The 115,194-nt window shown below is 41.4% G+C and carries 100 protein-coding genes and 1 pseudogene; 52 read left to right on the top strand and 49 right to left on the bottom strand.

Annotated elements, in window-relative coordinates; translation table 11 throughout:
• Window positions 1-351 precede the first annotated feature (351 nt).
• On the bottom strand, window positions 352-1,107 hold the full coding sequence (locus tag ACLPIE_RS16290) for an OB-fold protein (RefSeq protein WP_430262765.1): 756 nt from the start codon (window positions 1,105-1,107) through the stop codon (window positions 352-354).
• A gap of 274 nt (window positions 1,108-1,381) precedes the next feature.
• On the opposite strand from ACLPIE_RS16290, the pseudogene ACLPIE_RS16285 reads away from it, so the two are divergent.
• Window positions 1,382-2,072: pseudogene (locus ACLPIE_RS16285) on the top strand (IS6 family transposase).
• Between the two features lie 312 nt (window positions 2,073-2,384).
• Here ACLPIE_RS16285 and typA read toward each other — a convergent pair.
• Entirely contained in the window at window positions 2,385-4,208 is a 1,824-nt protein-coding gene (gene typA / locus ACLPIE_RS16280) for a ribosome-dependent GTPase TypA (RefSeq protein ID WP_430262764.1), read from the bottom strand.
• A 432-nt stretch (window positions 4,209-4,640) separates the two neighbouring features.
• On the opposite strand from typA, the gene ACLPIE_RS16275 reads away from it, so the two are divergent.
• The 4 genes from ACLPIE_RS16275 (at window position 4,641) to glnG (ending at window position 9,959) form a co-directional block, all read left to right on the top strand.
• Window positions 4,641-5,516 carry a PadR family transcriptional regulator gene (locus ACLPIE_RS16275; protein ID WP_430262763.1) on the top strand — a complete coding sequence of 292 codons (876 nt, stop codon included), beginning with the start codon at window positions 4,641-4,643 and terminating at the stop codon, window positions 5,514-5,516.
• 363 nt (window positions 5,517-5,879) lie between these two features.
• Window positions 5,880-7,289 (top strand): glutamate--ammonia ligase, encoded by a 1,410-nt coding sequence (glnA, locus tag ACLPIE_RS16270; RefSeq protein WP_430262762.1) that lies wholly within the window; start codon window positions 5,880-5,882, stop codon window positions 7,287-7,289.
• 156 nt (window positions 7,290-7,445) lie between these two features.
• On the top strand, window positions 7,446-8,495 hold the full coding sequence (glnL, locus tag ACLPIE_RS16265) for a nitrogen regulation protein NR(II) (protein ID WP_430262761.1): 1,050 nt from the start codon (window positions 7,446-7,448) through the stop codon (window positions 8,493-8,495).
• Between the two features lie 9 nt (window positions 8,496-8,504).
• A complete protein-coding gene (glnG, locus tag ACLPIE_RS16260) occupies window positions 8,505-9,959 on the top strand; it encodes a nitrogen regulation protein NR(I) (RefSeq protein ID WP_430262760.1) in 1,455 nt (484 codons plus the stop codon).
• Window positions 9,960-10,138: 179 nt separating this feature from the next.
• Here glnG and hemN read toward each other — a convergent pair whose 3' ends face one another.
• The 14 genes from hemN to greB form a co-directional block, all read right to left on the bottom strand.
• Complete coding sequence (gene hemN, locus ACLPIE_RS16255; RefSeq protein WP_430262759.1) at window positions 10,139-11,512, bottom strand: oxygen-independent coproporphyrinogen III oxidase; 1,374 nt, start codon at window positions 11,510-11,512, stop codon at window positions 10,139-10,141.
• 205 nt (window positions 11,513-11,717) lie between these two features.
• Window positions 11,718-12,233 carry a Der GTPase-activating protein YihI gene (gene yihI, locus ACLPIE_RS16250; RefSeq protein ID WP_430262758.1) on the bottom strand — a complete coding sequence of 172 codons (516 nt, stop codon included), beginning with the start codon at window positions 12,231-12,233 and terminating at the stop codon, window positions 11,718-11,720.
• A gap of 361 nt (window positions 12,234-12,594) precedes the next feature.
• Window positions 12,595-13,929: an NCS2 family permease gene (locus ACLPIE_RS16245; RefSeq protein ID WP_430262757.1), complete on the bottom strand. Its 1,335-nt coding sequence runs from the start codon at window positions 13,927-13,929 to the stop codon at window positions 12,595-12,597.
• Between the two features lie 186 nt (window positions 13,930-14,115).
• The gene (locus tag ACLPIE_RS16240) at window positions 14,116-14,868 is read right to left on the bottom strand and encodes an amino acid ABC transporter permease (RefSeq protein ID WP_430262756.1); all 753 of its coding nucleotides are present in this window, start codon (window positions 14,866-14,868) and stop codon (window positions 14,116-14,118) included.
• A gap of 1 nt (window position 14,869) precedes the next feature.
• Window positions 14,870-15,622, bottom strand: coding sequence for an amino acid ABC transporter permease (locus ACLPIE_RS16235; protein ID WP_430262755.1), 753 nt, complete (start codon window positions 15,620-15,622; stop codon window positions 14,870-14,872).
• 99 nt (window positions 15,623-15,721) lie between these two features.
• On the bottom strand, window positions 15,722-16,561 hold the full coding sequence (locus ACLPIE_RS16230; protein WP_430262754.1) for an ABC transporter substrate-binding protein: 840 nt from the start codon (window positions 16,559-16,561) through the stop codon (window positions 15,722-15,724).
• 331 nt (window positions 16,562-16,892) lie between these two features.
• Window positions 16,893-17,603: a phosphate signaling complex protein PhoU gene (gene phoU, locus ACLPIE_RS16225; RefSeq protein WP_430262753.1), complete on the bottom strand. Its 711-nt coding sequence runs from the start codon at window positions 17,601-17,603 to the stop codon at window positions 16,893-16,895.
• A 13-nt stretch (window positions 17,604-17,616) separates the two neighbouring features.
• Complete coding sequence (gene pstB / locus ACLPIE_RS16220; protein WP_430262752.1) at window positions 17,617-18,393, bottom strand: phosphate ABC transporter ATP-binding protein PstB; 777 nt, start codon at window positions 18,391-18,393, stop codon at window positions 17,617-17,619.
• Between the two features lie 37 nt (window positions 18,394-18,430).
• Entirely contained in the window at window positions 18,431-19,312 is an 882-nt protein-coding gene (pstA, locus tag ACLPIE_RS16215) for a phosphate ABC transporter permease PstA (protein WP_430262751.1), read from the bottom strand.
• 1 nt (window position 19,313) lies between these two features.
• Entirely contained in the window at window positions 19,314-20,270 is a 957-nt protein-coding gene (pstC, locus tag ACLPIE_RS16210; RefSeq protein ID WP_070929472.1) for a phosphate ABC transporter permease PstC, read from the bottom strand.
• A gap of 110 nt (window positions 20,271-20,380) precedes the next feature.
• On the bottom strand, window positions 20,381-21,424 hold the full coding sequence (pstS, locus tag ACLPIE_RS16205; RefSeq protein ID WP_430262750.1) for a phosphate ABC transporter substrate-binding protein PstS: 1,044 nt from the start codon (window positions 21,422-21,424) through the stop codon (window positions 20,381-20,383).
• Between the two features lie 475 nt (window positions 21,425-21,899).
• Entirely contained in the window at window positions 21,900-23,231 is a 1,332-nt protein-coding gene (envZ, locus tag ACLPIE_RS16200; RefSeq protein ID WP_430262749.1) for a two-component system sensor histidine kinase EnvZ, read from the bottom strand.
• Window positions 23,228-23,947: an osmolarity response regulator transcription factor OmpR gene (ompR, locus tag ACLPIE_RS16195; protein ID WP_430262748.1), complete on the bottom strand. Its 720-nt coding sequence runs from the start codon at window positions 23,945-23,947 to the stop codon at window positions 23,228-23,230. The genes envZ and ompR overlap by 4 nt, the downstream gene beginning before the upstream one ends.
• A gap of 117 nt (window positions 23,948-24,064) precedes the next feature.
• Window positions 24,065-24,550, bottom strand: a complete 486-nt coding sequence (greB, locus tag ACLPIE_RS16190; RefSeq protein WP_430262747.1) for a transcription elongation factor GreB — start codon at window positions 24,548-24,550, stop codon at window positions 24,065-24,067.
• Window positions 24,551-24,719: 169 nt separating this feature from the next.
• On the opposite strand from greB, the gene ACLPIE_RS16185 reads away from it, so the two are divergent.
• The 4 genes from ACLPIE_RS16185 (at window position 24,720) to ACLPIE_RS16170 (ending at window position 30,202) form a co-directional block, all read left to right on the top strand.
• The gene (locus ACLPIE_RS16185) at window positions 24,720-27,050 is read left to right on the top strand and encodes a Tex family protein (protein WP_430262746.1); all 2,331 of its coding nucleotides are present in this window, start codon (window positions 24,720-24,722) and stop codon (window positions 27,048-27,050) included.
• A 327-nt stretch (window positions 27,051-27,377) separates the two neighbouring features.
• Complete coding sequence (gene feoA / locus ACLPIE_RS16180) at window positions 27,378-27,608, top strand: ferrous iron transporter A (protein ID WP_430262745.1); 231 nt, start codon at window positions 27,378-27,380, stop codon at window positions 27,606-27,608.
• Between the two features lie 29 nt (window positions 27,609-27,637).
• Window positions 27,638-29,956, top strand: a complete 2,319-nt coding sequence (gene feoB, locus ACLPIE_RS16175; protein ID WP_430262744.1) for a Fe(2+) transporter permease subunit FeoB — start codon at window positions 27,638-27,640, stop codon at window positions 29,954-29,956.
• A gap of 12 nt (window positions 29,957-29,968) precedes the next feature.
• On the top strand, window positions 29,969-30,202 hold the full coding sequence (locus tag ACLPIE_RS16170; protein WP_430262743.1) for a FeoC-like transcriptional regulator: 234 nt from the start codon (window positions 29,969-29,971) through the stop codon (window positions 30,200-30,202).
• Between the two features lie 3 nt (window positions 30,203-30,205).
• On the opposite strand, the gene bioH is transcribed toward ACLPIE_RS16170, so the two are convergent.
• Window positions 30,206-30,985 (bottom strand): pimeloyl-ACP methyl ester esterase BioH, encoded by a 780-nt coding sequence (gene bioH / locus ACLPIE_RS16165; protein ID WP_430262742.1) that lies wholly within the window; start codon window positions 30,983-30,985, stop codon window positions 30,206-30,208.
• 55 nt (window positions 30,986-31,040) lie between these two features.
• On the opposite strand from bioH, the gene ACLPIE_RS16160 reads away from it, so the two are divergent.
• The 7 genes from ACLPIE_RS16160 to ACLPIE_RS16130 all read left to right on the top strand — a co-directional run bounded on the left by ACLPIE_RS16160 (window position 31,041) and on the right by ACLPIE_RS16130 (window position 38,110).
• A complete protein-coding gene (locus ACLPIE_RS16160) occupies window positions 31,041-31,724 on the top strand; it encodes a DNA utilization protein GntX (RefSeq protein WP_430262741.1) in 684 nt (227 codons plus the stop codon).
• A gap of 63 nt (window positions 31,725-31,787) precedes the next feature.
• Window positions 31,788-32,366, top strand: coding sequence for a Fe-S biogenesis protein NfuA (nfuA, locus tag ACLPIE_RS16155; protein ID WP_047756247.1), 579 nt, complete (start codon window positions 31,788-31,790; stop codon window positions 32,364-32,366).
• Window positions 32,367-32,462: 96 nt separating this feature from the next.
• Complete coding sequence (glpE, locus tag ACLPIE_RS16150; protein ID WP_430262740.1) at window positions 32,463-32,786, top strand: thiosulfate sulfurtransferase GlpE; 324 nt, start codon at window positions 32,463-32,465, stop codon at window positions 32,784-32,786.
• A 16-nt stretch (window positions 32,787-32,802) separates the two neighbouring features.
• The gene (glpG, locus tag ACLPIE_RS16145; protein ID WP_430262739.1) at window positions 32,803-33,648 is read left to right on the top strand and encodes a rhomboid family intramembrane serine protease GlpG; all 846 of its coding nucleotides are present in this window, start codon (window positions 32,803-32,805) and stop codon (window positions 33,646-33,648) included.
• 28 nt (window positions 33,649-33,676) lie between these two features.
• Window positions 33,677-34,435 carry a DeoR/GlpR family transcriptional regulator gene (locus tag ACLPIE_RS16140; protein ID WP_004262881.1) on the top strand — a complete coding sequence of 253 codons (759 nt, stop codon included), beginning with the start codon at window positions 33,677-33,679 and terminating at the stop codon, window positions 34,433-34,435.
• A 282-nt stretch (window positions 34,436-34,717) separates the two neighbouring features.
• Window positions 34,718-36,223, top strand: a complete 1,506-nt coding sequence (gene glpD / locus ACLPIE_RS16135; RefSeq protein WP_430262738.1) for a glycerol-3-phosphate dehydrogenase — start codon at window positions 34,718-34,720, stop codon at window positions 36,221-36,223.
• Window positions 36,224-36,538: 315 nt separating this feature from the next.
• Complete coding sequence (locus ACLPIE_RS16130) at window positions 36,539-38,110, top strand: ATP-binding cassette domain-containing protein (protein ID WP_430262737.1); 1,572 nt, start codon at window positions 36,539-36,541, stop codon at window positions 38,108-38,110.
• 32 nt (window positions 38,111-38,142) lie between these two features.
• Here the strand turns inward: ACLPIE_RS16130 and ACLPIE_RS16125 are convergent, their stop codons facing one another.
• From ACLPIE_RS16125 to ACLPIE_RS16115, 3 genes are read right to left on the bottom strand one after another with little or no spacing between them, the layout of a single operon-like run.
• Window positions 38,143-38,667: a DUF2569 family protein gene (locus tag ACLPIE_RS16125; protein WP_430262736.1), complete on the bottom strand. Its 525-nt coding sequence runs from the start codon at window positions 38,665-38,667 to the stop codon at window positions 38,143-38,145.
• A gap of 11 nt (window positions 38,668-38,678) precedes the next feature.
• On the bottom strand, window positions 38,679-39,032 hold the full coding sequence (locus ACLPIE_RS16120) for a DUF488 domain-containing protein (protein WP_430262735.1): 354 nt from the start codon (window positions 39,030-39,032) through the stop codon (window positions 38,679-38,681).
• Between the two features lie 42 nt (window positions 39,033-39,074).
• Window positions 39,075-39,587, bottom strand: coding sequence for a DUF2569 domain-containing protein (locus ACLPIE_RS16115; protein WP_430262734.1), 513 nt, complete (start codon window positions 39,585-39,587; stop codon window positions 39,075-39,077).
• Between the two features lie 149 nt (window positions 39,588-39,736).
• On the opposite strand from ACLPIE_RS16115, the gene ACLPIE_RS16110 reads away from it, so the two are divergent.
• Entirely contained in the window at window positions 39,737-40,636 is a 900-nt protein-coding gene (locus ACLPIE_RS16110; RefSeq protein ID WP_430262733.1) for a DNA-3-methyladenine glycosylase family protein, read from the top strand.
• A 180-nt stretch (window positions 40,637-40,816) separates the two neighbouring features.
• On the opposite strand, the gene poxB is transcribed toward ACLPIE_RS16110, so the two are convergent.
• Complete coding sequence (poxB, locus tag ACLPIE_RS16105) at window positions 40,817-42,541, bottom strand: ubiquinone-dependent pyruvate dehydrogenase (RefSeq protein ID WP_430262732.1); 1,725 nt, start codon at window positions 42,539-42,541, stop codon at window positions 40,817-40,819.
• A gap of 882 nt (window positions 42,542-43,423) precedes the next feature.
• Between poxB and proP the strand changes: the two genes are divergently transcribed.
• The 3 genes from proP (at window position 43,424) to ACLPIE_RS16090 (ending at window position 46,823) form a co-directional block, all read left to right on the top strand.
• The gene (gene proP / locus ACLPIE_RS16100; RefSeq protein WP_430262731.1) at window positions 43,424-44,926 is read left to right on the top strand and encodes a glycine betaine/L-proline transporter ProP; all 1,503 of its coding nucleotides are present in this window, start codon (window positions 43,424-43,426) and stop codon (window positions 44,924-44,926) included.
• A 63-nt stretch (window positions 44,927-44,989) separates the two neighbouring features.
• On the top strand, window positions 44,990-46,432 hold the full coding sequence (phrB, locus tag ACLPIE_RS16095) for a deoxyribodipyrimidine photo-lyase (RefSeq protein WP_430262730.1): 1,443 nt from the start codon (window positions 44,990-44,992) through the stop codon (window positions 46,430-46,432).
• 79 nt (window positions 46,433-46,511) lie between these two features.
• Window positions 46,512-46,823 (top strand): monooxygenase, encoded by a 312-nt coding sequence (locus ACLPIE_RS16090; RefSeq protein ID WP_430262729.1) that lies wholly within the window; start codon window positions 46,512-46,514, stop codon window positions 46,821-46,823.
• Between the two features lie 4 nt (window positions 46,824-46,827).
• Here ACLPIE_RS16090 and ACLPIE_RS16085 read toward each other — a convergent pair whose 3' ends face one another.
• On the bottom strand, window positions 46,828-47,610 hold the full coding sequence (locus ACLPIE_RS16085) for a class I SAM-dependent methyltransferase (RefSeq protein WP_430262728.1): 783 nt from the start codon (window positions 47,608-47,610) through the stop codon (window positions 46,828-46,830).
• An 87-nt stretch (window positions 47,611-47,697) separates the two neighbouring features.
• Window positions 47,698-49,761, bottom strand: a complete 2,064-nt coding sequence (gene paaZ / locus ACLPIE_RS16080; RefSeq protein WP_430262727.1) for a phenylacetic acid degradation bifunctional protein PaaZ — start codon at window positions 49,759-49,761, stop codon at window positions 47,698-47,700.
• 320 nt (window positions 49,762-50,081) lie between these two features.
• On the opposite strand from paaZ, the gene paaA reads away from it, so the two are divergent.
• From paaA to paaY, 13 genes are all read left to right on the top strand, one after another.
• A complete protein-coding gene (gene paaA / locus ACLPIE_RS16075) occupies window positions 50,082-51,020 on the top strand; it encodes a 1,2-phenylacetyl-CoA epoxidase subunit PaaA (protein ID WP_430262726.1) in 939 nt (312 codons plus the stop codon).
• A gap of 32 nt (window positions 51,021-51,052) precedes the next feature.
• Window positions 51,053-51,340: a 1,2-phenylacetyl-CoA epoxidase subunit PaaB gene (gene paaB, locus ACLPIE_RS16070; RefSeq protein WP_430262725.1), complete on the top strand. Its 288-nt coding sequence runs from the start codon at window positions 51,053-51,055 to the stop codon at window positions 51,338-51,340.
• Between the two features lie 10 nt (window positions 51,341-51,350).
• Entirely contained in the window at window positions 51,351-52,109 is a 759-nt protein-coding gene (paaC, locus tag ACLPIE_RS16065; protein ID WP_430262724.1) for a 1,2-phenylacetyl-CoA epoxidase subunit PaaC, read from the top strand.
• Window positions 52,110-52,113: 4 nt separating this feature from the next.
• Window positions 52,114-52,623, top strand: coding sequence for a 1,2-phenylacetyl-CoA epoxidase subunit PaaD (paaD, locus tag ACLPIE_RS16060; protein WP_430262723.1), 510 nt, complete (start codon window positions 52,114-52,116; stop codon window positions 52,621-52,623).
• A gap of 10 nt (window positions 52,624-52,633) precedes the next feature.
• Window positions 52,634-53,692, top strand: a complete 1,059-nt coding sequence (gene paaE, locus ACLPIE_RS16055) for a 1,2-phenylacetyl-CoA epoxidase subunit PaaE (protein WP_430262722.1) — start codon at window positions 52,634-52,636, stop codon at window positions 53,690-53,692.
• 8 nt (window positions 53,693-53,700) lie between these two features.
• Window positions 53,701-54,474 carry a 2,3-dehydroadipyl-CoA hydratase PaaF gene (gene paaF, locus ACLPIE_RS16050; RefSeq protein ID WP_430262721.1) on the top strand — a complete coding sequence of 258 codons (774 nt, stop codon included), beginning with the start codon at window positions 53,701-53,703 and terminating at the stop codon, window positions 54,472-54,474.
• Between the two features lie 2 nt (window positions 54,475-54,476).
• The gene (gene paaG, locus ACLPIE_RS16045; protein WP_430262720.1) at window positions 54,477-55,271 is read left to right on the top strand and encodes a 2-(1,2-epoxy-1,2-dihydrophenyl)acetyl-CoA isomerase PaaG; all 795 of its coding nucleotides are present in this window, start codon (window positions 54,477-54,479) and stop codon (window positions 55,269-55,271) included.
• Window positions 55,272-55,273: 2 nt separating this feature from the next.
• Window positions 55,274-56,824: a 3-hydroxyacyl-CoA dehydrogenase gene (locus ACLPIE_RS16040; protein WP_430262719.1), complete on the top strand. Its 1,551-nt coding sequence runs from the start codon at window positions 55,274-55,276 to the stop codon at window positions 56,822-56,824.
• Window positions 56,821-57,261 carry a hydroxyphenylacetyl-CoA thioesterase PaaI gene (gene paaI, locus ACLPIE_RS16035; protein WP_430262718.1) on the top strand — a complete coding sequence of 147 codons (441 nt, stop codon included), beginning with the start codon at window positions 56,821-56,823 and terminating at the stop codon, window positions 57,259-57,261. Before ACLPIE_RS16040 ends, paaI begins: the two co-directional genes overlap by 4 nt.
• Window positions 57,258-58,460, top strand: coding sequence for a 3-oxoadipyl-CoA thiolase (gene pcaF, locus ACLPIE_RS16030; protein WP_430262717.1), 1,203 nt, complete (start codon window positions 57,258-57,260; stop codon window positions 58,458-58,460). Before paaI ends, pcaF begins: the two co-directional genes overlap by 4 nt.
• 115 nt (window positions 58,461-58,575) lie before the next feature.
• Window positions 58,576-59,886: a phenylacetate--CoA ligase PaaK gene (gene paaK / locus ACLPIE_RS16025; RefSeq protein WP_430262716.1), complete on the top strand. Its 1,311-nt coding sequence runs from the start codon at window positions 58,576-58,578 to the stop codon at window positions 59,884-59,886.
• A gap of 153 nt (window positions 59,887-60,039) precedes the next feature.
• Window positions 60,040-60,978, top strand: coding sequence for a phenylacetic acid degradation operon negative regulatory protein PaaX (gene paaX, locus ACLPIE_RS16020; protein WP_430262715.1), 939 nt, complete (start codon window positions 60,040-60,042; stop codon window positions 60,976-60,978).
• A 20-nt stretch (window positions 60,979-60,998) separates the two neighbouring features.
• On the top strand, window positions 60,999-61,592 hold the full coding sequence (paaY, locus tag ACLPIE_RS16015; RefSeq protein WP_430262714.1) for a phenylacetic acid degradation protein PaaY: 594 nt from the start codon (window positions 60,999-61,001) through the stop codon (window positions 61,590-61,592).
• A gap of 62 nt (window positions 61,593-61,654) precedes the next feature.
• Here paaY and ACLPIE_RS16010 read toward each other — a convergent pair whose 3' ends face one another.
• From ACLPIE_RS16010 to ACLPIE_RS16000, 3 genes are all read right to left on the bottom strand, one after another.
• The gene (locus tag ACLPIE_RS16010; RefSeq protein WP_430262713.1) at window positions 61,655-63,178 is read right to left on the bottom strand and encodes a DHA2 family efflux MFS transporter permease subunit; all 1,524 of its coding nucleotides are present in this window, start codon (window positions 63,176-63,178) and stop codon (window positions 61,655-61,657) included.
• 16 nt (window positions 63,179-63,194) lie between these two features.
• Complete coding sequence (gene emrA / locus ACLPIE_RS16005; RefSeq protein WP_430262712.1) at window positions 63,195-64,367, bottom strand: multidrug efflux MFS transporter periplasmic adaptor subunit EmrA; 1,173 nt, start codon at window positions 64,365-64,367, stop codon at window positions 63,195-63,197.
• Window positions 64,368-64,885: 518 nt separating this feature from the next.
• Window positions 64,886-66,061 carry an MFS transporter gene (locus ACLPIE_RS16000; RefSeq protein ID WP_430262711.1) on the bottom strand — a complete coding sequence of 392 codons (1,176 nt, stop codon included), beginning with the start codon at window positions 66,059-66,061 and terminating at the stop codon, window positions 64,886-64,888.
• Between the two features lie 552 nt (window positions 66,062-66,613).
• Between ACLPIE_RS16000 and ACLPIE_RS15995 the strand changes: the two genes are divergently transcribed.
• Entirely contained in the window at window positions 66,614-68,668 is a 2,055-nt protein-coding gene (locus tag ACLPIE_RS15995; protein WP_430262710.1) for a TonB-dependent receptor domain-containing protein, read from the top strand.
• A 60-nt stretch (window positions 68,669-68,728) separates the two neighbouring features.
• Window positions 68,729-69,586: an alpha/beta hydrolase gene (locus ACLPIE_RS15990; protein WP_430262709.1), complete on the top strand. Its 858-nt coding sequence runs from the start codon at window positions 68,729-68,731 to the stop codon at window positions 69,584-69,586.
• A 6-nt stretch (window positions 69,587-69,592) separates the two neighbouring features.
• Here ACLPIE_RS15990 and ACLPIE_RS15985 read toward each other — a convergent pair whose 3' ends face one another.
• Complete coding sequence (locus tag ACLPIE_RS15985; protein ID WP_430262708.1) at window positions 69,593-70,525, bottom strand: LysR substrate-binding domain-containing protein; 933 nt, start codon at window positions 70,523-70,525, stop codon at window positions 69,593-69,595.
• Between the two features lie 577 nt (window positions 70,526-71,102).
• On the opposite strand from ACLPIE_RS15985, the gene ACLPIE_RS15980 reads away from it, so the two are divergent.
• The 7 genes from ACLPIE_RS15980 to ACLPIE_RS15950 all read left to right on the top strand — a co-directional run bounded on the left by ACLPIE_RS15980 (window position 71,103) and on the right by ACLPIE_RS15950 (window position 79,986).
• Window positions 71,103-71,708 (top strand): ankyrin repeat domain-containing protein, encoded by a 606-nt coding sequence (locus ACLPIE_RS15980; RefSeq protein WP_430262707.1) that lies wholly within the window; start codon window positions 71,103-71,105, stop codon window positions 71,706-71,708.
• Window positions 71,709-71,733: 25 nt separating this feature from the next.
• Window positions 71,734-72,657, top strand: a complete 924-nt coding sequence (locus tag ACLPIE_RS15975) for an oxamate carbamoyltransferase subunit AllH family protein (protein WP_430262706.1) — start codon at window positions 71,734-71,736, stop codon at window positions 72,655-72,657.
• Window positions 72,647-74,197 (top strand): acyl-CoA synthetase FdrA, encoded by a 1,551-nt coding sequence (gene fdrA, locus ACLPIE_RS15970; RefSeq protein ID WP_430262705.1) that lies wholly within the window; start codon window positions 72,647-72,649, stop codon window positions 74,195-74,197. The genes ACLPIE_RS15975 and fdrA overlap by 11 nt, the downstream gene beginning before the upstream one ends.
• Complete coding sequence (locus ACLPIE_RS15965) at window positions 74,197-75,612, top strand: YlbE family protein (RefSeq protein WP_430262703.1); 1,416 nt, start codon at window positions 74,197-74,199, stop codon at window positions 75,610-75,612. The genes fdrA and ACLPIE_RS15965 overlap by 1 nt, the downstream gene beginning before the upstream one ends.
• Window positions 75,613-75,857: 245 nt before the next feature.
• Window positions 75,858-77,420 (top strand): permease family protein, encoded by a 1,563-nt coding sequence (locus ACLPIE_RS15960; protein ID WP_430262701.1) that lies wholly within the window; start codon window positions 75,858-75,860, stop codon window positions 77,418-77,420.
• A gap of 75 nt (window positions 77,421-77,495) precedes the next feature.
• Window positions 77,496-78,446 (top strand): carbamate kinase family protein, encoded by a 951-nt coding sequence (locus ACLPIE_RS15955; RefSeq protein ID WP_430262699.1) that lies wholly within the window; start codon window positions 77,496-77,498, stop codon window positions 78,444-78,446.
• A gap of 151 nt (window positions 78,447-78,597) precedes the next feature.
• The gene (locus ACLPIE_RS15950) at window positions 78,598-79,986 is read left to right on the top strand and encodes an amidohydrolase family protein (protein ID WP_430262698.1); all 1,389 of its coding nucleotides are present in this window, start codon (window positions 78,598-78,600) and stop codon (window positions 79,984-79,986) included.
• A 31-nt stretch (window positions 79,987-80,017) separates the two neighbouring features.
• Here the strand turns inward: ACLPIE_RS15950 and ACLPIE_RS15945 are convergent, their stop codons facing one another.
• The 22 genes from ACLPIE_RS15945 to ACLPIE_RS15840 form a co-directional block, all read right to left on the bottom strand.
• Window positions 80,018-81,013 carry a nucleoside hydrolase gene (locus ACLPIE_RS15945; RefSeq protein ID WP_430262696.1) on the bottom strand — a complete coding sequence of 332 codons (996 nt, stop codon included), beginning with the start codon at window positions 81,011-81,013 and terminating at the stop codon, window positions 80,018-80,020.
• Window positions 81,014-81,037: 24 nt separating this feature from the next.
• Window positions 81,038-82,039, bottom strand: coding sequence for a LacI family DNA-binding transcriptional regulator (locus tag ACLPIE_RS15940; protein WP_430262695.1), 1,002 nt, complete (start codon window positions 82,037-82,039; stop codon window positions 81,038-81,040).
• A gap of 76 nt (window positions 82,040-82,115) precedes the next feature.
• Window positions 82,116-83,501 carry an MFS transporter gene (locus tag ACLPIE_RS15935; RefSeq protein ID WP_430262693.1) on the bottom strand — a complete coding sequence of 462 codons (1,386 nt, stop codon included), beginning with the start codon at window positions 83,499-83,501 and terminating at the stop codon, window positions 82,116-82,118.
• 213 nt (window positions 83,502-83,714) lie between these two features.
• Window positions 83,715-83,960 (bottom strand): acyl carrier protein, encoded by a 246-nt coding sequence (locus ACLPIE_RS15930; protein ID WP_430262691.1) that lies wholly within the window; start codon window positions 83,958-83,960, stop codon window positions 83,715-83,717.
• An 8-nt stretch (window positions 83,961-83,968) separates the two neighbouring features.
• Window positions 83,969-85,558 carry a hypothetical protein gene (locus tag ACLPIE_RS15925; protein WP_430262690.1) on the bottom strand — a complete coding sequence of 530 codons (1,590 nt, stop codon included), beginning with the start codon at window positions 85,556-85,558 and terminating at the stop codon, window positions 83,969-83,971.
• Between the two features lie 57 nt (window positions 85,559-85,615).
• Window positions 85,616-86,593: a hypothetical protein gene (locus tag ACLPIE_RS15920; RefSeq protein ID WP_430262688.1), complete on the bottom strand. Its 978-nt coding sequence runs from the start codon at window positions 86,591-86,593 to the stop codon at window positions 85,616-85,618.
• A 2-nt stretch (window positions 86,594-86,595) separates the two neighbouring features.
• Window positions 86,596-87,837, bottom strand: coding sequence for a type III secretion target, IpaC/SipC family protein (locus ACLPIE_RS15915; protein ID WP_430262687.1), 1,242 nt, complete (start codon window positions 87,835-87,837; stop codon window positions 86,596-86,598).
• Between the two features lie 17 nt (window positions 87,838-87,854).
• Window positions 87,855-90,260 carry a type III secretion system translocon subunit SctE gene (gene sctE / locus ACLPIE_RS15910; RefSeq protein WP_430262686.1) on the bottom strand — a complete coding sequence of 802 codons (2,406 nt, stop codon included), beginning with the start codon at window positions 90,258-90,260 and terminating at the stop codon, window positions 87,855-87,857.
• Between the two features lie 12 nt (window positions 90,261-90,272).
• Window positions 90,273-90,779, bottom strand: a complete 507-nt coding sequence (gene sicA, locus ACLPIE_RS15905; protein WP_430262685.1) for a type III secretion system translocator chaperone SicA — start codon at window positions 90,777-90,779, stop codon at window positions 90,273-90,275.
• A gap of 142 nt (window positions 90,780-90,921) precedes the next feature.
• Window positions 90,922-91,995: an EscU/YscU/HrcU family type III secretion system export apparatus switch protein gene (locus ACLPIE_RS15900; protein ID WP_430262684.1), complete on the bottom strand. Its 1,074-nt coding sequence runs from the start codon at window positions 91,993-91,995 to the stop codon at window positions 90,922-90,924.
• Between the two features lie 20 nt (window positions 91,996-92,015).
• Window positions 92,016-92,810: a type III secretion system export apparatus subunit SctT gene (gene sctT / locus ACLPIE_RS15895; protein ID WP_430262683.1), complete on the bottom strand. Its 795-nt coding sequence runs from the start codon at window positions 92,808-92,810 to the stop codon at window positions 92,016-92,018.
• Window positions 92,810-93,079: an EscS/YscS/HrcS family type III secretion system export apparatus protein gene (locus tag ACLPIE_RS15890; RefSeq protein WP_430262682.1), complete on the bottom strand. Its 270-nt coding sequence runs from the start codon at window positions 93,077-93,079 to the stop codon at window positions 92,810-92,812. Before ACLPIE_RS15890 ends, sctT begins: the two co-directional genes overlap by 1 nt.
• 14 nt (window positions 93,080-93,093) lie before the next feature.
• On the bottom strand, window positions 93,094-93,759 hold the full coding sequence (locus ACLPIE_RS15885; RefSeq protein WP_430262681.1) for an EscR/YscR/HrcR family type III secretion system export apparatus protein: 666 nt from the start codon (window positions 93,757-93,759) through the stop codon (window positions 93,094-93,096).
• Between the two features lie 2 nt (window positions 93,760-93,761).
• A complete protein-coding gene (locus tag ACLPIE_RS15880; protein WP_430262680.1) occupies window positions 93,762-94,688 on the bottom strand; it encodes a FliM/FliN family flagellar motor switch protein in 927 nt (308 codons plus the stop codon).
• A 2-nt stretch (window positions 94,689-94,690) separates the two neighbouring features.
• Complete coding sequence (locus ACLPIE_RS15875; RefSeq protein ID WP_430262679.1) at window positions 94,691-96,037, bottom strand: SpaN/EivJ family type III secretion system needle length determinant; 1,347 nt, start codon at window positions 96,035-96,037, stop codon at window positions 94,691-94,693.
• Complete coding sequence (locus tag ACLPIE_RS15870; protein ID WP_430262678.1) at window positions 96,024-96,467, bottom strand: hypothetical protein; 444 nt, start codon at window positions 96,465-96,467, stop codon at window positions 96,024-96,026. Before ACLPIE_RS15870 ends, ACLPIE_RS15875 begins: the two co-directional genes overlap by 14 nt.
• On the bottom strand, window positions 96,464-97,756 hold the full coding sequence (gene sctN / locus ACLPIE_RS15865; RefSeq protein ID WP_430262766.1) for a type III secretion system ATPase SctN: 1,293 nt from the start codon (window positions 97,754-97,756) through the stop codon (window positions 96,464-96,466). The genes ACLPIE_RS15870 and sctN overlap by 4 nt, the downstream gene beginning before the upstream one ends.
• 16 nt (window positions 97,757-97,772) lie before the next feature.
• Complete coding sequence (locus tag ACLPIE_RS15860) at window positions 97,773-98,180, bottom strand: InvB/SpaK family type III secretion system chaperone (RefSeq protein WP_430262677.1); 408 nt, start codon at window positions 98,178-98,180, stop codon at window positions 97,773-97,775.
• A 17-nt stretch (window positions 98,181-98,197) separates the two neighbouring features.
• Window positions 98,198-100,264 carry an EscV/YscV/HrcV family type III secretion system export apparatus protein gene (locus tag ACLPIE_RS15855; protein WP_430262676.1) on the bottom strand — a complete coding sequence of 689 codons (2,067 nt, stop codon included), beginning with the start codon at window positions 100,262-100,264 and terminating at the stop codon, window positions 98,198-98,200.
• A 23-nt stretch (window positions 100,265-100,287) separates the two neighbouring features.
• On the bottom strand, window positions 100,288-101,379 hold the full coding sequence (sctW, locus tag ACLPIE_RS15850; RefSeq protein ID WP_430262675.1) for a type III secretion system gatekeeper subunit SctW: 1,092 nt from the start codon (window positions 101,377-101,379) through the stop codon (window positions 100,288-100,290).
• Entirely contained in the window at window positions 101,370-103,067 is a 1,698-nt protein-coding gene (gene sctC, locus ACLPIE_RS15845; RefSeq protein WP_430262674.1) for a type III secretion system outer membrane ring subunit SctC, read from the bottom strand. Before sctC ends, sctW begins: the two co-directional genes overlap by 10 nt.
• Window positions 103,057-103,836: a helix-turn-helix domain-containing protein gene (locus tag ACLPIE_RS15840; protein WP_430262673.1), complete on the bottom strand. Its 780-nt coding sequence runs from the start codon at window positions 103,834-103,836 to the stop codon at window positions 103,057-103,059. The genes sctC and ACLPIE_RS15840 overlap by 11 nt, the downstream gene beginning before the upstream one ends.
• Window positions 103,837-104,029: 193 nt before the next feature.
• Here ACLPIE_RS15840 and ACLPIE_RS15835 point away from each other — a divergent pair, with 193 nt between their 5' ends.
• The 10 genes from ACLPIE_RS15835 to ACLPIE_RS15790 all read left to right on the top strand — a co-directional run bounded on the left by ACLPIE_RS15835 (window position 104,030) and on the right by ACLPIE_RS15790 (window position 115,098).
• Window positions 104,030-105,199, top strand: a complete 1,170-nt coding sequence (locus ACLPIE_RS15835; RefSeq protein ID WP_430262671.1) for a PrgH/EprH family type III secretion apparatus protein — start codon at window positions 104,030-104,032, stop codon at window positions 105,197-105,199.
• Window positions 105,200-105,225: 26 nt separating this feature from the next.
• On the top strand, window positions 105,226-105,543 hold the full coding sequence (locus ACLPIE_RS15830) for a type III secretion apparatus needle protein (RefSeq protein ID WP_430262669.1): 318 nt from the start codon (window positions 105,226-105,228) through the stop codon (window positions 105,541-105,543).
• 56 nt (window positions 105,544-105,599) lie between these two features.
• A complete protein-coding gene (gene sctI, locus ACLPIE_RS15825) occupies window positions 105,600-105,896 on the top strand; it encodes a type III secretion system inner rod subunit SctI (protein WP_430262668.1) in 297 nt (98 codons plus the stop codon).
• Between the two features lie 2 nt (window positions 105,897-105,898).
• Window positions 105,899-106,642 (top strand): type III secretion system inner membrane ring lipoprotein SctJ, encoded by a 744-nt coding sequence (gene sctJ / locus ACLPIE_RS15820; protein ID WP_430262666.1) that lies wholly within the window; start codon window positions 105,899-105,901, stop codon window positions 106,640-106,642.
• Window positions 106,626-107,198: a hypothetical protein gene (locus ACLPIE_RS15815; protein ID WP_430262664.1), complete on the top strand. Its 573-nt coding sequence runs from the start codon at window positions 106,626-106,628 to the stop codon at window positions 107,196-107,198. Before sctJ ends, ACLPIE_RS15815 begins: the two co-directional genes overlap by 17 nt.
• Window positions 107,176-107,826, top strand: a complete 651-nt coding sequence (locus ACLPIE_RS15810; protein ID WP_430262662.1) for a hypothetical protein — start codon at window positions 107,176-107,178, stop codon at window positions 107,824-107,826. Before ACLPIE_RS15815 ends, ACLPIE_RS15810 begins: the two co-directional genes overlap by 23 nt.
• Complete coding sequence (locus ACLPIE_RS15805) at window positions 107,807-108,289, top strand: hypothetical protein (RefSeq protein WP_430262661.1); 483 nt, start codon at window positions 107,807-107,809, stop codon at window positions 108,287-108,289. The genes ACLPIE_RS15810 and ACLPIE_RS15805 overlap by 20 nt, the downstream gene beginning before the upstream one ends.
• 304 nt (window positions 108,290-108,593) lie before the next feature.
• On the top strand, window positions 108,594-109,019 hold the full coding sequence (locus ACLPIE_RS15800) for a winged helix-turn-helix domain-containing protein (protein ID WP_430262659.1): 426 nt from the start codon (window positions 108,594-108,596) through the stop codon (window positions 109,017-109,019).
• Window positions 109,020-109,036: 17 nt separating this feature from the next.
• Complete coding sequence (locus ACLPIE_RS15795) at window positions 109,037-109,468, top strand: YbaY family lipoprotein (RefSeq protein WP_430262657.1); 432 nt, start codon at window positions 109,037-109,039, stop codon at window positions 109,466-109,468.
• Between the two features lie 209 nt (window positions 109,469-109,677).
• Window positions 109,678-115,098, top strand: a complete 5,421-nt coding sequence (locus tag ACLPIE_RS15790; protein ID WP_430262656.1) for an Ig-like domain-containing protein — start codon at window positions 109,678-109,680, stop codon at window positions 115,096-115,098.
• Window positions 115,099-115,194 lie beyond the last annotated feature (96 nt).

Here is a 115,194-nt window from a genome sequence, read left to right as displayed (position 1 = left end):
CGACACTCCAAGGAGGGGATAAATTGAGTATTCGGGCGTAAAGAGACTTTTCGTCCATGATAGTAATCCCTGATCATAAAATATGCATTATGATATTATCAGCCACCATAACAAGGGAAGTCCCATTTATATACAGTAAATCAAGTATTTAATCAGTTCAATTTAGGCGGTTTAAATAATTTGAAATCTAATGTAACTATTTAAATAAATTAGTTTTTATTAGTTAATATTTTTTATGATCGGAAACCTCGAACAGTTGTGAGGCTACTTAAAAATTATATAGGCGGTATCAATTGACGTAGCTAATGCTTCTTAGTTACAAAGCCCCTAGAAATAGGGGCTAAATAGTATTTATATTTTTTTATCATCATCATTTTTTGTAGAAAAGCCTAATGATTTTGCCTTTTCTATAAACTCTTCTTTTGCATTTTTTTGTTTGGAATATTTTTTGTACAATTCAGAAAGGCAATTTGCATCTTTAATTTTACATTCATTCATATCGTTAGATTTATCTGACAAATATTTAATTGTAGATATTATTTGAGCGTGTGTTTTATCTGCTTTTGATGGATTTTTTAATGCATATTGAAATGAATTATCAATATCATTTTTAATATATTCTTTTGCAACTTCAATTGGCGCACAATTTTTTAATGTAGGGGAGCCTACAACAACACTACTACCTTTACAGTAAAAAGTAACTTTTTGATTTTTATCTAAATCAATAGGGATATCTTGATAATCTTTTGAGAAACTTAGCACTACCCCATGAAATTTATCTTTTGTTTTTAAATGGACTTGTGGAATATCACCAATTCCTGAGTGAATATTGTCAACTACACCGCTAATTATTATATCTTTTCCTTTAAATTTCTTATCTCCTCTAGCCTCATTTTTAGAATAAACATCCCTCATATCGTTTGCTGAACTGTAAATTATGTTATTTGAAAATAAGCTTTCACCACCGGTAAAGCTAGTTTCAATGTCATCGTTAATCAGAGAATTTAATATTTCATTTTCATTACTACTTAATTCAATCACACTTTCCGCAAAGGAAAGTGAAGATAGACCAAAAAAGAGAGGAATAACGATTTTTTTGAATTTCATAATGACTCCTATTAAAAAATGAAAATTTAAAGGTTAGTACAGACGAGGGTTAAAATGAGTTATCCACAACCCCTATAAAATCATACCTTAAAAGACTTATTTTTAACTTATTTAACTTCAAAAGACTTAATGGCCGATTAAAATCTTTATATAACAACATGTTGCTTTGCTAAAGGTTAGTGTTGGCAAGGCATAAGGTTAGCATTGCTGAGGGGTTCTGTCGCGTTAAGAATACCTGCGCGGTAAACTCTCGTTTTTAATCGGAGTTATCCGCATGTCTCTTATCCGAAAATCATTCAAACGTCTCCATTATCCCACTGATATCATCGCGCAATGTGTGCGTTGGTATTTGGCGTATTCCCTGAGCTTGCGTAATCTCGAGGAAATGATGGCTGAGCGCGGTATTTACGTTGACCATTCAACCCTGCACCGCTGGATTTTACGTTTAGTGCCAGTCATAGTCCAAGTTGCAAAGCGATATAAGCGCCCTGTCAATCAGAAATGGCATATCGATGAGACTTACATCAAAATCAAAGGGGAGTGGCGTTATCTGTATCGCGCTGTTGATTCACAAGGCAACACAGTCGATTTTATGCTGACGACGTGATATCGCCGCCGCAAAACGTTTTTTTAAACAGGCCATCAGTCAGCACCCGTGCCCTTTGACAGTCACTCTCGATAAAAGTGGCGCTAACCGTGCTGCGGTAGACCATTTTAATGTCGGCTTTACGCGCTATAAGCCCGTGACGATACGCCAAAACAAATATCTGAATAACCGCATAGAGCAAGATCACCGCAACATTAAGCGGCGAACTCGGATTATGTTGGGTTTTAAGTCTTTCCGGTGTGCGCAGATTATTCTAGCCGGTATCGAGTTAATAGCGATGTTCCGGAAAAGCCAGTTTTCACTCAGCAGGAATTGCATCTTATCACCGTCAGAACAATACTATGCCCTAGTTACGTAAACAGAATGGCCAACTGCGAATAGTTGCAGCCACTGACTGTTAATGCGACAGAACCCTTTGCAGGATTACCTATTGGCCCCGGTGTTTACCCACAACTTAACCCATAAAAAAGGCGCCGTAAGGCGCCTCAGAATGCAGACAAACATATTATGTTTGGCAGCAAGTCATATAGGTTTCGAAAATAAACTAGGAAAATCAATTAATTGATTTTCGGCTGATAACACAAAGCGGGAAAAACCACGCTTTTATCCCGCTTTGTCAACAACCTCAGGCGCCGTAAGGCGCCTTTTTGCTGTCTACTAAAACTATAAATTAGTCTTCTTTAGAACGGTTTGCACGGCGGCGATCGTTCTCAGTCAAGTGACGTTTACGTAAACGAATTGACAGTGGAGTCACTTCAACTAATTCGTCATCATCAATGAACTCAAGTGCTTGTTCCAGAGTCATTTTAATTGGTGGTGACAATGTTGTGGCTTCATCAGTACCTGACGCACGCATGTTAGTCAGTTTTTTACCGGTTAAGCAGTTAACAGTTAAGTCGTTAGAACGTGAGTGAATACCAATGATTTGGCCTTCATACACTTCAGCACCGTGACCTAAGAACAATTTACCACGATCTTGCAGGCTGTACAGTGCATAAGCAACTGCTTTACCTTGGCCATTAGAGATCAGAACACCGTTTTGGCGACCACCGATTTCACCTGGACGAACATCATCATAATGACTGAAAGTCGAGTACAGTAAACCTGTACCTGAAGTCATTGTCATAAATTCAGTACGGAAGCCAATCAGACCACGACTAGGAATGATGTAGTCTAAACGCACGCGGCCTTTACCATCTGGCATCATGTCACGCAGTTCGCCTTTACGCTCACCTAACGCTTTCATCACGTCGCCTTGGTTTTGTTCTTCAACATCCAAAGTCACTTGTTCAAATGGCTCTTGTTTGCGACCATCGATTTCACGAATGATAACTTTTGGACGAGAAACGGCTAATTCGAAGCCTTCACGACGCATGTTTTCAATCAGAACAGATAAGTGCAGCTCACCACGACCAGAAACGCGGAATGCATCTGGGTCTTGAGTTTCTTCAACGCGCAGTGCAACGTTGTGAACCAGTTCTTTATTCAGGCGGTCAAGGATTTGACGTGAAGTCACGAATTTACCTTCTTTACCACAGAATGGTGAGGTATTAACACAATAGAACATGCTAACTGTTGGTTCATCAACCGCTAATGCAGGCAGAGCTTCAACACTACCCACTTGGCAGATAGTGTCAGAAATATTCAGCTCACCTAAACCTGTCAGAGCAACGATATCGCCCGCTTCTGCTTGTTGTGAGTCAATACGCTCTAAACCTAAGTGAGTCAGAACTTTACCGATTTTACCGTTGCGAGTTTTGCCTTCACTATCGATAACAGTTACTTGTTGGTTTGGCTTAACAACACCACGTTTAATACGGCCAATACCGATTACGCCTAAGTAGCTGTTGTAATCCAACTGTGAAACCTGCATCTGGAAAGGACCGTCGATATCAACGGCAGGTGGTGCAACGTGCTCTACGATAGCTTCGTACAGAGGCGTCATATCTTCAGCCATCTCAGTATGGTCAAGACCTGCAATACCGTTTAATGCAGATGCGTAAACGATAGGGAAATCGAGTTGCTCATCCGTTGCACCTAAGTTCACGAATAAGTCGAATACTTGGTCTACAACCCAATCAGGGCGTGCACCTGGGCGGTCAACTTTGTTGATAACAACAATTGGACGTAAACCGTGGTCGAACGCTTTTTGCGTTACGAAGCGAGTTTGTGGCATTGGGCCATCCATCGCATCAACAACCAGCAGAACGCAGTCAACCATAGACATAACGCGCTCAACCTCACCACCAAAGTCTGCGTGGCCTGGGGTGTCTACGATGTTAATGTGATAACCATTCCATTGGATAGCGGTATTTTTAGCAAGAATGGTAATACCACGCTCTTTCTCCAAGTCGTTGGAGTCCATAACACGCTCATCAACAGTTTCACGTTCACCGAACGTACCTGACTGCTGTAGTAATTTACCCACCAGTGTGGTCTTGCCATGGTCAACGTGAGCGATGATGGCGATGTTTCTTAAATTTTGAATTGACAAGGATTTTTACCGTTTAATTGACAGGAAAGGAATATACTTTTTGAGCCATGAATTTCGCCCAAGTATACTTTCTACGTTAATTTGCTGTTATTTTACACGTTTTTCCGCACAAGTGGAATAAATGTGAAACCCATCACTGTATAAAAAGTTTTTAGCGAAAAAACATCCAGTTGCGTAACGGTGCCAAAATCCCCAATAAAATAGTGAGTATCAGCACCAAGAAACCACAAAGTTACAGAATAATACGCTAAAAATTTAATATTCACAGCCTAAAAAAAGAATAAAAAATAGACTTTCTTTCTTAACTACCACTTTTAATGTCTTTTTGTGTCATTTAGATATATCTAAATTGACGAATTAGATATATCTAAATATAGTGTTTGTATAAAATGAATTCGATATATCTAAAGTTACAAACTAAGGAGTAACTATATGCTAATTAAATCTTGTCGTCATGTCTATTATGCACACCATGACGAAAATCAACGCGGTCACCACGATGGTTGCTGTGGTGCTGAAGGCCGTCACGGTCGTAGCGAACACCGCCATGATCACGATAAATGCTGTCACGGTGGCGATCATCGTAGTCATGGTGACCATTATTATGGCGATAACCGTCACGGTCATGGACACGATGAACGCGGTCACGGTGAAGGTCGCCACGGTCATAGACACGATGAACGCTGTCATGGTGAGGGGCGTCACGGTCATAGACACGGTGAACGCTGTCATGGTGAAGGTCGCCACGGTCATAGACACAGTGAACGCTGTCATGGTGAAGAACGCCAAAGAGGTCGTGGTAGAGGAAAAGGCTTACGCCGTTTATTCGACCACGGTGATCTTCATATCATGATACTCTCATTGGTTGCGAAAAAATCAAGCTATGGCTACGAAATTATTAAAGACATTCAAGAAGCCTCTAGCGGTTTATATGTACCGAGCCCAGGTGTGATTTACCCAACATTAACCCTACTCGAAGAGCAAGGTTTTTTGGAATCACAAATCGTGGAACGTAATCGTAAGAGCTTCACGATAACCCCTGAAGGCGCTGAACATTTAGTGCAGAACAAAGAAACCGAAGAAGTTATTGCCCGCAAGTTAGCCAAAGCCCGCGATATGCAACATGGCGGTAATTTAACGGAAGACATTGAAATGGCAGTCAGCCGTTTTAAAGCTCTGTTACGCCATAAAATGGTTTTAAAACAGCTCAATGAAGAACAAACGCGCCAAATCGCTTCTATCATCAATGATGCTGTAAAACAAATAGAAGAAGTGAATACGTTATTAACTATTAACGATGATGAATAAAGATAAAACATTCATCGCAACACACCTTCATTCAGTCAAATTCAGCTTTGGGTTTAATTTTAAGCCCAAAGTTTGACTCTTTTTTGAGCCCGCCTCATTATATTCACCAAAATAGTGCAACTCCTTTAGAAAATTGCATCAATATGGTGCAATTAAGCCCTATTTTTAATCAACATTGTTATCATGTACACGTAACAATCAGTATTTACTATACTTAAAAAAGTTGGCACGCTTTTCGCTTATCTATTTACATTGAGCGAGCGGCGTATTTTTTCCCTACACTGCTACGCCAGACAAACCAACAAACATATCTGCCAATTTTATGTGTGATTTGTTGATTAGACCCGATCAGGAGAGCCGAGAATGTCCGCTGAACATGTTTTATCGTTAATTAAAGAGCACAATGTTAGATTTATTGATCTGCGTTTTACCGATACTAAAGGTAAAGAGCAACACATCACTATCCCTGCTCACCAAGTTGACGAAGACTTCTTTGAAGAAGGCCAGATGTTTGATGGTTCATCTATCGGTGGTTGGAAAGGTATCAATGAATCAGACATGGTATTAATGCCTGATGCATCAACGGCTGTGTTAGATCCATTCTTTGCTGATGTCACCTTAATTATCCGTTGCGATATTTTAGAGCCGGGTACAATGCAAGGTTATGACAGAGATCCACGTTCGATTTCAAAACGTGCTGAAGATTTCCTGCGCTCTAGCAAAATCGCTGATGTCGTTCTGTTTGGACCGGAACCTGAGTTTTTCGTCTTTGACGACATCCGTTTCGGCAACAACATGCATGGCAGCTACTATCATATCGATGATATCGAAGCGGCATGGAATACAGGCACTAAATATGAAGGTGGAAACAAAGGTCATCGCCCAGCGGTACAAGGTGGTTATTTCCCTGTCCCTCCCGTTGATTCTTCACAAGATTTACGTTCTGCTATGTGTACAACAATGGAAGAAATGGGGCTAGTGGTTGAAGCTCATCACCATGAAGTGGCAACTGCAGGTCAAAATGAAGTGGCTACCCGCTTTAATACCATGACTAAAAAAGCAGATGAAACACAAATTTATAAATATGTTGTTCACAATGTTGCACATGCTTACGGGAAAACAGCAACCTTTATGCCAAAACCTTTAGTGGGTGATAATGGCTCCGGTATGCACTGCCATATGTCTTTATCTAAAGGCGGAGTGAACCTGTTTGCAGGTGATAAATACGGCGGTTTATCTGAAATGGCGTTGTATTATATTGGCGGTATCATTAAACACGCCCGTGCACTGAACGCATTTACTAACCCAACAACTAACTCATACAAGCGCTTAGTCCCAGGCTTTGAAGCACCTGTTATGTTAGCCTATTCCGCTCGTAACCGTTCTGCTTCTATCCGTATCCCTGTAGTGGCAAGCACCAAAGCGCGTCGTATTGAAGTTCGCTTCCCAGACCCTGCGGCAAACCCATATTTAGCGTTCTCTGCACAGTTAATGGCGGGCCTTGATGGCATCATCAATAAAATTCACCCAGGTGATGCTATGGATAAAAACTTATACGACTTACCGCCTGAAGAAGCTAAAGAAATCCCAACTGTATCAGGCTCTTTAGACGAAGCATTGGCTGAGTTAGATAAAGACCGTGAATTCTTAACCCGTGGAGGCGTATTCACGAACGATGCCATTGACGCTTATATCGAATTAGTCCGTAGCGATATTCAGCGTGTTCGTATGGCACCGCACCCTCTCGAATTTGAAATGTACTACAGTGTGTAACACGCCGTTCCACTGTTAGTCTTTGTTGCCGTGAAGCACTTGCCCCATCTTTCGATGGGGCCTTTTCTCTCTACAATAGTGATGGTGCAAAAATCGAATATCGGATGTTAGGTCTATCAGGTATAATGCACCAAAATAGTGCAGGAGCAACATTAGATGAAAACCGAACATTTGCCAGCACCCGAACAACTGCTCGATTCCCTGATTAATAGTGTACTGATTTTGGATTACGATCTGGTTATCCATTATGCGAATCACGCCGCTCTCCAGATTTTAACCCAAAGCCAACGTAAGCTTTATGGTACTCCGCTACCATTGTTATTTAGTTACTGTTCCTTAAATGATGAACTCATGCTAAGTAGCTTAAAAGAAGGCCACAGCTTTACAGAAAACGAAGTCACACTCGTCTTTAATAACCATTCCCATGTGATGTCATTTAGTGCACAGCCATTTTCTGAGCAATTTATTTTGGTTGAGCTTTCCCAATTAGACAGCCAACGGCGCCTTAGCCAAGAATTGGCGCAAAATGCCCAACAACTGGCGGCGCGTGAATTAATTCGTGGGCTCGCCCATGAAATTAAAAACCCTCTCGGCGGCTTACGAGGGGCGGCACAATTATTGTCGAAGGCACTGCCAGACCCACAACTTAATGAATATACACAAGTTATCATTGAGCAGGCTGATCGCCTGCGTGTGCTCGTTGATAGGTTACTTGGGCCACAATACCCTGGGCCAAAAACTCAGCAAAGCATTCACCATATAATGGAGAATGTGACCCGCTTGGTATCCTTAGAAAAACCCGATAATGTAACACTCACTCGTGATTATGATCCGAGTTTGCCTGATTTAGAGTATTACCCTGACCAAATCGAGCAAGTGTTGTTAAACGTGACACGCAATGCACTGCAAGCACTAGCTGGAACAGAGGGTAATATAACGCTGCGTACGCGCACGGCCTTTCAGGTAATGTTACAAGGCGAACGCTATCGCCTTGCAGCACGTATTGATATTGAAGATAACGGTCCGGGTATTCCATTAGCAATTCAAGATACCTTGTTTTATCCCATGGTCAGTGGGCGACCTGATGGTACTGGGCTTGGCCTATCAATTGCTCGCAGTTTAGTCGATCAACACGCAGGAAAAATCGAGTTCACCAGTTGGCCGGGGCACACTGAGTTTTCCATTTATCTACCCATTAAGAAATAGGAGATAACCATGATGCAGGGAAAAATTTGGGTTGTTGATGACGACAGTTCTATTCGTTGGGTATTAGAGCGCGCACTCAATAATGCAGAGTTTACCTGTACCTGCTTTGATAGTGCTGATGCCGTTCTCGCGGCCTTAGAAGCCTCATGCCCTGATGTGTTGCTCTCTGATATCCGTATGCCAGGCACAAATGGTATTGAGCTGCTAAATACCATTAAACAATCGCACCCCCTTTTACCGATTATTATCATGACAGCGCACTCAGACCTTGATGCTGCCGTGAATGCCTATCAATCAGGGGCATTTGATTATCTCCCCAAACCTTTCGATATTGATGAAACTGTCGCATTAGTCGAACGCGCCCTTAATCATAGCCGAGAACAAAACCATACTGACCGTGAAGCTAAACAACCCGCCCCCGTTGTTTCTTCAACCATGATTGGCGAGGCTCCTGCAATGCAAGAAGTTTATCGGATCATCGGCCGCCTATCACGCTCATCTATCAGTGTGCTCATCAACGGTGAATCAGGGACGGGGAAAGAGTTAGTTGCCCATGCATTACACCAACACAGCCCTCGCGTTAATGAGCCTTTTATTGCCTTAAATATGGCGGCTATTCCTAAAGACTTAATAGAGTCCGAGCTGTTTGGTCACGAAAAAGGCGCTTTCACGGGTGCCACGCAAGTCCGCCAAGGTAGATTCGAGCAAGCGAACCATGGCTCGTTATTTTTAGATGAGATTGGCGATATGCCTTTGGATGTACAAACCCGTTTATTGCGCGTGCTTGCGGAAGGGCAATTCTACCGTATTGGCGGTTATACGCCTGTCAACGTAGATGTGCGCATTATCGCCGCAACTCATCAAAACTTAGAAAAACGCGTAGAAGAAGGACTATTTCGGGAAGACTTATTCCACCGTCTGAATGTCATCCGCGTACAACTACCGCCATTGCGTGAGCGCATTGAAGATATTCCTCGGCTCGCCCACTACTTTTTGCAAAATACTGCCAAAGAGTTAGGTGTTGAAAGTAAAGTACTGCACCCTGATAGCGAAAAAATCCTTCAACGCTATTACTGGTCGGGTAACGTGCGCCAATTAGAGAACGTTTGCCGTTGGCTAACTGTCATGGCTGCTAGCCAAGAAATTTTACCACAAGACCTCCCTGACGACTTATTGGAAGAGCACCTTGTAAAAAATACGACAGAGGCAAAATCTCAGCCAAACATAAGTCAAATACAACATGTTAACAACGAAGAATGGTTTGAATTATTAGCAAAATGGACAGATAGTGCCTTAATGGCAGGAAAAACAGATCTTTTCTCACAAACAGTGCCATTACTTGAGCGAACCATGCTCAATTGCGCATTACGATACACGAATGGCCATAAGCAAGAAGCCGCCCGTTTATTAGGCTGGGGGAGAAACACTTTAACCCGCAAATTAAAAGAATTAGGGATTGAATAACCAACTTTATAGCGCCTATTTAGACTCATGTACCCGCAGCTTTTCTGCCTATGCTACATTTTATAGTTCGCGTTGCCACTAGGCGTCAAAATGAAGACAGCACGGGGAGCACACACTAAGTATGTAACCCGCATGGCTGAATGAAAACAACAAAGTGGCAGCACGAAATATGACGAACATCAGATGACGCGGGAAAACTGGCGCTGCCTCATCTGATTGCGCAAATACACATCAAAACACATACAAATATTACGAATAAGCAGACGCCCCTGTGGAGTTACTTTGATACCCGCTTCGCTCATTTCAACCAACCCATCTTCAGCCATCGGTTTCAATAACTCTAAATCTTCTTTAAAGTAAGATTTAAAATCTATTGGGTATAGCTCTTCAATTTGCGCGAAATTCAATTGGAAATTGCAAATCAACGTTTTAATAACATCACGGCGTAAGCAATCATCATCCGTCAACATTAACCCACGCCACAGAGCATGCCCCTGCTCTTCAACCTGTGCATAATAGGTTTTCAAGTCTTTCTGGTTTTGCGCGTAGTTATCCCCCAACATACTGATCGCAGAAACGCCTAACCCCAACAAATCACAATCACCTTGGGTGGTGTACCCTTGGAAGTTACGATGTAAAATCCCCTCACGCTGTGCGATGGCGAGCTCATCCTCTGGACGCGCAAAGTGATCCATACCAATAAACTGATAACCATCGCCAGTGAGAGTGGCAATAGTGTCCTGTAAAATATCTAATTTTTGCTCTGCACTCGGTAAATCTGCCTCTTTGATTTTACGTTGCGCCGCAAATAAATTAGGCAGGTGGGCATAGTTAAATACGCTGAGTCTGTCTGGTGATAACTCTGCCACTTTCTTAAGAGTAAATGCAAAACTTTCAGGAGTTTGTTTTGGTAAACCATAAATCAAATCAATACTCGTTGAGGTAAACCCCATTTCTTTGGCTCGTTTAATCAGGGCAAAAATAAACTCTTCGTCCTGCTCACGGTTAACCAGCACCTGAACTTCTTTATTAAAATCCTGTACTCCCATGCTTAAGCGGTTAAACCCTTCATGGCGCAAGTGGTCTATCATATTTAGTTCAATCTCACGCGGGTCGATTTCGATGGACATTTCCATCTCATCCGCAAAATGGAAATGCTTTTTCAATAAACCAACTAAATGGCTAATTTGGGCTTTATCAAGATAAGTGGGCGTCCCACCGCCCCAATGCATTTGGGTCACGATACGGCCTTTTAATAATGAGGCTCGTTGGATAATTTCTTTTTCGATAACTTGTAGATATTCATCCGCCTTATGCTTTTGGCGAGTCACTAATTTATTGCAGCCGCAGAAGTAACAAAGCTTATGGCAAAAAGGAATATGGACGTAGAGCGATAAAGGGCGCTCGGGATAACGTTGCGTTGCTTGAACAAACGCATTCTCATCATAATCTTGATTAAATTCCAAGGCGGTGGGATACGAGGTATAACGTGGCCCTGAATAATTGTATTTTTGAATGAGAGAAAGATCCCAAACAATATTTTGCTCTGACATAACATTCCTCAATTGACCCAAAGATCAAACCATAACAGCGGGTTGCACCTTATTTAATTGTTATTTGATGAGTGTGAAAGTTTCACAACTTACATAATATTATAAATATGTTAGCGAAAAGAGACTTGATGCAACATCAAAGAAAAGTGTGTTAGCAGAAAAATAGCTAAATCCCCCGCGAGCACGAGGGATCGTTTAAACGAAATTATTTACTTTTTAAGATGCGCATAATGTCATCAAGTTTTTCTTCGTCTTCTTCCTCTTCTTCTTCACTATATTCAATACCAAGAATATTCATCAGTTCATCGATACGATCTAAACACGTATCAACATACTGCTGTTCTTTTGCTGTGATGGTTTCACCATCTTCCAGACGCGCTAAAATGCTATCTAAGCGATCATCACTTTCCAGCATTTCCAGCTCTTTTTCTGGCGTCAGTTTTTCTTTAGCAACTGACTTTTCTTTCACCACTGGACGCGCAGCGGGTTTATTATCTTCGACAATTAATGGAATGGGTTTTTTACTACCAAGACGTGGGTCTGCAATAGTAGATTGCACACCTTTTGCTCCATTAGAAGCGGATTCTTGGTTACGGCTACCGGATTTATGACCACGATGTTTTCTCTCGCGCTTACGCTCACGTCCTTCCGCATTTAGCTCTTCTTTAGTTTTACGATACTTTTTCTTTGGCTTAGCAGCCGGTTTTTTTGGTGAATTCATGGTCTGATACCTTGATAAAGTCAGTTTCTGCTGCGAAATCTAGCAGGTTCCCATTAGGGGGGAAAGCACTAGTTTGCAAGTTCAGTGGATTTTTTATTTCACTGTGCCTTCGCAACAGTACTTTAATGATTATACCTTAAATAATTTGTGTTGCATGTAGAGGGATTCGAATAGAAGAAAGAGAAATGTCTAACTCATTAAATGAATTTAAAAAATTGCACCGCTATACAAAATATACTGAGTAATTCTAAATAGTTTGAGCTGTGGCAAGAGAAGCTAATCCCTAGACGCAGACAAAAGTATGTGACTAGGGTTAGCAAACGTAGCTAACACTGCTACAGTTCAAAATATGAAGCGCATTTTAAGCGTCGACAAGAACCATCTTCAGTAAAAACATCGCTGCGACTAAAATCACGCACAGCCCCAGATCACGCCAGCGCCCTGTACCAATTTTCATTGCACAATAAGCAATAAAGCCCAACGCAATACCTTCCGTAATCGAGAAACTAAATGGCATCATCACTGCCGTAATAAATGCAGGGACAGACTCCGTTAAATCATCCCACTTCACACGAGTCAAACTTGAGGTCATCAGAACGCCCACGTAAATTAATGCGCCCGCAGTCGCATAAGCCGGAACCATACCCGCTAGCGGTGAAATAAACATGGTCAATAAGAATAAAATACCGACAACAATCGCCGTTAAACCAGTGCGACCGCCAATAGAAACCCCTGAAGAGCTTTCAATATACGCGGTCACCGATGAAGTGCCCATTGCAGAGCCTGCAACTGAACTTAAGCTATCCACATACAAAGCTTGCTTCATACGCGGGAAAGTGCCGCGCTCATTGGTGATCCCTGCTTTATCGGTCACACCAATCATAGTGCCCGATGAGTCAAACAGGTTAACTAACATAAAGGCGAAAATCACCCCTGATAACGCGATATCTAAAGAGCCTTTAAAATCCACTTGGCCAACCACACTAGAGATGCTTGGCGGCATTGAAAACACACCCGCAAATTTCACATCACCCAATGCCAAACCAATCAATGTCGTAACAGCAATAGACACCAACACAGCAGCGTGGATATTACGAGCGGCAAGGATGGCGATAATAAAGAAACCCAGCGCCCCTAACCAAACGTTATGGTGAGTCAGGTTGCCAATTGAAACCAATGTATCTGGGTTAGCGACGATAATGCCTGAGTTTTTCAGTCCCATCATGGCAATAAATAAGCCGATACCGCTGGTGATACCAACACGTAGGCTAAGCGGAATATTGGCAATAATCCAATAGCGAACACGAAATAGGGTTAAAATGAATAATCCAACTGCCCCCCAAAAGACTGCCCCCATTGCGATTTGCCATGAATATCCCATCGCCCCGACGACCACAAAAGCAAAAAAGGCATTCAGCCCCATTGCAGGTGCTACCGCGATCGGTAAATTTGCCAATAACCCCATGAAGATACTGCCAATAGCGGCAATCAGGCAAGTGGTGACAAACACCGCCTTAATGTCCATTCCTGCAATAGAGAGAATTTGTGGGTTAACAAAGACGATATATACCATCGTCAGGAAGGTCGTGAAGCCTGCAACGACTTCTGTTCGTACCGTCGTACCATGTTCTTGTAATTTAAAAACACGCTGAAACAAGCCCTGCGGTTGCGCCGAGCTAGAAGATTGATTACTCATTAAATATCGCGCCCAAAAAAAGTTTTTTTCGCCCTATACTACAATTAAAAATCGCAAAAGAAAACGATTGCGTGAAACTCTAAAAGCAAAAATATCCTAACTAACTGATACACCAAGATGAAATAATAAAAATAATTCAAAATAGAGGGATGAGAAAATGGTGGCGATTTCACCACCATTTTCAATTTAGGAAAGCGCTAGCAGTTTTTGTCGACGCCAAAACAATAAACGATATTTCGCAGCCTGTTTCTTGGGTTCACGTTGCGCACCGAGTTTTTTCGCCAGTACGTTCGCAATAATTTCTACCGCAAAACACATTACAAAATAGATAAACGCGACAAATAAAAACACCTCTAGGGGATAGACCATCTCGCGGTTATTCACTTGTGTGGCTAAGAATGATAATTCCGCCACCCCAACGATATAAGCCAAAGAGGTATCTTTAATTAGAGCCACCCACTGGTTAATAAACGATGGGACCATCATGCGCAAGGCTTGCGGTAACACAATATTCCACAGTACCTGCCAGCGGCTAAAACCTAAAGACATTCCCGCCTGCCATTGCCCCTGACCAATCGCTAAAATACCTGCCTTGACCGCATGCGCTAAATACGCCGAGGTGATCAAGGCTAACGCACAGACGACAGTGGCGATCCCGGGGATCTCTGTACCAAGTAAAATTGGCAACAGAAAGTAAGTCCAAAAAATCAACATAATGACCGGAATTGCACGGAAAAAGCCTAAAACTGCGGCAAACAGGTTAACCCAGAAGCCTCGCAACATCGCTAAAGCTATTCCACCCAATGTCCCAAGCACAATAGAGGCCGCACCTGCAAGTAAGCTGATCACCAGCGTCAAAGCCGCCCCTTCTAAGGGACCATCAGGGAAAGTACCAAACAGTAAATATTGCCAATTTTGCTCAATCACCGAAAAATCCATGTTACACCCCCTGAGCTAAATTACGCTGTTGTCGCCATTGTCCCCACCCTTCCATGACGGCAATAATGGCAATATACAAAACAGTTGCCACACCAAATGCAGTAAAGGTTTGCAAGGATTGGCTATCCACTTGGCGTGATACATAAGACAATTCAGCGACACCAATCGCCATCGTCAGCGACGAGTTTTTCACGACATTCATATACTGGCCAAGTAATGGCGGCATCGCGATTTTAACGGCTTGCGGTAATACCACTAATTTCATGGCCTGCCATGAGGTTAGCCCCAATGCGAAAGCGGCATATTTTTGGCCTTGGCGTACCCCGCGGATCCCCGCACGAATTTCTTCCGCAATAAATGGCACTGTGTATAACGTTAAACCAATAAAGCCTGCCAAGAATTCAAAAGAAGGCCAACCGATAATGACCCCAACGAATTGAATTTCATGAGGTGTATTTAGCCATTCCATGACAGATGATGGCAAAATTTCACCCGAGGCAAAATACCAGAAGAATAACTGCACCAACAAAGGTGTGTTTCTGAAGATAGAAATATAGATATTTACACCCCAACGAAGCGGTGCAATCTGACTATCCTTTGCTGATGCAACTAAAAAACCTAAGAAGGTGGCGGCAATAATGGTGCAGACCGAAATCCAAACGGTGATCAAAAAACCATAACCGAACCATTCTAAGTATTGTGGTGCTAAAAGATGCGCAGACCAAAAATCACCACTAAAAAATTTCTCAAACATAGCCACTACCTATTTTTTAACACCACATGGCTTGGTCTTATAACCAAGAACCCCGCACAGTGCGGGGTAATATGAACAACACAAACTAGCCTTTCTAAATTAAGACTGTGGTTGTTGTTCGCTCAGCGGCGCAAATTTGAAATCGCCACGAGGTTGAGCTGCTTTAGTTTCAGGACCAAACCAACGGTTATAAATCACCTCGGCTTTACCGTCTTTTTCCAGTTTCAATAGTGTTTCGTTGACGTTTTCAACCAAGCGAGTTTCACCTTTGCTTGCTGCTAGTGCTTGGTATTCTTTAGTTAAGCTAAAAGGTGAAATTTCAAAGTCTGCTTTAACTTTCTCAGGTAAGTTACCTAATAAGCCCACTAATTTTGCATCATCCTGAGTAATAGCTTGTACGTTACCATTACGCAGTGCTGCAAAGGCCTGTGGTGTATCATCGTAAGAAATTACTTTCGTATCAGGGAAGCGCTCACGCAGCGTCACTTCTTGTACTGTGCCTTTATCTGCACCGATACGTAGTGGTTTAATATCGTCTGGGGTTTTTAACACGCCTTTACGCGCAATAAATTTCTGCCCGGTAGCAAAATCAGGGATAGAAAAATCGACTTGTTTTGCGCGCTCATCAGTAATGGTGAAGTTAGCACCTATCAGGTCAACTTTACCTGATGTTAACAGAGGGATACGATTCGCTGGGTTAGTAGGACGCAGCTCCAATTTCACGCCTAATCCATCCGCAATTTCTTGCGCGATATCGACATCATAACCCGCTAATTTTTTAGTTTGTGGGTCAATGAAGCCAAATGGAGGGTTACTATCAAAAACAGAAATACGGATCACACCCGCTTGTTTGATATCATCTAATTTATCTGCGCTAGCGACATTCGCTGTCAGCGCCAAACCTGTAAGTAAAACAGTCGTTAGAATACGAGCTTTCATTGAACACCCCTGATGGTAAATTTGTGTAAACCGACCATCACACGCTATCAACTATTTATTAGCACTTGAAATAATATTAAATAATATATTTATAACTAAATGGAATAATGAATCTAATAAAAAAGGGGCAAACTTTATACAAAGGCCCCTGAACATGGTTAAACCATCAATAGACTCTTACTGAGCAAGAAGAAAGTCGATAGAAGAACCTAAAAGCTCTTGAATATATTGATCTAATGCACCAATGCTATAAATGGTTCGTGTTGTGGCTAGGCGGCAAGCGAGTAGCCGAGTACAGCCAAAACCGCCACAGCACGAAATATGACGAGTATTATTTGGTTAACATCTTCTCAAGATTATCCCCACCAATATGACGAAAATCTTGGCCTTTCACATAATAGAAAATAAATTCACAAATGTTTTGGCAACGATCACCGATACGTTCAATTGAACGCGCACAGAATAGTGCAGTTAACACGCTAGGGATCGTACGAGGGTCTTCCATCATGTAAGTCATCAATTGACGCACAATGCCTTCATACTCTTGGTCAACTTTTTCATCTTCACGATAAATGCGAATAGCTTCTTCAAGATCCATTCGCGCAAAAGCATCTAACACATCATGCAGCATTTGAACGGTATGGCGACCTAACGATTCAAGGCTAACCAGTAATGGCTGGTGCTGATGGGAGAATTTCTCCAGCGCAGTTTGGCAAATCTTATCTGCGACATCACCAATTCTTTCAAGCTCCGCAATGGTTTTTGAAATAGCCATAATCAGGCGCAAATCACTCGCTGTTGGCTGGCGCTTAGCGATGATTTTCACACATTCCTCATCAATGGCCACTTCCATCATGTTGACTTTATCGTCATTTTCAATGACTTCACGTGCTAGGGCTTCATCCTGATTATGCATTGCCGTGATGGCTTTGGTGAGCTGTTCTTCCACCAGCCCTCCCATTGTCATCAATTCAGTATGGATATGTTCCAGTTCTGCATTGAACTGCCCCGATATATGTTTGTTGTGATTCAGCGTATCCATCGTCGGCTCCATATCAACCGTAGCGGCCAGTAATATAATCTTCAGTTTGTTTCTTTTCTGGAGTGGTGAACATTTTATCGGTGTGATTAAATTCAACCAACTCGCCTAAATACATAAATGCCGTGTAATCAGAACAACGTGCTGCTTGTTGCATATTGTGGGTAACAATCACCACGGTGTATTCTGATTTTAATTCACTGATCAGCTCCTCGATGCGCCCGGTAGAAATTGGGTCAAGCGCTGAACAGGGTTCATCCAATAACAAAACTTCGGGACGAATCGCAATACCACGCGCAATACATAAACGCTGCTGCTGCCCACCCGATAAGCTGTAACCACTTTGATGCAACTTATCTTTAGTTTCATTCCATAATGCCGCTTTTGTCAGCGCCCATTGCACACGTTCATCCATTTCGACACGCGATAACTTTTCAAATAAGCGCACACCGAATGCAATATTATCGTAGATTGACATCGGAAAGGGGGTTGGTTTTTGGAACACCATACCCACTTTGGCACGTAACAACGCAATATCTTGTTTATCGGTCAGAATATTTTGACCATCTAATAAAATTTCGCCTTCTGCGCGTTGCTCACCGTACAGTTCATACATTTTATTAAAGGTACGCAATAGCGTGGATTTACCGCAACCAGACGGGCCGATAAACGCGGTCACTTTGTTTTTTTCAATGTCTAAAGAGATATTTTTCAGCGCGTGAAACTTGTTATAGTAAAAATTGAGGTCACGAACTTTAATTTTACAGTTTGCAATTTCGTTTGCATTAATCATGGTTACTTCTCTCTATAAATCTTTAATTATCCGGTGCTTAGTGTTTTTTCTGTGCAAACACAACGCGCGCAATGATATTAATGAGCAGAACACACAAGGTGATTAATAGCACCCCAGCCCACGCCAGATCTTGCCATTCAGAGAATGGACTCATTGCAAATTTGAAGATAGTCACAGGTAAGTTAGCAATTGGCTCACTCATGTCTGTACTCCAGAACTGATTAGACAGTGAAGTAAATAGGAGTGGTGCGGTTTCCCCCGCAATACGCGCAATGGCCAGCAAGATCCCTGTAATAATCCCGGATACAGATGCTTTTAGCGTAATCGATAAAATCATTTTCCATTTTGGTGTACCCAGTGCATAAGCCGCTTCACGCAAGCTATCTGGAACCAATTTCAACATGTTTTCAGTCGTACGAATAACAATAGGAATTTGCAGCAATGCCAGTGCGATTACCCCAGCCCAACCCGAGAAATGCTGCATTTGTGCAACCACGATGGTGTACACAAACAGACCAACAACAATTGATGGAGCTGATAATAAAATATCATTAATAAAGCGGGTCACTGAGGCTAACCAAGATTTACGACCATACTCCGCTAAATAAATTCCCGCTAAAATCCCTAAAGGCGTTCCAATAACGGTTGCCCATAAAATTAGCAAACCACTCCCTACGATGGCATTAGCTAAGCCACCACCTTCTGTATTTGGGGGGGGCGTCATTTCAGTAAACAGGTTGAGGGACATACCATCAATCCCTTTCGTCACTGTCGAGAATAAAATCCACACTAGCCAAAACAGGCCAAAAGCCATCGTTAGCATTGACACAAATAGTGCCATTCTATTCACTTGGCGGCGCCATGCCTGACGACGGGCTCGTTCTTTTTCGTTAACGATAATAGGTTGAGATGTCGACATATTAACGGCCCTCGTTCTTCGCTAAACGCATTACCATCAGCTTGGATATCGCCAGCACAATGAATGTGATAACAAACAGGATAAGACCTAACTCCATTAAGGCTGAAGTATGTAAACCGCTTTCTGCTTCCGCAAACTCATTTGCCAGCGCAGATGTAATACTATTTCCGGGCATGAACAAGGAAAAACTGTCGAGCTGGTAAGTATTACCAATTACGAAAGTCACCGCCATCGTTTCACCTAATGCACGGCCTAAACCAAGCATCACCCCACCAATTACCCCATTACGGGTGTAGGGTAGTACGATATTCCAAATCACTTCCCATGTGGTGCAGCCAATACCGTAGGCTGACTCTTTCATCATTACAGGCGTTTGTTCAAATACATCACGCATTACAGAAGCAATGTAAGGAATGATCATAATTGCGAGGATAATCCCCGCGGCTAAAATACCTATCCCGAAAGCAGGGCCGGAAAATAGCTCGCCCACAATGGGAATACTCGACATCACATTACCGACAGGTTCTTGGAAGTATTCCGCAAACAGAGGAGCGAAAACAAATAACCCCCACATGCCGTAAACAATACTTGGAATTGCCGCAAGTAACTCAATAGCAATACCGAGTGGACGTTTTAGCCAATTAGGTGCCAGCTCAGTTAAAAATAATGCAATCCCAAAACTCACGGGGACGGCAATAATCAAAGCAATCAATGAGGTTACGATAGTGCCATAAATTGGCACAAGCGCCCCAAACTGCTCAGCGGGAGCATCCCACTCTTTAGTCCATAAAAACGAAAACCCAAACTTCTGCATACTTGGCCAAGATGCAAAAATAAGGGAAATAATGATGCCACCTAGCATTAACAAAGTGATTAGCGCGGCAATTTTTACCAGTGCACCAAAAATCACATCACCTGATTTGCTGGGAGCTTTAAATGCCGTTGTTTTTTCGGCCATGCGCTTTGTTCTCATTCCATTCCTACTTTTACAGTAGGATTGCGTTACTACGATAAGCGGGTAAACGCTGTTCCTCAGCGCTTACCCGCCATTTCCAACCCGAGGCACACTTAGAACAGTGCTTTACCTTGGCTATCTTTAACTTCTGTTTTCCATGCCGCACGAACTGCTGTCACAACTTCTTCAGGTAAAATAGCGTAATCTAATGCTTCCGCTTGTTTACCCCCCTTGTCATAAGCCCAGTTGAAGAAGTCGAGAACGGCTTTACCTTTCTCTGCATTAGCTTGTTGTTTGTGTACTAATATGAAAGTGGTTGACGTAATTGGCCATGCATTAGCACCATCACGATTTGTCAGGTCTTGAGCGAATGAATGAGACCAGTCCACTTTTTTCGCTGCCGCGCTAAAGCTTTCGCCTGTCGGAGACACGGCTTCGCCGTCCGCAGAGATAAGTTTAGTATACGCAAGATTATTTTGTTTTGCGTAAGCGTATTCCACATAGCCAATTGAACCTGGCAGACGTTGAACGAAAGCCGCAACACCGTCATTACCTTTGCCGCCTACGCTATTTTTCGGCCAGTTAACCGTTGAACCTGCACCAATATCTGATTTCCAACTTGCACTGACTTTTGCTAAGTAGCTAGTAAAGACAAATGTTGTACCTGAACCGTCAGAGCGTCTTACAACTGCAATAGCTTGGTCTGGAAGGTTAACATTCGGATTTAATTTAACAATTGCTGGGTCATTCCATCTGGTAATTTTACCTAAATAGATATCACCCAATGTGTTGCCATCTAACGTCAATTGGCCAGATTCGATACCTTTTACATTTACTGCCAGTACGACACCACCGATGACGGTTGGGAACTGGAATAAACCATCTTCTTTGAGTTTTTCGTCAGTCAATGGGGCATCAGATGCACCGAAATCAACTGTTTTTGCATTAATTTGTTTTACACCACCAGAAGAACCAATCCCCTGATAGTTCACTTTATTACCTGTTTCTTTCTGATAAGAGTCTGCCCACTTTGCATAAACAGGAGCAGGGAAGGTCGCGCCAGCTCCCGTCAGGCTGGTAGCAGCAAAAGAAGACATTGCAGTCAGAGATAAAGTTGCTGCCATTACGCTTGCTAAGGTGGTACGCGTCATTTTCATAATCCCTCCGGGGATGTATAGAAACAATCAAGTATAAAATTGTTGGGTGTATGTCACGGTAGGAAAAATAGGACAATTTAGTTACGACAACATGTCGTTTTTATGACAGTTTTATGACAATTGATTATTTTTTCATTGGAAAGAAAGTAAAAACGAAGGGAAATAAAATTTTATATTATAAAATTCAAGTAGTTAAACATTTATAGCTTCAACACTGATGCCAAAAAGAAAAATGACAGACTGTCATAAAAGCGAAAAATATTTTTATATTGCTGACCATAGAACAATACTCAAAACAATTTGTGTCGCAGCCAACAACGCTGCGGTGCAAAGTGTGAAGAGTAAAGGGATAGCTCTAAATAGTTCAAGTTGTCGGTAGGCGCCAAGCGAAGATATCCCTAGGAGCATACATAAGTATGTGACTAGGGGAGCTGAGTGTAGGTTACCCCCCTACAGCTTGAAATATGACGAGATATCAGTCTTCTTTCTCTTTAAGAGGAAGCAAAGCCCTAATCGCAAATCCTCCGCGCTCACTCTTATGAACCTCAATACTCCCTTCATGAGCATCAACAATCCGTCGAATAATCGCCAGTCCCAAGCCTGTCCCTTTGTTGCTACGAGCTTCTTCACCTTGCACAAATGGTTGGAACAAACGATGGATATCTTCCTCTTTGATACCGACACCGTCATCTTCTACTTGGAACCAAACACTATCTTCTGTTTTACCACTACTGACTTTAATCCACCCATTACCATAGCGGTAAGCATTAACAATCATATTGGTAATCGCGCGTTTAATCGCTAATGGATTACCATTAACAATCATTGAATCTGGCTCTAGAGCCGTTTCAATTTCACCAATCACATTACTTTCTGAATTTACCGCTTCCATTAAGATAACGTTAAGATCGCAGAACTCCATATCCATCTCCTGCCCTGTTTTTAGGTAAGACATGAATTGGCCAATAATAGCATCACATTCTTCAATATCTTTATTGATAGACTCCGCCAGATAGCTATCCTCGGGACTCATCATTTCTGTGGCTAAACGAATTCGCGTTAATGGTGTTCTTAAATCGTGGCTAACCCCTGCCATTAAGACAGTTCGGTCATTTTCTAAGGTTTTAATCTCTGCGGCCATATGATTAAAAGAACGAATAGCCGCTCTTACCTCAGTCGCCCCTTTTTCCTGCATAGGGGGTAAAACAATCCCTTTACCTACCTCACCTGCATGGTACTCCAATTCAAGTAATGGCTTATTTTGGTAGCGAATGTATAACCAGACCCCCGCAAAAATGGTGAGAAAAATGGTTAATGTATAGCGAAAAACAAGTGAAAATTGATTTTGACCTATTTCAGTCAATGGGACTCGCACCCAAATATCAGGTGCAAGGTAAGACGTTAGCCATAGAATCGGATACTCGCGGCCAAGTTCAAGACGCACAGTGGCCTTTCCACCTAGATACTCCGACATATGTTCGCTCAGAAAATCATACTCTTTGGCCCAGTTCAGTCCTTCTTCCATCGCCGCAGAGTGTGCATAAAAAGTAATACCTAATTCATTATAGATTTTCTTACGTAGCGCCGGGGAAACCCGCACTGAGGTTCCATCTTGTAGAACCATTTTCTCTGTCATCAATGTTCTAACTTCATAAGCCAGCACTTTGTTGAATTGTTGTAAGCTTGGCATAACAACAAAGTTCAACACCACCATATAGCTGGTTACAAGACTCGCAAATAATAGCGCAACGAACAAAAACAACGAACGAGAAAATGTGCTACGTCGTGAGAACCTCAGTCGCTTCATGCCTTACTTCCATCTGGAACAAACACATAGCCCAATCCCCAAACTGTCTGGATATAACGAGGATGTGCGGGGTCTTCTTCAACCATACGGCGTAAACGTGAAATTTGTACGTCGATAGAGCGTTCCATCGCACTGTATTCACGACCACGCGCTAAGCTCATTAGCTTATCACGAGACAATGGTTCACGCGGATAAGAAACCAAAACTTTTAATACTGCAAACTCACCACTGGTTAATGGCATATTTTCATCACCTTGGAACATTTCACGCGTCCCAAGATTTAATTTAAATTTACCAAATGTAATGATGGCATCATCTTGAGATGGTGCACCAGGTAACTCATTGGCTTGACGGCGCAATACAGCACGAATACGAGCCAACAATTCACGAGGGTTAAAAGGTTTTGGAATATAATCATCCGCACCAATTTCTAAACCAACAATGCGGTCAACTTCTTCGCCTTTTGCTGTCACCATAATGATAGGGATCGGATTATTTTGACTACGCAAACGACGGCAAATGGATAAACCATCTTCACCCGGTAACATTAAATCTAATACAATTAAATGAATAGATTCTCTTGTCAGGATTCTGTCCATTTGTTCTGCATTTGCGGCACTTCTTACCTGAAAACCCTGCTCAGTGAGGTAACGCTCTAGCAGTGCACGTAAACGCATATCATCATCGACGACAAGAATCTTATAACTTTCCTGCATTTTGTAGCCCTCAAGATGTGCATCTTTCAAATTATTTTTCTAGTCCATGTTCGTAAAAGCAACATTTATGCTTACTAATTTACCACTAACATAGGATTTAATGAATCATTTTACACTTCAACTGCTTAGTGGTTGGTAGCTTATTTCTAAAACGAAATAGGTTACCTGCCCCCCTGGTGTATTTACTGTTATTTCATCATCGACCTGTTTACCTATCAGGGCTCGCGCTACGGGGGAATCGATTGAAATCCATTGTTTTGCAGGATTAAACTCATCAGCACCCACGATACGGAATATTCTGATATTTCCATTATCATCTTCAAGTTTGACCCATGCGCCAAAAAAGATACGTCCCTCTTGGCGAGGATCAGGCTCAATAATTCTAAGCTGATCTAATCTTTTTGATAAAAAACGAATGCGCCTGTCAATTTCACGCAATCTTTTTTTACCGTAAATATACTCTGCATTTTCCGAGCGATCCCCCTGAGCTGCTGCTTCAGAGACAGATTGGGTGACTCGAGGTCGCTCTTCTTTCCATAGATACTTTAGCTCTTTATCTAGGGTATCCCAACCTTCACGCGTAATTAAAAGACTTTTCGCCATAACCTTAGAATATTAGTCAATAGAAACAATAGTGGTAACATTTTATAGAACATAATCTGAGACTTTCCTACTAACAGGCTCAAATTCAGTCTGGAAATTCTCTCTACCACCAAGTATAACAGTGCAGTAAATTTTTTAATTGTTCTTTCAGTAGGTATTTAAACACGACATGAATGAAACTCTAAGCCAAATTATTGCAGCGGAACTGCAAGCCCAGCCGAAACAGGTTTTTTCTGCCATCACATTATTAGATGAAGGGAATACTGTCCCATTTATTGCACGTTACCGCAAAGAGGTTACCGGTGGGTTGGACGATACTCAGCTTCGCCAGCTAGAAAGCCGTTTAGGGTATTTACGTGAACTCAATGACCGTAAACAAACCATTCTCAAATCAATTGAAGAACAAGGCAAACTGACCCCTGAGCTGACTTCTGCAATCAATACCACATTGAATAAAACTGAGCTTGAAGACCTATATTTACCTTATAAACCCAAACGTCGTACACGCGGCCAAATTGCCATTGAAGCAGGGCTTGAGCCTTTAGCTGACACGTTGTGGGCTGACCCTAGCCTGTCTCCTGATGAACTTGCACAAACTTATATTGATGCAGATAAAGGTGTGGCAGATGTAAAAGCGGCTTTAGATGGTGCACGTTACATTCTTATGGAGCGTTTTGCCGAAGATGCCACCTTACTTGCCAAAGTTCGTGACTATATTTGGAAAAATGCGCACCTAGTTTCTGTTGTTGCAGAAGGCAAACAAGAAGAAGGTGTGAAATTTAGCGACTACTTTGCACACCATGAACCAGTGGCTCAAGTTCCGTCACATCGCGCACTCGCGATGTTCCGTGGTCGCAATGAGGGTATTTTGCAGCTGTCATTAAACTGTGACCCTCAATTTGATGAGCCACCGAAAGAAAGTTACTGCGAAGAAATTATTACGCGCCATTTAGATGTGCATTTGAATAACGCCCCCGCAGATCAATGGCGCAAAGCCGTGATTAGCTGGACATGGCGCGTTAAAGTATTACTGCATTTAGAAACTGAAGTGATGAGTGCGTTACGCGAAAAAGCTGAAGAAGAAGCGATTAATGTATTTGCTCGTAATCTCAATGACTTACTGATGGCAGCTCCTGCAGGTATGCGAGCCACTATGGGCCTCGATCCCGGTTTACGCACAGGGGTAAAAGTTGCCGTTGTTGATTCTACGGGTAAGCTTATCGCTACCGATACCATTTACCCGCACACTGGACAAGCGGCAAAAGCAGCGACAATCATTGCGGCGCTCTGCCAAAAATATCATGTTGAGTTAGTCGCGATTGGTAACGGTACCGCCTCGCGTGAAACTGAACGTTTCTTTGCTGAAGTACAAAAACAATACCCGGAAGTGACGGCACAAAAAGTAATTGTCAGTGAAGCTGGTGCTTCGGTTTACTCAGCCTCTGAATTAGCTGCCCTCGAATTCCCAAATCTAGATGTTTCTTTACGTGGTGCGGTGTCAATTGCTCGTCGCTTACAAGACCCCCTTGCAGAGCTGGTGAAGATTGATCCTAAATCTATTGGTGTAGGCCAATATCAACACGATGTCAGCCAAACCCTACTTGCTCGCAAACTCGATGCGGTAGTTGAAGACTGCGTTAACTCCGTGGGTGTCGATTTAAATACCGCCTCTGTTGCACTTCTAACTCGCGTCGCGGGTTTAAGCAAAATGATCGCTCAAAACGTTGTAGATTGGCGTGATGAAAACGGCCAATTTAACGATAGAAAGCAGTTACTCAAAGTGGCGCGCCTTGGGCCTAAGGCCTTTGAGCAGTGTGCGGGCTTCTTACGCATCACGAACGGTGAAAATCCATTAGATGCGTCTACCGTTCACCCTGAGGCATACCCGATTGTTGAAAAAATTCTTGAATCTGTCCGCCAACCCTTGAAAGAAATCATGGGAAATTCACAGGTCCTTAACGCTCTGAGCCCGCGTGATTTCACAACCGAGCAGTTCGGTGTACCTACTGTGACAGACATTATTAAAGAATTGGAAAAACCGGGCCGTGACCCACGCCCTGAGTTTAAAACAGCCACTTTCGCTGAAGGGGTTGAGACCATGAATGACCTAACCTCTGGCATGATTTTAGAAGGTGCCGTCACCAATGTGACCAACTTTGGAGCCTTTGTCGATATTGGTGTTCATCAAGATGGACTCGTCCATATATCTTCACTTTCAAATAGTTATGTTGAAGACCCACACAAAGTGGTGAAAGCGGGTGATATTGTAAAAGTTAAAGTGTTGGATGTTGATATTGCCCGTAAGCGTATTGCGTTAACAATGCGTTTAGACGAGCAAGCTGGGGATTCCAATAGCGCACCACGTCGCGCTGCACCAACACAAGACAAGAATGCGCGCAAAGCACCACAATCACGAGGTAACTCACATCAGAGCTCAACGTCTGCGGGTAACAGTGCCATGAGTGATGCACTCGCTGCTGCATTCGGTAAGAAACGTTAATTTTTTAATAGGCATCTCCACTCGCTGAGATGCCTATTTTTCAAAAAAATGTCTTAATCACTTTCATAACTTAGGTAAATTTATCCCAGCCTTTACTCCATTTCCCTGTCCATCCCTATTTAAGAAAACACCAGCAACTCACTGCTTGATTGATCCACATCAAGTCAAACTGACGAAAAAAGAGGCTAAATATAACGAAAGTAGATGATTATGATTCTCATTGTTAATTAGGTTTGTTTTTGTTTGTCTCTGTATTTACTTGTTAATACAAACTTTTCTAACAATATTTACCAATATCATTATAAATGGAATTAATAGGAAGACACTATGGCTATACTTCCTCAATGCAGTTATAAAATCATTGGTTTCTCACCAGAGATAAGCCCTGCTTACCGACAAAAACTTCTTTCCCTCGGTTTGCTACCGGGTTCTATATTCAAAGTGGTGCGATTAGCGCCTTTTGGTGACCCTGTGCAGATAGAAACGCATCGCGTGAGCTTAGTACTACGCAAAAAGGATCTCGCCCTGCTTAATCTTGATGAAGCGCCTACCGCTTAAGTATTCTTTTTATATTATTGGCAAACACTATGAAACGATTGACCATCGGCTTAATTGGTAATCCCAATGCAGGCAAAACGACCCTATTCAACCAATTGACGGGATCGAGACAACGAGTTGGTAACTGGGCAGGTGTCACGGTTGAACGCAAAGTTGGCCGCTTCCATACAGACGACCATAAAATTGAGCTTGTAGACCTACCGGGAACGTATTCCTTAACCACGATTTCTGAACAAACCTCCCTTGATGAGCAAATCGCTTGTTACTTCATTCTAAGTGGCGAAGCTGACATGTTAATCAATGTGGTGGATGCTTCAAACTTAGAACGTAATCTCTATCTCACTTTACAATTAGTGGAGTTAGGCGTCCCATGTATTGTGGCGCTGAATATGTTGGATATCGCGCAAAGCCAACATATAGATATCGATATTACCCAATTAGAGAAACAACTGGGCTGCCCAGTTATTCCATTAGTGTCAACACGCGCAACTGGTATCAATGAATTAAAAAAAGCCATTGATACTCACCCACAAAATAGCCAAAAAGCTCTTGTCGAGTACCCAATTCAGTTATTACAAGCTGTTGATTCATTATCTGAGAAAATATCATCACAACAATTTAGCCATCAACAGCGTCGCTGGTTAGCATTACAAATCCTTGAAGGTGATATCTATAGCCGTCAACGGGCGGAGATCACAGAAGGCCAACTACGTTCAACACGCCAACAACTCAAAGAAAGTCTGAACGAAGAACCTGAGCTACTTATTGCGGATGCGCGTTACCAATCTATTGCAACAATTTGTAATACCGCTATTAATAATAGTGCCGCAGAGCCGAACAGGCTGACACAATCACTGGATAAATTTATCCTCAGCCGCTGGCTCGGTGTTCCCATTTTCTTATTTGTCATGTACCTGATGTTTGTCTTAGCCATTAACATTGGTGGGGCATTACAACCTTTCTTTGAAGGTGCATCTGAAGCTATATTTATTCATGGAATCCAATGGGTTGGTGCCTATTTTAATTTCCCAGATTGGCTAACTATCTTCCTTGCCCAAGGTGTAGGCGGAGGGATTAATACCGTTTTACCATTAGTTCCACAAATCGGTATGATGTATCTATTCCTATCAGTGTTGGAAGACTCCGGCTATATGGCGCGTGCGGCTTTTGTCATGGACAGGTTAATGCAAGCTCTCGGCCTACCGGGTAAATCCTTTGTCCCATTGATTGTCGGTTTCGGCTGTAATGTCCCGTCAATTATGGGCGCACGTACCCTTGATGCTCCTCGTGAGCGACTGATCACCGTCCTGATGGCTCCCTTTATGTCTTGCGGTGCGCGACTCGCTATCTTCGCGGTTTTCGCAGCAGCCTTTTTCGGCAAAAATGGCGCTAGCGTGGTTTTCTCCTTGTATATCTTAGGCATTGTGGTCGCTATCCTGACGGGATTATTATTAAAACATACTCTAATGCGGGGTGAGGCCTCACCTTTCGTGATGGAATTACCGGTTTATCACGTCCCTCACATCAAAACGTTGTTGATCCAAACTTGGCAACGTTTAAAAGGCTTCGTGGTACGGGCAGGTAAAGTTATCGTGGTCGCTAGTATCTTCATCGGCGCATTAAACAGCTTCTCGTTCTCTGGCAAACCCGTTGATAATATCAATGATTCAGCTCTTGCTTCGGTGAGTAAAGTGATTACGCCTGCATTGCAACCTATTGGAGTACATGCCGATAACTGGCAAGCCACTGTAGGCTTAATCACCGGTGCGATGGCCAAAGAAGTGGTCGTGGGTACACTCAATACCCTGTACACCGCTGAGGCTATTACCGCCGAGCCATTCGATGCTAAATCTTTTAATTTATGGGACGAATTAGAGGATGCGGTCTCCGAAACGTGGGATAGTCTAAAAGAAACCTTTACTTTAAGTGCATTATCCAACCCAATCGAAGCGAGTAAAGGCGATGGCGAAATGGAATCTGGCTCTATGGGCACCATGGCAGCGAAATTTGGTTCCGGTATTGCCGCTTATAGCTACCTGATTTTCGTCCTGCTCTATGTGCCTTGCGTTTCCGTCATGGGAGCCATCGCTCGTGAAACCAATAAAAGCTGGATGAGTTTCTCCATCCTTTGGGGGCTGAATGTGGCATATAGCCTTGCGGCTTTATTCTATCAAACAGCAACATTCAGTGAGCACCCACAACGTAGCTTGATTACAATTGTTGCTGTGATTGTTTTCAACCTTGCGCTGTTTATGTTTTTACGCCGTGTCCGTAGCCGTGTCACATTGAATATTAAAAGTAAAACTGCGGCACAATGCTCTGAATGTTCAGGTAATGCCTGCCACTAAGGAAATAACGTAATGGTCAGCTTGTTGCAAATTAGGGATTTAATTGCCTTATATGGGCAGGCTGACATTGCTTTTCTCAGTGAACAACTCAATGCTCCCACATCATTGGTCGAGGCCATGGCTGAAAAGTTAGTAAGCCTAGGCAAAATTGAAAAAGTGGACATCAGTGCCTGTTTAACAGGGAGCAGCTGTAAGGGCTGCCCCGAAAGCACCAACTGTGCACATTTTGTCTATAAGATAAAGTAATAGCTACTCCTCAATACGACTTTGGAAATCCAACAGGTACTCACAAAACTCATCGGGATGGGAAATAAAAGGCGCATGGGCACTATTGCGCATTATCACGGATGGTGAGTTAGGATAAAGCTCATCTAATATAGGTACCATTTTGCGTGGTACTAGACCATCGAGATAACCATAAATACGTAAGAAAGGGATCGGTAACTGTTTTAATTCATCACGTAAATCTTCTGTCCGCAATGATTCAAGTCCAGCATTTAACGTTTCCACAGTTGGGATAGGCTGTTCAAGCACCACCGATTTTAACGTTCTGGCGTCATTTCTCGCACTTTCTGTTCCTAATGTCTGCAACGCTAAAAAACGCTCGACTGTACGGTGAAAGTCAGCCGCTAGCTGATTTTCGAAACCCGTCAGTACTTCCGCTCTGATCCCAGCCCAATCTTGGTCATCGGCTTTAAAACAAGGGGAGGATGCTACCGTTATTAGTCCTTGGACTTCATAGGGATGGTCAAGCGCAATACGGCTTGCCACTAATCCCCCTAACGACCACCCTAACCAAATGGCATTTTTTGGCGCGTGTTCCCAAAGAATATTAGCCATTTGTTGAATGCTCATAGGCGAAAAACCTTGGCTGCGACCGTAACCAGGCAGGTCAACTAAATGAATGCGAAAATGCGAAGCGAGCCGCGGAATTATGGTTTGCCAGACTTGTGCATTCAGCCCCCATCCGTGTAGTAGCACAAGATCTTGTTTTCCTTCACCAACGGTCTGCCAATATAACTTTGCCATGGTTACACTCTCTTTTATTCATTTCTTAGTCGAATATTTTTAACAGGACATTACTATGCTAACAATGGAAGGGGGCTGTTGGCTATGCCGTCAATCACTAAAATTACAACACCAAGGCATATGTTCTTATTGTCTTAAAGCGTTACCTATCATGCCAGTCTGTTGTTTTCGTTGTGCTTTACCCTGTGAGCAGGCGACTCTCGAATGTGGTCGATGCCTAAAAAAGCCCCCTGCATGGCACCGGCTGATCGCAGTTACCCCATATCAAGCACCGTTACGTAAACTTATTCACCACTTTAAGTTTAGCAAACGTCCTCAGATTGCCTTCTCTTTAGCTCGAATTTTCGGTTTATTTTGGCTTACGGGTTATCGAAACCAGCAATGGCAAAAACCAGACCTACTGATCTCTATTCCTTTGCATCACCACCGCTTATGGTGGAGAGGATTTGACCATATGGCCTTAATAGGCGAAAATTTATCCAGGTGGTTAAATATCCCCTATTTGCCAAATTCATTAGAGCGCAGTCGTGATACACTGGCACAGATTACACTAAAACGTGAGCACCGCCGAAATAACCTGAAGGGAGCATTTTTCCTAAAAGTACCTGTTTCAGGCCTGCATGTCGCCATTATTGATGATGTTATTACAACGGGTTCTACAATGAATGCCGCAGCACAATTGCTGATTTGTGCGGGAGCGCATACTGTTGATGCATGGTCACTGTGTCGCACCTTGTAGGAAAGAGGTAAATGGGCGTATTATAACCAACTAAAGCAGTCAACTATTATTGAGCAAATGATTATGATTAATATTACAGAAGCAGCGCAGGCTCACTTTGCCAAGTTGTTGGAAAATCAAGAGCCAGGCACCCAAATCCGTGTATTTGTTATCAATCCAGGTACACCAACGGCTGAATGCGGCGTGTCTTATTGCCCTCCTGGCGCCGTTGAAGCTACAGATAAAGAATTGAAGTTCGAAAAATTATCAGCTTATGTTGATGAAATTAGTGCCCCATTCTTAGAAGAAGCTGAAATTGACTTTGTCACTGACCAACTGGGCTCACAACTGACACTTAAAGCACCAAATGCGAAAATGCGTAAAGTCTCTGACGATGCGCCACTCATTGAACGTGTTGAATATGTTTTACAGTCACAAATTAACCCACAACTCGCTAGCCATGGCGGTCGTGTCTCCTTGATGGAAATCACCGATGAAGGTTTTGCCATCCTGCAATTTGGTGGTGGCTGTAATGGGTGTTCCATGGTCGATGTGACGCTCAAAGAAGGCATAGAGAAAGAACTTCTGAAAATGTTTGATGGCGAACTAAAAGGCGTTAAAGACCTGACAGAACACCAACGTGGCGAGCACTCTTTCTACTAGTTAGTATAATCGCTACCGTATTTGGCACTCGTTTTTACATACGAGTGCCCCTCGTTTTACTTTTAATGGGGCTTTCCCTACTACATTTGGTATTTTATGGACCATTTTGAGACACTAACACCTGAGCAAGCCTATCAACATTGGTTAGATGGCACTGCAACTCTGGTTGATGTACGTGATCCACAGAGCTTCCGTGCGGGCCATGCGACAGGAGCTTATCACCTGACCAATGAATCACTTCGTCAATTTTTAGAACAAACGGATTATGAACGACCGGTGATGGTCATGTGCTATCATGGGCACAGTAGCCAAGGCGCTGCACAATATCTGATCAATACTGGCTTCGAATCTGTATATAGTATCAATGGCGGTTTTGAAGCATGGCTAAGGGAATATCCACAAGCCGTTACGGCTCTCTAGATGAGAAAATGCATTCATGATCCACATCACCAACTTCGCTAATCCAAGAATGGCACAAGCATTTGTTGATTACATGGCAAACCAAAATATTCATTTAAAAATGCAGCCATCGCAGGAACAACAATTATTTGAGCTTTGGTTGGAAGATGACCAATTTATTTCTCAAGTACGCAAAGAACTCGATATTTTTTTACAAAACCCTAATCACCCTCGCTACCTAGAAGCCAGCTGGCATACAGGAAACGCAGACACCCAATTTCAATATCGAAACTATCTCACATGGCATTACCTAAAAGGACAATCAGGGCCTTTAACTATTGCTGTTATTCTATTGTCTATTGTTGTATATCTTTGGGTAGAGATGACGGATGCACGCGAGGTGTTACGTTACTTAGCGTGGCCAATTGGCGAACAACAAACTGAACTTTGGCGCTGGTTTAGTCCTGCATTTGTTCACTTTTCATTATCGCATATTGGGTTTAATCTTGCTTTATGGTGGTTCCTTGCAGGGCAAGTTGAACGAAAACTGGGAACAGGAAAATTATTTACCATCCTATTAGTCTCCGCGCTGTTTAGTAATTGGGGGCAGTCACTGTTTAGTGAGAATAACTTTGGTGGTTTATCCGGGGTTGTTTATGCCCTTGTTAGTTATGTTTGGTTAACCGGTGAACGTCGACCAGAAAGCGGGGTTAACGTTCCTCGAGGGCTCATGATATTCTCAATTATCTGGCTCTTTTTTGGCTACTTCGATATTTTAGGTATGCATATTGCCAATGCTGCACATACCTCAGGGTTAATCATCGGTTTATTGATGGGAGTGTGGGATAATAGGCACAGTTTTAAACACCAGAGCTCCAGATAAAACATTTTAATAATTAGAGGCTAACGCTGTGAAACAAACCCAGAGACATGACGCAATCGTTGAACTTGTGCGTCTACAGGGATATGTCAGTACTGAAGAACTTGTCGAGCATTTTGAGGTTAGTCCTCAAACAATTCGACGGGACCTCAATGACCTCGCTGAACAAAATAAAATTCAGCGACACCACGGTGGCGCAGCGCTGCCTTCAAGCTCCGTGAACGCAGCTTACAATGACCGTAAAATTATGTGGTCAGATGAAAAAGCGCGGATTGCGCAGCATGTTGCTAGCCAAATACCCGATGGTGCAACGCTATTTATTGATATTGGTACCACCCCTGAAGCCGTTGCTCACGCACTAGTGAATCATAAAAATTTGCGCGTCGTGACCAACAACTTGAACGTCGCAACGCTGCTCATGCCAAAAGAAGACTTTCGTTTAATTTTAGCGGGCGGTGAAGTGCGTTCGCGTGATGGCGGAATTGTCGGTGAAGCCACGTTAGATTTTATCTCTCAATTTAGACTGGATTACGGCATTCTTGGGATCAGCGGTATTGATATGGACGGCTCATTACTTGAGTTTGATTACCACGAAGTGCGGACTAAACGTGCAATTATCGAAAATTCACGTTGCGTCATGTTAGTAACCGACCACTCGAAGTTCGGGCGTAATGCTATGGTCAATTTAGGTAATATGAACCTTATTGATTATTTGTTTACTGACAAGCAGCCGCCAGATAGTATTCTCAAAGTAATTGAACAGCACAACGTTCAGCTTGAACTCTGCTAATTAACGCATCATATTCATGATGGCAGTAACGCTGCCATCATAATTCCTTGTTATTTCTTCACCTTTTACTTTCTTTTGTCCTTTCTTTTCAGCTCACATCACTCTATTTTTTCGTGTAAATAACATTATTTTATTTGTGGTTATTGAAAATAATTTGTTATCAATATCACGCACTTGTTATTTTTTCTTCATTATTAGTTGGCATACTAATGGAATTTGATTACAATCAAATGAGCGAAAACGAACATTATTGAAAGTGTTTCGAACATCTCAGGGGGATGCATGGAAACTAAAGACTTGATTGTCATCGGCGGCGGGATCAACGGCGCTGGTATTGCAGCAGATGCTGCAGGTCGTGGATTATCGGTATTACTGCTCGAAGCTCAAGATTTAGCGAGTGCAACTTCATCTGCGAGTTCAAAACTTATCCACGGTGGCTTGCGCTACTTAGAACACTACGAATTCAGGCTGGTTAGTGAAGCTTTAGCCGAGCGCGAAGTACTGCTGCGCTTAGCGCCGCATATCGCTTTCCCTATGCGATTCCGTTTACCTCATCAACCCCACTTACGCCCGGCGTGGATGATCCGTATTGGTTTATTCCTTTATGATCATTTAGGTAAACGGGTCAGTTTACCCAGCAGTAAAGGCTTAAAGTTCAACCAAAACTCGGTACTAAAACCTGAATTAACCAAAGGTTTTGAGTATTCAGATTGCTGGGTTGATGATGCGCGTTTAGTTGTGTTAAACGCTCAAGAAGTGGTTCGTAAAAACGGTGAAGTTCGTACGCGCACAAAAGTCACACGCGCCTATCGTGAAAACGGATTATGGGTGGTTGAAGCACAAGATCTCTGTACAGGTGAAACTCTCACTTGGAAAGCAAAAGGCTTAGTTAACGCAACAGGGCCTTGGGTAAAAGAATTTTTCGATGATGGCCTGAAGTTAAAATCACCTTATGGCATTCGTTTAATCAAGGGCAGCCATATCGTTGTCCCACGCGCACACGATGAACCACAGGCCTATATCTTACAAAACGAAGATAATCGTATTGTATTTGTTATTCCTTGGATGGATGAGTTCTCTATCATTGGTACCACGGACGTGGAATACAACGGTGATCCGAAAGACGTCAAAATTGATGATAATGAAGTTAATTATCTACTGAAAGTGTATAACGACCACTTCAAAAAACAATTAACAGTCAATGATATTGTGTGGAATTACTCTGGTGTTCGCCCACTATGTGATGACGAATCGGATTCACCACAAGCCATAACTCGTGACTACACTTTAGATATTCACGATGAACAAGGACAAGCACCATTACTCTCTGTATTTGGTGGTAAATTAACTACTTACCGTAAGTTAGCTGAAGCTGCGGTTAATAAGCTCGCCACTTATTACCCAAATGCCGGTAGCCCTTGGACTAAAAATGGTCAATTACCGGGGGGCGACATCGAAGGTTGCGATCGTGATGGCTATGCTCGTGTATTACGCCAACATTATCAATGGCTTCCTGAAGGTTTAGCGCTGCGTTTTGCAAGAACCTACGGTAGCAACAGTAAGCTAATTCTTGAAGGTGCAAATTCGCTCAGCGATCTTGGTGAAGCCTTCGGTGCCAATGTGTACGAAGCCGAATTACGTTACTTAGTGAAAAATGAGTGGGTGGTTGAATTAGACGATGCCATCTGGCGCCGTACTAAATTGGGTATGTGGCTGAATGATGAAGAGAAACAGCGTATCTCCCAATGGTTATCTGAGCATAAATTATCAGGACGTATCCCTGCATAATTATCAATCTCGTTGTTGTAAAATCTCGTTGTTGTAAAGTTGTAGTAAGCTCGTTGTTAGTAAGAGGTCAGTCGGTAAATGCATCGGCTGGCCTTTTAATAAATTTGCGTCAATCAATTTTCTCTGCGTATAATATTCATTATCTTTATTAGACCTAACTTAGCAGGTACTCATCACGATGAATTAAGCACTGCCAGAAAATATTCTCTAATACCCATTGGGTATTCATTTTTCTGTTCCTGGCAGGCAACCACTTTCATCGACGCTTATTGATAAGTCAACGACGTTGTCTGTCCTCTTATTTTGGAGGTGCATATGACTATCGCTTGTCACTTTTCACAACTAAATATTGCATTCAATCAAACTGCGTTATTCCCCCCTCTGAGCAGCACATTGTCATGTCAAAAAAATGCATTAATTGGCAATAATGGCCAAGGGAAATCCGTATTAATGCGGCTTCTCGCGCAGAGCTTGCAACCCTCTCAAGGAAGTGTACGTTGGAATATTCCTTTTCTCCATGTCGACCAATTAACTCGGCTGTCTGGGGAACGCCTTTCGGATGCATTAGGTATTACTGAAACTTATGAAGCCTTTGAGCGAATTAAGTCAGGAAATGGTTCGCTAGACGACTTTTGTCTGACCGAAGATAAATGGCATTTACCTTCCCAATGGCAGAGCTTGTTAGATTCAGCGCGCTTGCCAATTTCAATGAAAACCCCCATTAGCCACTTAAGTGGTGGTGAACGTACTCGTCTTGCCCTTTGCCGTGCATTTTTGATGCACAATCATTTTCTCCTGCTTGATGAGCCAGATAACCATTTAGATGCACAAAGTCGGCAATGGTTAAGCCAAAAGCTCACTGAGCACACCGCAGGATGTTTGGTTATTTCTCATAATCGAATGTTATTAGAGGAAATGGACGCCATTTTTGAACTCACCGAAAAAGGTCTACATGAATACGGTGGAAATTATGGCTTATATGACACACAGAAAAGTTTTGAAATAGCCGCAATTGATGCGCAAGCGAAATGTTTAGAAAAGCGCATTGATCAAGAAAAAAAGCAGCAACAAGCCACATTAAAAAAAGCCGCGCAGAGAAAAAAGCAAGGAGAGAAAGTTCGCTGTGGCGGTTCTCAGTCATCACTCCTACTGGATATGCAAACGAATCGCGCAGAAAAGCGGCAATCGAGCGTTGCTGAACGTCACCAACGCGTGATGGATAATTTACATCGCCAACAACAAGAAAACCAAGAAAAATCACACCATACTAAACCACAAAAAATGACGATTAACTATCAAAATGAAGGACGAAAAGTCACCATTTTCGCGAATGACTTAATACTACCATATGGCCACGCATTACCACTTTCTTTTACGATATACAGTGGTGAACATTGGCATATTCAAGGCAATAATGGCTGTGGAAAATCGACTTTACTCAAAGTATTAATGGGAGACCTTCCTCCTTCATCGGGAGAGTATCGTTTAAGTGGCTCGGTATGTTATTTAGATCAGCATTTAAATTTATTGGATAAATCACTCGCAATTGGGGAAGCACTTCATCAATACCAACCGTCATTTTCAGTTGAACAATGGCGCACACAGCTTGGCATGTTACGTATTAGAGGGGATAAATCATTACAGCCCTTGAAACAACTCAGTGGTGGTGAGCAATTGAAAGCCACTTTATTGGCTCTCACTCATAACCCCAATCCACCCGCTATTTTGTTACTAGATGAGCCAGATAATCATTTAGATTTAGAGTCAAAACAGTTACTTGAAAATTTACTCAACGACTATCAAGGTTGCTTATTACTCATTTCTCACGATGATGCATTCATTGAACGATGCAATATTACCAATTCATTAAACTTATCAGATGACTAGTTCTATTGGCCATCACTAAGATGGCCTATTTATTAATGAATAAACGTGTTTTTTACCCGACTAGAGGCTAAAAAGTAAGGGAGCCACAATGTGCAATAAAAACTCCCATTGATCGCAGTGATCACATTCGAATAATTAAGTTCAATACCGAATGTATAAGGAAAGACGAAACGAGCCACAAAAACCATCACTGTATACAATATCATGGTAGCGATAAATAACCATTTCGCGCTTTTTTTCCATTTCATAGCGGCAATGAATGTCCAAATAAACAACGCAATAAGAACACCATAAGCCGTTTGTAGCAGGTAAAACCCCGTTGAAAAACCAGACACGTAGAAATCAGAATCCGCTTGAGTTGCAAGTGACCATACTTTTTTTACTTGGTCAATATCTTGTAATTGCATCATGACCGTTTTGTACAACATATAAAATAAGCCTATCACAGGTAAGACCAACCACCCTCCGATGCCCTGTAGTGGTTTTTTCGTCGCCTCTTGAGAAGTAACTAGGACAGTCGGTTGCGATGCTTGAACGGCTGATTGATGCGTATCCATTCCTTTAACCTTTATTTATTTTTCATTTTTTCTTCAATAAATGCTTTGAGCACAACCGCCTGATTATGTTCAATATTTTTTGCACTGTATAACAACGTGAGATTCCCTTTTCGCGCCTTTTCAACTAGATCTTGCCAAGCGATTGTCTGATTTAGCTCTGCCCGATACCTATCAATAAACTGGGTAAACTGGTCCGTATGTTGATGAAACCATTTTCTCAGTTCATTTGACGGTGCCACATCTTTATTCCATTCATCATGCTGCAAATCCACTTTTTTTATGCCTCTTGGCCATAAGCGATCAATAAGCACTCGATAACCATCTTCATCAGAAATAGCGTCATAAACTCTTTTACAGTTGATCATTCCACTACCTATTCGATTAATAATACGATGTTTTCATGACGTTTAATTCACAAATGTGTTTTTAACACGTATTGATACCAAGAAATACGGTATCCAGATGGCACAAACAATTAACTCGTGGAAAATATCCCGAACATCTGAGGCATCAATATCTAAATCGAGCAATACATTCGCGAGTATAATATCTAAGGTAGTTAAAACCAAAGAGAAGAGATGGAAAAAAATATAAACTCGAATGGTGAGTTTTTTCTTAGTAAAAAAGATATAACAAAGAAAAAGTAAGATAGCGTATAAAATAACGTTACTTAATATTTCAAAGTAAATTAGCTCTTTAAATAATGGAATGAATGAATTTGATAGTGGGTCAGTTAACTCACTCCAATATTCAATCACTTGAATATTATTCTGATAAACAAAAAAAGGGAGAGTAATCAGGGATAACACAATCCCCAACATAGGCAAAATTAGCCATCCCGCAATTCCCTTTAATTCTGGAATGGGTTTTGGTGGTTCTATAGGCGTACTGTGGGGGGAACTACCATCTTCAATTTTCATTTATATATCCTTATTAAAGATAAACGCCATGACCTCAAAAAGTAATAGACTTAAATAAGATAACATATTTAGTTGATAAATAATGAGTAACTAATTGCACTTAATCATAATATATAGAGAATAAAGAAAAATCTTATAAGGCCATAATAATGCAAACTTTTTCAATTCAGCTATCTCTACCATCACATTACCTTTCGAGTGACTTCTTTGCTTTTCATCTTAGAGACCAACAAAATGTCGCAGAGATTGTTGATAGTAACACGTTGCATAAAGGCTTAATGTGGCAACAGCAAGCCGCAAAGATAAATTTGAGAATTGACGCTCAATACGCAACGCTTTCATTAGACATTGATTCACCTGCGGTAATACCTCAAGAATCAGAACTCTATTCACTAGCAAAACACTTACTGGGGTTAAACCAACCCGTTGAAGAATTTGAAGCACAATACATAACCGACTCAGTAATCGGGCAACTCATAGAGCAGCAAAAAGGATTACGAATTTATCAATCGGCGGATGCATTTGAAGCGTTAGTTTGGGCCATTATTGGCCAGCAAATTAGTGTTCATGCCGCCATAGCTATTCGTCGGCGGTTTATTCAAGCCGTTGGTATTCAGCATACTTCAGGAATTTGGTGTTTTCTAGATATCCAGCAAGTGGGACAAGTCAGTGATGATGTTCTTCGCCAAACAGGGTTTTCCATGAGCAAAATTATTGCACTTAGAGCACTTTGTGAAGCGATAGAGAATCAACAGATTGATTTATCACAACAAGTAAACCATGAGAATGCCAGTTTAATCACTGAGCAGCTCTTAAAGATTAGAGGGATTGGCCCTTGGGCCGTAAGCTACGCTCTGTTACGTGGCTTCAACTATTTAGATGGCTCTTTACACGGAGATGTCGCCGTCAGACGCAATTTACAAACATTACTTGCCGGACAAGAGCAACCTAGCGCCAAAGAAACTGAAAAATGGTTAGCGCAATATTCCCCATGGCGAGCGCTTGTCGCCGCTCATTTGTGGCGCAGTCAGTCTGCGGCAGGATATTAGTTCAGATTATCACCTGACGTGGTGAGTCTTAATCTTGTGGTTTACTTGCTAAATAAAGGCTCGTCTACAAGATACCCTGTATAGGCAATTGGCCAAGATAAAGCCCAATCCTAATGAAAAATTTCAATTAGGTTGGGCTTATTAATGGTTAGCAACGATATCTTAATAACACCAATCGTCTTAACGCAGCCAGTTCGTTTTCACTAATTGAACGACTTCGTCTCCCCGACCACTCATAATGGCTTTTAACATATACAAGCTAAAGCCTTTGGCTTCTTGCGCCTCAATTTCTGGAGGCATTGACAGCTCTTGTTTCGCTGTGAGTACATCCACTACCACAGGGCCGTCGTAGGCAAAAGCTTCTTTTAACGCAGCATCAAGGTCTTCACTCTTTTCAACACGAATCCCTTTGATACCCGCAGCATTTGCAATAGCAGCAAAATTAGGGTTTTGTAAATCCGTTCCTGCCGTTAAGAACCCTCCCACTTTCATTTCCATCGCAACGAAACCAAGTACGCCATTGTTATGAATAATGATTTTTACAGGTAGCTTCATTTGAGAGAGGGAAATAAAATCGCCCATTAACATACTGAATCCGCCGTCACCACACATGGCGACAACTTGACGATTTTTATCCACTGCCTGTGCGCCCAGTGCCTGTGGCATTGCATTGGCCATTGAACCATGATTGAAAGAACCGATTAAACGGCGTTTACCATTCATTTTTAAATAACGTGCAGCCCAGACTGTCGGTGTCCCCACATCACAAGTAAAAATGGCATCATCATTCGCCAGCTCACTAATTTTTGTTGCCAAATATTGAGGGTGGATCAGTCCTTCATGACCCGGTTTTGCAAGATCATCTAACCCTTTGCGTGCCTCTGCATAATGTTTTAAAGCACCATCAAGATGTTTTGTGTCTTGTTTTGCCTGCAAATGAGGCTGTAGCGCACCCAATGTGGCTTTGATATCACCAATTAAGCCCATATCGATATGGCAATGCGAACCCAAGCTACCTGCATTGATATCAACTTGAATAATCTTTGCCCCGCTTGGGTAGAAAGGACGATAAGGGAACTGTGTACCGAGCAATACGACGGTATCCGCATTCATCATGGCATGATACCCAGAAGAGAAGCCTATCAGCCCAGTCATACCGACGCTGTATGGGTTATCCCATTCAATATGCTCTTTACCACGTAACGCATGGACTACAGGAGCTTTTAGCGTTTCAGCTAATTTCACCACTTCATCGTGAGCACCTGCACACCCATTACCGCAAAATAAAGTCACATTAGGGGATTCATTCAGAAGTTGTGCCAGTTTTTCAATTTCACTACGTTGTGGCATGATAAGCGGAGCTTGAGGTTGATACCAAGTGTCTTTTGCCGCTTCAGGCGCATCTTTTAAGGCGATATCCCCTGGGATCACAACCACTGATACACCTTTATTTAAAATCGCTTTGCGCATCGCAATGCCAAGTACTTGTGGAATTTGTTCTGGATTAGAGACCATTTCACAATAGTGGCTGCATTCACGGAATAATTCAGTCGGGTGCGTCTCTTGGAAATAATTACTGCCGATTTCACTGGATGGAATATGTGCAGCAATCGCTAATACTGGCACACGGTTACGGTGACAATCATATAGTCCATTAATAAGATGCATATTTCCCGGCCCACAAGAGCCCGCACATACGGATAAATTTCCAGTTAGCTGTGCTTCAGAGCCTGCGGCAAAGGCGGCAACTTCTTCATGACGGGTACCTAACCATTCTATAGAGCCTTGGCGACGCAAGCTGTCAGTTAAGCCATTCAATGAGTCCCCAGTAACGCCCCAAACACGTTTAACTCCTGCATTATCAAGTACTTTTGCAATATAGGATGCAACACTCTGTTTTTTCATAATGGCACTCTTTTATGTCAGATGTTATACATAGGATCTCGTCTCCTGAGATAGCCTGTGTACTATTAAGATGAGCAACATAATTCATTTTTAAATTGTGTTAAGCTCGCTTGTGATCAAACCCATTAATTTCTATTGAACTGATTGTAGCTAAGTCAATTACCCATTCCTACTCATCTAACTGATTCTCAAACAGAACAAGATAATCCTCCATAATTATCAAAAGAAGAGGACAGATGCAGGATAAATTAAGTCACAAACCTCACTAATTCATAGTTAAATAAGAACATCAAAATTAGATATATTAATTTTTTAACTTATTAATCTCTCTATAAATAAATTAATTAAGCCTCCTATAAAGTAAGATTTGATTGCAAATCACCGTCTAATAACTAAAAAATAGAATATTCATTATTGGAACGTTAACGAAATAAAATACAATAAACTGATTAATAATAAGTTTTAATCGGCTGCTGTTCGTCTATATTCAATTTAGCCATGACGTGAAATGCTATTACAGTTCTCAAACGCAATAACCACGAAGTAAAGAGCGATTAAGTAGCATAAAACCCCTACATTTTACATTTTGTCGATATTAATGTATCATTGTTTCCGTGTTTTTTAATCCAAGGTGGTTTTCTTGCTATATTTAACTGTATTGTTCAACCGAATACCTCATTATTCTGCTTACAACATTTCAGCTTTCATCAGTTATCCAACGCTACATTAAAAATTTATCTATTACCTAGGTAACAACTATTCTAAATAATCAAGATAACGACTATTCTAAATAATAAGGCTTTGTATTTTATCCATACCTGAAAACCCACATCTTAAATATGGTTATTTTAGTTGTTAACATTCAAATAAGAGGATGGTTTTATGAAATTCAAGAGAAAAAAAGAAAAGCCGTTAAATATTAGTGATATCACTATCATTGATGACGGTAAACTTAAAAAAGCAATTACCGCTGCTTCGCTGGGTAATGCGATGGAATGGTTTGATTTTGGTGTTTATGGCTTCTTAGCCTACGTTCTAGGCCAGGTCTTCTTTCCGGACGCATCACCGAGCGTTCAGATGATTGCGGCATTAGCCACCTTCTCCGTGCCTTTCTTAGTTAGACCATTAGGCGGGGTCGTTTTTGGTATCTTAGGTGACAAATATGGTCGCCAAAAAGTGCTGTCGATGACCATCATCATCATGGCGATAAGTACCTTCTGTATTGGTTTGATCCCCTCTTATGAAACCATTGGGATTTGGGCTCCGGTTCTGTTATTAATCGCCAAACTGGCTCAAGGTTTCTCTGTCGGTGGCGAATACTCAGGGGCTGCAATCTTTGTTGCTGAATACTCACCCGACCGTAAACGCGGCTTCATGGGCAGCTGGTTAGATTTCGGTTCTATTGCCGGTTTCGTGCTGGGTGCTGGTGTTGTTGTTCTGATCTCTAGTATTGTGGGTGAAGCCAATTTCCACGATTGGGGATGGAGAATTCCATTCTTCTTAGCATTACCGCTGGGTATTATTGGCCTTTATTTACGTCATTCTCTTGAAGAAACACCAGCATTCCAACAACACGTTGAGTCATTAGAGCAACAAGATAAAGCGAATATCCAAAACCCACCGAAGGTTTCAGTTCGTGAAGTTGCATCTAAATACTGGAAAAGTTTACTGATTTGTGTTGGTTTAGTTATCGCAACGAATGTGACCTACTATATGTTGCTCACTTATATGCCTAGCTACTTATCACATAACCTAAATTATTCTACCGATCATGGTGTGTTAATTATCATTGCAATTATGATTGGTATGCTATTTGTTCAGCCTATTATTGGTTTAACCAGTGATAAAATTGGTCGCCGCCCATTCATAATCGTAGGGAGTGTTGGGTTAATTATTTTGGCATACCCTGCATTTATGTTGATTAATAGTGGTTCAGTTGGTTTTATTTTCCTTGGCTTGCTTATTCTGGCCGTGCTACTGAACTGTTTTACTGGGGTAATGGCATCCATTTTACCCGCGATATTCCCGACACATATTCGTTATAGCGCCCTAGCAATCGCATTTAATATCTCAGTGCTAATTGCCGGTGCGACGCCGACTGTCGCGGCATGGTTAGTTGAATCAACGGCTAACTTATACATGCCAGCCTATTATCTGATAGTCATTGCATTGATTGGTCTTTATACCGGTATCCGTATGCCAGAAACGGCCAATAAACCATTACGAGGCGCAACACCTGCGGCATCCGATAGGGCTGAAGCCAAAGAAATTTTAAGTGAGCACTTTGACAATATCGAACATAAAGTTGAAGATATTGACCAACAAATTGCTGAACTTGAGAAAAAACGTCAATCCTTGATCAATCAGCATCCTAAATTAGATTAAACACACAAGGGCCGGTAAAACGGCTCTTAGTTTTATCAATCAAACAGCTAAAAGAGGGAAGCGATGGCGGCCAAACAAGTTTGTCACGTTATCTGGTTTCGCAATGACTTACGAGTTATTGATAATAAAGCGCTTTCCTCGGCCTGTGCAGACCCTCATGCCAAGGTCATTGCCCTATTTACAGCCACACCTGAGCAATGGCAGCAACATGATGTTTCTCCTAGGCAAATTGCCTTTATTCATCAGCATCTTGTTGAATTACAACGTTCTCTTGCCGAGCTTGGAATCCCTCTTGTTTGTCAAACAAAAGCAAATTTTATGGATGCCGCCAAGTGGGTACTCAACTACGCAAAAGAACATCAGGCACAAGCATTATTCTTTAACCGCCAATATGAATGGAATGAAAAGCAGCGAGATGAATGGCTCGTTAAACAGCCTCATGGGATGCACATTCATGCGTTCGATGATTTTCTACTACTTCCTCCGGGATCTGTTACTAATCAAAAAGGCGAAATGTACCAAGTCTATACCCCGTTTCGCCGCGCTTTTCTTACCCAATTAACAGTCACTGACTACCGTTCTCTCCGAGCCCCAGAAAAACGAGCTGAACCTTTACAAATAGCGGAAAACCTAACATTATTTCCTCATGAACCTGTCGATATTGCTCCACATTTTCCCATTGGCGAGAAAGCTGCATTAACGCGACTGAGGCACTTTTGTACGCAACATGTCACCCATTATCTGCAAGATAGAGATATTCCTTCTATTTCTGGAACCAGTCAGTTATCGCCATATCTTGCTATTGGTGTGTTATCACCGCGCCAGTGTTTAAATCGCTTACAGGCACAAAACCCGCAAGTCTTCGACTACCCTGACAGCGGCGCATTTACTTGGTTGAATGAGTTAATTTGGCGAGAGTTTTATAGCCATTTACTAGTCGCATTTCCGAGACTAAACCGCCACCAGCCATTTATTCAATGGACTCAATATATTCATTGGAATAATTCATCAACCGATTTTACCGCATGGAAAACAGGACAAACAGGTTACCCGATTGTCGATGCAGCCATGCGCCAACTGAATCAAACAGGGTGGATGCATAATCGGTTACGTATGATTGTGGCGAGTTTCTTGGTAAAAGATTTGCTTATCGACTGGCGAAAAGGTGAAAAATACTTTATGAGCCAACTGATTGATGGGAGCTTAGCGGCGAATAATGGTGGCTGGCAATGGTCTGCCTCTACAGGTGTCGATGCCTCCCCTTGGTTTCGTATATTTAACCCGACGACTCAAGGAAAAAAATTTGATAGTCAGGGTGTATTTATTCGTCACTGGCTGCCAGAATTGAGCCTAGTCCCCGATAAATACATTCACAACCCCCATGAGTGGGCCTCTATTAATAACGTAACGCTTAACTACCCAACCCCCATCGTTGACCATAAACAGGCTCGCCTCGCCACTCTAGCAGCATTTGAAGCCGGTAAGCAGGATAGTCTAAAACAGTAAGTGGTTCGAAATACGATAAATAGCAAAGTTATAATTTACGTTAGTGGATATCATACGGCTCTAACAATAAGGAGCATATATGAACGTGATTTTACAAGTGGATTTCCCCTATCAAGGCCCTTGGGGTGCAGAAATGGCCACGGCGATGGATGAATTAGCCCATTCAATCAACCAAGAACCCGGTTTTGTGTGGAAGATTTGGACTGAAAATCAACAAACAAAAAAAGCCGGCGGTATTTACCTGTTTACCTCTGAAAACGACGCTAAAGCGTACCTGCAAAAACACAGTGCACGCTTAAAATCATTCGGTATTCCTGAGGTACGTGGTGACATTTTTGCAGTCAATACCACGCTTAGCCAATTAAACCAAGCGCAATTTATTGCTAAGTAACCACCTACTGACGCTGAAATTCAAATAGCATCACATCCGAGGTAAATGAACCATCATCTTGCACCGCAAAATGGTTTTTTACCTCATCACTGAGTGTCGTTTGATATTGACGGATAGCCTCAACTAAGGGCTGCGGTGTCCGCATTCGCTCAACCCAACTGGTAAACTCCAGCGGTAAACGAAAGCTTTTAACGCCACTCACAAACAGCCCCGCATTATTAAACATACCAGACCATTCACCAGCCGAATAATCTCGAATGTGCGACGTATCCCTAAGCACTTCTACCGTTTGCAAATAGATATCTAACAACGGATGCCCCGGAGAAACAACATCAATAAAGATCCCTTTTCCACCCGGTTTTAAAACTCGATGAACTTCACGCAGCGCTTTTTCAACATCATGCCAATGGTGGGCAGAATAACGGCTAAGCACGAGATCAAATGTATTATTTTCAAACGGCAATGACTCTGCCGTTCCTTTACAGGTACGAATATTGTTTAGCCCACGCTGCGAGGCATTGTCTGCCACCACGCTTAGCATTGAGTCTGATAAATCATAGGCAGTGACCGATGTGACCAAAGGAGCGGCATGGAAACTCACGTGACCCGCTCCGCAACCAAGATCAAGCACATCAGCATATTGCCCCGCTTGCAGCAATTGTTGTAAGGTCAGTAAGTCCTCACCTTGCGCATGGACTTGGCTCGTTAAATAAGAATTAGCCTGCTCATCGAATTGCTGATAAACCGCTTGATGGTGCGTTTTCATCTCTGTTTCCCTACATTTCATTAATGGTTTCCCCCATAAGAACAGAAAATGATTAAAAACACACCCATTTGTTTAATAATTGATAATTGTTCTGTTGGGAACACGACGTTATTTAAAATCCCCTTCGCGACGTTCTACTAAGGTTAAGATACTGTAGAGTGCCACAACGATGTTGTCTTGGTTAAACACTTGTACATCCCACGCCACAACGCCATTTGGCGTATCTTCAGCAAATTTTTGTGATTTTTTAATCTTTTTCTTGCATGTTAGACGAACTTGTATCGTATCACCAATTTTCACAGGCTCAATGAAACGCAGATTTTCCATACCATAGTTAGCAATCACGGGACCAACCCCGGCATCAACAAATAGCCCAGCCGCAGCAGAAACCACAAAATAACCGTGAGCAATACGTTCACCAAATAAAGACTGTGTGGCACCAATTTTATCCACATGCACATAGAAGTGATCACCACTCAAACAAGCAAAATTTGTGATATCCGCTTCGGTTACCGTGCGTCTTGCGGTCAATAATGTGTCACCAATGACTAGCTCTTCAAAATACTTACGGAAAGGATGAACCACATCGGTAATAGTATCAGCACCTCTAATCCATTGTTTTGTAATGGCCGTTAGCATAGATGGGCTGCCTTGGATCGCCGTGCGCTGCATATAGTGCTTCACGGCTCTAAGCCCCCCCAATTCTTCCCCTCCCCCTGCACGCCCAGGTCCTCCATGTACCAACAACGGTAGAGGAGAACCATGCCCTGTGGACTCCGTTGCTGAAGACGCATTTAAAACCAACATTCTGCCATGAGTTCGTGCGCTGGCGCGGATCACCGATTGTGCCACCTGAGCATCTGCAGTGACTAATGTTCCCGCAAGGCTTCCCCCCCCAAGAATGGCAAGTTGCACCGCCTGTTCCATATTTTCATAGCTAATTAACGTTGCCACAGGGCCAAATGCTTCTGTTTCATGTACGGCATGATGTTTAAAAGGCTCCGCACAATACAGCAAAGTTGGGGGATAAAATGCGCCGTGCTGGCTGTCCCCTCCGATGACCTCTAGCTGTTCGAATTGCCCGCCACACAGCACCTCACAGCCATGTTCTCGTAAATAATTCACTTTTTCCTGAACATCTTGGCGTTGCTCCAAATTGATCAACGCCCCCATACGAACCCCTTCAATTACGGGATCACCAATCGTGGTTGTCGATAAGCGCTTTAATAACGCGTGCTTAACGTGTTCAAGCTGTTTTTTCGGTACGATAATACGACGAATAGCGGTACACTTTTGTCCCGCTTTTGCGGTCATCTCACGAACAACTTCCTTAATGAACAAACTAAATTCCGACTGTTCTGGCTGCACATCATTTCCCAGAATTGCACAATTGAGTGAGTCTGCCTCCATAGTAAAAGGAACGGATTTTTTAATGATCTGTGGATGAGATCTTAATTTCTGCCCTGTTGCTGCCGAGCCCGTGAATGTCACCACATCTTCAAAATCAAGATGCTCAAACATATCACCAACACCACCACAAACCAGTTGGATAGCCCCTTCAGGCACTAAACCACTCTCAATCATCAGCTTCACCATTGCCTGCGTGACTTGCGCCGAGGCAGTAGCAGGTTTGATGATAGCAGGCATCCCCGCTAGCCAAGTTGGGGCTAATTTTTCCAACATCCCCCAGCAAGGAAAGTTGAATGCATTGATATGCAGAGCAACACCGCGTTTGGATGTCAAAATATGCTGTCCAATGAACTGGCCCTGCTTAGAAAGTGGGATCATGTCATCTTCCGGCCAAATAGTGTCATCCGGTAACTCACGACTCGCTAACCCTGAATAGGAAAACAAGGTGGCAATGCCCCCTTCAATATCAACCCAGCTATCTGCTTGGGTTGCCCCTGTTTGTGCCGAAATGGTATACAACTGCGCTTTGTGTTCTAGCAGATATTTTGCCAGTGCTTTCAACATTTGCCCACGCTGTTGAAATGTCATGACGGACAAGGTATTACCGCCTATTTTCCGGCCATACTCTAAACTGTCAGCTAGAGGTAAGCCATCTGTGGTAACTGTGTATAACACTTCGTTAGTCAGTGCATGGTGGATTTTTCGCCCTTCCCCTACGCCTTGTACCCACTTCCCCATAATGTAACTTGTTAAATGCGGCATATCTCTCTCCAGAAATAAAAACATCAAATCAAATTAAGCAACAAATATGTATCATAAAAATCAGTATAGATGCTAACTCAAAATTAACAAATTAAAAACAAATTCGTATTAAAAGACTATTTATCTAAATCCACATAAAAAACAACAATACTAATATATTGATTTTATTGGTATTAAATCAATTCCTTGTGAGCCTCATCGCAAAATCAAGTTAATGAACATTGATTTTTTTGTTAACCATTTCTAGCATTAATGTTAAATAAACATGATTCAATATTTTATTAGTTAATTTAATTTTCGAATCACTTAATGGAAAAACAATGAGCGAGCAAAATCAGGCAAACTTCGAGGCCAAAATCGAAGCAGATATTTCCATCGAGCCTAAAGACTGGATGCCCGATGCATATCGACAAAACCTTATTCGCCAAATAGGCCAACATGCCCACTCAGAGATCATTGGCATGTTACCGGAAGCGAATTGGCTAACCCGCGCCCCCACACTGAGGCGTAAAGATATTCTTCTCGCCAAAATTCAAGATGAAGCAGGTCATGGCTTGTACCTCTATAGCGCAGCAGAAACCCTTGGCTGTACCCGCCATGATATCTATCAAAAAATGCTTGATGGAAAAATGAAGTACTCCTCCATCTTCAATTACCCAACATTGAGCTGGGCAGATATTGGCGTGATTGGCTGGTTAGTCGATGGCGCAGCCATTGTGAACCAAGTTGCACTGTGCCGTGCTTCATATGGCCCTTATGCACGGGCGATGGTGAAAATTTGCAAAGAAGAAAGCTTCCACCAGCGCCAAGGCTATGAATCCGTAATGGCACTTGCCCAAGGAACGGATGAACAAAAAGCTATGTTGCAAGATGCCATCAATCGCTTTTGGTGGCCTGTACTGACAATGTTTGGCCCAAATGACTCTGACTCCCCACACAGTGCGCAGAGTATGGCTTGGAAAATCAAGCGATTCAGTAATGACGAACTACGCCAGAAATTTGTCGATAACACAGTTCCACAAGTTGAAGCCCTCGGAATGACCATCCCTGATCCCGATTTAGTTTGGGACGAAGAACTTAACCACTATCGCTTTGGGGAAATTGACTGGGCCGAGTTTTACCAAGTGATCAAAGGTAACGGGATATGCAACCACGAACGCGTCGGTGCCAAACGAAAAGGCTGGGAAGACGGTGCATGGGTACGTGAAGGCGCTATGGCCTATAGTCGCAAACAAAAATCAGTAAAATCCGCGGCCTAATCCACTAAATGACGTTTGAAAAGGAAAACACTATGAGTAATCAAGATTGGCCACTGTATGAAGTTTTTGTACGTAGTAAGCAAGGGCTCGCTCATCGCCATGTGGGTAGCTTACATGCTGCGGATGATCAAATGGCGCTAGAAAATGCCCGTGATGCCTATACAAGACGTAGTGAAGGCTGCTCGATATGGGTCGTGAAAGCCGTACATCTTATCGCCTCTCAGCCAGAGGATAAAAGCATGTTCTTTGACCCTGCGGATACTAAGGTCTACCGCCACCCGACTTTCTACACCATCCCTGATGGCATCAAGAATATGTAAGGAGCTTTCTATGAATCAACAGCAGCTGCTCCACCATTACACATTAAGGCTTGGCGATACCCCGTTAATCCTTGCGCAGCGCCTGTGTGAGTGGTGCGGTCATGCGCCAGAAATTGAAATTGACCTTGCGCTATCCAACATCGGTTTAGATTTGCTCGGGCAAGCACGCAATTTCCTAAGCTACGCCGCACAATTAAAAGGTGCTGAGCATGACGAAGATACACTGGCTTTCTTACGTGATGAGCGAGAATTCAGCAATCTCTTACTCGTTGAACAGCCAAATAATGGCTTTGATGACACCTTAGTTCGTCAATTTTTTATAGATGCCTATCACGTCCCGCTATATGAAGCGCTCATTCATAGCCATGATAAACAATTATCTGCTATCGCGGAAAAATCCCTGAAGGAAGCTATCTATCATTTGCGTTTTAGCCGTAATTGGATGATCCGCTTAGGGGATGGTAGCGAAGAAAGCCACCAGCGAATTCAGCATTCCATCAACCAATTATGGCGTTTTACTGGGGAATTATTTCACGCAGACAAAATTGAAATTTCACTCAGTGAAGTCGGCATTGCCGTTGATCCACGAGCTTTGCAAGAAACTTGGTTAAATACCATTAATGAAACTTTCAATGAGGCCACACTGACAGTGCCAGAAAAAGCGGCATATCGCTTGGGCGGTAAACAAGGTAACCATACCGAGCACTTAGGCCTGCTCTTAACGCAATTGCAATTTGTGCAACGTGCTTATCCAAATTGTCAATGGTGATGCTATGGAACAGAGACGGCAATATTGCGAATTACAATCGCCCCAAGTTTATCAGATCTGGCAACAGCTCCAGCAAATTCCTGATCCTGAACTACCGGTACTCTCTATTACTGATCTTGGCATGATCCGCAACGTGCTCCCTGTAGGACAGGGATGGAAAGTTATATTTACACCTACGTATTCGGGTTGCCCAGCAACCGAATTCTTAATCAATGAAATCAAAACGGTTCTTGGGGATGCAGGGTTTCAAGACATCAATATCGAAGTCATGCTAACCCCTGCTTGGACGACAGATTGGATGGATCAGGATGCCAAAAGACGCCTGCGCGAGTTTGGTATCGCTCCCCCACAAGGTACATCCTGTGAGCACCCTGAACACAAAGGAGTTGTCCATTGTCCGCGCTGTGATAGTGAACACACTGAGAAAATCAGTGAGTTTGGCTCAACCGCCTGTAAAGCATTGTATCGATGCACTGAATGCTTAGAGCCGTTTGATTACTTTAAATGTATATAGGGGCACCCTTATGACCGTATTCCATCGTTTAAGTATTGCCGCTATTGAACGCGAGACCCCAGACGCCGTCGCGGTAACATTTCATATCCCAGACGCATTACGTGAACAATATCATTATCGCCCTGGGCAACATCTCACCTTAAAAGCCTCTATTGACGGTGAAAACCTACGCCGTTGTTATTCTATTTGTAGCTCCCCTGATGAAAACATTCTTAAAATTGGGGTAAAGGCCATTTATGCAGGGCGTTTTTCTAACTTTATTAACCAGCAGTTAGCAGTAGGTGATAGCCTTGATGTTATGGTGCCTCAAGGGCAATTTGGCTACCAACCACAGGCAGAAACCCACGCTCATTACCTTGCCATTGCCGCAGGTTCAGGGATCACCCCATTACTTTCCATCATCAAAGCCACATTACAGACGGAGCCCAAAAGCAGCTTTGTGTTGATTTATGGCAATCGCAATAGCCGCTCCGTGATGTTCAAAGAAAGTATTGCTGATCTTAAAAATCGCTTTGCTCAGCGCTTCCAAGTGCTCTACCTATTTAGCCAAGAACAACAAGACAGCGAATTATTGACTGGACGAATTAGCCAGCAGCAACTGACCGCGTTAGGTAAAACCTTGCTGAATTTCAAACAGTTTGATCGCGCCTTTATCTGCGGCCCTGAAAGCATGATGGATGAAGTGCATAACACACTCGTCACTTATGGCATACCAAAAGAGTTTGTACACACTGAACGTTTTAATACGTCAGGGGCAAAATTCAAACCGACATCAGCGATATCCAGCGAAACCCGCCAAGTCAGCATTCACTTGGACGGTCGCACGATGAGTATCAACATGGACGGCAAAGACAACAGTATTCTTGATGCTGCATTGCGCCAAGGTGCTGATTTGCCATACGCCTGTAAAGGCGGTGTTTGCGCAACCTGTAAGTGTAAATTACGCTCTGGTGAGGTGGAAATGGGGGTGAATTACAGCCTCGAACCCGACCAAATTGCAGATGGTTATATTCTTAGCTGTCAAGCGTGGCCTAAGGGTGATGGCGTCGTTTTGGACTTTGATGTGTAGGAGCGCTCATGGAAAGCCAATGGATTTTATCTCACCAAAAAAATCGCGTACTGACACTCACACTTAACCGCCCTGAAGTACGTAATGCCTTGAGTACTGATTGTTTAGAATTACTGGTTAAACACCTCGAACAAGCCGACAACGAGGATGAAATTGGCGCGATCGTGATCACCGGTAGCCCGCGTTTTTTTGCGGCGGGAGCCGATCTCAAAGAGCTACAGCAACAAACCGTCGCCAGTGCATTGGCCGATAAACGACCACAAGTCTGGCATCGATTATCAATGATATCGAAGCCAATTATTACTGCTGCCAATGGTTATGCGCTAGGGGCAGGGTTTGAACTGCTCTTAGCCAGCGACATCATTATTGCAGGGGAATCAGCTCGTTTCGGGCTACCCGAAATTACCCTTGGGCTGATCCCTGGAGCCGGTGGCACTCAACGTTTAATCCGTACAGTCGGCAAATCCCTTGCCATGCAAATGGTACTAACAGGAGAGCCTATGAGTGCTAAACAGGCACTGCAAGCCGGACTTATCAGCGAAATTTGTGTGGATGAATTAGTACTAGAACGCGCACAGAAACTTGCGCAACGTATCGCAAACCATGCACCTTTAGCCGTTCGTGCTGCTAAAGCCGTATTGGTCCATTCACAAGAAAATCATCTGACTGAGGGGCTACAACTTGAGCGCCAATATTTTGTCGCTTTAGCCGGTACTGACGATCGCCGAGAAGGGATCGAAGCCTTCTTTGAAAAACGCCGCCCCCAATTTACAGGACAATAACTATGACTCATGAAGCAATGATCCTCACCACCTTGGAAAATGGGGTACTAACCGTCACGTTAAATCGTCCTGATAGGCTCAATAGCTTTAACGATGAAATGCATCGCCAGCTCAGTGCGGCAATTAAAATTGCCGAACGTGATGAGAACGTGCGCTGCCTCGTGATCACCGGTGCGGGGCGCGGCTTTTGTGCTGGACAAGATCTGAATGATCGTAATGTGAGTGTTGGCAGTGAAGCCCCCGATCTGGGATTTTCAGTTGAAACCTATTACAACCCATTGATCCGCAGATTGATATCCTTACCAAAGCCCATCATCTGTGCCGTTAATGGTGTCGCCGCGGGTGCAGGTGCCGCTATCGCTCTAGCTGGGGACATTGTCATTGCCGCCAAAAGCGCCAGTTTTATTCAATCCTTCTGCCGCTTAGGGCTGGTTCCCGACTCCGGTGGCAGTTGGTTTTTACCTCAGTTAGTCGGCCATGCAAGGGCAATGGGCATGGCGTTACTCGGTGACAAAATTAGCGCAGAGCAAGCCTTACAGTGGGGAATGATTTGGCAAGTGACTGAAAATGAAGCACTCACTAGCACCGTCGACCAACTTGCGCAGCACCTTGCTACCCAACCGACTTATGGCTTGGGACTAATCAAAAAAGCCCTTTATGCGGCTGCAACCAACACACTCGATGAGCAGCTTAACCTTGAGCGTGATTTGCAGCGCCTAGGCGGGCGAAGTGAGGACTACCGTGAAGGGGTTAGTGCTTTTTTAAATAAACGTGAACCGCTGTTTAAAGGAAGATAATCATGACCTTACCTTTGAATTTAACCATCAATACCATCGCCGTCATTGGCGCAGGCACTATGGGGATTGGTATTGCGCAAGTTGCCGCGAGCGCGGGTTTACGTGTCTTATTATTTGATGTTAACCAAGAGGTTTTACAACACTCCCTCACAGAAATGGCTAAACGACTGCATAAACGCGTAGAGCAAGGGAAAGCGCAGACAGCAACAACAATAGAGCTAATTAATCGCATTACCGTTGCGGAAAGTTTGCCTGAACTCTCAGAAGCACAATTAGTCATTGAAGCAGTTGCTGAAAAACTGGATATCAAACAAGCCATTTTCGGTGAACTCGAAGGCATTTGTAGCGAAAAAACCATTTTTGCCAGTAATACCTCGTCTTTATCAATTACCGCAATCGCCTGTCAATTAACGCATCCAGAGCGTCTTGCTGGATTGCACTTTTTTAACCCTGCTCCCGTTATGAAATTGGTTGAAGTAATCCGTGGGCTAGAAACATCAGACTCAGCGATAAAACAGCTACAAGAATTGACGCTATTGTTTGGAAAAGTCCCTGTCGTTTGCCGCTCAACCCCCGGTTTTATTGTTAACCGTGTGGCCAGACCCTTCTATGCCGAAACATTACGTGCACTTGAAGAACAAGTTGGCACACCTGCGACATTAGATTGCGCAATCCGCGATGCAGGCGGTTTTGCTATGGGCCCATTACAACTGATGGATTTAATTGGTCATGATGTTAATTATGCCGTTACTGAATCCATGTTTCAGGCATTCGGTTATGACTCACGTTTTCAAACCTCATTCATGCAGTTGGAATTAGTTCAAGCGAAGCATTTAGGTCGTAAATCAAAACAAGGTTTCTATCATTATGATGATAATCAAGCTCAACCAACGCCATCATTGGCTGCCAACGTTGCAATAAGCCAGCCCCAAACGGTAAAAGTACGTGGCGATTGGCAGATCTTTCCTGAATTTGTGCAGCTTTTATCTGAAAATGGGATCTCCCTCGAAGGATCAGAACAAGCCCATAACCATTCACCGACACTTATTGTTAATGACGTTATTATTATGTTAGCAAATGGTAAATTCGCGTCCTCCCATGCGCAAGCACTAGGGCAAGCGGTCGTGCAATTCGATTTATCAGCAAACTATCACACAGCAACCACAGTCACGCTATGTTGTGCAGCACAAAATAGTACGCAACAAAATCAATGCGCAATTGCCTTTTTTCAGTCGCTTGGGAAAAACGTCATTGTACTACCTGACTACCCCGCGCTTTTAGTCATGCGAACCGTTGCCATGCTATGTAATGAAGCCTTAGATATCGTGAATAAAGGGGTTGCAACAGCGCAAGATACAGATAAAGCCATGTGTTTTGGCGTTAATTATCCTAAAGGGCCACTGGCTTGGGGAGCCCAACTCGGTTGGCGGCGAGTGTTATCGGTACTGGAACATCTGACTCAATGTTATGGGGATAACCGTTATCGTCCAAACCCATTATTAAGGCAATTAGCCGCTGGCTATCAGTCATTATCGTTTAAGGAGTTGCCATGATTTGTGTTCCGAATAGCACGCTGGCCCAGCAATCAGCACACATTATGTATCAAGACGACGCATGCGCAAAAGCAATGGGAATGACCATTGAGCAGGTAGAAGAAGGCTATGCGCAACTGCGCATGCCAATTACGTCAAACATGCTTAACGGCCATAAAACCTGCCATGGTGGGCAACTTTTTAGCCTCGCTGATACAGCTTTTGCCTACGCATGTAATAGCCAAGGATATGCAGCCGTTGCTTCAATGTGCTCTATCGATTTTATCCGCCCCGGCTTTGAAGGCGACATTCTTACCGCAACGGCAAGAGTCCAACACCAAGGTAAACGTAATGGGCTATATGAAGTGGAAATTATCAATCAGGATGGAAAAAAACTAGCTGTTTTTCACGGTCGCTCTCATCGATTAGGTCAACGTTTAACAGGGGAGCAGCCATGATTGATGCATATATTTGTGATGGTGTTCGGACACCCATCGGCCGTTATGGTGGCGCACTTTCATCCCTGCGCCCTGATGACCTTGCAACTATTCCACTCAAAGCACTCATGGAAAGGCATCCACACCTCGACTGGTCACTGACCGATGACATTATTTTAGGCTGCGCAAACCAAGCGGGAGAAGATAACCGCAATGTGGCTCGCATGGCAGGCTTGTTATCGGGCTTACCTGTTTGTGTATCTGGCACCACCATTAACCGCTTATGTGGCTCAGGTTTGGATGCTATCGCATTAGCGGCTAGAAGCATTAAAGCAGGGGAATCCAGTTTAATGATAGCCGGAGGTGTCGAGTCCATGAGCCGCGCACCATTTGTCATGGGGAAACAAGAATCCGCTTTTTCCCGTCAAACACAAGTCTTTGATACCACGATTGGCTGGCGCTTTATTAACCCTTTGATGGAAAAAAAGTTTTCCACAGACTCCATGCCTGAAACGGCTGAAAATGTGGCAGAAACCTACCGCATCACCCGTGAAGACCAAGATACTTTTGCACTGCGTAGCCAGCAACGAACTGAGGCCGCAAAAATTAACGGTATTCTTGCGCAAGAAATTGTTCCCGTGACAGTAAAACAACGCAAAAGTGAGTTGTTAGTCAGTGAAGATGAACACCCACGGGCAGAAACCACATTTGAGCAACTGCAAAAGCTAAAAACGCCATTTCGTGAAAATGGCACAGTGACGGCAGGGAATGCTTCTGGTGTCAATGATGGTGCAGCGGCATTAATTATTGCCTCTGGCAATATCGCTAAACAACAAGGGCTGACGCCTCGGGCACGTATTGTGGCCACCGCAACCTGCGGTGTTGAACCTAGACTGATGGGGATAGGCCCACTGCCTGCCTCCCAGAAAGTATTGAAAATGGCAGGGCTGAGTATTGAACAAATGGATGTCATTGAACTAAACGAAGCTTTTGCAGCTCAAGCTCTGGCGGTGTTAAGGGGCTTAGGCCTACCTGACGATGCGCCACACGTTAACCCCAATGGCGGAGCCATTTCATTAGGCCATCCTCTTGGCATGAGCGGCGCAAGACTGGTGATTACTGCGATTAATGAACTTCATCGGAAACAAGGTCGTTATGCGCTCTGCACTATGTGTATTGGTGTTGGGCAAGGCATAGCAATGATTATTGAGCGAATTTAAACAGCATCTTATTACAAATAAAAAAACGGCCTGAAACCCTACACCTGCTCAGGCTTATACCCATAACACGACTAAATAAAATGGGTAAACATAATAATTATGAGGACTGGCAATTATGAGCATGATCAAAGATAGCATCGACCCAATTGAGTTTGCCTCACGCGATGAAATTGAGTCATTACAGTATTCTCGAATGAAGTGGACACTTACTCACGCATATGAAAATGTGCCAATGTACCGCAAAAAATTTGACGAGGTAGGGATACATCCTGACGATTTTAAACGACTTAGTGATATCGAAAAATTCCCTTATACCACCAAACAAGATTTACGTGAAAACTATCCATTTAGCACATTTGCCGTACCGATGGAGCAAATTATTCGCATTCATGCCTCTTCAGGAACTACAGGCCGTCCGACTGTTGTCGGCTATACCCAAAGAGACATCGATAACTGGGCTGACTTGATTGCCAGAAGCCTACGCTCCGCGGGCACTGTGCGTGGTGATAAAGTTCATGTGGCTTATGGTTATGGCTTATTTACTGGTGGTCTGGGAGCTCACTACGGCGCGGAGCGCCTTGGTGCAGCAGTCATCCCGATGTCGGGCGGACAAACTGAGAAGCAAGCTCAATTAATCGCCGATTTTAAACCCGATGTCATCATGGTGACACCATCTTATTGCCTAAGCATCATTGATGAACTAGAGAAAATCATGGGAGGGGATGCTAGTAAGTGCTCACTTAGACTAGGCGTGTTTGGTGCAGAGCCTTGGACTGAATCTCTACGTACTGAAATTGAAACTCGCTTAGGGATCAAGGCGCTAGATATTTATGGCTTATCCGAAGTGATGGGCCCTGGTGTCGCGATGGAATGTGCAGATGCTGGCGTGAGTGGACCCACTATCTGGGAAGACCATTTTTATCCCGAAATTATTTCACCTGACACATTAAAAACCTTGGAGGCAGGTAAACATGGTGAGTTAGTGTTTACTACCCTTACGAAAGAAGCGATGCCTATTATTCGCTATCGAACACGCGACTTAACCCACTTAATGGATGGTGTAAATCGCAATATGCGTCGGATTGGAAAAATTACAGGCCGCTCTGATGATATGATGATCATCCGTGGTGTGAATGTGTTCCCTTCTCAAATTGAAGAGCAAATCATGCAATTCAAAGAGCTTTCCCCTCACTACCAATTAGAAATTGGCCGCCAAGGGAATATGGACAACCTATCCGTCCGTGTAGAGCTCAAGCACCCTGAGCAGCTCACCTATGATGAACGCTGTAACATCTGCCATCATCTTAAACACCGTATCAAATCTATGGTCGGTATCAGCACCCGAATCAGTATTGTTAATTGTGGTGATATTCCTCGCTCACAAGGTAAAGCAGAACGCGTCATCGATACTCGAATTGCAATTTAATTCAATTAATTACAGCGCAACGGAAGATAATAACCTGCTGCGCTTTCTTTTCATCTAATACATTTCGCTTTTTTGTAATACAAGACAATATCGAAATTTATGTCTACTATTCAGTAAGTCTTCTGATACATAAAATTTATGGATGAAACAGAAATGGATACGAAACTCGACCAATTTATTCAACACGCCATTGCCAGCCAACCGATCAGCGGAACGTCGCTTATCAGCTCACTGTATGGAGATGCATTACATCATCGTGGCGGTGAAGTATGGCTAGGCAGTTTGACTAAATTACTGGAACCAATGGGGTTTACCGATCGCTTTGTACGCACTTCTGTTTTTCGTTTACAAAAAGAAGGCTGGTTAGATGTCGAAAAAATTGGTCGCCGCAGTTATTACCGTATATCTGAACGGGGGCAAAGTCGATTCCGTCGCGCAGAAACTAAAATTTATCTCGCCGAGCAACCTGATTGGGACGGGAAATGGGATTTATTGCTACTCGAAGCCGCGAATAAAGATGAAAAAATCCGGCTAAAAAAAGAACTAGGTTGGCTAGGATTTGGGCAATTTAATACCTCACTTATGGCCGCCCCCAGTTGTGCACAAAGTGATGTTCCCGCTTTATTAAACGAATTGAACGCTACAGAGCAAGTTATTTATTTTCGGGCGGACTACCCTTATAGCCGTTCAGAGAAGCACCTAAAAGAATTAGTATCGCACGCGTGGTCTTTGCAAGAAATATCAGAGCATTATCATCAGTTTATTTCGTTATTCCGACCCTTGGCATTGCTACTTAAAGATCATACGGAGTCCGCAATTTCCCCTGAACACTGCTTCCAATTGCGTTTGTTATTAATCCATTTTTATCGACGTGTCACACTGAAAGACCCGCTACTTCCTGATGAGCTCCTCCCTGCTCAATGGGAGGGGCACATCGCTCGCCACCTTTGCACCAATATTTATCAGCGTATCGACCAAGCTGCCACTCAATATGTTTCCCAGTTTTGTGAGACAACCGTTGGGGAGCTACCTCAACCTTCAAGCGCCTATTACCGGCGTTTTGGTGGAGTATTGAGAGATATCGCCGCCTAAACTTACTCATAGGAGCTTATATGCCTTTTTATCAAATTGATGGCCTTACACCGGTTGTCAGCCCTGAAAGCTTTGTTCATCCAACAGCGGTTCTGATTGGTGATGTGATCATTGGCAAAAATGTCTATATTGGCCCTAATGCCAGTTTGCGAGGGGATTTTGGTCGCCTAATTATTAAAGATGGCGCCAATATCCAAGACAATTGTGTAATGCATGGTTTTCCTCAGTATGAAACTATTGTGGAAGAAGATGGGCATATCGGTCATGGGGCGATTTTGCATGGTTGTCATATCAAGCGTAATGCATTAGTCGGTATGAATAGTGTCATTATGGATGGCGCTGTGATTGGTGAAAACGCAATTGTAGGCGCCTGTTCATTCGTCAAAGCAGAAGCGATTTTCCCCGAAAATAGCCTGATTGTTGGTACTCCCGCTAAAGTCTTACGTGAGTTATCAGACAAAGAAATTGCGTGGAAAAGCAGTGGTACCAAAGACTATCAAGATCTTGTTACTCGTTGCTTAAATACCTTTAAAGAAGTCGAACCGCTGCGGGAGATTGAAGCTAACCGCCCAACCCTTAGCTTCGACAATATCATTCCTAAGTCGATGTTATAGCAAGCTATCTTATTATTAAAGGGGCGGTTCGCTTCGCCCCCACAAGTCCCCTTACTTTGCCCTTACTTTGCTTTGCTGCCAAATGGGGGTTTAGCAAACCAAACCGTAATAATTAAGCCAATAAATACCCAGCCACAGAGCCAGAAAATTTCATTTGCGGCAATAATCAAACCTTGACTGGTAATTTGCTGCGCAATAAAACCGGATGTTTGCTCGGAGCTTAAACCATGCGCAGCCATCTCTTGGTACATCTCCAATGACTCGGGGTTATAATCAGTAATAAACTCCGTTAATTGGCTATGGTGTAAGGCTTCTCTATCACTCCACATGGTGGTGGTAATCGATGTTCCAATCGAGCCGGCTAAGGTACGGAAAAAGTTTGCAAGACTAGAGGCTGATGCAAACTTTTCAGGCGGCAACCCTGAAAGGGTTAACGTAGTTAAAGGCATAAAGAAACATGCAACTGCCATACCTTGAATAAGTTGAGGCCAAACTACCGCAGAAAAGCCCATGCTCGGTTCGAAGGTATAAGCCCGCCAAAAGAAACAGATCGAATAAAAAATAAAGCTAAAAGTGACTATCCAGCGAATATCAAGGAAATTAGAGAGCTTGGCCACAGGCGCAGAAAACAGTACAGGCAATAACCCAATAGGCGCCAGCGCTAGACCCGCCCATGTTGCAGTATAACCGTACACTTCCTGTAAAAGTTGCGGTAGAAGAACAATCGCACCGAAATAGGCCATATAGGCCAAACTGACTGAAATGGTTCCTATGGTGAAGTTCCGCGATTTAAACAAGGAAAGCTCAACAATCGGGTTTTTATCGGTTAGCTCCCAAATGACGAGGAAGACTAGCGCAATGGCAGAAATTACAGCTAATGTAACAATTTCATCTGAAGCTAACCAACCGAGTTCTTTCCCTTTGTCCAATAGGACTTGTAAACAGCCAACACCAACAGATAGCAATGCTAAGCCAATCACATTGAACGGCACTTTGACGATCGTCGATTCCATCCCTTTTAGGATGATAGAGCCTACGATGATCACAAAGATCCCCAAAGGAACATTCATAAAGAATATCCAGCCCCAATGGAAGTTATCACTAATATAACCACCAAAAATAGGACCGAATACAGGGGCTAAAATAATCGTCATCGACCAAAATGCCAACGCCATATTCTGCATTTTAGGTGGATAGCAACGCATAATTAAACTTTGCGATAATGGGATCACAGGCCCCGCAACAGCTCCCTGTAAAACACGGTATAAAATCAACATACTGAGGCTATCAGAGAAACCACATAAGAGTGAAAATAAAGTAAACAGTGCCGTTGCCCACAAGAAAACTCGTATCTCACCGAAACGTTTAGCAAGGTAACCGGAAATGGCAATAGAAATGGCATTGGAGACGCCAAAAGAGGTGATTACCCATGTTCCTTGTGACACGGAAACACCAAGGTTACCTGCAATCGTCGGGATAGCCACGTTAGCTATCGTAGAGTCGAGCACTTGCATGAAAGTAGCAAGGGACAGCACAATGGTTGCCCATACAAGTTTTGCCCCTTTAAGTGGTTGAATATCTGCCACAATAGCTCCTTTCAGGCTAGTCAGCGTTATTGGTGATAATCGTGTCGATTATTTGGTCAACATCTTCGAGTTTTAACACTAAGACGTCGCTTTCAAATGCAGGTGTAGTACGCTGAACCTCTGCTAAAACGGGGCCACTTTGGTCTTTAATATCAATGGTTACATTCATAGATAAACCAATTCGCAGCGGGTGCTTCGCCACTTGTTCAGGGTCTAATTCAATGCGTACGGGCAAACGTTGAACCACTTTGATCCAATTACCCGTTGCATTTTGGGCGGGTAACAAAGAAAAAGCGCTCCCCGTTCCCATGTCGAGTCCAGCGACCGTGCCGTTATACACAATATCATCGCCATAGAAGTCACTGTAAATCGTCACTGGTTGACCAATACGCACTTTTTCTAGCTGGGTTTCTTTGAAGTTCGCATCTATCCAAACAGGTTGAACAGGTACAATCGCCATTAATGAACTTTGCGGGCTGACCTGAGAACCCACTTGTACGTTACGTCGCGATACATACCCCGTCATTGGGCTTTTAATTTCAGTACGTTGTAAGTTAATCCACGCACTGCGCACACTGTCAGCAGCTTGCTGAATAGCGGGTTGATTTCTCAATGCCGTGTTACGCAATAAAGCACGGTTCGCATTGTATTGTTGGATTGAAATATCAAGGGCAGCTTGTGCTAATTGAACCGCTTCTTGAGCGTGCTGTAAATCTTCTTTTGATATGGTGCCACTACGCCCTAGTGCAGCGCGACGTTGATAGTCTTTCTGGGCTTGCGCAAGCGAAACACGGTTTTTTTGGATTTGCGCCTGATACTCATCACCATTGATGTACAGTTCTTTAGTTTTACGCACAGTAGTAGCAAGATCATGCTTTGCTTGCTCATAGGATAGCTGCGCGTTGGTTTTATCTAATACAACCAACACATCCCCTGCTTTCACCAAGTCGGTATTTTCAAAATTGACTTGAGTGACGTTGCCCGTCGTTTGCGCAATAATAGGTATTTGCAACCCAGAAACATAGGCATCATCAGTATATTCTTGAAAACGTAAAACTAAAAACCAATAAATACCATAGGCAATAAATAATAGAATAATAATAACAGTTGCAATTATCATCCATAATGTTCTACGTTTTTCACTCGTCGTTTTATGCTCATTCATTTCTGACTGGGAGGATTGACTCATAATAACTCTCAAGGTCTAAAATCAATATTAATTATTACTCTATATTTACGAAGTAAATGTAATAAAGCAATAGCTAATGAACTTTAAATAATAATAAATATACTTATCTTAAATATTTCTTTTTTTTATATTATTATAAAAATTTAAATAACCTATAAATTCAAAAAGATAATAAAACCACATTCCTAATATGATTATGCTTATTATGTTATTCTTATTTAGATGATATTAATTAAATAATATTTCCATTATTCATTATAGAGAATAATGTGTAGCCGATATCCTATGTCTTTCAATTTATAGCGCAGTGACAAAAGTAATAATACCAAATATCACCCTAGGCACATTGGCAAAAGAAATGGGCTTATTCTTTAGTTTTATTAACATCAGGCTTACTCATTATTTGGGGAATATAAGAAACATACATACTAAATATCGTTAATGTTACCCCCCAAGAATATAAATGTATCTTGGCAAATTTTCTACCATCACGCGCCTCTAATTCATAGAGCCTTTCTTTAACTAGTCGTTTTTCGAGAACGTAACAGCGTCGTGAATGACAGCAAAATAGCCATCATGACAGCAACCGCCGCTGCTAAATAAATTCCGCGATAGCCCAAATACGCAACTGCTACCCCCGCTATCGGCCCTGTGACCCCATAGGCAATATCCTGAAAAGCGGAATACCCCCCTAATGCAGTACCTCGTGTCTGGGCAGGAACAGCCTTGACCACTTCCTTGCCGATTGCAGGGTAAACCAATGAACACCCCATCCCCGTTAGAGCTGCACCTAATAATGCCACTGAAAAATTTGGTGCTAAGTACAGTGTAATAAGCCCCATGCATTCAATGAATAACGATAACAAGGCAACTTTGTAGCCATTATATTTATCTGGTAGACCACCCAAAAAGACCCTCACCAGAACAAAAGCGCCACCAAATGCACTTAAGGCGAAGCCTGCATTTCCCCACTGATTTGCAGCAAAATATAAGGAAACAAAGGAGCTGAGCACGGCAAAACCGATACCTTGTAGCGCTAATATTACCCCCATACGCCAAATTTTGTACATAATCGACCAAAAGGAAACCCTGTGCCCTTGTAAAGGGGTAACCCTAGCCACCGAACCATTAATGAACAATGAAATACAAGGTAAGACAATAATCATTCCGCTAAGCGCAATGAAGCCATAGTGCTGATAAATCAGTAATCCAAGAGGCGCTCCTGCGGCTAAAGAGCCATAAATGGCCATGCCATTCCAAGACATCACTTTGCCCGCTTGCTCTGCCCCCGCTAAACGCATCCCCCATGTTAGGTTCCCGGTTAATAATAAGCTTTCGCCTAGCCCTAAAATCAGCCGGCCTATCATTAACAATCCAATTTGATACAGTGGTTCTTCGGGCAATAACACGGCAAGTAAGCAGAAAAAACCCGATACCCCACAGGCCAACATGCCATATAATGTAGTTCTTTTCGCACCACGTTGGTCAGCAAGACGCCCTGCATACCCGCGAGTTAGTAAGGTTGCTAAAAATTGAACACCAATTACTACCCCCACCCAGATGTCACTAAACCCCAGTTTTTGAAAAACAAATAATGGGATGACAGCCAACGGCAGTCCTACCGTCATGTAGGTAAAAAACATCGCTATTGCGAGACGCAGTAGTTGCCATCGAGTCGTTGCAAATGCATGCATAGATAGGTGCCTTATAGATAAAATAAATAAGGTTCTAAATCTGATTGAAACTATGCCAACGGATTAAAAATGTCAATTAACTAAAAAATGAAATTTTTATTTTTCCATCTACGTGGCAGTTTATGATGAAGGTTATTGATGAAATGATTCTATGCCGATTTATTATCAATAAATACAAAGCAAAAATTGGGGAATTTTCCCATCTTAGTGCATCAGAGCGCTAATTTCTCTCAGAGTTACCAGTGCTTAATCTTAAAAAGATAAGACGCTCAAAAGTATGCGTTTAATATAACTAAAATATCCTGAGTAAACGCTAGCGCTAAAGTAATTTTGAATGCGGCTAAATACCGCATATCAAAGTTAAGCCTTAATTTTTCGTTAAGCTTGATAAAATAGACAAAAAGAACGAAAAAATGATAGGTGAAAATTCTTATCTGAGATCAAATATCAACCATAAATTAGCAAGCTAATCATTTATTTTTGGCATGTTTTAGTGATAATATCCGCAAACAATATGATTATCATTATCATTTATATTTACTAGGGATAAATATGACTCCGCAATATCACTACACCCTGATTGCCGCAGGTATTTGCGCGGCTTTAACTACTTTTAGCGCCACAGCAGCAGATAATAAAACAGACACGATGGTCGTCAGTGCATCTGGTTTCTCACAACAATTACGCGATGCGCCAGCAAGTGTCACAGTGATCACCGCAGAACAATTGCAAAATAAGCCTGTACGTGATTTAGCCGACGCAGTCAAAGATGTTGAAGGCGTCAGTATTGTTGGGGCAGCCAATAAGCAAGACATTAATATTCGCGGCTTACCCGGTGAATACACCCTGATACTGGTTGATGGTCGCCGTCAAAATAGCCGCGAATCACGTCCAAATGGTAGCGGTGGTTTTGAAGCTGGCTTTATGCCACCAGTGGAAGCGATTGAGCGTATCGAGGTGATCCGTGGACCTATGTCCTCACTGTATGGTTCTGATGCGATGGGTGGTGTTATCAACATCATCACCAAGAAAGTGACCAATGAATGGCACGGCAGCGTCACCACAGGGGCAATTATCCAAGAAAACAGTGATAGTGGTAATTCAACCGACGGTAATTTCTACCTGTCCGGTCCTTTAGTGAAAGATAAACTAGGCTTACAGTTGTATGGTGGAGGTGATTATCGTCAGGAAGATAAAATCGAAGATGGCCACCATAAGAAAGACAATAAAAGCTTAACGGCGAAATTGACCTTTACCCCAATGGAAAACCAAACTTTCTTATTGGAAGCGGGTAGAACAACACAAGAAAGAGAAGAAAAGCCGGGTAATTCCCTTGCACCAACCAGTGAGTTTAACGGTAAGGCTCGACCAAATAAACACTCTGAAATCCATAATGACCGTAACCATTTCGCTTTAACCTATAAAGGTGATTGGGACTCATTTAATACTGAATTGAGTGTTTACCAAGAAACAACCAAGAAAAGAACTAAAACAGACATCACAGACCCTGCGACTAAGGTCACGGAATATCGTTATGATGCACGCGTACCTGAAATCACCAATACGGTGGTTGATGGGAAAGTGGTTGCATTTCTACCAGACAATATCCTAACTGTCGGTGGTCAATTCCAACATGCTAAATTAAAAGACACCTCCTCAACAGGCGCTTCAACAACTGAAAATGCTAAACTAACCGCAGAGCAACATGCTTTTTTCTTGGAAGATGAATTCACGGCGACAGAGGATCTGATATTGACGGGTGGATTGCGTTTAGACCACCATGAGTCTTATGGTAATCATTGGAACCCTCGTGGTTATGCGGTTTATTATCTCACTGACGAAATCACCATTAAAGGAGGGATTTCCTCTGCGTTTCGTGCGCCAACATTACGTGAAACCAGTCCAAATTATGGGACTTCAACCGAAAAAGGTTTAGGGATCATCCACGGTAATCCGGATCTGAAGCCAGAAAAAAGCGTCAGTGAAGAAATTGGTATCGCATACAACCATGAGTCAGGCTTTGATGCCAGCCTAACATTCTTTAATACTGACTTTAAAAATAAATTAACCAGTTATTACACTGGTGGAACTGACCCTTTGACAGACTTAAAGCTGTATACCTTTGATAATGTAGGTAAAGCTAATATTAAAGGCGTTGAAGTGGCAACGGGTATCCCACTGGCTCAAGATTGGAAACTCAGTATGAATTACACCTATACTGACTCTGAACGTAAGAGCGATGATGAAAAGCTGACTAGTGGACAGTCACTCAAAGGCTATCCATTGGATAAAACCCCAAAACATATGGCTAACGCAAAATTAGATTGGCAGTTTAACGAAGATCTCAATTTGTATACTCGTGCGCAGTACGTAGGAAAACAAGTATGGGCTGCGCAACGTAATGGTTCTCAAGTTCCTCGCTACCGTAGTGGCTATACCACAATGGATATGGGAGCAACTTATCAATTATTTAAAAACACCAAACTAAACTTTGCAGTGTTAAATATCGCCAATGAGAAAGGTGATAAAATTGATGCTAAAGGCGGTGGCAACTGGGACGTTGAAGATGGACGCCGTTATTGGGCGAACGTGAACGTTAGTTTCTAATTAACTCTGAGGGTATACCTGTTTCAGGTATTCCCTCAAACCCTTAAATAGACTCAATTAATGAATAAAATCATATTAAGTGGCCTATTACTGTGTATGACAAGTTCCGCATTCGCACGCCCAAGCCAAACTATTCCGCCTTTGGATAAAAAGGTCAGCCAGTTTTATCATATTCAGCAAACGGATATGACGTATGGTGACCGCGCTTTGCGTATTTACAGTGCCGTGCCGGATAATCTCACAGCCAAACGCCCTGTGTTATATATGCTTGATGGCAATGGGTTATACCCAAAAGTGGTTAATCGTGCCGTCGAAAAACTGCCAGCGGATAAACTGCCGATTATTATTGGTATCGGCTACCCCGTTGATGAAGCCTTTCCAAAAGTATGGCGAACTTACGATTATACCCCACCCGTTAATGGTGAAGATTTTAAACAAGGTGGTGGCTCACCAGCCTTGTATCAATTTTTGATTCAGACCCTTCGTCCGTGGGCTGAACACCAATTTCCGATCGATAAAAATAAACAAACTTTATTCGGCCATTCATTTGGTGGATTGTTTACCTTGATGGCTTATCAACAGCAGCCTGATGACTTTCAATTTTACGTCACTGCCAGCCCGTCTCTTTGGTGGGGTAAAGGGGAAATGGTCGATTTAGCGAAGCTAACGCGTCAACAAGACGCTGCGCCGCTTTTCGTCACATTAGGAGGATTAGAAGAGACCCCTGACTTATCCAAACTCAGTAAAGAACAGATACAAAATTATCAAGCACGTAAAAGCTGGATCAGCGCTCGTCAGCTGTGTGACAAAATACAAAGTCAGCAAAGAGCGTGTGAATTTACCTTATTTGATGGTAAAAGCCACGGCTCGGTGATCCCAGATGCTATCAATAAAGCACTCGATGTTGCCACTCAATAACCATGATTAACCGATGGGTTTTAACAAATCGCTGTACAGCTCTGTTAAAACCCCTTTTTCGGCAAATTCCTTTCTGATCCACTGGGTAACCAACCCCGTAGCCGAGTGCTGCGTGGCTAATAACATGTGCGAGTCTTGCCGTGGGTTTTGAATTTTTTTTATTACCAGCAAACCATTTTTTACAGGCTCTTTCGCCATGTAATCGGGTAAGAAACCAATCCCTTCCCCTAAGATCTGACATTGGCATTTAGTGTTAAAATCAGGAACTTGGATTGCTTCTTGCCCATGTAATAACCAGCCAACCCGTTTATTAATGGTATGTGCGGTATCTTCTACCATAATATTGGGGTATAGACGTAATTGACTTTCCGCAATCGGCTCTGGCATCAACGCTAAAGGGTGCGTCGCGGCGATAGCAAATTGCCAATGGATGGCGCCAATTTCCGTATAGTCAATTCCGCCACCATCCATTAATGTACCCGGTGCGCCAATCGCGATGTCCGCATGGTTATTAATAATCGCGTCCCACACACCATTATACACCTCAGTTGTGACCGTAATTTGGCAAGTCGCAAATTGCTTTTTCAATATTTGCAGTAACTTAGCGGTATGGTAAGGGGTATACAGCAGTTGATTAATACAAATGCGGACGCGGGCTTCAATGCCTTGCTCGATAGAATAAATACTTTTTTGAATTAAATGAAAATTATTAAGTAAATCGGTCGCTTTACGATAAAAATAATACCCCGCCTCAGTCAGTTCCATATTTCGTGTATTACGAATAAATAATGCAACATCTAAATAGGTTTCAATGCGCTTAATGGTGTAACTGACCGCTGAGGTGGTAATGCCCAACTCTTCCGCCGCCTTACTAAAACTCGCAAACTTGGCTGCTGTTGTGTAAGTCAGTAGGTTTTCTTCTGTAAAAATAGAGTTCATGCTTACTTTCCTTACCCTGCTTGAAATTTAGCCAGATCATGATTTTATGTGAATAATATTCAACAGACTAAAAAACAGACTATTTTTCGACCTTATTTTATAGCTTAACAGAATTATTTATAGCGGGAATAGATTTTATTTATTATTAATAAAAAGGCCTGACTATTAATATTCAAAATACTTAATATTATTGAAGTAAATACCCAAACCAATCATTAACACCCACGTCAAATACAACCAAATAAATCACAATTTTAACAAGTTTGACACGTTCAATTTGATGCGCATCACAGAACTGATCAAATCCTCATTTTCACCGTCAATTAACAAAAAAAATCACACAAAACTGGTCATAAAACAGACAAAAAACATCAATAAACGCTAAAAAAGGATGCTCACACGCACAAAAATGGTTGATTGTTGAATTGAATTCAACAATCGAGTACTTAATTGATGAATTAAATTTAAATGGATTCTTTTTATTAATGACAATTGCTATGCTCTAATCATCACAAATAATCTTTAAATTGTCTTTATCTATGTTGGTGATAACAATACACCAACCTAAGGGGAAATGATGACAACCAGCACTCTCGCTCAAGATTTTTTAACCGCAGCTGAACAAGGGCAATTAGAGTTATTAAAAAGTTGTCTCGAAAAAGGTGTGGATATTAATACCACCAATCGCCAAGGCCGTACGGCTATTATTAATGCAAGTCTCAATAAACATTATGAATGTGTCTCTTTCCTCATTAATGCAGGGGCAGATATTAATAAACAAGACCAAACTTGTTTTAACCCTTTCTTATTAAGTTGCTTAAATAACGATTTAACATTGTTACGTCTTGTATTACCCGCTAAACCAAATTTAGATTTATTAACTCGCTTCGGTGGTGTTGGAATTACGCCAGCCAGCGAGAAAGGCCACGTTGATATTGTACGTGAGTTACTTGAAAAAACAGATATTAATGTGAACCATACTAACTTTGTCGGTTGGACACCATTACTCGAAGCTATCGTGTTAAATGATGGCGGAGAAAAGCAACAACAGATTGTTAAGTTGCTATTAGACCACGGTGCAAACCCGCATATGACAGACAAGTATGGTAAGAAGCCGTTAGAGTTGGCTCGTGAAAAAGGCTATAACGAAATTGCTGAGTTACTCATTGCCGCAGGGGCATAACTAAACCATACCGATAAGGAGGCATGTGAAAGCATCCATATCTCATCGGCAAATATTATACGGGCTCACGGCTGATACACATTTTCTTAAACTTTTACATCAGCCGCAGTTTACCGGGAAAATAGAGCAAGTTTTTAATAAAGCAATCAATATTTCAATAGACCATGTTCTTTATACTTTATTAAGCGCTCAATTAGATAATGCACCAAATAGTTGCCGATTAATCAACACAAGTTTTTCTCTTTTAACATTAAAGGCTGGAGAACCTATTGTTTTTTCAAATAACGAAATGGCTATAGGTGAAAATTATTTAATTTCATTTTCTTTATGTAAAGAATGGCAACAACCTAATATTGTTTTTAATGATAAAAAAATAAGAAATTCAAATTATTTATTATATATAGCAAAGCAAGTAAAAACTTTGGATTTAATATTAAGTGAAAATAAAAATTCCCTATTCAATTATCAGGGAGAAAATATATTTTATCGTTCCATGTCAGAACAACTTATTCAGTTACGGCTAGAACTAATTGAATTATTAAAGAGTAAAAAACAACAACCCTTAGCCAAGGTTATTCGACAATTTATTGGACTCGGTATTGGCCTCACGCCTTCCGGTGATGATTATTTAGTTGGGCTAATGGCGGGGGGATTGCGTAAAGGACACATTATTTTTGCTGCTTATGATGAATTTCATCAAGCCATTACACAAGGCAAAAACCAAACCACGCCCATTAGCGCAATTACATTAGAAAAAGCCTTAAACCAAGAATATCGCGAAAATATGCAGCAATTAATTCAGGCATTAGTTGATGCAGAAGAAACACATATTTATTCACAATTTTTAGAGATTTTAAATATCGGGTCGAGTTCTGGCAGCGACATGCTATTTGGCTTACGTGATGCCCTATATCTCACCCATTATTTCGGAGAAAACTATGTCGACTAAAGTTGTCATAAAGAAGAATACCTATTTCGATTCAGTCTCACTGATGTCTATTTCCACGAAAGCCAACCAACTCGATAATGTCGAGCAAGCCTTTGTCGCGATGGCAACAGAAATGAATAAAGGCGTACTAAGAAATTTAGGGCTATTAACGCCTGAGCTAGAAGAGGCTAAAAATGGCGATTTAATGATTGTTATTAAAGGGTCAAGCGATGAAGCCAATGATGCCACATTAATCGCTATCGAAGATTTATTTAATAAAAAGAACCAAGGTGGCGGCCAACATGAAGCCAAATACGCCACAATTAATTCAGCTAAAACACATATCCCAGATGCCAACCTTGCCGTCATTTCAGTCAATGGTCAATTTGCTGCTCGCGAAGCGCGAATTGCCCTAGAAAACGACCTTAACGTCATGCTGTTTTCTGACAACGTATCGATTGAAGATGAATTAGCACTCAAACAACTGGCGAGTAAAAAAGGCTTATTGATGATGGGCCCAGACTGCGGAACCGCAATTATCAATGGCTCAGCACTGTGCTTTGGCAACAATGTACGCCGTGGAAGCATTGGTATCATCGGAGCATCCGGTACAGGTAGCCAAGAGATAAGCGTACGTATTCATGAATTTGGCGCAGGCGTTTCTCAGCTCATCGGTACAGGCGGTCGAGACCTTAGTGAAAAAATTGGCGGGATCATGATGATTGATGCCCTGAAAATGTTAGATGCCGATGATGAAACTCAAGTTATTGTGCTGATTTCTAAACCACCAGCCCCCGCTGTTGCCAAAAAAGTGTTAGAGCAAGCTGAAAAATGCCACAAACCCGTTGTTGTTTGTTTCTTAGGTAACCAACCACTGCCAGATGACAAACCGGGTCTGACATTCGCGCAAAGTACTAAAGAAGCGGCTCTGAAAGCCGTTCTGTTAACCGGTATTCGCAAAGAAGATTTAGATTTACACCCTCTCAACTTACCGCTGATTGATGAAGTTAGAGCAAAACTGAAACCAGAACAGAAATACATTCGAGGTTTATTCTGTGGTGGCACATTATGTGATGAAGCCATGTTTGCCGCACTGGAAAAATATGATGATGTTTACAGCAATATTCAGCCAAACCCTGACTATCGCTTGAAAGATTTAAACAAAAGTATTGCGCACACCTTCCTCGATTTTGGCGACGATGACTTTACCAATGGTAAACCACACCCAATGATCGACCCAACCAATCGTATCGAACGTTTATTACAAGAAGCACGCGACCCTGAGGTTGGCGTGATCATGATGGACTTCGTTCTCGGTTTTGGCTCACACGAAGACCCAGTCGGCGTCATGATTGATGCCATTAAAGAAGCCAAAAACATCGCGAAACTTGATGGGCGTGAATTAGAAATCTTAGGCTATGTGCTTGGCACTGACCAAGATACCCCATCTATGGATGCACAAGTCAAAATGCTGACAGATGCAGGTGTGATTTGGGCAAGTAGCAGTACTAATACCGGTTTATTAGGGCGTGAGTTTGTGTGGAAAGGGGAGAAAGCATAATGACTTCATTATTTAAACAGCCATTAAGTGTCATCAATGTGGGTATCGAGATGTTCAGTGATGACCTGAAAAAACAACATGTTCCTGTTACTCACTTAAATTGGACGCCGCCGGGACAAGGGAACGTAGCGGTTATCCGTGCTCTCGACCAAATTGAAGGCAATGAAGCATTACAAGCCAAAATTGCAGCGGCTAACGCCCAAGCCCTTGAGCGGATCATTCAATCTCAGCCAGTATTAATCGGCTATGACCAAGCCATTAATGTGGTTCCAGGGATGACCAAAAACACCATCTTACATGCAGGCCCACCTGTCGAATGGAAAAACATGTGTGGTGCCATGAAAGGTGCAGTTACAGGTGCGCTGGTTTTTGAAGGTTTAGCGAAAGATTTAGCCGATGCAGAGCGTGTTGCCGCATCAGGCGATATCATTTTCTCCCCTTGCCATGAGCATGACTGTGTTGGCTCTATGGCCGGCGTGACTTCAGCCTCAATGTTTATGCATATTGTTGAAAACAAAACCTATGGTAACCGTGCGTTCACTAACCTGAGTGAACAAATGGCAAAAATTTTGCGGATGGGTGCCAATGACCAAAGCGTTATCGACCGCTTAAATTGGATGCGTGATGTCTTAGGCCCAATGTTGCGTGACGCGATGAAGATAATAGGTGAAATCGACCTGCGTTTAATGTTAGCGCAAGCGCTGCATATGGGAGATGAGTGCCATAACCGCAACAATGCAGGGACCACATTACTTATCCAAGCACTAACAACGGGGATCATTCAAACTGATTTCTCTGTCGCTCAGCAAAAAGAAGTCTTTGACTTCGTCGCAAGTAGTGATTATTTCTCAGGCCCAACTTGGATGGCCATGTGTAAAGCCTCAATGGATGCGGCTCATGGTATTGAGTACAGCACCGTCGTGACGACTATGGCTCGTAATGGTTATGAATTTGGTTTACGTATCAGTGGATTACCCGGTCAATGGTTCATAGGTCCAGCACAACAAGTTATCGGCCCGATGTTCGCAGGCTATAAACCCGAAGACTCAGGTTTAGATATTGGTGACTCCGCAATCACAGAGACCTACGGTATTGGTGGATTTGCTATGGCAACCGCACCAGCTATCGTTGCATTAGTTGGTGGAACGGTAGAAGAAGCCGTTGATTTCTCTCGCCAAATGCGTGAAATCACGCTAGGCGAAAACCCAAATGTCACTATCCCATTATTGGGCTTTATGGGTATCCCTACAGCCATTGATATCACTAAAGTTTCTGCAAGCGGCATTCTACCTGTTATCAACACAGCGATTGCTCATAAAGATGCAGGTATTGGTATGATTGGAGCGGGTATTGTTCACCCTCCATTTGATTGCTTTGAAAAAGCGATGCTGTCCTACGCACAGAAATATGCTTAGTTTCCAATCATAAAAAAAGACGCCCAACTCCGGTTGGGCAATAAAAATAAAACGAGAACCCTGATTAATTTTATTTGAAAAACAGTGCTGTAACTCAAAATGTAGGGGCATACCCTAAATAATTTGAATTGCAGCTAGGCGGCAAGTAAATGAGTCCCTAGGAGCATACACAAGTATGTGACTAGGGTGAATGAACGCAGCCAACAACGCTGCGGTTCAAAGTATGACGGGTATGGGAGTATTTTATGAATATACTAAATATCAAATGGAAACGTGGGGACTTGGCAGCCTATTTTGGCTTAATGACCAATAACTTAACTAACCTACTTACCATGATGGGCCTATTAATTTTCGTTGTCGGCATCCCATCTGAAATTGTTTACGGCCGTATCGCCCCTGCCTTTGGTTTCGCTGTTTTACTTGCCAGTGTGAGCTATGCTTATTTTGGCCAGCAAATGATCAAGCAAACGGGGCGCAACGATGTTACCGCTTTGCCCTCAGGCCCGAGCGCCCCGTCGATTTTTACAGTCACTTTCTTAGTCATCATGCCAGTGTATCAAACGACACAAAATGCCGAATTTGCTATTCAAATCGCGCTGGTTTGGTGTTTCGTTGAGTCAATGATCTTGGTAGGCGGTTCTTTCTTAGGTGAAACTATCCGTAAGATGATCCCGCGTACCGTACTGTTATCCTGTTTGTCAGGGTTAGGATTGCTGTTACTGGCAATGAACCCAATGCTGCAAGCATTTGAAGCACCAACCGTTTCATTCATTGTGCTGTTATTGATCTTTATTAACTGGTTCGGTAAAAAACCTATCTTTGCCCGCATCCCAACGGGATTATTACTGCTTATCGCAGGTACAGTACTCGCATGGGCCTCGGGCCTACAAAGTGCAGAAGCAATCAAAGACTCAATGGCCTCTTTTGGCTTTAACCCACCGGGTATCCATATTGATAGTTTCTTCCAAGGCTTACCGCATGCGCTGCCATATTTGGCCTCCGCAGTTCCTTTGGGCTTAGCTAACTATATTTTTGACCTTGAAAATATTGAAAGTGCACACGCCGCAGGTGATGAATACAATACTCGTAAGGTTATGTTAGCTAATGGCTTATCATCTACAGTCGGTTGCTTTTTGGGTAATCCATTCCCAGTGACGGTTTACGTGGGCCACGCAGGCTGGAAAGCAATGGGGGCAAGTGTAGGTTATACATTAGCATCCGGTATCACCATGTTCATCGTACCATTATTTGGTATCGGTGCATTCATGCTCGCTATCATTCCAATGACAGCCATCGTCCCCATTTTGGTGTTCATCGGGGTGGTCACCGCCAACCAAGTGGTACGAGAAACACCGAAAATCGAAGTTCCCGTTATCTTTATTTGTTTGTTCCCGTGGATTGCTAACTGGGCACTAACAATGGTCAACAGCGTAATGAGCGCGGCGAGTACGTCTGCCAATGCCATCGGTATCGACACATTATTACACAAAGGCGTTTACTACCAAGGGCTTGTACATTTAGGCAATGGGGCACCGCTAGCAAGTATGCTATGGGGTTGTATCGCAATCTTCGCAATCTTAAATCAACCTTTACGCGGTGCAGTTGCCGCAGCCGCGGGCGCGATATTAGTGTTCTTCGGAATTATTCACTCCCCAGCGGTAGGAATTGCAACCGGTTCAACCTTGATGTTTGTTTACGCATACCTCATGATGGCGGCTTTATTCGTGCTCAAGCATTTTTTAGACAACCGTAAATCGGTAGAACAACAACAAGCTGAAAAATCTGAGGAACTCAGTAAGTCAGCGTAACCAAGCCAACCTTTATAGTAGGCGTACTTTGTACGCTTACTATTAGCTAACTCTCTGTATCAGGAAACATTAACAATGAAAGAACTCGTGGTTGTTGCCATCGGAGGCAACAGTATTATCAAAGATAACAACAGCCAGTCTATTGAAGCTCAAGAAAAAGCGGTTCAAGAAGTCGCACTGCATATTAGTGATATGCTGGAAGGCAATTACAACATTGTTTTGACTCATGGAAATGGCCCTCAGGTTGGATTAGATTTGCGCCGCGCAGAGATAGCACATGAGGCCGAAGGATTACCGTTAACCCCTCTTGCTAACTGTGTCGCTGATACCCAAGGTGGCATTGGTTACTTAGTTCAGCAAGCGCTTACTAACGTATTAGCAAAGCGTCACAATCGCCAAGCCATTACCGTGGTTACCCAAGTTGAAGTCGATAAAAATGACCCTAACTTCAGTGCACCGACTAAACCCATTGGGGCATTCTTTACTGAGCAACAAGCGAATGAATTAAAGCAAGTCAACCCCAGCTGGCATTTTGTTGAAGATTCAGGCCGTGGTTATCGCCGTGTGGTGGCTTCCCCTGAACCTAAGCGCGTCATTGAGTCAAAAGCCATCCGTACCTTAACAGAGCATAACTATGTGGTGGTTGCAGCCGGTGGCGGTGGTATTCCCGTCATTGATAATGGTAATGGCGGTTACCAAAGCGTTGATGCTGTAATTGATAAAGATCTCTCCACGACATTACTAGCAAAAGAATTAAACGCAGATATCTTGATTATCACTACAGGTGTTGAGAAAGTATGTATTCATTTCGGTAAGCCGGAACAACAAGCACTCGGTGAAACCTCCACAAGCGATATGCAGCGCTATATGGATGAAGGCCATTTCCCTGCGGGTAGCATGTTGCCGAAAATTGAAGCCAGCCTATCGTTTATTGCCAATGGCGGTAAGCGTGTGATCATCACGACCCCTGAAAAACTCCCTGAAGCCCTACGTGGTGAAACGGGGACTCATATCGTTCAAGAGTAAGAGGTATTTTCGACGTTCCACCATTCTAGAACAGTCGAATTTCTCGTTAATATATCAACGCGTTCCCAGATCGTAAAATCACGATCTGGGTGATTATCTACTGATCAAGAACAGGAAATTCGACTCTATATTGTGACTATAAGGAGTTTCTATGAAAGCGGAAGATACATCAGGCAGAAGAGAGTTCCTTTCCACCAGTGCAAAAGTGGCTGCCGCCTGTACTTTATTTGGCTCCGTATCTGGGCTTGCATCTGCTGAGAACCAAACCGTTGTTAAAACAGGTCAATCCAGTATTACAGATAACCACTATTATCTTGATGACGTGCTACTTGAAACTGGGTTTAATTACCGAGATTCCACTGTTATTAGCACACAAACTGCACGGCAAACGATCGAAATTAACGACGGTAAAATTGTCGCCATTTTACCGAATAAACAACATGCGAATAGCGCGCTAAATGCCTATAGTGCGCAGGGTAAACTCATGTTACCGGCATTTCGCGACATGCATATCCACCTCGATAAAACCTTCTATGGTGGCCCGTGGCAGGCTCCGCAGTCCCGTGAAGGTAAAACGGTCATGGATATGATAACGCTTGAACAAAAATTGTTACCGGAACTACAACCGTTTACCGAAGAAAGAGCCAATGCGCTGATCGCATTGATCCAATCCCACGGATCAACCATTGCTCGTAGCCACTGTAATATCGAACCTGTTTCTGGTTTAAAAAATTTAGAAACCCTACAAAAAGTCCTTGGCGACCACCAACAAGACCTTACCTGTGAAATCGTCGCGTTCCCCCAGCACGGGCTATTACTTTCAAAATCCGAAGGTTTGATGCGTGAAGCCATGCAAGCGGGCGCACATTACGTGGGGGGATTAGACCCGACCAATGTCGATGGTGCGATGGAAAAATCCCTTGATACCATGTTCCAAATTGCTCTCGATTATAATAAGGGCGTCGATATTCATTTACATGAAACTAGCCCCGCAGGCTTTGCCGCTATTGAATATATGATAAAAACGGTGGATGAAAACCGCAGTTTACGAGGCAAAGTCACCATCAGCCATGCTTTTGCATTAGCAACATTAAGCCCTGAACAAGCGGAAAAAACAGCGAAACAACTGGCTGAGCAACAAATCTCTATCGCCTCAACCGTTCCGATTGGTACATTGCATATGCCATTGAAGACACTCAATAAAAATGGTGTTTTTGTGATGACTGGAACTGATAGCGTGATCGACCACTGGTCCCCATTTGGCCTTGGCGATATGTTGGAAAAAGCCAACTTATACGCCCAACTATATACTCGCCCTGATGAGCGAGCGCTCTCCCGTTCGCTCGCGATTGCGACAGGAAACATTCTTCCACTGAATGAAAAAGGCCAGCAAGTTTGGCCAACAAAGGGCGATGATGCCAGTTTTGTGCTGGTTGACGCATCTTGTTCCGCAGAAGCCGTTGCGCGTATTTCACCACGCTATGCGACTTTTCATAAAGGAAAGCTTGCCCACGGTGTGATAGAAAAATCACTGAGTTAAGTTTCCGCGTAAGAAATAGCGCCTAATGGTGCTATTTCTTCGATATCAATTTGGGCGAGTATCCACTAATTGATTGAAAAATCAGATCTAACAGGCGCTGATTATCCACCGATTGTAATACGGTAATAGGCTCTATTGTTGGTGCTGGTATACCAATTCGCAGACGCAAAGCATCATAGTAAAAACTTTTGCCTCGCAGTGCCCCTTGTAGCTCTATCCCCACCTGCCTTCTTTCACAAGTGGCGATACTTTTATCCAGTAACCATGCCACAGTTAACACATCGTGAATCCAACACCCGGGTAGTTTTCTCGTAGCGCGTGAATAATCAATCCACGGGCGCATCGTGCTCAACAGAAATTGACTAAGTGGGGACTGTAATGAAGCAAACCTGTCAAGGTCACTGTGCACCATTTGCGTTTGCACAGTCACATCCATTGGGACTAATGTGATGTTCGCTCCACTACTCAATACCGCGTGAGCCGCTTCGGGATCAAGGCCAAAATTTGTGTCTTTCACATAACCAGGGACATTAAAAACAGCGCCCATAATGACAATTTGTGCCACATTTTGTGCCATCTCAGGGAACAATTGCAGTGCCATCGCGATATTGGTTAACGGGCCTATCGCAATGATCGTTATTTTTTTGGGGTTCTGGCAAACTAACTCTCCAATACGCAGTGCTGCTTCTGGCATGGATTTAGGCAAACTCGGTACTGACGGAAGACCATGCCACAAGTGCGTAAGTTGCGCGCGCTCTGCACCATTATCGAGCAAATCTCGCCACGGCGCGCTAGTCTCAACCAAAGCGGATGATGCCCCCCGATACACAGGGATATTTTCCCCCAAAGAATTAACTAAATGACTCGCGACATTGAACCCAATTTCACTAGGCGTATTCCCTGAAACCGTGGTAATCATATCAAGCTGAACCTCAGACGCTGCGATGGCAAGCGCAAGTGCCAGCCCATCATCAACATTGGCGCCCGCAACCCCATTACCAGGATCGCAATCTATAATTAAACGCATACATTTCCCTGAAACAATCAATAATCAGCACCCGCATGAGTGCCCGATTTGTAACTCAAATTCCACTTCACAAATGGCTTCTTTAGATGGCCAATTTTGTAAGATTTGTATCGCTTTTTGCGCTATTTTATCAACAGGCTGGCGAACAGTTGTGAGAGTTGGAACGGTATATTCTGATTGCACGGTACCGTTGAAACACACTAAAGCGATATCTTCTGGTACGCGCATTTTTAATTCTGATAAGGCTTTTAAACAGCCAAAAGCTTGTAATTCATTCGTGGCAAAAATGGCATCGGGGAACCCCTCTTCGCGCATCTGATAGAGGGCTTGATAGCCCCAATCACGGGTATATTCCCCTGATAAAATCCATTTTTGCTGTACCGCTAAACCCGCCTCTGTGAGTGCAGCTTTCCAACCATTCAATCTATCTTGGGTATTAAGCATTTCATTCGGGCCACAAATGATGCCTATCTTTTTGTAGCCATGCCCAATAAGATGACGCGTAATTTTATACGCCGCCAGCTTCTCATTCACTTGAATGGTACTGACCCCCCTTGCAGCCTCAACCCTATCAAGCATCACACAAGGCGTACCAGATGACTGGATCAAATCAATGTAAGGATGCCTATCTACACTGATATAAATTAGCCCTTCCACCTGCCTTAACAGCAGGTTGTTAATCAGTTCTTTTTCGCGAACCCGAGAATCCCCTGCATCCCCTAACAACAGAACATGTCCATATTTAAAAGCTTCACGCTGCAATGCATGGGCAATAGAAGCTAAAAAGGGGTTAGAAATATCGGGGATCACCAGTCCGTAGGTTTGCGTACTGCCTGACGCAAGCGCTTTCGCAATACCATTGGGGCGATATCCCGTTTTGACGATTGCGGCTAATACCTTTTCTCTTGTCGCTTCAGCAACGGGACGAGGACCGTTGTTAATCACATAGCTGACGACCGCAACCGAGGTTCCGGCTTCGCGGGCAACATCTACCCGCGTCACTTTACGAAGGTTAGAATCAGACACTCAGCAATTCCTTTTTCAAATATTACTTTGCCAAAGAATAACAGCCACTCTGATTTTTATATACAACCATATACTCTTATATCGCATCTTCTGGGAGATTCAGATCTCGACCTCGAGTTTCTGGTGCAAAGAATGTAGTGATTAAACCAATGCATGCCATCCCGATAAAGTAGACAGCAATTGGCCACCAATGCCCTGTCCAAGACAGCAATGCAGACGCCACTAATGGCGCCGTACCACCAGATAGAATAGAACCGAGTTCTTTAGCGAAAGCCATTTTAGTGTAGCGATTACGTACGCCAAATAACTCCACACCCCAAGCGGCTTGTACCCCGAAAATCCCCAGTGATGCTAACCCCATTCCAACCACAATTGTCGGAATAACAACTATCGGTTCACGGGAGTCTAATAACATGAACGCCGGTACGGCATACAGCATTAATAAAAAACAGAACCAACGGTAGATAATACGACGGCCAAATCGGTCGGATAGCCAACCCGCAAATGGAATAATGGCAAAACCTAAAATTGATGCTATCAAAACTGCCGTTGTTGGGACGGATTTATCCACCAGCAATATCTTCGTCACATAGCCGATGATAAAACCTTGAGCAAGATAAGATGGCCCATTTTCGCCGATACGTAACCCTACCATTGTCCAAAATGCCCGTGTTTTTTGCCAAAATGAACGGTTATCGACAGGATGAGCCACTGCATCGGATTCCAATGCTAGGCGACGCTCTTCCGCCAACTGTGCTTTTTGGCGTTCAAAAACTGGTGTCTCGCGCATATGTTGACGAATAAATAACGCCGCCAATGCAATCAAAATGCTGCCAAGGAAAGGAATTCGCCATCCCCATGACATCAGGCTTTCTTTGTCCATTTGTAACACTATCAGCCAAATCATTGAGGCGAGTAATGTTCCACTGTTGGAGCCTAGCGCAATTATCGAAGAAACCAAGCCTCGGCGTTTAACTGGCGCATATTCACCCAACATCACCGTACCACCAGATAACTCAGCCCCCGCACCTAGCCCTTGAGCAAATCGCAAGATGACCAAACAGACTGGGGCCCAAACCCCAATTTGGGCATGACTGGGTATCGCACCAATTAAGGTAGTCGATAGCCCCATCAATGCAATCGTGATCACCATGACCATTTTTCGGCCATGTTTATCACCTAACCAGCCAAAAAATAATGCGCCTATTGGGCGGGCAATGAACCCAACTGAATAGGCTGCAAAACTGGAGAGTAGCGCCATAATAGGTGTTGCATCTGGGAAGAAAACATCACCGAAAATAATACCTGCCGCTAAACCATAGAGAGCAAAATCCGCATATTCCATGGTTGTGCCTAACCAACAAGAAAAAATCGCTCGCCGAAAATCCTTCTTTCCTTCCGGCGTGCTCAACCGCTCTTGTGCGGCTTGTTGGCTTGCCTCGGCATTTAATTGTGTTGCCATAGTGATAAACCCTTGGTGTTGGCGCGAAGCCTATTAATCAAAAAATCTAACTGGCGTTTTTATTTACTTAAAGGATAATCTACGCGCGTAGATTTAAGCAAATGAGGGTATACTATTTTGTGAGCATTATCACTTGATGACAGTAATATGAATTTTATATGACGGAAAAAAAGATAAAAAGCCACTCGTTAAATACCCAGTGGCTTTTAATTTTTATTTAATCTTTGAAAGATAATCGACAATATCACGTAGATAACGCCATTTCATCCACACTTCATCGCGAATTCCTTGCCCTGTATATTGCTCAATCGCAGTAATTAACTCCAGCATTTCCAGTGAATCAATATGTACATCTGCTATTAGCGCAGAGTTTATGGTATAGCTATCAGTGATCCCTGAATAAGTCCGTATTTGCTGGATTTGCTCAGACAACCATGACCAGTGAATATCCTTTGCCATTGAGTCCCTCACTGGCTTGTTGCGCTTGTTGTATAAGCATCTTTCTTGCTTTGATCACGCGTCAATGCCCCTCGTTCCGTTAACGTTACCGGAACATCACTCTTCGACAAATAAGAGGCTGTATTCACAACTGTTTTTGTCGCTTCACGTACACCACGGTAAATGTCTTTATCCGATTGATGACGCGTTAATGCTCCTTCCGCTGATAATGTGACTTTGGCAGGTACTTCACCATTCTTTAAGTAACTACCTAAAACATAACCATTTTTTGGTAACAATTGCTGTATGGCGGCTTGCTTGGCAGATTGGTTCTTTGGAGATACTTTTGCCGTCGCTACTTGAGCGCCATCTAATTGAACGCCATCTAATATAGTAACAATAGAGCCTTTGCTCTGATAAGTTGAGTTATCTTGCTCTAGTAATTTGTCGTCCACTCCTGACTCTTTTATTGGTTGGCTTAATGTAGCGCGCGGCAAATTCACGATAGATTGATTTTTGCCCACCAGTAATTTGTAGCCTACTTCTGGATCTTCACTTTGCTTAGTCGGTTTAGACTCTTCTGGTGATGTTTCACCCACCTTCGCATCTTGACGACTTATTTTAGTAACGTTTTCACTTAGTGGAGAACTAAAATAATAGTTATTCGTTGTATTGTAACTACCTGATATATGGTTGTATGGAAAATTAGCGGCTTGAGGTAAGACTGTTGCGCCATCAGGCTCATCCGCAGTTTGTAAAGGTGGAATGTCTAAGCTAGAGGGTGAAGAACGCTCTTGCCAATCCACTGTTGTTTTTAATGTCTTAACAATTTCTAAGCTTCCTTCCAATATGTTGAACATACTGTGTATATAATAGGCTTTATCAACAGATTCGGTATTTCCCTCCCTCTGATAAGAGTGATGAAAAACCGAGATTTCGGCTTGTTTTTGTTTATTCTTCTCAGAGAGTAAACAATCATCTATAGAAAGCTGTTCTATCGTATTTAGTAATAAGTGCGGTTTTAAAATATTTTCAAATTCGGGTTTAATGTACGTCTCTTTAAACCTCTCTCTCATAATTGAAAAACTGTCACCGTTAATACCAAATAAACAATCTTGAATTTTTTTTTCTAATTGTTCCACCGAATTTTTCAGAATTGATTTATAATCAACATGCTTTTTTTGGTTAAAATCTTGAACCGCTCGAACTACTTTTGCAGCTGATTCTAATACCCCATCCCCGATTTCATGAGGCTTTAGTAGCGTTAAAATAATCAAGCTACTTTCCGGGCGGTAATTCATGCCTTGTTGTTCTTTATTCGCCATTCCATCGAAGTTTAATGCTTTTGTAACCATATCAACTGTAACATCAGGTTTTAAAAGCGCTGCAATTTTACTCGCCTGTTTTTGATTATTAAATTCATGTAAATCCTTTTTATTCAGGAATGGGGTGACAATGTTCTCTTTTTTTTCTGGGTTCGACGGTAATTGCTCTGTAATACCTGTAGAATGAAGCGAAGAAATTTGAGATGATATGGATAAATCTTTATTTATAGCGTTATTATCAAATATCATCTTTGGTATTTGAGCTGATGAAGTAGAGTTAACACTAGTAGACATAAGGCTTCCTCACAATAAATTATGAATATAAATTAACTAGCTTTATGATTCTATAAATTACATATTAACTAGAGAGTTATTATTCTGATTTAAATCTTTAATTAATTGAATTAACAATTGAACTAATGTTTCAAAATGACTGTTATCTTGACGAAAAGTTTCTAATAACCTAGATACACTGTTATTAATCGTATTCTTCTGGCTATCTATCGCGGTTTGTAAACTTTGAAACTCTTGCGCCATAATATCGCTTCCCCCCCATTTCGCATTACTTCTCGCAACTGATGAGTAGATTTCTTTAAGAGGTTTAAAGTCTGGAAAGATACAAATCTTGTCTCCCATTACTTTCACTTCAAATCCTTGTGCGGATAATTTTTTATCCCAGAATTCAAATTTGTCTTTGGCGTATTTCATAGAATATAATGCATTGCTTTCTTTATATTCCGCAGTGTAATTACCAAAATAACTACTCGCATTACTTGAATATTTTTTCCCTGAATATTTAGAAATGACATTATCAAATTCAATGAGGTAATCTTCCGGTTTAAAATATATTTTACCATCCTTTCCGGACGATACATATTTGCTAATACTCCCTATAGCAGTATTCATTGCTTGCATATATTCCGTTGCTTTTTTTATGACTTCACCATACTGCTTTTGATATCCTGAATGAATATTCTCAATAAGTTCTTTTGTTCCTTCAATATGTGAACGTCCATCTTCATATCTAGCTTTTATAGCACTTCTTTTAGTTCGTGAATTTTTAACTAAATCATTAGCATAGTTTAGCTTGCGAGCCATCGCTCGCATTTGCATTTTATCTAAATCACGATCTTCAGTACCTTCACTAAAGCTTGCAGAGTTAAAGAAAAGCCCTCGATCTTTAGCAAGCTGAATTCCTTGCTCATAAAGGTCTGTTAATATGTCAATATCAACATTATTTTCAACCAAAGCATGATCATTTTCTAACGTCTTTCCCACTATGTTCGCAGGTATCACATTGACATAATTTCTCTGTGAGACTATTTCCATCACTATCCCCTTACAACACTTTGGAAAGTCCTTAACTGGCCTTCACGAATTTCACGCAAGTGTTCATGCATCTGCTTGACCAAATCTTTATCTTTGTCAATCTGTTTATCTTTGTCGCCAGAAACCGTGCGTGCAATATCCGCCGCAGATTGCTGCTGCATCTTATTGGCCTCTTCTTCTTTGACATTAATTTGATTAGCTGAGGTCGCCATTTGACCTGCGTTATCTGCTAAGCGGGCACCTTGTTCTGCAATACTACTTTTTGTTCGCTCATTGTTCATGATTTGATCATGCTTTTGATATTCGACTTGGCTAAGCTTATTAGTACGCTGAGCAGCTTCTGCTGTACGTTGGCTTGCCGTAGCCTGCTGAGAAGCGCTAGGACTATCAATCATCTCTATCGCTTGGCCATCTTTACCTTTTAAAACCAATGAATTACTTTTTGCTAATGGGTTGCTACTTTTGTTTAATTCGTTCAAACGATCCGCTATTGCACTATTTTGATTAGCTTTGACTAAGTTATTTTTAATTGACTGATTCTGAGTGCGAAGTGATTTTAATTGGAACCCAGCCCCCGCCATGCTAATAGCCATAGAAGTACAAAAACCAGCTAATGCGCCGATCATCATTTCTTTACCTTCTTTAATGGTAGACTCTGCCGCCGCTTCGACCATTTTGGCATTAAGCATTAAAAAGTCTGCACTAATTTTACGGTCTGAAATATTCACTTCACTCAGTACTTTGCGGATAATCTTAGCCAGTTCAAGCAAAATATCACTACTCACAATGCCAACAAATTGGCTAGATTTCACCTCATTAACTGATTTGACCTCGTTAGCTCCCTCTGTAACCATAACTTGATTATTGAGTGCCTCTTTATAAATAGCGCCTACAATCTGTGGTAATTGTTTAATTTCAGCGATATCTAATGGTGTTGCGTGTTGAAAAACTTTCTCAAAAATAGCTTTACTTTCATCAAAAACTGGCACAGGAATTGCCTGATTTGATAAAGCGAATTGCCCGAGTACACTCAATAATTGCTTATCGTCAACCTCTTCAGCCGGCAACTTCAAGCTCGGTTTTTCAGTGTTAAATTCAACATCAACCAAAGAAACATTCTGTAAACTGATTTCTTTACAGCCCTCAATAGTCGATAGCGTCTTTCCCTCTTGCATGGTTTGTAGCTGTGTTAAAGCAAAATTATTGATGATGCTTGTCGGTGATTTAGCGTTTATAATATCCATTTGTTTTTCCTTAAGTTTTATGCAAATCGAGCCGTTTTTAACATATCGACTTTGTTATCGCCAGATTGTTTTAGGGACGTCATCATCCCCGTGAACATTTCATCAAATTGCTCATTATTTTTTGACATGGCTTTAATAAGTGCATTAAGTAGTTCGGTTAACGACTGAATGGCTTCATTATTTAACATCATCCCTGCTAACATCTCTTTCATATCACGAATATATGCTGCTGCACTCAAACGAAGGCCGCCGGTTGTTGCTGCATTCGCGACAGTTAGCCCTGCCCCTGCAGTTTTCATCCCCACATCAACTCGCGCCATCGTCGCACTCTGGCTTTTAACACCGTTAGTCAGCTTTTCACTCGATGAAACGGCCTCTGATACATCATCCATTTTGTTGGTTGCTTGACTAAGTGACTTAGAAACACCTTTTACATCATCAAATTTATCCGCTAACTTAGTAAACTTGGTTAACTTCACCATGCTATCTGCACTATCTGCCACAGAATCACTCACTTTCACCATTTGCCCGCCGAGTGAAATAAAGTCTGAGGATTTATCCACCTTGGCCGCAACCTGATTAAAACCTTTCGCGATATCGCTTACATCATCAAATTTATCCGCTAACTTAGTAAACTTGGTTAGCTTCACCATGCTATCTGCACTATCTGCCACAGAATCACTCACTTTCACCATTTGCCCGCCGAGTGAAACAAACTCCGAGGATTTATCCACCTTGGTCGCAACCTGATTAAAACCTTTTATGGCATTACTTGCGTCATCAAATTTATCCGATAGTTTAGCTAACTGTGATAGTTTCCCCATACTATCTGCACTTTCAGCCGCAGAATCCGTCACTTTCGCCGTTTTAGTCGCAATATTACCTAATGCATTGGTTAAACTTTTTGGCATCGCTTTAATCGTATTTTTGAGTAACGAACCCACATTCTTAAGTAGCAATTGAGCCGCATTTTTTACCGTGCCCACCAAGTTTTTAATCATCGACCCCATAGAAAGTAATGAAACGGCTAAAAAAGCGATGGCAGCGACAATCATGCCAACAATGCTGCCAATCTGTTTCGCTTTATCTTCATCCACACCAAAACTAATCAGCATATCGGTCACGACAGAAGAAATTTCGTTCGCTAACATTTGCATTAAACTTCCATGCCCCGTTTCCTCTAACACAATATCAGCCACTGACATGGCAATACCGATTGCGGCAATAGCGAGGGTTAATGGTGCTGCTGTCCCAAAAGATGCCACAGTAGCAATCACTGAAACGGCAAGTAGGACATAACTAAAAATTTTGCTGGCACATGATGCCGCTTTATTAGACTCAGCGGCTTTGCGTTCTGATTCAGCCGCTTCCTTGGCTTTTTTATCTGAGTCTTTACGAGAGGCTTCGTTAATCTTTAGCATCACCTCTTCTTGCTCTTTCATATTGCGAATGGAATCTTCACCCATCGCTTTTTTAAGCTGTGCCGTTAGCATTGTTAAAATGGCTAAGGTGTTCTCCCATTTTTCGCCATCAACCTCTGTTCTACGTGGCGCCGCCTCAATAAAGCTATTTAAATTATCACTATCAGCTTTAGCCACTTTCGCTTGCTCAACGGCCAAATCAGACGTTTTCAGTATTTCTGTATTTAATAACGAAATTTGCTGGTTAACATTTGCAGCCTGATGACTGATTGTTTGTTTATCGGATAATAGCGTCTTATTTTCGGTGGTTAATTGGTCTAACTGCGAAGTTAAAATTTTCTTTGTTTCCAGTAACTTATTCTCCGTATCCTGATCTTCTGGGTCTATTGCCGGAGACGGTACCAGAGTCATTAGGTCATCAACTTCTTTTAATTTTGCATGGACAGACTGTTGTTGCGCTTCATTTTGTTCAATCGGTTTTTGAAATGCGTCCAATTGCTGATTCAACGCATCAAACTTTGCTCGCAGTACGGCATCTTCATCTTGTTGTGAGGCTAATTTATCCTTAATCCCTCCCAGTTTTTCTGTGTTTTTCTTAAATACATCTAAAAGAGTATTACCTTGGTTACGCAATGACTCAGATTCCATATTGAGTAGCTGTAAACGGTTACTCAGTTCGCCAATATTCCCTTCATGCAATAATTGACGTATTGTAGAAAACGTTTCTACCAACACCGCATTTGCATTAAATGCCTTTTCACCTTGGGCTGTTTTTGCCCTTAACGGCATCGCTTTAGGCCTATTCAACATAGGTGAGCTCTTGGCTTGAGCTTGCTTCATTTGCTCTGTTGACGTTAGCTCTCCACAAGCCTCTTCTAACGCTAGAATCGACTTTGCAACATCTTCACTCAATGCTAATGGATTACCCGCTTGTAAAAAGGTATGAATATTCTTTATACGCTCATGATTTTCAATTTTCGAACTGGTTGAAATGTCGACCATATTTATATCTCTTTAAGTGTTCATGGATTCTGAAGGATCAATATTTCTCTTTAATACATTTAAATAGGCTTGTGATTTTTTCTGTAAGTCCGCATCAGCGCTACTTTCTAAAACACTTTCAAAACAGTGCAGCGCCGCACTACTTTTTTTCATCATTAAGTTACATTGCCCTGCATGAAACAAAGGTCTGTAGTCATTTTTTGCCAGCACAAATGCCAAAGCATAGAGCTCTGTTGCTTTGTCATAGCGCTTAGTTAATTGGTAAACGGCCGCAAGCCCCATAACATAATCAGTATTATAAAAATCATAAATGCTTAAAAAACGAAAAAAAGTTTCTGCTTCTTTCAATTTTCCTTGTTGATAAAACTCATAAGCATACGAATAAATACCATCCATTGTACTTTGTGGAATACCATGAATATCTTTATAAGTTGCACCATCCATGAGTGCGGTAGTGATATTTCCGATCAATTCTTCCATATCAATATTTTGTATTTCATTTTGTTGATTATCATTCATATATTTACCTTTGTATTAATATTTAATATATGACCCAAGCTTCTACTCGAATCATAATTAATCAATTTTTCTGTGGCTTTAAAAAAACGATTTATTCTATTAATTATTATTTTTTATTTAAAAAACATTATAAGTAAACACGTTATTTTCTGACTAGTTTTTCCAATGCTTCATCAACATCAATCCCCATCTGGACTAATTCAACTCGAATTAACCAGGATATAATTTGCATAATTTCTTCTAACCCAGCGTCATCAATAAAACTGTCTTTTTTATAACGTCGCCAAATCTTTCGTGCTAATGGAATATCACGTATAACTGGAACGCCCTGTTTTTCAGCATATTTAATAATAGCTTTCGCCTGTGACCCTCTACTTTTAGAAAATAAAAAAGGCAATGGTGCAATATCTGAATCGTAATAAATTAACATTGCAATATGTGTAGGATTTGCCATTACAAATGTAGAATTACGAACGTTTGATTTAACTTCTTCTGATAAGAGTTCCTGATGTAAACTTCTACGTGCACTCTTAATATGTGGGTCGCCTTCATTGTCTTTATGTTCTTTCTTTACCTCCTGTTTTTCCATCTTTAAGTTTTTAATAAATAGGAAAAATTCAGTAATCATATCTACAATGATAATAAGCAATGCAACGGCTAAAAACACAATAATAAACGTAGTTGATAAATTAGCCCATTGTCGGATCATACCCTCAGTAGTAGTACGATAAAGCATGAAAATATCGTGTCGCCAGAGATAGAAAAAAGCCAATGCAGAGATAACAAAGACCAGTAGGTATAATATGGCTTTGATGAGCTCCTTTAACGAATTTAAAGAAAAAATCTTTTTAAATCCCGCAATGGGATTTAATTTTGTAAAATCTAATTTTATTGCTTCTGTAGCTAGCCTGAACCGACTTTGTAATAATGAAATCATCGTTCCTGCTAGAAAGCAGGCTAATAAAATGGGTAACAAAATACCAATAAAAACAATGAAAAACTCCCACAGTAATGTATCAATATTTATACTTTCTGGATTCAGTAATATTTTTTTCGTTAAAAATGCCAAGTCAGAAAAACTTGTCATACCATCAAAGATAAAAGCACTAACCACCAATACAATTGCTGCAACTGAATCTTTACTTTTATAACTCTGTCCTTTTTTTGCAGAGTCTTTTATTTTTTTATCGGTAGGCTTTTCTGTTTTTTCTGCCATAATACCCCGACTAAATATCGTTAATTAGAAATGAAAACTTCATTTAATGGTAATAATGAGACCATATTCATTAATATATCTGGCACTTCATTTTGGAAATAAAGTAAAAAAACAATAAATGCAATTATTGATTTTATTGCCAATGATAATGAAAATGCGTTCAACTGTGGGCAAAAACGGGAATATAACCCAAGAGCCACTTCGGTAATAAATAAGGTGACGATTATCGGAGCAGCTAAGATCACCCCCTTGAGTACCATATTATTCAACCATTCACCTAGCGATAAGCTATTAAAAGAGGAAAAACCTTGCCCCAGTGGTAATAAATGGTAACTCTGTGCAAATATAGCAGAAAGTTGGTACATTCCCCCTTGTGCTAAAAATACCATGCACACAATATAGCTCAAGAATACTGCTAACTCTGAAGCTTCGGTCCCACTTGCAGGGTCAATAATGCTACTAATCGTTTCACCTCGTTGGGTATCAATCAATTCGCCAATAACATTAGCGACCATAAAAGGTAGGCCTAGGATAAAAGCTAACGTTAAACCCACGACGATTTCAAATAAAAAGACTTCAACTAATCCTGTTTGTTCCCATTGAAGATCTGCCCCCGCAAAAAAAGGCCATAATCCCAAAGCAATATAAATTACGACACAATTCTTTATAATCCCGCCATTTAGTAGTTTATTGCTAAAAAAAGGTAAGAAAAACATGACGGGGGCAATTCTTAACCAAGCTAGTACTAATTTCATTAATCCTTGCTGGAACAAAAAAAATAAATAGGATGCTAGCGAAACTAACTCTTGGCCCATTAAAATAGCCCTACCGCGGGAATAGCCATATGGATCGCCTCTGTGGCGTAATTCATCAATTTATCGGCTAGCCAACCTGAGATCATAAATAGTGAACCAAATACTGCCAATAATTTAATACCAAAAGGTAATGTTTGCTCTTGAAGCTGAGTCACTGTTTGTATCAATCCCACCAATAACCCCACCACTGTCGCAACAATAACTGGGATCGCAGATAATATTACAATTAATAACATTGCCTTATTACTAACATACACGATTTCATCCATATCAATATTCCATGTCAGTGTTGGGCTAATTCAACATATTGCATTACCAACCCTTTAGAAATTAATGTCCATCCATCAATAGCAACGAATAAAATTAATTTTACTGGGATAGAAATTGTCACTGGGCTCATCATCATCATGCCAAGGGCGAGCAAAATACTGGAGATGACTAAATCAATCACCACAAAAGGCAAATAAATATAAAAACCGATTTCAAATGCAGATTTAATTTCACTTAGCGCATATGCAGGTAACAAGGAAAATAAAGTTGGTGAAGCATCTTCCTCATAAATTTCTTCTTCGCTACGCCCCTGCTGTATAGACTCGAAAAAAGTGACTAACTGTGGGTCTGAATATTTCTGTAAATAACTTTTATAGCGACCGAGCCCATCATCAACAAAGTGCTCAATAGACTCCACATTGCCAAAATCAACACTTTCTTGACGCATATAATTGTTCACATCTTGCAATACTGGCATCATAACAAAAATAGATAATAATAAAGCTATTGCATTTAATACCATCGTTGATGGTACTTGTTGTACACCTATTGCATTACGCACCATAACTAAAACAATAGATATTTTTAAATAACAGGTACCTGCTGCAATAATAAAAGGTAATAGTGTTGAAAATGCAATAAGTGCTAATAATGGTATTTCTTGTGGAACCGTTGGCATCACTATACCCTTTTATCACCAAGACTAATTATGCGGGTAATTTCTAAGCCTAATTCACTTTCATCACCTAAATAGATCAACTCTCCTTCAGCTACTAATTGCTTATTGGCATATACTTTCACTTCACGTTCTTTATTTTCACCAATGGAAAACACTGAGCCTCGTTTTATATGAGCCAGCTCTATAACTGGAATATCACTATGACCCAGTACAAACGTTAATTTAATACTCATATCTGCTACATCAAATGGACGTTCAATTTCATCTTGATAATCTTCCACCAATTGATTTTTTTCACCGTCTTCTGGAGACAATATTTCCTCAATCATAAATAAGCCTTCTTCTTGTTTTTGAAACTGTGCAAATACTCGCCCAGCCACTGACATATGTAGCTGTAATTGTTGAATACAAAGCGCATCACCTAACGCTAATGTGCGTAATAATGACAAACGAATATGGCTATATCCTAAAACCCAATCTGCCGATACCATGATATTAGTCATGCCGTTATCAGCGGGTTCACGCACCGTTAGACCATCAAAAGGAGTGCGCAGCAGCACCTCGCCGAGATGGGGGTCTTTTGCCGCTAACCTAAACCCTTGAGCATCATTGCTATCAATAATTTCTACCGATGAACATATAAATTGCCCCTCAAAAAAATACTGTTGCTTGTTCTCAAACATAAAAAGATTGCACAGCATATCAACACTCAAACTCCCCCATGCGTAATGAGCCAGTTCAGGCCAACGATGCTGACACCATTTTTCAAGGTGAACCAATACGTTCACTCGCTGCAATTCATTCTGTATATGCATACTAAAATAACGCTGCTCTGAGTGAGTAAAGGAGTTCACCGCATCAACTTCATACTGTTGCTGCCAAATTTTTAGTTGCCTTTCTTGTGGACCAACTCGTCGAATTTTCAACATACTTAATCTTCTTCTTGCTGATGCTGTTCCTGCTGCTGTCTATGTTGCTGACCGTGTTCTTGGTCTTGGCGAAAATAAATATTCTTTTCACCGCTGAGTAAATGTTTATTCTCCAGCAAGGTTTGCTGCACTTCACGGCTCTGCGTTGTGGCAATAAACTCTGTTTTTGTCGCCAATTCAAAGGTCACAGACGGTGTGTTTTTCCATTGATGAAAGGTGTAGGTTAACGTTCGAGGCAAAGTCTCTTTAATGTGAAAATCGTCAGTTGCAGCGCGGACGGCTATCCACTTACCAACCTGAGAAGCCACTGAGGATGATTCACTTGTTGCTAATGTTTGAGCTAGTGTTTGTGCTCCTATTTCCTTAGGAGCTGAACTACTTCGAGATATACTAGCGATATCAATATCTTCATTCTCTTGTAAAACGGGGGGCTTTTTCTCACTTTTCGTCAGATTTTGTCTAACCCTTTCCTGTGTTATTACAGAGCCCAGTGTCGCTGTAATATCGTGCCCTGTCGCTGCTGCCATTGGGGAGGATTTACTATTAGTCTCCAAGACTTCCGCGATAATTTCAGGTTGTACATTTACGCAAGTCCCTTGGCCTACAGCGATGAGATTTGAATGTTCAATAACTTGCTTACTTTCTTGCATACCCGTTGTTAATCGTTTAATAACGCTAGGAGGTAATGTTGCTCTGTCCACTTGATGGTATTTATTCTCCAAGACCGCTAGTGGCTTGTTCGCAAAAAAATCACCTTTCGATGCTGGTTTCAACAACAATGGATTAACTATTGTTTGATTATCAATCTGACCAATAATAGGGAGTTCAAGTGAATTCCCCTCCTCTTTTACCGATGACATCAATAAGCGCTTAGGCTTGTGAACAATATTGTTATTTGGCACTTGTGGGGTGCCACTCATATTGAGTAAAGGAACTTCATCATTGAACAATTCATAATCCCTTGATTGTTCATGTTGATCACAGAGTTCTATTTCATCACCTAGCTCCAATAGCGTTTCAATTTGAGTCTCAGGCTCCATAACATCTTGAAAAGAAATCGCTGTGGTGTTCCATGAAGGCGTTTGCAATATAGGCAACATCAATTCAGTAAAACAGAAGGGTTTAGGCTCATCTGTTGCCCCCATGAATATCCACTTACCTTCTGATTTAACCTCTATATTTCGTTCAAAAATATCAGCGAGTTTTTTAGCAACCTCCTGATAAAAAGGTATATTTTTATTAGTCGTCATCTGCCGGCTATTGTACTGTCTTGACGATTCACCTCCTATTGGTAACTCAATGGCACCACTTATTGTTTTTTCATTGGAAAAAGATTTAATTGCGGACATGAACAAATAGCTCCTCTATTTCATGTTGCTGCTGATACTCTAATTTTAAGCACCGTTTTGCTCGCTGCTGTTTGAGATATTTTTGGAATTTTTCACACTTTTTATGTAATACAATCACTTGAGTTTTCATCTGTTCAGCTAACTGCTGGCATTTTTCAATTTGGGTCGACATGCTATCGATTTGATATTCAAATTGCGCAATCTCAGCCAATACCGCCGCTTTCAAACGCTGCCGTTCCCAAAACTCAACGGGTTTTAATTCTTGTGATTTTTCATATAAGACAACCTGCTCTACTAAAATGTGAATACGCTCTTTTATACTCAGCGATTTTTGTTGTAGCTCATAAATAACAGTATTAAGCCTCCCTAGCTCTTGGCGAGTTTTATCTAAACGGCGCTCAATTAGCAGCAATAAGTTCTGTACACTCATATCGTTAGCTGGTTGAGTCGGTTTAACATATTTTCAAAGTCACTCGGCTCCTCCATGCCTTGTTTTAGAAACTGTTCAATTTCAGCTTGTTTGCTTAACACGCTATCGTTATGACTATTTTCACCTTCTTTGTACTCACCTAAATCCAAGTACAGTTGTAGCTGTTGTAGCGTGTCGAGCATTTCACGCACCTTAACGGCAGCTTTCATCTGCGCTGGAGATGTCACTTTTGAGAAAACACGGCTAATACTTTGCAAGATATCAATCGCAGGGTAATGTCCACGCCCCGCCAATTTGTGGCTAAGATAGATGTGGCCATCGAGAATAGAACGAATTTCATCACCAATCGGGTCGACTTCATCTTCACTTTCCAACAGAACTGTATAAAAAGCGGTGATAGCACCGTGCTTCACACGACCTGGACGTTCTAATAACATAGGGAGTTGTTCAAAAACAGAGGCGGGATAGCCTCGCCTTGCAGGTAGCTCACCTGTCGCTAATGCCACATCCCGTAATGCCCTTGCATAACGTGTCATTGAGTCGACATATAACAAAACATTACGGCCAAGATCGCGATAATACTCAGCAATTGTTGTGGCTAATAAGGCTGCATTGCAGCGCTCAACTGGTGGGCTATCCGATGTGGCATACACCAAAATAGTCTGAGCTGCATGAGGTGAATTTTTTAACTCCTCAATAAATTCAATAACCTCCCGACCACGTTCTCCAATTAAAGCCACAATATGAATGTCAGCCTGAGCATGATTAATAATCATATTCATCAGTGACGTTTTTCCGCTGCCCGCCGCGGCAAAAATCCCAATACGTTGCCCTAAACCACAGGTTAGTAACCCATCAATAGCACGAACCCCCGTAACTAAAGGTTTATTGATAGGTCGCCTTTTCGTTACATTAATTGGTGGATTATCAATCCGTTGTAATCGATGATGAAGCCCTGTTTCCTCGCCTGAGCTTTCCACTAATTGACCAACTTGCTCACCTGATGCATCAAAGATTTTCCCTGCCAAAGACTCACTGACAGGAAATACAAAAGGATAACCGCTAGGGCGTATTACAATTTCGCGTGTTAAACCTTGTACTCGGCCAATTACGCTCAATACCGTCAAGCCTTCTTTAAAACCCACCACTTGTGCTTTAGCCATGATCTCTGGCTGTGAAATAGAGCGTTCAATAAAACAGATTTCACCAATAAAGACCCCTTGCAAAGGGGCCTCAATCACACAACCATGAATACGCACTGGGTGCGCACAAATATCAAAAATTTTCATCATTTATAAGGATAATTTAGGCTGAAAGTTGGGCACGCAATTTATTCGCGCACTCAAAAAACTCATCGAAACTGTCTGAAAACAATGAAATTTCATTCAAGGCAGGTTCTTTTAAGACCGCAGACAAAATAAAAATATCATCAATCAGATTTAACGCTGGTTGACCCGGTTGAAAATTACGTGGTTGATATTCAATTATCGACTTTAACAATAAGCTACTTACCGAGTCTAAACGACTATAATTACATGGCATTAAGCTACACCAAATAATAATATCATCCGAAGAAAGATCGATATTAATAGCAGGCGAGTCATTCATCTCTAATTGGATATTAGAATGGCAGTCTAAATGTGGATTAATTAAATCGTCACGACCCTCTGCATTTAAATATTCATTCAATGACTCTATAAAACGATATTTCATATTTTACTCCCTACACATTAGATTGTTTTAATGATATTCACTTTCACGGTTTCTGAAACTTCATTAAAAGAAAGCACTTCTAATTCAGGAAATCTTCCTTCTAATAGTTTTTTTACAAATCGACGAATATCAACAGGTACTAGTACATTCACATCTCTAATCGATAAATAACTATTTTCTAAAGCCAGTTCTGCCGCTTGAATTAATTGATTACTGGTTTCTGGTTCAAGATGTAAATACACACCACCAGAAGATTGGCGTATTCCTTGCCGAATAATGTCTTCAATACCCGAATTGATCATCAATACATTGAGGCGCCCATCAACAGCAAATCGCGAAGAAATATAACGTGACATTCCACTACGAATATGTTCTACCAACATCAAACTGTCTTTTTCTTTTGGTATCCATTGCACTAAATTTTCAATAATTAATTTCATGTTTCGCACGGATATTTTTTCCATCAATAAGCGTTGGAACACCTCTGTGACTTTCTGTACCGTGGCATGTCGATAGCATTCTTTTAAAAGTTCCGGATATTTTTTATCAAGATCATCCAATAAATTTTTCGTTTCTTGAATACCAAAAAACTCATTAATATGACGCAGCATCAAAGCACTAATACAATCAATCATTTCTGTTATATCATCACGACTGAATAGACCAAGTTGCTCAATATTTTCTTTATCTCGATCAGTAAACCAAAGGCTTGTCGTACCATATTCATCGGTGTACTGAGTCAACTCGATACCAAGATGGTCTAATTCTTCTGTCTGCGTTAATAAACGATGACCATAGAAGAAAATATTATATTCACCGGCTTTGACCTCATTGATTAAAATAACGATTTTATTTTCAGGTACAATAGGGGAATAATTGATTGCAATATCAGGTATCCGATAACCATAGCGAATAAAAACATCTTTCTTCATTCTTGCTAAAAAATTATGATTTTCTAAATGTGATTTATATTCTTGATTAACAGAAATAATAATTGGTAACGTTTCTGGTATATATTCTTGCGCAAATTCCTGATTCGCACGTTGAGTTTCTCCTTCAGTTACCTCCGAGTTAACACTTTCTGTTTCGTGCTGATTCTGCTGTGGTTTTTGCTTGTGGTTTTTATAATAACGAACGAAAAACAATCCAAACAACAGTGTAGAAAGAAATAAAAATATACTGGTTGGGAAGCCGGGTAAAAAACCCATGAACAACACAATTAATGCGGTAATTAAGAGAGTAAAATTGTTGGCAAATAACTCAGAGACGATGTTTTCTCCTAGATTTTTATCATTACCACCAACTCGCGTTACAATAAAACCAGCACTTATCGAGATTAATAGAGCAGGAATTTGAGCAACCAAACCATCACCTATCGTCAATAAGGAAAACGTATTCAATGCCGTTGATACATCCATGCCTTGTTGGGCGGTACCGACAGAAATTCCACCAATTAAATTGACAAAAATAATCACGATCCCTGCAATAGCATCCCCTTTAATAAATTTCATCGCACCATCAAATGAACCGAATAACTGGCTTTCTTTCTCTAAATCACTACGCTTTTCTTTAACTGTTGCTTCATCTATCACCCCAGCACGTAAGTCTGCATCAATGCTCATTTGTTTACCGGGCATTGCATCAAGAGAAAAACGGGCGGCAACTTCGGCAATACGTTCTGAACCTTTAGTGATAACAATAAATTGCACAATCGTCACGATGGCAAAGACCACCATCCCCACCACAAGGTTATCTTGAATAACGAAGTCACCAAATGTCGCGATAATATCACCAGCATCCGCTTCCAATAAAATAAGGCGACTAGTACTAATTGATAACGCTAATCTAAATAACGTACTGATTAACAATATAGATGGAAACGACTGAAAGTTAAGTACTCGGGTAATATAGAAAGAACTCATAAAAATAAGCACTGAAATCATGATATTTAAGCCAATTAATAAATCGACTAATATTGTTGGCAGTGGAATAATTAACATCGCAATTACCATTACCATAATAATCAACACCATTAATTCAGGGCGCTGACGGATTTTTAATAAAAACCCAGTTATGCTTTTCATGGAATTATTTATTTCCTATCTGTTTATTTTTTAATGTTTTCTTGTGCCACAATTTCATACATTTGTATTTTTAAGTATTCTAATAGCTCATCTCGGGCTTCCAATGAAGGAAATACTGCAATAGGAATAATTGAAAATGCCAATAATAATAATTGTAAGAATCTAGCGCGTATTTCTGAATGCATTACATGTAATTCGGTATTCACAAATACAATAAGTTGTTCTTCAAAATTCACTAGGCCACGGATTCCACTCGTAAATACTTGACTAAGTGATCTTTCTAGTCGCAGTTTATTACTGTCCGTTTGCTGGCGAAAAAGTGCTGACTGAAAAAATTTTTGGCTAAATATATGATCGAGTGATTGTAATTCACGCAACCGACCGACTCGGATAAAAAAGTTGCCAAACTCGCTAATGTTCACATCGCCAAGCGGTAGTGCTTGCAAGTCACAGGCTAACGCGCGTGCCAAATAACGCATCATGTTTTCCCGCTCTTGAAACTCCATTTCCTCTACCCACTGCTCATACAGATAGACAATTGGCCCATCATAGCCAATGAACTCACGATAAGTACTGCGTAAATCTCCTGCACTTTGTTTTAGCTTTTGAGCAAAAACTTTAGCAAGTAGAGCAACATTTGCGCCAGCCTGCGCACTACGCCCATTCTCTTCGCTCAGCAATTGCGTATGGAGTAATTCAAGTTGCTCTATCTGCGCTTTTTTTAATTTTTGACGATGAATTAGCGTGGCAAGCGCCATTAATAAATCACTGGGGTCCGAGAAAAATTGCAATAACAGCGCGCGTAATTGTTGGGGAGTCATCAGCTGCTTATTGAGCACGCCTTCAAGACGAGTGATTTTTTCATCCGCATGATTATCTAAAATACGTTCTGCAAAACACATCCACTCTTCTTCGGGGTCTTTTCGCGAACTTCCCCGTCGAATATGACTTGCCGCTAACATGGCCATCGACGCATATTCGCTGCTACTATCAATCACCCCTTGTCCACGAGCAACCTCTTCGCTGTCATCCGTATTCGTTTTCGCTGAGGTTCGGCTTTTATCTTGCGTTCCCACCGAAAAACGGCTGCCATAATTTAGAGGTGCTATTGCCATGAGTCGCTCATATATTGTTTAAGAAATTGCACCGTGCCATGCAACTGGCTATCACGCTGAGTAATACGCATTTTTTCCGAAAACTGGCGACCATCCCAAACTTCGTTTTCATCTAATAAGCGCGGTTGTATAAGAAATAACCTTACCATTTTTTGTTGGTTAACTGATGAGCTACTAAATAAACCTCCGATAAAAGGAATATCGCCTAATCCAGGGATTTTACTTTCATTTTCAATATATTGCTCACGAGTATAACCACCAATAAGTAAGCTACTGTTCTTTGCAATGCGGGCAACCGTGTTAATACTGGTACGATTAATCGATGGTAGTCCTTCAACACTTGAGGCCTTACCATCACTCCCGTGGCTTTGTGCGCCATCTTCGATATTTACTTCCATTTCAACTTGGCGCCCTCCAGAAATACGGGGCATTACGCTGATCATCGTGCCATAAGTAACTTGCTCCAATGTTGCAATGCGCTCACCTTGAAGCTTGGCGTAAAAACTGGTGTTGTTATCAAATAATGCTGGGATATTTTCTTGGGTCAATAAAACAGGGCGGGATACAATATGCCCATTTCCCTTTTTGCTTAACGCGTCTATCTGTAGTAGAAAATCTTGGCTATTGGGTAACGTACTGCGGTTAAACGCAACTGCACCTTTCCCTGCCTTAAAGGTACCCACCTCCCAATTAACACCTAAGTTATCTAACTCAGAACGAGTGATATCGATAATCCAAAGTGATAATTCCACTTGGCGACGACGCACATCTAAAGTTTGTACTAGCTGCTTCACATAACGAATTTGTTCTTGGCTACCCTTTACAATCAGACTATTACTATCAGGGTGGGCCACCAGTGATAACGTATTTTTTCCTGTTGAACGATTCACTATCACATGTTTTTGAGGTGCAACATTGTCACTAACCGGTGCATCCATTAACTCATCAATCGTCTCATCCATTGAATTCAGCTTTGCTGGTTGAACATTAACGGTTTCTTCAACAATGTTTCCACTGTCTTTAAATAACGCGCTAATGACGGTTAGCATGCCAGGTACAGTCGTGCTTTGCCCGCGTAGTGAATAGCTACGATCAGTCACGGAGGCATGTTTTAACGAAATAACTGCGACTTCACTGCTAGTTTGTTCTTCTTGCTTAAGCTGTTTATCTAAATACAGTGCGGCAGCTTTAATTAATTCCACATATAAAGGCGGCCCCGAAACAAACAATAAGCTATCGGCGCCTTGAGAACGAACAGGAAAACGTTCATCATAAATTCCGTTACGCTGAATATAATTAAGTACCTGCCCACTACTAACATGAGGGGTTGGTACAATCGCACTACGCATTTCGCTATTATCGTAAACATAAATACTGGCACCATCGTCATACCATACCAACGCAATACGACGAGTTAAGGCCTTGAACATTTCATCAGCATTAGCAAGATTAAAATTACCTGTCACTTTTTTTTGAGCGGCTAATTTGCTTAAAATAATCGGCTTGTTTAATTGTTCCGCGACGGCTTCAAAAACTTTACCAACAGCAATGTTATTCGCCACAAATGTGTCATGATTCTTTTCTTGTGTTACTGGTTCTGCAATAAAAATTTCAGATTGGGCCGAATGAACATTGACACTCAGCAAAAGGAGTGCAGTAAATATTGCTCCTTTTCTTTTACTGCTCATATAAATTTGCTCCAAGATGTCTTATCTCTGAAGGGGTTAGCCCCAGCTCTTTTTTAATATCATTGGTGAAATGTGAGGCCGAGCAATAACCAGCTTCCAGCCCCACATCTAAAATAGAGTTTTCACTTTCAATTAATTGCAAAATCGCATTCGCCATGCGAACACTCATAATTTTTCGCTTTGCTGTTTTATTAAAGTTTTCTCGATAAAGTTGCCTAAAATAAGAAGCAGATACGCCATAGCGTGCACAAAGCTGATTAATATTGGCATTTTTATCATTTTGCGCGGCAGAAAGAATAAAGCGCATCATTCCGTAAGCCTCATATTTACGTAATGTATTACACCAAATTTCAAACTCAGGCTGTCCCCTAATAATTAGATCGATAACAACATTTTTAATTGATATATCGGAAAAAAATGCTTCATCCAATGGAATAAATTCTTGAACTATTTCTCCATTTAAATAAAGCTTATCTTTTTTTAAAAGAAAAGATTGCTTCATTGCGGTATCAACAACAGCGAGAATTTCAATTAATTCAGATAGTTCTAATGAGTAGATTTCCCAGTTAGGGTTATCTTTATTACCCAGTACATCATCATTAGCGATAAATATAGCGCTTTTTTCAAATTGAATATTTAAGTTTGAATATGGAGATTTATAACTAAAAGCCGCAGCCCCCACAGAACCAATTGCGAGAAATAATTTATCCTGCAAAGAAAATCCGAGATCTCCATCTTTTAATAATGCAGCAATGTCTTTCTTTGACATTTTATAAGCCCTACCTATTGGTTTATTTGAGAGCAGGTTGCAGGACGCTTTATCCAAATACAAAGGAATAAAATGGAATTCTTCATACTTTATCCACCTAGTCATAGGTACAAATGAATAAGATTTATTCAGCTGACTGACCGATATTTGTCCTGTTTAATACACTTAAATTATTTTTGTTGAGATAACATGCATGACAGATATGAACAATCGAACTTATATTATGAAAATCGCCAGTGGAGAAATGTGCGATCAAGAAATAATAATAACGTTAGATTCCAACCTCATTATTATTGGTGAAGAAAATAGTTATAGAACAAATATTTCCGATGAAGGGTTTACTGTTTATTCAATACCAAGTCATCAAGAATCTTTTACGTTTTCAATTATTTCTTATGAAGGCCAAATCGCCATTGACCTTCATACCCAAGATCAAAGCAAAATTATCCCTATTAACCTACATGAAATAGTACTGGAAGATTTATTCCCTTTTGCGCTGAAATATATCGATACTCCTTGGGCTATCTCACCAATTGAAGAACCGTCCTCAGATATCGTCATTAAAGCAGAAAAAAGAGATGATAAATTTAAAAAATCGCCATATCATCCAAAAATTATGGCAGGTCTAACATTAATCGTGATCACTTTTATCAGTCTTCTATTTTTTCCATACAATTCCGAGATGGAAAAAGATAAAAAAATACAATCCATCGAGAATGTTATTAGTGGTAACCACTACCCAGCTATTATCACTGAAGGAAGTAAAAACGAGGCGCTTATCTTAGTAGAAACACAGCGAGACTTTGATTGGAGTATGCAACGCCTATTAAAATCAAAGTATCGTAATAATTTTAAGATTAGTAAGATCCACAACCTTGAAGCTGAGATAGAAAATAAAATTTCAGATGTTATTCCTAATTTATTAAAAGTTAACATTAATAATCCTTGTAACCCTATTGTGAAATTATTAAATAAAACGCCATCAAGAAAAGATGAGGAGTTTATTAATACAGTTTTTTCTAACTATTTTCAATGCCATAAGAGAAATGATTTTAAAATAGCAAGAAACGATGAATTAATAAAAACCTCAGAGCTAGGGTTAATAGAAAGCAATGTTAAATGGCATAAAATAATTAGTCATAATAAAACCATTTTTATGATTAAAGATAGTTTAAATGATGAACAAATGATTTCGTTAATCAAATTTGTAAATTCATTCTATGAACAATGGGGAGATAGGCAGATACAATTCTCTATTTCATTAGAAAATGATGCGTTAGCTGGAAAATCTTTCATTACAAAGACCAATGGTTACATTTTATTAGGTAACAATCATTGGCTATTTAATTCTAAAATTCGTTAAACATAATCTATAAGAGGAATACAAGTATGGCAATTGGTTTAAATAATGGTGAATGGCAAACATCCACTTTAGAAGATAACACTACAACAACCAATAACACCACGACGGCTAATAGCAAATGGGGCATGATGTATGCCTCCTCAGCAGGCCTTAGTGCTCGTACTAAGGTCATCGCAGATGAACTAAAAGGCATGATTGATAATCCTAATATTGAAGTCGATAACCCTTTAGTCCTCGGTAAAATTACGGCTTTAAGTGGTAATTATAATATGGCTCGTCAATTACAAAGTAATGTAATGAAATCAATTAAGGATGCAGCTCAAGCGATTATTCGTAACGTTTAATTTTAATAAAAGCACCCTATTTAACGTGGTGCTCTTATTTTTATAGGATATATTTTATGATCACCCCAATATCACATTCTAGCCTATCTAATATTACTGATGATATTTCAACACCAATATCTATTGATTCTTTTGAGGATAAAGTAAAAAAATTATTTGCCGAATATACCGCTGCGGTTGGTAATGAAAAAGAAAGTTTAATAAGTAAAGCTAACAACTTAGATGTTAGTAACCCAGCTCAATTACTTGAGATTCAGAACCAAGTTGGTAATTATAATTTAGCCATGAGTATGATTAGCACACTCACTCATAAAAGTGTCTCTGCTATTGATACTGTGTTAAAAGCGCAATAATCATGAATATTTTAAAAAAATTGTTATTAATTAGTATAATTGGGTTATTACTGGGCTGCGATAACCAATTGCTGCTCAGTAATTTAAGCCAACGACAAAGTAATGAGGTTCTCGCGGTACTGCAAGAGCATGGTATTGATGCGACCCGTAAACACGACAATAAAAATGGAGATTCTCTGCGAGTTTCTCCTGATAATTTTGTACTAGCCGTCGACTTATTACGCCAGTATAACTTGCCATCAAAAGACCCCGTTGAAATTATTCAAGCTTTTCCTGGCGACTCACTCGTTGCTTCACCACAAGCAGAGCGAACCCGTTTACTGTCATTGATTGAACAACGACTTGAACAATCATTACTTGCTATTCCTAATGTTATTAATGCAAGGGTTCATGTGAGCTATCCATTAAATGGTAATAACTCTGTTAGGCAAGCACAGAAAATATCTAGTTTGGTTACCTATTCTGGAAGTGAAGACCCGAAGTTGGTAATGAATAAAATCAAACTATTTTTACATAATAGTTTTGCAGAAACGACTTACGATAACGTTTCTGTCGTTATTGTTAATCGCCCCCCCTTACAACATCAAATTAAATCACAGGAAGAAGGAAATATAAGCTCAATAATATTGGGTGCGCTGATTAGTGTTATTATTCTATTATTTGGCGCACTTGCATTTTTTTTGAAATATCGAAATAACAAAAAAAACGTTGTAATGGAGAACACTCCCAATGCAAATGCTAACTAAATTACTCATTGAGCAAAAAGATATTTTTCTTGCCCCTGGCCACTATTTTCATTCCGAATTTAATGGTGTTATTTACGACCAATTACCTCCATTATTACAAAAGCAACATAATCAAAAGCTTATTGAAAAATATACCTTATTGATACCAAATAATCAGACCGCTTTCTTGCCTAAAATATTATCAACTCATTGGAATAAGTTACCTATAATTGCTGTTCACTTAGGGGAGATATTACACTTACAATCAGTATCTATGTCAGGGAAGATACTCAACAATGAGAGATTACAACATTATTTTCATCAACCATTAAACCCTATGAAGATATTAAATAATAATATTGAAACAAGATTAATTGCATCTGGAGCAGCACAAGTTTTGTTGTGTTTAGCCCCTTTCGGCCATGCCTACACTCAGCGTGCAAAATATATGTTCAATACGCAAGTTCAGAAAAGGATTCCTAACTGCAATAACCCAATATTGCCTTGGAATATTATCGAAAAAACCTGCAACTATCTCAGTGGACACGAAAAAAATGAAAATACCGCACCTCATTAAAGATACGCTACAAGAAAAAGTACTCATCAGGCAGCGTGTTTTGAATGCATCAAAATACCAAAAAAATATTATTAAGTATGCCCAAAAAAAGGTTAATAATATCTATCAACAAGCGGTATCTGAACAAGAAGATATTTATCAAACGGCTTACCAGCAAGGCTATAATGATGGTGCAAAACAGTTGTTAGCAGATTTTTTAATGGGCATAGACGAAAATGAAAAAGCTTTTCAAAAACAAGTTAAGAAAAGTGTAGAACTTCTCGAAAAATTGCTTATTAGATTCTTTAGTGATGACAGAATAAAAGAAATTGTTGCGCACCACTTTGTTCTTCAACAAGAAAAACTGAGTCACAGCCAAATATACTTACCAGCTAATATGCAACAGATTTTAAGCACTCTATATCCTGATCTTAAAACTCAAGCTGATACAACTAATGATACTATCGCATTAGAATTCAATAATGAAATTTTTTATTTCTCACCAAAGGTCGCCACAAAGAATATTTTTCCGCAAATTTTTTCAGTTGCCAGTCGCTGCCAACTCTTAGAAAAACGTAAAGCTAACTATCAAAAACTCACCGAATTACTCACTACTCATCGAGATGAATATGAACCTACCGATCAATAATCTTTCGACCCTCGCTCCATCAATGACATCAAATTCAGCCTTATCAACGAAACAAACCATGCAACAGAAAATGGCATTAGCCTCTCTATCTCTAACTTCTTTAGCTTCAGAGGAAAAACAGCGAATACGGCTGAAAATTTCGCCAGAGGAAAAAATGAACATTGATAATTTTATTAGTCAACTAGAACAAAAAAACAATGAAAAAGCGTTTTTTGCCTATTTTTTTAAAACCATGACCCATTTAAATAAAAAAGAAAAAGAGAATTTTATTGCAGGAACTTTACAAGCATTAAAACAACGAACAGATGAAAATGCCCACTCACTCAATGAGCAATTTAATAAAACGCTAAAGCGCTACATGTCCATCAGTCTAATGAGTAGTCCGTTATCAGCACAGTTCAATCGTAATATTGGGCAGATAAAGTTAGAATCTGATGATGACGATGACATGGTAGACATTTAAATGGATAAGTGCCCATTTGAATTAAAATGGGCATTTTGACAATTATTAATAATTTACTATCATTATTTTGATAAAAATCTTCAACTGACTATTCACAAAATAAAAAATACAAACGTATTTTTGATATCAATTCACACCAAAAATGTTTTAAATTCATATCCTCATTATATTTTATCTTAATATAAAAAAACGACTTAATTTTTTTAATTTACTCTGGAATGTCATTTTTTTATATTGATGCATATATTATCGCCAGTTAGGATAGATATCACTTATTATCAATTTATCATTTATGGGAAAAACTATGAGTCACTTTGATGACAACGAAATCGCGCCAACGATCTTATTATCAGAAAAAGTCGTTTATGACCCACTAAAAAGAACCCTCTCTCGAGGAAAATTATCAACGAGTCTTACAGAAAATGAATCCTGTTTATTGAAAATTTTATTAACTAAAACAAGTAACAAAAGAGAAATCATGTATGAAATTTGGGAAAAGAGAGGAACAATTGTAACTGAAAGTAGCTATTACAAGCTGGTTAGGCAGCTGCGTCAATCTTTTAAAAAAGTTGAATTAGATGAAAATTTGATCATGACCTTACCTAGAATTGGAATTTTATATACAGGAGAAAAGTCAGAAATGCCTATTTTATCAAAATATAACCCGCGAAACACATTATATTCTTATGTTAAATGCTTTTTACAGAAAGTTTTTGCGCGTTCATTATAATAAGTTGAGTTATTTATATGTTAATCATTAAAACACTAAGTGAAATATGTAAATTTTTATTCCCTATTTTGTTCATTAGCGCATTATTAGGCTGTAGTTATTTCCCTAAAAATATTTTAGGGAACACAACCAATCAATTACAAGGGGAAATTTTCTCACAATCTATCATTCCTGAAAATTCAGAAATCACTCTATCTATCAGTCCAATAAATACATTGACATCACCAGAGAATAATTTATTAAACTATCAGCTGCACACCAAAGAAGCGAATAAAAAAATAAAATTCAAAATCAATTTGATTGAGAAAACTATTAACAACCGAATAAAATTAGGCATTAGCATCCGAATTGAAAAAAATGGTGAATTAATCATGATGAGCAACAAAATAACAGAATTACCTAGGAATGTATCAGAAAAAATCATACTCTCAGTGGTATCAATAAAATAATCACATCAACAAAATTTCAATTTGAATATTTTGACTAATTTATAAAAATTAAAATATCATTAATTAAATAACTGTAAAAATAAAACCATAAAATAAATCAATTATCACTTAAATGTGTTTAAATTAGCCCCAAGGATGGAGCTAGATATTTTCATTGAAATATACCACAAACAAATTCTTAATTTATCTATTCTATTCGGAGCTATTTGATGAAAACCGGATCACGAGAACCTGTTCCCCAACATTATAAACTCATAACTTGGCTAAATATTATTACCCAAATTAGTTTTCCATTAGCGTGTACTTTCACCCCCATTATGGCAAGTAGTTCAAATAACTATAATCATAAGTTGTTATCAAGCACAGCGCTTCTAAACTATCGTCAAACCCAGCCTTATATTTTAAAAAAAGGGGAAAGTATAACGACCGTAGCTAAACAATATAATATGTCCGTTGATTCACTACGGAAATTAAATCAGTTTCGTACCTTCGCCCGTCCATTTGAGCAATTAAAATCGGGTGATGAATTAGATATCCCAATGGCTCCTCTCCCGACAATTCAATGGGATGATAAAAAACACCCCCAACAGACTGTAACATCCCCCCCCGAAGAAATGAAACTCGCCCAATTCACTTCACAAGCAGGTCAATTTCTATCAAATAAACCCAGTGTAGATTCGGCAGAAAAGTTAGCTCGCAATATGGTGATGTCAACGGCAAGTGATTCTATTCAACAATGGCTAAATCGAACTGGTAAAGCTGAAATTCGCCTCGAAGCAGACGAAGATTTTTCACTCAGTAACTCTCAGCTCGATTTATTACATCCAATTTATGAAACAAAAGAAAAGTTAATTTTCACGCAAGGTAGCCTGCACCGTTCGGATGACCGACTACAGACAAACCTTGGTATTGGCATTCGCTGGTTTGGCGATCAACAAATGTTGGGTGGAAATACTTTTTTTGATTATGACATTTCTCGTGGTCATACCCGTCTAGGTTTAGGTGCCGAATATCGCCGTAACTATTTAAAAATTTCTGCAAACAGCTATCACCCATTGACACACTGGAAAAGCTCCCAAGATTTGGCTGATTATACAGAGCGCCCAGCTCATGGTTGGGATATCCGCGCTGAAGGTTGGTTACCTAGCTACCCTCATTTAGGCAGTAAACTCATCTATGAGCAATATTATGGTGATCAGGTTGCATTGTTTAATAGCAGTAATTTGCAGCGTAACCCTCAGGCTATAACAGCGGGTATCAACTACACCCCATTCCCATTATTAACACTGTCAGCAGAACACCGACAAGGAAAGTCTAATCAGCAAGATTCGCGTTTTACCCTCAATATTAGCTATTACTTAGGAAAAACATGGAAACAACATGTTGACTCAGAAGCTGTAAGTAAACTTCGTTCATTAGTTGGCAGTCGCTACGATTTTGTTAACCGAAATAACAATATCATTCTTCAATATCAAAAAAGTGATGTTATTCACTTGTCATTCACTGATGTTATCACTGGTTTTGCAGGTGAAAAAAAACCTCTACCTTTCAATGTTAGTAGTAAATATGGTTTCGACCATATTAAATGGTCAGCCCCTCAAGTCGTTGCAGCTGGCGGTCAAATTATTGATGAGAAAAATGGCAAATACAGCATCATAATGCCCGAGTATAAATTTGGTGCTAAAGCTATCAATCAATATTTCATCAACGCTGTAGCCGTTGATAAAAAAAATAATGTATCACCAAATGCCACTTTACAACTTATTGTTAATCAGCCAAAAATTGATATCTCTACAACCACCCTTAGCCCAACCAATATCACATTAGTGGCTAATGGTAAATCAAAGCAAACATTAACACTATTAGTAAAAGATAAGCAGGGTAATCCAATTGATATTTCTTCCAATGAAATACGTTTGGAGAAAACACCACTCATTAAACGAACTAAACGTTCTACTACCATTACCAGAGCACGAGCGCCTAAAACCCTATCAAACAAAAAAATGAGTAAGGGGAAACCAGCAGAAATTAGTACATTTAATCGTGTAGCATCAGGAAAATACACCGCTATTTTAAGTGCCAGTCATCAATCAGAATCCTTTAACCTTACGCCAATCATACGTAATACACGATTATCACCTATACAAATAACAATTGTTGCTGATCAATCAACTCTTCAACTTACACCACCAACACTTAACACGACTCAGCCTCAAGTGGCCAATGGTAAGCAACCTATTGAAGTCAAAGTGCAACTGGTCGATGCGAATAATAACCCACTCCCCAATACTGAAGTGAAATGGCAATCGGACAAAAGTGCCAGCGAGGTCTCATTAATAGCAACCTCCACAACCGATCAAAATGGTTTTGCAACCACTATCGTTGAAAGCACCTTCGCAGGGAAAATTCACATTACGGCAACCGCTAATGGAGCAGCGCCACAAGATATCACTCTGAATTTCATCCCAGACAAAACAACCAGTTCTGTAGAGCCAAACAATATTCAAATTGCTCAAACAACAACTGTGGCCAATGGCAAAACCCCAAACCCCATTGAAATTACCGTCACCGATGCCCACGGCAATCCTGTGCCTAATGTCGAAGTGCAATTTAGTACCGACAAAGGTCAATTAACGGCAAATACCGTAAAAACCGACAGTCACGGGGTCGCTAAAACGGAGATCACCAGTACCTCCGCGGGGAATGCCACCATCACGGTCACCGTCGATGGTAAAAACACCACTCAAACGATTGAGTTTATTAGCGACAAAACCACCAGCGCGGTAACACCGAATAATATTCACGTGGCCAACCCGCAAACTGTGGCGAACGGCAAAACCCCTAATCCCATTGAAATTACCGTCACCGATGCCCACGGCAACCCTGTGCCTAATGTCGAAGTGCAATTTAGTACCGACAAAGGCCAATTAACGGCAAATACCGTGAAAACTGACAGTCACGGGGTCGCTAAAACGGAGATCACCAGTACCTCCGCCGGGAATGCCACCGTCACCGTCACCGTCGATGGTAAAAACACCACTCAAACGATTGAGTTTATTAGTGATAAAACCACGCCACAAATGACTCCACCGATACTCAGTACGAGCCAATCACCAGTGGCTAATGGTAAGCAACCTATTGAAGTTAAAGTTCAACTGGTCGATGCGAATAATAATCCGCTAGCCAATACTGAAGTAAAATGGCAGTCTGACAAAGGTGCAAACGGGGTCTCATTAACGGAAACCACCATAACCGACCAAAATGGGTTTGCGAACACCATTATTGAAAGTACTTTTGCTGGAAAAGTGCTCGTTACGGCAACTGCTAATGGGGTAACGCCACAAGATATCACAGTGCAATTTGTGCCAGACAAAAGCACGGTAACCATTAAACCCACCGACCTGATGATTAGTCACTCCTCATCTATTGCGGATGGCTCCACACCAAATCCCATTGAAGTGACAGTCACCGATGCACACGGAAATAAAGTGCCTAATATTGAGGTTACATTTGCCACCACCCAAGGTAAGTTAGTCGCTTCTAAAGTGATAACAGACGCTAACGGGGTTGCTAAAACGCAACTGACTAGTACGAAAACTGGCAATACCACTGTTACAGTTACTGTTGGTGGTAATCGTTTTGACAAAACCATTAGTTTTGTTGCCAACCACCAAACAGCTAAGATTGATAGCGTGACACCCGAAGTCAAAAATCAATACTTAGCAGATGGAAAGACCACGGTGGCTTATACTGCCAAAGTGGTCGATGCGAATCAAAACCCAATAATGAATACCGATATTAACTGGTCATCAGATGTTGCTGAAGTCGTGTTCAGTCAGGGAACTAGCAAGACTGATGATAAAGGTATCACCACCGTCATGGTGACCAGCACAAAAGCGAAGCCAACGGTTATTACTGCAACCACCAATAATCATAGCCTACCTGCATCTCGCATTACTTTTGTTGCGGATTCAGCACAAGCACAAATTACTACTTTTAATATTAATAAGTCGACACTGATTGCTAACCAAACAGATACAGCAATTATTGAGACACTGATTACTGATAACTATGGCAATCCTTTAGAAAATATTGCCGTTACACTCACTAGTAATAGGGGAAAAGATGACACTCTCACAGCACTCACTCCGCTGTTTAAAACAAATACAAAAGGTTATGTGAAAGCCGAAGTGAATACCGCAAAAGCAGGTGACATGATTTTATCAGCTCAAATTGCTAATCACTCACCAACAAAATCGGCAACGCTCAAAGCAATTGCAGATAATACAACCGCGTCTATTACTATCACCGCATCACAAAAAAATGTTCAAATTAATGCAAATGCAAAGAAAGTACGCTTAACAGCAACAGTTAAAGATGGACAAAATAACCCATTAGCTAATACTCCCGTGACTTGGCTAAGTAACCATAATCAACTGAGTACCAACACGACACAAACTAATAGTCTAGGTCAGGCACAGGTTGAACTATCAGGCTATACTTCTGGCAACACCAAGGTAACCGCTCAATTACTGAATAACACGACAGAAGATGTAACCATTGAATTTATTGCCGATGCGGCGAAAACGCAAAATAGTATTTTGACAATAAAACCTCAAACCATTGTCGCCAACGGATTGGCACAAGCGACAGCCACCTTTGCGCTAAAAGACCAATGGGATAACCCTGTAACGGGTAAAACAGTGCAATGGGATAGCAATAATAGCACCATCATTATTTCGGATGTCCGAGAACTGGCAACAAATAAGGGAGTTTATCAAGCTAAAATCAGTGGTACCCATGCAGGGACGTTCGAATTAACTGCGATTTCAGATGCCATCACCAAGAAAATAAACATTGGTTTAATTGCTGATAATAGCACTTCAACTATTGACCATGTTGCAATTTCAAGTCAAACCGCAGTATTGGCTAACGGTGTAGCGCAAATTACGGTACAAGCCACCGTTATTGATGCTTCTGGTAACGCAGCGGCCAATGTCCCTGTAGGCTGGAAAACAGAAATTGGCGAATTAAACCAATTAATTAGTCATACTGATTATCGCGGTATTGCACAAGTTACTTTAACCAGTTCAGTTGCGGGGAGAGGTAAAGTCAGTGCTATTTTAGGTACCTCGACGAAAGAAACTGCGAATGAAATTACCTTCTTAGCAGGAAAAGTATCTCCCAGTGCCTCGACTGCCAATGTGACAACGCCATCTATCAGCGTAGCAGTAGGTAAAACAGGCATTATAGTTAACCTAAAAGATGATACGGGTAATTCCTTGTGGGGACTTAGTAAAAAAATCACCTTAAGTTATTCGACCGACCTTGGTTTAAACAAAACGCCTCTGTTTACTGAAAGCCAAACAACCGTAGGTGCCTACTATGCGGAACTCAGCGGCATTAAAGCAGGTAAAACAAACATTAGCATCTATGTTGATGGCGTAAAACTCGACAAAACGGTCACACTCACCGTTACCCCAAATAGCCAAACAGCTAGAGTGCGTGGTGACATCGTTCCTGTAAAACTGCGTGAAATAGTCGGTAACAACGTGACCTATACGGCCACCTTTGAAGATGCCAACGCAAATTTATTAGGTATGAAAGTCTGGACTTCGGTTGACAATTAGTTTTTTCTAATTGTAGCCGGAGGTCAGATATGATGAACATTAAAGCTAAACGAGATATTGCACATAAAACAAAAATCTTAAATCATGCCCGTGAGA

This window comes from Providencia sp. Me31A (genome assembly GCF_050487165.1).
GTDB lineage: Bacteria > Pseudomonadota > Gammaproteobacteria > Enterobacterales > Enterobacteriaceae > Providencia.
Note: the sequence above shows the minus strand (reverse complement) of the source record. Positions and strands in the feature narration are given on the sequence as shown.

Excerpts from the sequence above, each read along its gene's own strand:
- fdrA (WP_430262705.1), top strand. The coding sequence starts at position 72,647 with ATGTCGACTAAAGTTGTCATAAAGAAGAATACCTATTTCGATTCAGTC.
- ACLPIE_RS15870 (WP_430262678.1), bottom strand. The coding sequence starts at position 96,467 with ATGAGTGTACAGAACTTATTGCTGCTAATTGAGCGCCGTTTAGATAAA.
- emrA (WP_430262712.1), bottom strand. The coding sequence starts at position 64,367 with ATGAGTCAATCCTCCCAGTCAGAAATGAATGAGCATAAAACGACGAGT.
- paaA (WP_430262726.1), top strand. The coding sequence starts at position 50,082 with ATGAGCGAGCAAAATCAGGCAAACTTCGAGGCCAAAATCGAAGCAGAT.
- ACLPIE_RS16230 (WP_430262754.1), bottom strand. The coding sequence starts at position 16,561 with ATGAAAGCTCGTATTCTAACGACTGTTTTACTTACAGGTTTGGCGCTG.
- ACLPIE_RS16185 (WP_430262746.1), top strand. The coding sequence starts at position 24,720 with ATGAATGAAACTCTAAGCCAAATTATTGCAGCGGAACTGCAAGCCCAG.
- sctN (WP_430262766.1), bottom strand. The coding sequence starts at position 97,756 with ATGAAAATTTTTGATATTTGTGCGCACCCAGTGCGTATTCATGGTTGT.
- pcaF (WP_430262717.1), top strand. The coding sequence starts at position 57,258 with ATGATTGATGCATATATTTGTGATGGTGTTCGGACACCCATCGGCCGT.
- ACLPIE_RS15880 (WP_430262680.1), bottom strand. The coding sequence starts at position 94,688 with ATGTTGAAAATTCGACGAGTTGGTCCACAAGAAAGGCAACTAAAAATT.
- phrB (WP_430262730.1), top strand. The coding sequence starts at position 44,990 with ATGGCGGCCAAACAAGTTTGTCACGTTATCTGGTTTCGCAATGACTTA.
- glnG (WP_430262760.1), top strand. The coding sequence starts at position 8,505 with ATGATGCAGGGAAAAATTTGGGTTGTTGATGACGACAGTTCTATTCGT.
- sctW (WP_430262675.1), bottom strand. The coding sequence starts at position 101,379 with ATGGCAATAGCACCTCTAAATTATGGCAGCCGTTTTTCGGTGGGAACG.
- paaF (WP_430262721.1), top strand. The coding sequence starts at position 53,701 with ATGGAAAGCCAATGGATTTTATCTCACCAAAAAAATCGCGTACTGACA.
- ACLPIE_RS15840 (WP_430262673.1), bottom strand. The coding sequence starts at position 103,836 with ATGTCAAAGAAAGACATTGCTGCATTATTAAAAGATGGAGATCTCGGA.
- ACLPIE_RS15995 (WP_430262710.1), top strand. The coding sequence starts at position 66,614 with ATGACTCCGCAATATCACTACACCCTGATTGCCGCAGGTATTTGCGCG.
- paaZ (WP_430262727.1), bottom strand. The coding sequence starts at position 49,761 with ATGCCGCATTTAACAAGTTACATTATGGGGAAGTGGGTACAAGGCGTA.
- sctE (WP_430262686.1), bottom strand. The coding sequence starts at position 90,260 with ATGGTCGACATTTCAACCAGTTCGAAAATTGAAAATCATGAGCGTATA.
- ACLPIE_RS16120 (WP_430262735.1), bottom strand. The coding sequence starts at position 39,032 with ATGATCAACTGTAAAAGAGTTTATGACGCTATTTCTGATGAAGATGGT.
- paaG (WP_430262720.1), top strand. The coding sequence starts at position 54,477 with ATGACTCATGAAGCAATGATCCTCACCACCTTGGAAAATGGGGTACTA.
- ACLPIE_RS16170 (WP_430262743.1), top strand. The coding sequence starts at position 29,969 with ATGGTCAGCTTGTTGCAAATTAGGGATTTAATTGCCTTATATGGGCAG.
- paaX (WP_430262715.1), top strand. The coding sequence starts at position 60,040 with ATGGATACGAAACTCGACCAATTTATTCAACACGCCATTGCCAGCCAA.
- ACLPIE_RS16000 (WP_430262711.1), bottom strand. The coding sequence starts at position 66,061 with ATGCATGCATTTGCAACGACTCGATGGCAACTACTGCGTCTCGCAATA.
- paaI (WP_430262718.1), top strand. The coding sequence starts at position 56,821 with ATGATTTGTGTTCCGAATAGCACGCTGGCCCAGCAATCAGCACACATT.
- ACLPIE_RS15980 (WP_430262707.1), top strand. The coding sequence starts at position 71,103 with ATGACAACCAGCACTCTCGCTCAAGATTTTTTAACCGCAGCTGAACAA.
- pstA (WP_430262751.1), bottom strand. The coding sequence starts at position 19,312 with ATGTCGACATCTCAACCTATTATCGTTAACGAAAAAGAACGAGCCCGT.
- ACLPIE_RS15935 (WP_430262693.1), bottom strand. The coding sequence starts at position 83,501 with ATGGCAACACAATTAAATGCCGAGGCAAGCCAACAAGCCGCACAAGAG.
- ACLPIE_RS16130 (WP_430262737.1), top strand. The coding sequence starts at position 36,539 with ATGACTATCGCTTGTCACTTTTCACAACTAAATATTGCATTCAATCAA.
- ACLPIE_RS16110 (WP_430262733.1), top strand. The coding sequence starts at position 39,737 with ATGCAAACTTTTTCAATTCAGCTATCTCTACCATCACATTACCTTTCG.
- ACLPIE_RS16085 (WP_430262728.1), bottom strand. The coding sequence starts at position 47,610 with ATGAAATGTAGGGAAACAGAGATGAAAACGCACCATCAAGCGGTTTAT.
- ACLPIE_RS15915 (WP_430262687.1), bottom strand. The coding sequence starts at position 87,837 with ATGGATATTATAAACGCTAAATCACCGACAAGCATCATCAATAATTTT.
- proP (WP_430262731.1), top strand. The coding sequence starts at position 43,424 with ATGAAATTCAAGAGAAAAAAAGAAAAGCCGTTAAATATTAGTGATATC.
- ACLPIE_RS15790 (WP_430262656.1), top strand. The coding sequence starts at position 109,678 with ATGAAAACCGGATCACGAGAACCTGTTCCCCAACATTATAAACTCATA.
- ACLPIE_RS15885 (WP_430262681.1), bottom strand. The coding sequence starts at position 93,759 with ATGCCAACGGTTCCACAAGAAATACCATTATTAGCACTTATTGCATTT.
- feoB (WP_430262744.1), top strand. The coding sequence starts at position 27,638 with ATGAAACGATTGACCATCGGCTTAATTGGTAATCCCAATGCAGGCAAA.
- ACLPIE_RS15960 (WP_430262701.1), top strand. The coding sequence starts at position 75,858 with ATGAATATACTAAATATCAAATGGAAACGTGGGGACTTGGCAGCCTAT.
- sctC (WP_430262674.1), bottom strand. The coding sequence starts at position 103,067 with ATGAGCAGTAAAAGAAAAGGAGCAATATTTACTGCACTCCTTTTGCTG.
- ACLPIE_RS16240 (WP_430262756.1), bottom strand. The coding sequence starts at position 14,868 with ATGGATTTTTCGGTGATTGAGCAAAATTGGCAATATTTACTGTTTGGT.
- paaD (WP_430262723.1), top strand. The coding sequence starts at position 52,114 with ATGGAACAGAGACGGCAATATTGCGAATTACAATCGCCCCAAGTTTAT.
- glnA (WP_430262762.1), top strand. The coding sequence starts at position 5,880 with ATGTCCGCTGAACATGTTTTATCGTTAATTAAAGAGCACAATGTTAGA.
- ACLPIE_RS15945 (WP_430262696.1), bottom strand. The coding sequence starts at position 81,013 with ATGCGTTTAATTATAGATTGCGATCCTGGTAATGGGGTTGCGGGCGCC.
- feoA (WP_430262745.1), top strand. The coding sequence starts at position 27,378 with ATGGCTATACTTCCTCAATGCAGTTATAAAATCATTGGTTTCTCACCA.
- nfuA (WP_047756247.1), top strand. The coding sequence starts at position 31,788 with ATGATTAATATTACAGAAGCAGCGCAGGCTCACTTTGCCAAGTTGTTG.
- ACLPIE_RS15795 (WP_430262657.1), top strand. The coding sequence starts at position 109,037 with ATGTTAATCATTAAAACACTAAGTGAAATATGTAAATTTTTATTCCCT.
- ACLPIE_RS15800 (WP_430262659.1), top strand. The coding sequence starts at position 108,594 with ATGAGTCACTTTGATGACAACGAAATCGCGCCAACGATCTTATTATCA.
- ACLPIE_RS16245 (WP_430262757.1), bottom strand. The coding sequence starts at position 13,929 with ATGAGTAATCAATCTTCTAGCTCGGCGCAACCGCAGGGCTTGTTTCAG.
- poxB (WP_430262732.1), bottom strand. The coding sequence starts at position 42,541 with ATGAAAAAACAGAGTGTTGCATCCTATATTGCAAAAGTACTTGATAAT.
- paaE (WP_430262722.1), top strand. The coding sequence starts at position 52,634 with ATGACCGTATTCCATCGTTTAAGTATTGCCGCTATTGAACGCGAGACC.
- ACLPIE_RS15920 (WP_430262688.1), bottom strand. The coding sequence starts at position 86,593 with ATGGAAATAGTCTCACAGAGAAATTATGTCAATGTGATACCTGCGAAC.
- ACLPIE_RS15965 (WP_430262703.1), top strand. The coding sequence starts at position 74,197 with ATGACTTCATTATTTAAACAGCCATTAAGTGTCATCAATGTGGGTATC.
- ACLPIE_RS15890 (WP_430262682.1), bottom strand. The coding sequence starts at position 93,079 with ATGGATGAAATCGTGTATGTTAGTAATAAGGCAATGTTATTAATTGTA.
- pstS (WP_430262750.1), bottom strand. The coding sequence starts at position 21,424 with ATGAAAATGACGCGTACCACCTTAGCAAGCGTAATGGCAGCAACTTTA.
- ACLPIE_RS15815 (WP_430262664.1), top strand. The coding sequence starts at position 106,626 with ATGCAAATGCTAACTAAATTACTCATTGAGCAAAAAGATATTTTTCTT.
- ACLPIE_RS15930 (WP_430262691.1), bottom strand. The coding sequence starts at position 83,960 with ATGGCAAAGGATATTCACTGGTCATGGTTGTCTGAGCAAATCCAGCAA.
- ACLPIE_RS15835 (WP_430262671.1), top strand. The coding sequence starts at position 104,030 with ATGACAGATATGAACAATCGAACTTATATTATGAAAATCGCCAGTGGA.
- ACLPIE_RS15830 (WP_430262669.1), top strand. The coding sequence starts at position 105,226 with ATGGCAATTGGTTTAAATAATGGTGAATGGCAAACATCCACTTTAGAA.
- ACLPIE_RS15925 (WP_430262690.1), bottom strand. The coding sequence starts at position 85,558 with ATGTCTACTAGTGTTAACTCTACTTCATCAGCTCAAATACCAAAGATG.
- pstB (WP_430262752.1), bottom strand. The coding sequence starts at position 18,393 with ATGATTAATGCAAACGAAATTGCAAACTGTAAAATTAAAGTTCGTGAC.
- ACLPIE_RS16125 (WP_430262736.1), bottom strand. The coding sequence starts at position 38,667 with ATGGATACGCATCAATCAGCCGTTCAAGCATCGCAACCGACTGTCCTA.
- ACLPIE_RS16275 (WP_430262763.1), top strand. The coding sequence starts at position 4,641 with ATGCTAATTAAATCTTGTCGTCATGTCTATTATGCACACCATGACGAA.
- hemN (WP_430262759.1), bottom strand. The coding sequence starts at position 11,512 with ATGTCAGAGCAAAATATTGTTTGGGATCTTTCTCTCATTCAAAAATAC.
- sctI (WP_430262668.1), top strand. The coding sequence starts at position 105,600 with ATGATCACCCCAATATCACATTCTAGCCTATCTAATATTACTGATGAT.
- ACLPIE_RS15955 (WP_430262699.1), top strand. The coding sequence starts at position 77,496 with ATGAAAGAACTCGTGGTTGTTGCCATCGGAGGCAACAGTATTATCAAA.
- paaB (WP_430262725.1), top strand. The coding sequence starts at position 51,053 with ATGAGTAATCAAGATTGGCCACTGTATGAAGTTTTTGTACGTAGTAAG.
- ACLPIE_RS15855 (WP_430262676.1), bottom strand. The coding sequence starts at position 100,264 with ATGAAAAGCATAACTGGGTTTTTATTAAAAATCCGTCAGCGCCCTGAA.
- paaY (WP_430262714.1), top strand. The coding sequence starts at position 60,999 with ATGCCTTTTTATCAAATTGATGGCCTTACACCGGTTGTCAGCCCTGAA.
- ompR (WP_430262748.1), bottom strand. The coding sequence starts at position 23,947 with ATGCAGGAAAGTTATAAGATTCTTGTCGTCGATGATGATATGCGTTTA.
- ACLPIE_RS15990 (WP_430262709.1), top strand. The coding sequence starts at position 68,729 with ATGAATAAAATCATATTAAGTGGCCTATTACTGTGTATGACAAGTTCC.
- glpD (WP_430262738.1), top strand. The coding sequence starts at position 34,718 with ATGGAAACTAAAGACTTGATTGTCATCGGCGGCGGGATCAACGGCGCT.
- ACLPIE_RS16290 (WP_430262765.1), bottom strand. The coding sequence starts at position 1,107 with ATGAAATTCAAAAAAATCGTTATTCCTCTCTTTTTTGGTCTATCTTCA.
- bioH (WP_430262742.1), bottom strand. The coding sequence starts at position 30,985 with ATGGCAAAGTTATATTGGCAGACCGTTGGTGAAGGAAAACAAGATCTT.
- ACLPIE_RS15805 (WP_430262661.1), top strand. The coding sequence starts at position 107,807 with ATGAACCTACCGATCAATAATCTTTCGACCCTCGCTCCATCAATGACA.
- paaC (WP_430262724.1), top strand. The coding sequence starts at position 51,351 with ATGAATCAACAGCAGCTGCTCCACCATTACACATTAAGGCTTGGCGAT.
- phoU (WP_430262753.1), bottom strand. The coding sequence starts at position 17,603 with ATGGATACGCTGAATCACAACAAACATATATCGGGGCAGTTCAATGCA.
- ACLPIE_RS15900 (WP_430262684.1), bottom strand. The coding sequence starts at position 91,995 with ATGGCAGAAAAAACAGAAAAGCCTACCGATAAAAAAATAAAAGACTCT.
- paaK (WP_430262716.1), top strand. The coding sequence starts at position 58,576 with ATGAGCATGATCAAAGATAGCATCGACCCAATTGAGTTTGCCTCACGC.
- glnL (WP_430262761.1), top strand. The coding sequence starts at position 7,446 with ATGAAAACCGAACATTTGCCAGCACCCGAACAACTGCTCGATTCCCTG.
- ACLPIE_RS15875 (WP_430262679.1), bottom strand. The coding sequence starts at position 96,037 with ATGTCCGCAATTAAATCTTTTTCCAATGAAAAAACAATAAGTGGTGCC.
- ACLPIE_RS16115 (WP_430262734.1), bottom strand. The coding sequence starts at position 39,587 with ATGAAAATTGAAGATGGTAGTTCCCCCCACAGTACGCCTATAGAACCA.
- greB (WP_430262747.1), bottom strand. The coding sequence starts at position 24,550 with ATGGCGAAAAGTCTTTTAATTACGCGTGAAGGTTGGGATACCCTAGAT.
- ACLPIE_RS16090 (WP_430262729.1), top strand. The coding sequence starts at position 46,512 with ATGAACGTGATTTTACAAGTGGATTTCCCCTATCAAGGCCCTTGGGGT.
- sctJ (WP_430262666.1), top strand. The coding sequence starts at position 105,899 with ATGAATATTTTAAAAAAATTGTTATTAATTAGTATAATTGGGTTATTA.
- ACLPIE_RS15860 (WP_430262677.1), bottom strand. The coding sequence starts at position 98,180 with ATGAAATATCGTTTTATAGAGTCATTGAATGAATATTTAAATGCAGAG.
- ACLPIE_RS15810 (WP_430262662.1), top strand. The coding sequence starts at position 107,176 with ATGAAAATACCGCACCTCATTAAAGATACGCTACAAGAAAAAGTACTC.
- sctT (WP_430262683.1), bottom strand. The coding sequence starts at position 92,810 with ATGGGCCAAGAGTTAGTTTCGCTAGCATCCTATTTATTTTTTTTGTTC.
- ACLPIE_RS16040 (WP_430262719.1), top strand. The coding sequence starts at position 55,274 with ATGACCTTACCTTTGAATTTAACCATCAATACCATCGCCGTCATTGGC.
- glpE (WP_430262740.1), top strand. The coding sequence starts at position 32,463 with ATGGACCATTTTGAGACACTAACACCTGAGCAAGCCTATCAACATTGG.
- glpG (WP_430262739.1), top strand. The coding sequence starts at position 32,803 with ATGATCCACATCACCAACTTCGCTAATCCAAGAATGGCACAAGCATTT.
- ACLPIE_RS15985 (WP_430262708.1), bottom strand. The coding sequence starts at position 70,525 with ATGAACTCTATTTTTACAGAAGAAAACCTACTGACTTACACAACAGCA.
- ACLPIE_RS16235 (WP_430262755.1), bottom strand. The coding sequence starts at position 15,622 with ATGTTTGAGAAATTTTTTAGTGGTGATTTTTGGTCTGCGCATCTTTTA.
- ACLPIE_RS15950 (WP_430262698.1), top strand. The coding sequence starts at position 78,598 with ATGAAAGCGGAAGATACATCAGGCAGAAGAGAGTTCCTTTCCACCAGT.
- sicA (WP_430262685.1), bottom strand. The coding sequence starts at position 90,779 with ATGAATGATAATCAACAAAATGAAATACAAAATATTGATATGGAAGAA.
- pstC (WP_070929472.1), bottom strand. The coding sequence starts at position 20,270 with ATGGCCGAAAAAACAACGGCATTTAAAGCTCCCAGCAAATCAGGTGAT.
- yihI (WP_430262758.1), bottom strand. The coding sequence starts at position 12,233 with ATGAATTCACCAAAAAAACCGGCTGCTAAGCCAAAGAAAAAGTATCGT.
- envZ (WP_430262749.1), bottom strand. The coding sequence starts at position 23,231 with ATGAAGCGACTGAGGTTCTCACGACGTAGCACATTTTCTCGTTCGTTG.
- ACLPIE_RS16160 (WP_430262741.1), top strand. The coding sequence starts at position 31,041 with ATGCTAACAATGGAAGGGGGCTGTTGGCTATGCCGTCAATCACTAAAA.